At 65.4% G+C, this 99,119-nt stretch carries 96 protein-coding genes, 2 tRNA genes, 3 pseudogenes and 1 riboswitch; of the genes and pseudogenes, 67 read left to right on the top strand and 34 right to left on the bottom strand.

All coding sequences use genetic code 11. From position 1 onward, the window contains the following. The first annotated feature begins 271 nt into the window (after positions 1 to 271). The gene (gene rpsJ, locus ASC93_RS25240; RefSeq protein WP_005663509.1) at positions 272 to 589 is read left to right on the top strand and encodes a 30S ribosomal protein S10; all 318 of its coding nucleotides are present in this window, start codon (positions 272 to 274) and stop codon (positions 587 to 589) included. Positions 590 to 859: 270 nt separating this feature from the next. Here the strand turns inward: rpsJ and ASC93_RS25235 are convergent, their stop codons facing one another. After that, entirely contained in the window at positions 860 to 2,221 is a 1,362-nt protein-coding gene (locus tag ASC93_RS25235; RefSeq protein WP_056449199.1) for an 8-oxoguanine deaminase, read from the bottom strand. A 156-nt stretch (positions 2,222 to 2,377) separates the two neighbouring features. Further along, positions 2,378 to 3,727 carry a nucleobase:cation symporter-2 family protein gene (locus tag ASC93_RS25230; protein WP_056449196.1) on the bottom strand — a complete coding sequence of 450 codons (1,350 nt, stop codon included), beginning with the start codon at positions 3,725 to 3,727 and terminating at the stop codon, positions 2,378 to 2,380. 516 nt (positions 3,728 to 4,243) lie between these two features. Between ASC93_RS25230 and ASC93_RS25225 the strand changes: the two genes are divergently transcribed. Then, the gene (locus tag ASC93_RS25225) at positions 4,244 to 5,245 is read left to right on the top strand and encodes a LacI family DNA-binding transcriptional regulator (RefSeq protein WP_056449194.1); all 1,002 of its coding nucleotides are present in this window, start codon (positions 4,244 to 4,246) and stop codon (positions 5,243 to 5,245) included. A gap of 141 nt (positions 5,246 to 5,386) precedes the next feature. Here the strand turns inward: ASC93_RS25225 and ASC93_RS25220 are convergent, their stop codons facing one another. Beyond that, complete coding sequence (locus ASC93_RS25220) at positions 5,387 to 6,454, bottom strand: mechanosensitive ion channel family protein (RefSeq protein ID WP_056449191.1); 1,068 nt, start codon at positions 6,452 to 6,454, stop codon at positions 5,387 to 5,389. Positions 6,455 to 6,571: 117 nt separating this feature from the next. Here ASC93_RS25220 and ASC93_RS25215 point away from each other — a divergent pair. The 30 genes from ASC93_RS25215 to dsbD all read left to right on the top strand — a co-directional run bounded on the left by ASC93_RS25215 (position 6,572) and on the right by dsbD (position 23,179). After that, positions 6,572 to 6,648: transfer RNA gene (locus ASC93_RS25215), tRNA-Val, on the top strand. Positions 6,649 to 6,933: 285 nt separating this feature from the next. After that, positions 6,934 to 7,590: a 50S ribosomal protein L3 gene (rplC, locus tag ASC93_RS25210; RefSeq protein WP_056449188.1), complete on the top strand. Its 657-nt coding sequence runs from the start codon at positions 6,934 to 6,936 to the stop codon at positions 7,588 to 7,590. A gap of 3 nt (positions 7,591 to 7,593) precedes the next feature. Further along, complete coding sequence (rplD, locus tag ASC93_RS25205) at positions 7,594 to 8,214, top strand: 50S ribosomal protein L4 (protein ID WP_056126492.1); 621 nt, start codon at positions 7,594 to 7,596, stop codon at positions 8,212 to 8,214. Next, entirely contained in the window at positions 8,211 to 8,528 is a 318-nt protein-coding gene (gene rplW / locus ASC93_RS25200; RefSeq protein WP_036240333.1) for a 50S ribosomal protein L23, read from the top strand. Before rplD ends, rplW begins: the two co-directional genes overlap by 4 nt. Next, a complete protein-coding gene (gene rplB, locus ASC93_RS25195) occupies positions 8,528 to 9,355 on the top strand; it encodes a 50S ribosomal protein L2 (protein WP_056449186.1) in 828 nt (275 codons plus the stop codon). The genes rplW and rplB overlap by 1 nt, the downstream gene beginning before the upstream one ends. Positions 9,356 to 9,364: 9 nt before the next feature. After that, entirely contained in the window at positions 9,365 to 9,640 is a 276-nt protein-coding gene (gene rpsS, locus ASC93_RS25190) for a 30S ribosomal protein S19 (protein ID WP_056449183.1), read from the top strand. Then, positions 9,637 to 9,969: a 50S ribosomal protein L22 gene (rplV, locus tag ASC93_RS25185; protein WP_179966292.1), complete on the top strand. Its 333-nt coding sequence runs from the start codon at positions 9,637 to 9,639 to the stop codon at positions 9,967 to 9,969. The genes rpsS and rplV overlap by 4 nt, the downstream gene beginning before the upstream one ends. Positions 9,970 to 9,980: 11 nt before the next feature. Next, positions 9,981 to 10,775, top strand: a complete 795-nt coding sequence (rpsC, locus tag ASC93_RS25180) for a 30S ribosomal protein S3 (RefSeq protein WP_056449179.1) — start codon at positions 9,981 to 9,983, stop codon at positions 10,773 to 10,775. A 2-nt stretch (positions 10,776 to 10,777) separates the two neighbouring features. Next, the gene (gene rplP, locus ASC93_RS25175) at positions 10,778 to 11,197 is read left to right on the top strand and encodes a 50S ribosomal protein L16 (RefSeq protein ID WP_005663456.1); all 420 of its coding nucleotides are present in this window, start codon (positions 10,778 to 10,780) and stop codon (positions 11,195 to 11,197) included. 12 nt (positions 11,198 to 11,209) lie between these two features. After that, positions 11,210 to 11,401, top strand: a complete 192-nt coding sequence (gene rpmC / locus ASC93_RS25170; protein ID WP_056449176.1) for a 50S ribosomal protein L29 — start codon at positions 11,210 to 11,212, stop codon at positions 11,399 to 11,401. After that, the gene (gene rpsQ, locus ASC93_RS25165; protein WP_056449173.1) at positions 11,398 to 11,670 is read left to right on the top strand and encodes a 30S ribosomal protein S17; all 273 of its coding nucleotides are present in this window, start codon (positions 11,398 to 11,400) and stop codon (positions 11,668 to 11,670) included. Before rpmC ends, rpsQ begins: the two co-directional genes overlap by 4 nt. Before the next feature lie 254 nt (positions 11,671 to 11,924). After that, positions 11,925 to 12,293, top strand: a complete 369-nt coding sequence (gene rplN, locus ASC93_RS25160) for a 50S ribosomal protein L14 (protein WP_056126494.1) — start codon at positions 11,925 to 11,927, stop codon at positions 12,291 to 12,293. Positions 12,294 to 12,303: 10 nt separating this feature from the next. Next, the gene (gene rplX, locus ASC93_RS25155) at positions 12,304 to 12,618 is read left to right on the top strand and encodes a 50S ribosomal protein L24 (RefSeq protein WP_056449170.1); all 315 of its coding nucleotides are present in this window, start codon (positions 12,304 to 12,306) and stop codon (positions 12,616 to 12,618) included. A gap of 6 nt (positions 12,619 to 12,624) precedes the next feature. Further along, positions 12,625 to 13,164, top strand: coding sequence for a 50S ribosomal protein L5 (gene rplE / locus ASC93_RS25150; protein ID WP_036240349.1), 540 nt, complete (start codon positions 12,625 to 12,627; stop codon positions 13,162 to 13,164). Between the two features lie 4 nt (positions 13,165 to 13,168). After that, positions 13,169 to 13,474 (top strand): 30S ribosomal protein S14, encoded by a 306-nt coding sequence (gene rpsN, locus ASC93_RS25145; protein ID WP_056449167.1) that lies wholly within the window; start codon positions 13,169 to 13,171, stop codon positions 13,472 to 13,474. A 14-nt stretch (positions 13,475 to 13,488) separates the two neighbouring features. Then, positions 13,489 to 13,884, top strand: a complete 396-nt coding sequence (gene rpsH, locus ASC93_RS25140) for a 30S ribosomal protein S8 (protein WP_036240352.1) — start codon at positions 13,489 to 13,491, stop codon at positions 13,882 to 13,884. Positions 13,885 to 13,894: 10 nt separating this feature from the next. After that, positions 13,895 to 14,428 carry a 50S ribosomal protein L6 gene (gene rplF, locus ASC93_RS25135; RefSeq protein WP_056449164.1) on the top strand — a complete coding sequence of 178 codons (534 nt, stop codon included), beginning with the start codon at positions 13,895 to 13,897 and terminating at the stop codon, positions 14,426 to 14,428. A 12-nt stretch (positions 14,429 to 14,440) separates the two neighbouring features. Then, positions 14,441 to 14,803, top strand: a complete 363-nt coding sequence (gene rplR, locus ASC93_RS25130; protein ID WP_036240357.1) for a 50S ribosomal protein L18 — start codon at positions 14,441 to 14,443, stop codon at positions 14,801 to 14,803. 12 nt (positions 14,804 to 14,815) lie between these two features. Continuing rightward, positions 14,816 to 15,334 carry a 30S ribosomal protein S5 gene (rpsE, locus tag ASC93_RS25125; RefSeq protein WP_036240359.1) on the top strand — a complete coding sequence of 173 codons (519 nt, stop codon included), beginning with the start codon at positions 14,816 to 14,818 and terminating at the stop codon, positions 15,332 to 15,334. Positions 15,335 to 15,345: 11 nt separating this feature from the next. Beyond that, complete coding sequence (rpmD, locus tag ASC93_RS25120; RefSeq protein ID WP_036240361.1) at positions 15,346 to 15,525, top strand: 50S ribosomal protein L30; 180 nt, start codon at positions 15,346 to 15,348, stop codon at positions 15,523 to 15,525. Between the two features lie 27 nt (positions 15,526 to 15,552). Continuing rightward, positions 15,553 to 15,984: a 50S ribosomal protein L15 gene (rplO, locus tag ASC93_RS25115; RefSeq protein ID WP_056449161.1), complete on the top strand. Its 432-nt coding sequence runs from the start codon at positions 15,553 to 15,555 to the stop codon at positions 15,982 to 15,984. Between the two features lie 29 nt (positions 15,985 to 16,013). Further along, positions 16,014 to 17,348 carry a preprotein translocase subunit SecY gene (secY, locus tag ASC93_RS25110; protein WP_056449158.1) on the top strand — a complete coding sequence of 445 codons (1,335 nt, stop codon included), beginning with the start codon at positions 16,014 to 16,016 and terminating at the stop codon, positions 17,346 to 17,348. A gap of 33 nt (positions 17,349 to 17,381) precedes the next feature. Next, positions 17,382 to 17,600 (top strand): translation initiation factor IF-1, encoded by a 219-nt coding sequence (gene infA / locus ASC93_RS25105; protein ID WP_005663428.1) that lies wholly within the window; start codon positions 17,382 to 17,384, stop codon positions 17,598 to 17,600. Positions 17,601 to 17,637: 37 nt separating this feature from the next. Beyond that, on the top strand, positions 17,638 to 17,751 hold the full coding sequence (gene rpmJ / locus ASC93_RS30215; RefSeq protein ID WP_005663407.1) for a 50S ribosomal protein L36: 114 nt from the start codon (positions 17,638 to 17,640) through the stop codon (positions 17,749 to 17,751). Between the two features lie 16 nt (positions 17,752 to 17,767). After that, positions 17,768 to 18,133, top strand: coding sequence for a 30S ribosomal protein S13 (rpsM, locus tag ASC93_RS25100; RefSeq protein WP_036240369.1), 366 nt, complete (start codon positions 17,768 to 17,770; stop codon positions 18,131 to 18,133). Between the two features lie 14 nt (positions 18,134 to 18,147). Beyond that, a complete protein-coding gene (gene rpsK / locus ASC93_RS25095; RefSeq protein ID WP_036172227.1) occupies positions 18,148 to 18,552 on the top strand; it encodes a 30S ribosomal protein S11 in 405 nt (134 codons plus the stop codon). A 246-nt stretch (positions 18,553 to 18,798) separates the two neighbouring features. After that, entirely contained in the window at positions 18,799 to 19,422 is a 624-nt protein-coding gene (gene rpsD, locus ASC93_RS25090) for a 30S ribosomal protein S4 (RefSeq protein WP_056449155.1), read from the top strand. A gap of 235 nt (positions 19,423 to 19,657) precedes the next feature. Then, a complete protein-coding gene (gene rpoA, locus ASC93_RS25085; protein WP_056449152.1) occupies positions 19,658 to 20,635 on the top strand; it encodes a DNA-directed RNA polymerase subunit alpha in 978 nt (325 codons plus the stop codon). A 118-nt stretch (positions 20,636 to 20,753) separates the two neighbouring features. Further along, the gene (rplQ, locus tag ASC93_RS25080; protein WP_056449149.1) at positions 20,754 to 21,149 is read left to right on the top strand and encodes a 50S ribosomal protein L17; all 396 of its coding nucleotides are present in this window, start codon (positions 20,754 to 20,756) and stop codon (positions 21,147 to 21,149) included. Between the two features lie 122 nt (positions 21,150 to 21,271). Further along, the gene (gene dsbD / locus ASC93_RS25075; protein WP_056449146.1) at positions 21,272 to 23,179 is read left to right on the top strand and encodes a protein-disulfide reductase DsbD; all 1,908 of its coding nucleotides are present in this window, start codon (positions 21,272 to 21,274) and stop codon (positions 23,177 to 23,179) included. A gap of 122 nt (positions 23,180 to 23,301) precedes the next feature. On the opposite strand, the gene ASC93_RS25070 is transcribed toward dsbD, so the two are convergent. Beyond that, positions 23,302 to 23,784 (bottom strand): Spy/CpxP family protein refolding chaperone, encoded by a 483-nt coding sequence (locus ASC93_RS25070; protein WP_056449143.1) that lies wholly within the window; start codon positions 23,782 to 23,784, stop codon positions 23,302 to 23,304. Positions 23,785 to 24,012: 228 nt separating this feature from the next. Between ASC93_RS25070 and ASC93_RS25065 the strand changes: the two genes are divergently transcribed. The 5 genes from ASC93_RS25065 (at position 24,013) to ASC93_RS25045 (ending at position 31,725) form a co-directional block, all read left to right on the top strand. Then, on the top strand, positions 24,013 to 24,741 hold the full coding sequence (locus ASC93_RS25065) for a response regulator (protein ID WP_056449140.1): 729 nt from the start codon (positions 24,013 to 24,015) through the stop codon (positions 24,739 to 24,741). Next, positions 24,738 to 26,105, top strand: coding sequence for an ATP-binding protein (locus ASC93_RS25060; RefSeq protein ID WP_082548327.1), 1,368 nt, complete (start codon positions 24,738 to 24,740; stop codon positions 26,103 to 26,105). The genes ASC93_RS25065 and ASC93_RS25060 overlap by 4 nt, the downstream gene beginning before the upstream one ends. Positions 26,106 to 26,285: 180 nt before the next feature. Then, positions 26,286 to 27,452 carry an efflux RND transporter periplasmic adaptor subunit gene (locus tag ASC93_RS25055; protein ID WP_056449134.1) on the top strand — a complete coding sequence of 389 codons (1,167 nt, stop codon included), beginning with the start codon at positions 26,286 to 26,288 and terminating at the stop codon, positions 27,450 to 27,452. A 3-nt stretch (positions 27,453 to 27,455) separates the two neighbouring features. After that, positions 27,456 to 30,572, top strand: a complete 3,117-nt coding sequence (locus ASC93_RS25050; RefSeq protein WP_056449131.1) for an efflux RND transporter permease subunit — start codon at positions 27,456 to 27,458, stop codon at positions 30,570 to 30,572. Between the two features lie 283 nt (positions 30,573 to 30,855). Continuing rightward, on the top strand, positions 30,856 to 31,725 hold the full coding sequence (locus ASC93_RS25045) for a hypothetical protein (RefSeq protein WP_229412867.1): 870 nt from the start codon (positions 30,856 to 30,858) through the stop codon (positions 31,723 to 31,725). A 276-nt stretch (positions 31,726 to 32,001) separates the two neighbouring features. On the opposite strand, the gene hemB is transcribed toward ASC93_RS25045, so the two are convergent. Together hemB and yihA are read right to left on the bottom strand one after the other, a co-directional pair. After that, positions 32,002 to 33,015 carry a porphobilinogen synthase gene (hemB, locus tag ASC93_RS25040; RefSeq protein ID WP_056449124.1) on the bottom strand — a complete coding sequence of 338 codons (1,014 nt, stop codon included), beginning with the start codon at positions 33,013 to 33,015 and terminating at the stop codon, positions 32,002 to 32,004. Positions 33,016 to 33,039: 24 nt separating this feature from the next. Beyond that, on the bottom strand, positions 33,040 to 33,744 hold the full coding sequence (gene yihA, locus ASC93_RS25035) for a ribosome biogenesis GTP-binding protein YihA/YsxC (protein ID WP_056449121.1): 705 nt from the start codon (positions 33,742 to 33,744) through the stop codon (positions 33,040 to 33,042). 193 nt (positions 33,745 to 33,937) lie between these two features. Here yihA and ASC93_RS25030 point away from each other — a divergent pair, with 193 nt between their 5' ends. The 5 genes from ASC93_RS25030 (at position 33,938) to ASC93_RS25010 (ending at position 39,827) form a co-directional block, all read left to right on the top strand. Further along, a complete protein-coding gene (locus tag ASC93_RS25030) occupies positions 33,938 to 34,621 on the top strand; it encodes a cytochrome c (protein WP_056449117.1) in 684 nt (227 codons plus the stop codon). 147 nt (positions 34,622 to 34,768) lie between these two features. Further along, the gene (locus ASC93_RS25025; RefSeq protein ID WP_056449114.1) at positions 34,769 to 36,862 is read left to right on the top strand and encodes a cytochrome c biogenesis protein ResB; all 2,094 of its coding nucleotides are present in this window, start codon (positions 34,769 to 34,771) and stop codon (positions 36,860 to 36,862) included. Positions 36,863 to 36,894: 32 nt separating this feature from the next. Next, the gene (ccsB, locus tag ASC93_RS25020; protein ID WP_056449111.1) at positions 36,895 to 38,070 is read left to right on the top strand and encodes a c-type cytochrome biogenesis protein CcsB; all 1,176 of its coding nucleotides are present in this window, start codon (positions 36,895 to 36,897) and stop codon (positions 38,068 to 38,070) included. Between the two features lie 120 nt (positions 38,071 to 38,190). Then, positions 38,191 to 39,168: a protein-methionine-sulfoxide reductase catalytic subunit MsrP gene (gene msrP / locus ASC93_RS25015; protein WP_056449108.1), complete on the top strand. Its 978-nt coding sequence runs from the start codon at positions 38,191 to 38,193 to the stop codon at positions 39,166 to 39,168. A gap of 11 nt (positions 39,169 to 39,179) precedes the next feature. Then, positions 39,180 to 39,827 (top strand): sulfite oxidase heme-binding subunit YedZ, encoded by a 648-nt coding sequence (locus ASC93_RS25010; RefSeq protein WP_056449105.1) that lies wholly within the window; start codon positions 39,180 to 39,182, stop codon positions 39,825 to 39,827. Positions 39,828 to 40,098: 271 nt separating this feature from the next. On the opposite strand, the gene lysA is transcribed toward ASC93_RS25010, so the two are convergent. Then, on the bottom strand, positions 40,099 to 41,373 hold the full coding sequence (lysA, locus tag ASC93_RS25000) for a diaminopimelate decarboxylase (RefSeq protein ID WP_056449099.1): 1,275 nt from the start codon (positions 41,371 to 41,373) through the stop codon (positions 40,099 to 40,101). A gap of 11 nt (positions 41,374 to 41,384) precedes the next feature. After that, entirely contained in the window at positions 41,385 to 41,660 is a 276-nt protein-coding gene (locus tag ASC93_RS24995; protein WP_157202115.1) for a lipoprotein, read from the bottom strand. A gap of 41 nt (positions 41,661 to 41,701) precedes the next feature. Between ASC93_RS24995 and cyaY the strand changes: the two genes are divergently transcribed. Continuing rightward, positions 41,702 to 42,031, top strand: a complete 330-nt coding sequence (gene cyaY / locus ASC93_RS24990; RefSeq protein ID WP_056449094.1) for an iron donor protein CyaY — start codon at positions 41,702 to 41,704, stop codon at positions 42,029 to 42,031. A gap of 114 nt (positions 42,032 to 42,145) precedes the next feature. On the opposite strand, the gene ASC93_RS24985 is transcribed toward cyaY, so the two are convergent. Further along, on the bottom strand, positions 42,146 to 44,497 hold the full coding sequence (locus tag ASC93_RS24985; protein WP_056449091.1) for a penicillin-binding protein 1A: 2,352 nt from the start codon (positions 44,495 to 44,497) through the stop codon (positions 42,146 to 42,148). 324 nt (positions 44,498 to 44,821) lie between these two features. On the opposite strand from ASC93_RS24985, the gene ASC93_RS24980 reads away from it, so the two are divergent. The 8 genes from ASC93_RS24980 (at position 44,822) to ASC93_RS24945 (ending at position 54,740) form a co-directional block, all read left to right on the top strand. Continuing rightward, positions 44,822 to 45,895: a pilus assembly protein PilM gene (locus tag ASC93_RS24980; RefSeq protein ID WP_056449088.1), complete on the top strand. Its 1,074-nt coding sequence runs from the start codon at positions 44,822 to 44,824 to the stop codon at positions 45,893 to 45,895. Further along, positions 45,895 to 46,530 (top strand): PilN domain-containing protein, encoded by a 636-nt coding sequence (locus ASC93_RS24975; RefSeq protein ID WP_056449086.1) that lies wholly within the window; start codon positions 45,895 to 45,897, stop codon positions 46,528 to 46,530. The genes ASC93_RS24980 and ASC93_RS24975 overlap by 1 nt, the downstream gene beginning before the upstream one ends. Beyond that, positions 46,527 to 47,204 (top strand): type 4a pilus biogenesis protein PilO, encoded by a 678-nt coding sequence (locus tag ASC93_RS24970; protein ID WP_056449083.1) that lies wholly within the window; start codon positions 46,527 to 46,529, stop codon positions 47,202 to 47,204. Before ASC93_RS24975 ends, ASC93_RS24970 begins: the two co-directional genes overlap by 4 nt. Beyond that, the gene (locus ASC93_RS24965; protein ID WP_056449080.1) at positions 47,201 to 47,740 is read left to right on the top strand and encodes a pilus assembly protein PilP; all 540 of its coding nucleotides are present in this window, start codon (positions 47,201 to 47,203) and stop codon (positions 47,738 to 47,740) included. Before ASC93_RS24970 ends, ASC93_RS24965 begins: the two co-directional genes overlap by 4 nt. Further along, positions 47,737 to 49,890 carry a type IV pilus secretin PilQ gene (gene pilQ, locus ASC93_RS24960; RefSeq protein WP_056449077.1) on the top strand — a complete coding sequence of 718 codons (2,154 nt, stop codon included), beginning with the start codon at positions 47,737 to 47,739 and terminating at the stop codon, positions 49,888 to 49,890. Before ASC93_RS24965 ends, pilQ begins: the two co-directional genes overlap by 4 nt. A 25-nt stretch (positions 49,891 to 49,915) precedes the next feature. Next, positions 49,916 to 51,874, top strand: a complete 1,959-nt coding sequence (locus tag ASC93_RS24955) for an Ig-like domain-containing protein (RefSeq protein ID WP_056449074.1) — start codon at positions 49,916 to 49,918, stop codon at positions 51,872 to 51,874. A 74-nt stretch (positions 51,875 to 51,948) separates the two neighbouring features. Beyond that, positions 51,949 to 53,604, top strand: coding sequence for a bifunctional shikimate kinase/3-dehydroquinate synthase AroKB (gene aroKB / locus ASC93_RS24950; RefSeq protein ID WP_157202114.1), 1,656 nt, complete (start codon positions 51,949 to 51,951; stop codon positions 53,602 to 53,604). Next, a complete protein-coding gene (locus tag ASC93_RS24945; protein WP_056449072.1) occupies positions 53,601 to 54,740 on the top strand; it encodes a deoxyguanosinetriphosphate triphosphohydrolase in 1,140 nt (379 codons plus the stop codon). The genes aroKB and ASC93_RS24945 overlap by 4 nt, the downstream gene beginning before the upstream one ends. Positions 54,741 to 54,915: 175 nt before the next feature. On the opposite strand, the gene ASC93_RS24940 is transcribed toward ASC93_RS24945, so the two are convergent. The 4 genes from ASC93_RS24940 to mutM all read right to left on the bottom strand — a co-directional run bounded on the left by ASC93_RS24940 (position 54,916) and on the right by mutM (position 59,515). Next, on the bottom strand, positions 54,916 to 55,284 hold the full coding sequence (locus tag ASC93_RS24940; protein ID WP_056449069.1) for a VOC family protein: 369 nt from the start codon (positions 55,282 to 55,284) through the stop codon (positions 54,916 to 54,918). A 315-nt stretch (positions 55,285 to 55,599) separates the two neighbouring features. Beyond that, positions 55,600 to 56,709 (bottom strand): A/G-specific adenine glycosylase, encoded by a 1,110-nt coding sequence (mutY, locus tag ASC93_RS24935; protein ID WP_056449065.1) that lies wholly within the window; start codon positions 56,707 to 56,709, stop codon positions 55,600 to 55,602. 18 nt (positions 56,710 to 56,727) lie between these two features. Next, positions 56,728 to 58,650 carry a dynamin family protein gene (locus ASC93_RS24930; protein WP_056449062.1) on the bottom strand — a complete coding sequence of 641 codons (1,923 nt, stop codon included), beginning with the start codon at positions 58,648 to 58,650 and terminating at the stop codon, positions 56,728 to 56,730. A gap of 31 nt (positions 58,651 to 58,681) precedes the next feature. Beyond that, positions 58,682 to 59,515: a bifunctional DNA-formamidopyrimidine glycosylase/DNA-(apurinic or apyrimidinic site) lyase gene (mutM, locus tag ASC93_RS24925; RefSeq protein ID WP_056449059.1), complete on the bottom strand. Its 834-nt coding sequence runs from the start codon at positions 59,513 to 59,515 to the stop codon at positions 58,682 to 58,684. Between the two features lie 104 nt (positions 59,516 to 59,619). Here mutM and ASC93_RS32560 point away from each other — a divergent pair, with 104 nt between their 5' ends. The 6 genes from ASC93_RS32560 (at position 59,620) to ASC93_RS24895 (ending at position 65,079) form a co-directional block, all read left to right on the top strand. Then, positions 59,620 to 61,413, top strand: a complete 1,794-nt coding sequence (locus ASC93_RS32560) for a tetratricopeptide repeat protein (protein ID WP_056449055.1) — start codon at positions 59,620 to 59,622, stop codon at positions 61,411 to 61,413. Between the two features lie 62 nt (positions 61,414 to 61,475). Beyond that, complete coding sequence (locus ASC93_RS24915) at positions 61,476 to 62,090, top strand: outer membrane lipoprotein LolB (protein ID WP_056449052.1); 615 nt, start codon at positions 61,476 to 61,478, stop codon at positions 62,088 to 62,090. A 1-nt stretch (position 62,091) separates the two neighbouring features. After that, the gene (gene ispE, locus ASC93_RS24910) at positions 62,092 to 62,991 is read left to right on the top strand and encodes a 4-(cytidine 5'-diphospho)-2-C-methyl-D-erythritol kinase (protein WP_056449049.1); all 900 of its coding nucleotides are present in this window, start codon (positions 62,092 to 62,094) and stop codon (positions 62,989 to 62,991) included. Positions 62,992 to 63,064: 73 nt separating this feature from the next. Further along, positions 63,065 to 63,141, top strand: a tRNA-Gln gene (locus tag ASC93_RS24905). A gap of 161 nt (positions 63,142 to 63,302) precedes the next feature. Continuing rightward, the gene (locus tag ASC93_RS24900) at positions 63,303 to 64,253 is read left to right on the top strand and encodes a ribose-phosphate pyrophosphokinase (protein ID WP_056126570.1); all 951 of its coding nucleotides are present in this window, start codon (positions 63,303 to 63,305) and stop codon (positions 64,251 to 64,253) included. Positions 64,254 to 64,491: 238 nt separating this feature from the next. Then, positions 64,492 to 65,079 (top strand): 50S ribosomal protein L25/general stress protein Ctc, encoded by a 588-nt coding sequence (locus ASC93_RS24895; protein WP_056449046.1) that lies wholly within the window; start codon positions 64,492 to 64,494, stop codon positions 65,077 to 65,079. An 86-nt stretch (positions 65,080 to 65,165) separates the two neighbouring features. Here the strand turns inward: ASC93_RS24895 and ASC93_RS24890 are convergent, their stop codons facing one another. Then, positions 65,166 to 66,590: an HD domain-containing phosphohydrolase gene (locus tag ASC93_RS24890; RefSeq protein ID WP_056449044.1), complete on the bottom strand. Its 1,425-nt coding sequence runs from the start codon at positions 66,588 to 66,590 to the stop codon at positions 65,166 to 65,168. Between the two features lie 150 nt (positions 66,591 to 66,740). On the opposite strand from ASC93_RS24890, the gene ASC93_RS24885 reads away from it, so the two are divergent. Both ASC93_RS24885 and pth read left to right on the top strand, forming a co-directional pair. Next, positions 66,741 to 67,520: an alpha/beta fold hydrolase gene (locus ASC93_RS24885; RefSeq protein ID WP_056449042.1), complete on the top strand. Its 780-nt coding sequence runs from the start codon at positions 66,741 to 66,743 to the stop codon at positions 67,518 to 67,520. 110 nt (positions 67,521 to 67,630) lie between these two features. Continuing rightward, entirely contained in the window at positions 67,631 to 68,215 is a 585-nt protein-coding gene (gene pth / locus ASC93_RS24880; RefSeq protein WP_056449038.1) for an aminoacyl-tRNA hydrolase, read from the top strand. Between the two features lie 21 nt (positions 68,216 to 68,236). Here pth and ASC93_RS24875 read toward each other — a convergent pair whose 3' ends face one another. Both ASC93_RS24875 and ASC93_RS24870 read right to left on the bottom strand, forming a co-directional pair. Next, positions 68,237 to 69,667: an HD domain-containing phosphohydrolase gene (locus ASC93_RS24875; RefSeq protein ID WP_056449035.1), complete on the bottom strand. Its 1,431-nt coding sequence runs from the start codon at positions 69,665 to 69,667 to the stop codon at positions 68,237 to 68,239. Between the two features lie 122 nt (positions 69,668 to 69,789). Continuing rightward, positions 69,790 to 69,999: a cold-shock protein gene (locus ASC93_RS24870; RefSeq protein WP_056449032.1), complete on the bottom strand. Its 210-nt coding sequence runs from the start codon at positions 69,997 to 69,999 to the stop codon at positions 69,790 to 69,792. A 259-nt stretch (positions 70,000 to 70,258) separates the two neighbouring features. Here ASC93_RS24870 and ASC93_RS32870 point away from each other — a divergent pair, with 259 nt between their 5' ends. Next, positions 70,259 to 70,819: a GNAT family N-acetyltransferase gene (locus ASC93_RS32870; RefSeq protein WP_082548326.1), complete on the top strand. Its 561-nt coding sequence runs from the start codon at positions 70,259 to 70,261 to the stop codon at positions 70,817 to 70,819. Between the two features lie 1,128 nt (positions 70,820 to 71,947). On the opposite strand, the pseudogene ASC93_RS32865 reads toward ASC93_RS32870, so the two are convergent. After that, positions 71,948 to 72,508 (bottom strand): annotated as a pseudogene (locus ASC93_RS32865) (DUF3857 domain-containing protein); the annotation flags it as partial. Between the two features lie 143 nt (positions 72,509 to 72,651). On the opposite strand from ASC93_RS32865, the gene ASC93_RS24860 reads away from it, so the two are divergent. Then, on the top strand, positions 72,652 to 73,749 hold the full coding sequence (locus tag ASC93_RS24860; RefSeq protein WP_056449027.1) for a patatin-like phospholipase family protein: 1,098 nt from the start codon (positions 72,652 to 72,654) through the stop codon (positions 73,747 to 73,749). A gap of 117 nt (positions 73,750 to 73,866) precedes the next feature. Next, positions 73,867 to 74,958: a redox-regulated ATPase YchF gene (ychF, locus tag ASC93_RS24855; RefSeq protein WP_056449024.1), complete on the top strand. Its 1,092-nt coding sequence runs from the start codon at positions 73,867 to 73,869 to the stop codon at positions 74,956 to 74,958. Positions 74,959 to 75,777: 819 nt separating this feature from the next. Here the strand turns inward: ychF and ASC93_RS31155 are convergent. Next, positions 75,778 to 76,248 carry a hypothetical protein gene (locus ASC93_RS31155; RefSeq protein ID WP_157202112.1) on the bottom strand — a complete coding sequence of 157 codons (471 nt, stop codon included), beginning with the start codon at positions 76,246 to 76,248 and terminating at the stop codon, positions 75,778 to 75,780. A 39-nt stretch (positions 76,249 to 76,287) separates the two neighbouring features. Continuing rightward, the gene (locus tag ASC93_RS31150) at positions 76,288 to 76,515 is read right to left on the bottom strand and encodes a hypothetical protein (protein WP_157202111.1); all 228 of its coding nucleotides are present in this window, start codon (positions 76,513 to 76,515) and stop codon (positions 76,288 to 76,290) included. Positions 76,516 to 76,905: 390 nt separating this feature from the next. Here ASC93_RS31150 and ASC93_RS24850 point away from each other — a divergent pair. Together ASC93_RS24850 and ASC93_RS24845 are read left to right on the top strand one after the other, a co-directional pair. Then, positions 76,906 to 77,370, top strand: a pseudogene (locus ASC93_RS24850) (integrase core domain-containing protein); the annotation flags it as partial. Between the two features lie 180 nt (positions 77,371 to 77,550). Further along, a complete protein-coding gene (locus ASC93_RS24845; RefSeq protein WP_056449021.1) occupies positions 77,551 to 81,051 on the top strand; it encodes a DEAD/DEAH box helicase in 3,501 nt (1,166 codons plus the stop codon). Between the two features lie 21 nt (positions 81,052 to 81,072). On the opposite strand, the gene ASC93_RS24840 is transcribed toward ASC93_RS24845, so the two are convergent. Both ASC93_RS24840 and ASC93_RS24835 read right to left on the bottom strand, forming a co-directional pair. After that, the gene (locus ASC93_RS24840; RefSeq protein ID WP_056449019.1) at positions 81,073 to 82,779 is read right to left on the bottom strand and encodes a GMC oxidoreductase; all 1,707 of its coding nucleotides are present in this window, start codon (positions 82,777 to 82,779) and stop codon (positions 81,073 to 81,075) included. Between the two features lie 68 nt (positions 82,780 to 82,847). After that, positions 82,848 to 84,233: a hypothetical protein gene (locus ASC93_RS24835; RefSeq protein WP_056449016.1), complete on the bottom strand. Its 1,386-nt coding sequence runs from the start codon at positions 84,231 to 84,233 to the stop codon at positions 82,848 to 82,850. A 281-nt stretch (positions 84,234 to 84,514) separates the two neighbouring features. Here ASC93_RS24835 and ASC93_RS24830 point away from each other — a divergent pair, with 281 nt between their 5' ends. Then, positions 84,515 to 86,491, top strand: coding sequence for a PhoX family phosphatase (locus tag ASC93_RS24830; RefSeq protein WP_056449012.1), 1,977 nt, complete (start codon positions 84,515 to 84,517; stop codon positions 86,489 to 86,491). Between the two features lie 41 nt (positions 86,492 to 86,532). On the opposite strand, the gene thiE is transcribed toward ASC93_RS24830, so the two are convergent. The 6 genes from thiE to ASC93_RS24800 all read right to left on the bottom strand — a co-directional run bounded on the left by thiE (position 86,533) and on the right by ASC93_RS24800 (position 92,021). Further along, the gene (gene thiE, locus ASC93_RS24825; protein WP_056449009.1) at positions 86,533 to 87,138 is read right to left on the bottom strand and encodes a thiamine phosphate synthase; all 606 of its coding nucleotides are present in this window, start codon (positions 87,136 to 87,138) and stop codon (positions 86,533 to 86,535) included. Positions 87,139 to 87,152: 14 nt separating this feature from the next. Then, on the bottom strand, positions 87,153 to 87,920 hold the full coding sequence (locus ASC93_RS24820) for a hydroxymethylpyrimidine/phosphomethylpyrimidine kinase (protein WP_056449007.1): 768 nt from the start codon (positions 87,918 to 87,920) through the stop codon (positions 87,153 to 87,155). Next, a complete protein-coding gene (locus tag ASC93_RS24815; protein WP_056449004.1) occupies positions 87,920 to 88,714 on the bottom strand; it encodes a thiazole synthase in 795 nt (264 codons plus the stop codon). The genes ASC93_RS24820 and ASC93_RS24815 overlap by 1 nt, the downstream gene beginning before the upstream one ends. Before the next feature lie 33 nt (positions 88,715 to 88,747). Further along, a complete protein-coding gene (thiS, locus tag ASC93_RS24810; protein ID WP_056449000.1) occupies positions 88,748 to 88,951 on the bottom strand; it encodes a sulfur carrier protein ThiS in 204 nt (67 codons plus the stop codon). 4 nt (positions 88,952 to 88,955) lie between these two features. Next, positions 88,956 to 90,869, bottom strand: coding sequence for a phosphomethylpyrimidine synthase ThiC (gene thiC, locus ASC93_RS24805; RefSeq protein WP_056448997.1), 1,914 nt, complete (start codon positions 90,867 to 90,869; stop codon positions 88,956 to 88,958). 197 nt (positions 90,870 to 91,066) lie between these two features. Beyond that, positions 91,067 to 91,168: riboswitch (TPP riboswitch) on the bottom strand. Between the two features lie 67 nt (positions 91,169 to 91,235). After that, on the bottom strand, positions 91,236 to 92,021 hold the full coding sequence (locus tag ASC93_RS24800) for an alpha/beta fold hydrolase (RefSeq protein ID WP_056448994.1): 786 nt from the start codon (positions 92,019 to 92,021) through the stop codon (positions 91,236 to 91,238). Between the two features lie 105 nt (positions 92,022 to 92,126). Here ASC93_RS24800 and ASC93_RS24795 point away from each other — a divergent pair, with 105 nt between their 5' ends. Continuing rightward, positions 92,127 to 93,032, top strand: coding sequence for a LysR family transcriptional regulator (locus ASC93_RS24795; RefSeq protein WP_056448991.1), 906 nt, complete (start codon positions 92,127 to 92,129; stop codon positions 93,030 to 93,032). Between the two features lie 46 nt (positions 93,033 to 93,078). Then, positions 93,079 to 93,924 carry an MOSC domain-containing protein gene (locus ASC93_RS24790; protein WP_056448988.1) on the top strand — a complete coding sequence of 282 codons (846 nt, stop codon included), beginning with the start codon at positions 93,079 to 93,081 and terminating at the stop codon, positions 93,922 to 93,924. Here the strand turns inward: ASC93_RS24790 and ASC93_RS24785 are convergent. From ASC93_RS24785 to ASC93_RS32395, 7 genes and pseudogenes are all read right to left on the bottom strand, one after another. After that, positions 93,921 to 94,202, bottom strand: a complete 282-nt coding sequence (locus tag ASC93_RS24785) for a gamma-butyrobetaine hydroxylase-like domain-containing protein (protein WP_056448985.1) — start codon at positions 94,200 to 94,202, stop codon at positions 93,921 to 93,923. The two genes, ASC93_RS24790 and ASC93_RS24785, sit on opposite strands and share 4 nt — an antisense overlap. After that, positions 94,199 to 95,179 (bottom strand): HEAT repeat domain-containing protein, encoded by a 981-nt coding sequence (locus tag ASC93_RS24780; protein WP_056448982.1) that lies wholly within the window; start codon positions 95,177 to 95,179, stop codon positions 94,199 to 94,201. Before ASC93_RS24780 ends, ASC93_RS24785 begins: the two co-directional genes overlap by 4 nt. Positions 95,180 to 95,187: 8 nt before the next feature. Further along, positions 95,188 to 96,030, bottom strand: a complete 843-nt coding sequence (locus tag ASC93_RS24775) for an ABC transporter ATP-binding protein (protein WP_056448979.1) — start codon at positions 96,028 to 96,030, stop codon at positions 95,188 to 95,190. Next, entirely contained in the window at positions 96,027 to 96,848 is an 822-nt protein-coding gene (locus tag ASC93_RS24770; RefSeq protein ID WP_229412866.1) for an ABC transporter permease, read from the bottom strand. Before ASC93_RS24770 ends, ASC93_RS24775 begins: the two co-directional genes overlap by 4 nt. Before the next feature lie 160 nt (positions 96,849 to 97,008). Further along, a complete protein-coding gene (locus ASC93_RS24765) occupies positions 97,009 to 98,415 on the bottom strand; it encodes an ABC transporter substrate-binding protein (protein WP_056448976.1) in 1,407 nt (468 codons plus the stop codon). A gap of 25 nt (positions 98,416 to 98,440) precedes the next feature. Beyond that, positions 98,441 to 98,674: a ferredoxin family protein gene (locus ASC93_RS24760; protein ID WP_056448973.1), complete on the bottom strand. Its 234-nt coding sequence runs from the start codon at positions 98,672 to 98,674 to the stop codon at positions 98,441 to 98,443. A gap of 12 nt (positions 98,675 to 98,686) precedes the next feature. After that, a pseudogene (locus tag ASC93_RS32395) lies at positions 98,687 to 99,119 on the bottom strand (fumarate reductase/succinate dehydrogenase flavoprotein subunit); the annotation flags it as partial.

The raw sequence follows: 99,119 nt of genomic DNA, 5'->3' as shown, positions 1-99,119 counted from the left end.
CAATCCGCGAAGGCGGCCGTACCGTCGGCGCCGGCGTGGTTGCCAAGATCCTGGCCTGATCGCCGGATCGGTAGGGTGGGCACGCCGTGCCCACGCGTAACGCCGACATTGTCGCAAACGTTCGCGTGGGCTCAGGGAGCCCACCCTACCGAGTAGTCTGTGCAGTTTAGGGTGAAACGGTGTTATACTGCCGTCCCCTCCGCAGTACACGCAGTACCTGACACATTGATTGCCGGCCGCGTGCCGGTTCGTTCTTTTTTAAGGAAATAGCATGTCCGCTCCGAATCAGAAAATCCGTATCCGCCTGAAAGCGTTCGACTACAAGCTGATCGACCAGTCCGCCCTGGAAATCGTCGACACCGCCAAGCGCACCGGCGCAGTCGTCAAGGGCCCGGTTCCGCTGCCGACCCGCATCCAGCGTTTCGACGTGCTGCGTTCCCCGCACGTCAACAAGACCTCGCGCGACCAGTTCGAAATCCGTACGCACCAGCGTCTGATGGACATCGTGGACCCGACCGACAAGACCGTCGACGCGCTGATGAAGCTGGACCTGCCGGCTGGCGTCGACGTCGAAATCAAGCTGCAGTAATCAGTTTCGGCGCCTCGGCGGCCTTGCCGCCGGCGCATGCAAAACGGCCCATCTACTTTGCGGTAGATGGGCCGTTTGCTTTACTACGTCTTTAATACGTCGTCCCCGCGCAGGCCTTCAGCCGTCGCCCGCGAAGGCCTTCACCCGTCGTCCCCGCGAAGACCTTCAGGCGTCGTCCCCGCGAAGGCGGGGATCCAAGTCCGTTGCGCAGCCGGCAAACTCGCCTGCGCGGGAACGACGGTTCAAACGTTCCGGGTGTTTAAGCGCGCCTTACCTCGCCGCCAGCGCCAGCTCCTCCGCCAGCCGGTTGTGCCGTTCCAGCACGACGGGCAAATCGACCGTCCGCAACACGCCATCCTTCACGACGACCTTACCGTTGATGACGCTGTGATTCACGTTGGCCGGCGTGCAGAACACGAGCGCCGCGACCGGGTCGTGCAGCGCGCCCGCGAAACCCACGCCATCCAGCTTGAACATGACGATGTCGGCCGACATGCCCGGCGCGATGCTGCCGATGTCGTCGCGGCCCAGGACCTTCGCGCCACCGCGCGTGGCCAGTTCCAGCGCCTGGCGCGCCGTCATCGCGTCCGGGCCGAAGCCCACGCGCTGCAGCAGCATCGCCTGGCGCACTTCGCCCAGCATGTGCGCGCCGTCGTTCGACGCGCTGCCGTCCACGCCCAGGCCCACCGGCACGCCCGCGTCGACCATCTTGCGCACGGGCGCGATGCCGGACGCGAGACGCATGTTCGAGCACGGGCAGTGCGCGACGCCGGTGCCGGTCCGCGCGAACAGCCCGATGCCCGCATCGTCCAGCTGCACGCAGTGCGCGTGCCACACGTCGTGGCCGACCCAGCCGCAGTCTTCCGCATACTCGGCCGGCGTCATATTGAATTTCTCGCGGCTGTAGGCGATGTCGTTGACGTTTTCCGCGAGGTGCGTGTGCAGCGACACGCCGTGGCTGCGCGCCAGCAGGGCCGCCTCCTTCATCAGGTCGCGCGACACCGAGAACGGCGAGCAGGGCGCCACCACGATGCGCTGCATCGCGTGGCGCGCCGCGTCGTGATAGGTCTCGATCAGGCGCTGCGTGTCCTTCAGGATCGCCGCCTCGTCTTCCACCACGCTGTCCGGCGGCAGGCCGCCTTGCGAGCGGCCCACGCTCATCGCACCGCGCGCCGCGTGGAAGCGCATGCCGATCGTGTGCGCGGCCTCGATGCTGTCGTCCAGGCGGCAGTCGTTCGGATAGATGTACAGGTGGTCGCTGCTGGTCGTGCAGCCCGACAGGATCAGTTCCGCCATCGCCGTGAGGGTCGACACGTGGACCATCTCGCCCGTCAGGTTCGCCCAGACGGGATACAGGTTCGTCAGCCAGTTGAACAGCTCGCCGTCCTGTGCGGCCGGGATCGCGCGCGTGAGGCTCTGGTACATGTGGTGATGCGTGTTGACGAGGCCGGGGATGACGACGTGGCCGCGCGCGTCGATCACCTCGTCGGCGTCCTGCGGGAGTTCGTCCGTCGGGCCCACGCGTTCGACCACGTTGTCGCGCACGAAGACGGCGCCATCGGCGATTTCGCGCCGTGCATCGTCCATCGTCACGAGGACGCGCGCGTTCTTGATCAGGAGAGTCTTGCTCATGAATTTTCCACTTTTAATGTTCAACACTGCGGAAACAATGCACGGGCACTGCGGAAACAATGTCGGGATAAAAACACCGCGCCGGCGCATGTCTTGCGACATGGCCGGCGCGGCACCGACTGCCGGTCAGGGATACCAAACGCGGGCAGTATTCCGTTACGCCACCTCCAGGTCTTTCACCAGCAGGGGCTGGGGTACGTCCTCGTCGTCGTCATGGACTTCGACGGGACGGTTCGGCAACACGAGGTTCAGCAGCACGGCCATGATGGCGCCCGTGCTGATGCCCGAGCCGAAGATTTCGTTGACGAAGGCCGGCAGCTTGGCCAGCAGTTCCGGACGCACGCTGACGGCCAGGCCGCAGCCGATCGACACGGCGATGATGAGGCCGGTGCGCTTGTCGTGCTCGACCTTGCCCAGCATCTGCACGCCGGCCGTGAGGATCATCGCGAACATCATGAGGCCGGCGCCGCCCAGCACCGGCTGCGGGATCGTGACGACGACGGCGCCCAGCACCGGGAACAGGCCGGCCAGGGCCAGCATCACGCCGGTCAGCGCGACGACGTGGCGGCTGGCGACGCCGGTCAGCGAGATGACGCCCACGTTCTGCGCAAAGGTCGACATCGGCGGCGCGCCCAGGGTGGAGGCAAAAGCGGAGCCGACGCCGTCGCACAGCACGCCGCGCTTGAGCAGGGTGCCGCGCATCTTTGTCTCCGTGGCCGCGCCCAGCGCCATGAAGGTGCCCGTCGTTTCGACCATCGTGACGATGTAGGCGAGACCCATGGCGAGGATGCCGCTGAGCGGGAAGGTCATGCCGAAGTGCAGCGGCTGCGGCAGGGCGAACACGGTGGCCCGGTGCACGCTCGAGAAGTCGACGAGCCCCAGGCCCAGGCAGATGGCGTAGCCGATCGCGATGCCGATCACGATGGCGGACGCCGAGATGATGCCTTTGCCGAACTGGACCAGCGCGACGACGACGGCCAGCACGAACAGGGCGATGCCCAGGTTCGTGGGCGCGCCGTAGTCGCCGGCGCCCTTGCCGCCGGCCGCCCAGTCGACGGCGACGGGGACGAGCGACAGGCCGATCATCGTGACGACGACGGCCGTCACCTGGTGCGGGAACAGCTTGCGGATCTGCGGCATGAAGAAACTGCCGACGATCATGACGACGGACCCGGCGAGCGAGGACCCGAGGATGCCCGCCACGCCGTGTTCGAAGCCGATGCTGATGGCCGCGCCGACGAAGGCGAAGCTGGTGCCCATCACGCAAGGCAGGCGGATGCCGATCGGGCCGACGCCCTTGCACTGGATGATCGTGACGATGCCCGAGCCCAGCAGCGCCGCGTTGACGAGGGCGACGATCTGGTCCGCGGGCAGCTTGAGGATGGCGCCGACCACGAGCGGCACGGCGATGATGCCCCCGAGCGCGGCGAGCATGTGCTGGGCCGCCAGCAGGGTCGTGGTGATGAGGGGTGGCCGGTCGTCGACCTGGTACAGCAGATTGTTCATGTGTGTGTCTCCGTCGAATGGTGTCCTGAACGGCGCGTACCGCAAGCGCGTCGGGTACTTCGAAGTGATGCAGGGCAGTGGAGAACAGTCAACCACGGCAGGCAATCCGTGATCCGGATGCAACCGAAGGGCGCCTGGGGGCCGGGATGTGGCCGGGAACGCGATGACGTCTCCACAAAGCTTGGTGCCACTCTGCGGCGGCATTTCATGAATTCATGATGCCCATGCAAGACAGCACTGTCAACGAATTTGTATACAGTTTCCGTGCCTCTAGAACGCCTGGATTTCACCGCGTCACAGAGCGAGAGCGGGGTATTTATCCGCCCGCTGTATACAATTTTTCACGACGCTTTTGCGTGGAAATATCAGATGGCCGCGCTGCGCCGGCACCTCTTGATAAGCCGGATACCGTCCTGATCTTGAAAGACAGCGGCCCCGACGCGCTCGCCGGGTCGCAAGCGGTTGTTGTAATTACTGAAACACATCGGTGATAATCGCGCCTCAGGAGGGAACGCGATGGCGACCATGAAGCAGGTAGCGGAGCGCGCCGGGGTGTCGATCTCCACGGTGTCGCACGTGATCAACAACACGCGCGTCGTCAGCGACGACGTGCGCCGGCGCGTGCTGGGCATCATCGACGAGATGCGCTACATTCCGAGTGCCGTCGCCCGCAGCCTCAAGAACGACAAGACGAATACCATCGGCGTGCTCGTGCCGAACTCGTCGAATCCCTATTTCGCCGAACTGATCCGCTGGATCGAGGACGCGGCGTTCCAGCTCGGCTACAACATCATCCTGTGCAACGCGCATGGCGGCGCGCAGAAGCAGACGGCCAATCTGCGCCTGCTGATGGAAAAGCGCATCGACGGGCTGGTGCTCGTCGCCAGCGGCGCCGACGACGAACAGGACTTGCTGCTGCGCCGCGAGACCGTGCCCGTCGTCCAGCTGGAGCGCGCGCTGCCCGGCCTCCACGCCGACCTGGTCCAGGCCGGCCAGGAAGAGGGCGGGTATGCGGCCACGCGCCATCTGATCGAATTGGGCCACCGCGACATTGCCTGCGTGTCCGGCCCGGCCGACCTGCCGCGCACGCGCGAACGCGTCGGCGGTTTCATGCGCGCGATGGCGGAGGCTGGCCTGACTCTGGCGCCGGACCGTATCGTGCACGACGAATTCACGAGCGCCGGCGGCCACGCGGCATTTACGCGCCTGCTGGCCCGGTCGCGGCGGCCGACGGCCGTGTTCGTCACGAGCGATCTGATGGCGCTGGGCGGCCTGTGCGCGGCCGGCGCGGCCGCTGTGCGTGTGCCGGCGCAATTGTCTGTCGTGGGCTACGACGACATCGCCGCCGCCCGCTACGCGCTCCCGCCGCTGACGACGGTGGCGCCGCCCAAGCACGACATGGCGTGGCTCGCCATCGAGCTGCTGGCCGATCGCATCCGCGGCGGCCACGCGCCGCTGCGCCACGCGGCGCTGGCCAGCGCGCTGGTCGTGCGGGCGTCGACCGCGCCGCCGCAATAAGGCCCCGTCGCGCGTGGGCGGAGGCCGCCCACGCTACGGCGCCGCGGCACTGAGCCGGATCAGCCGTAGGGTGGGCACACCGTGCCCACGCGTAACGTGTGCGGTTTGCCGGCGTCACGCGTGGGCGGAGGGCCGCCCACCCTACGGCGCTGGAGCGGAGGGCTCCGTCTCGCGCGCGTCGCGCACGAGCAGCGTCTGCGTCGGGAACGCGAACTCGATGCCCAGCGCGGCGAACCGGTCCATGATCTGCAGGTAGATCTCCTGCTGGATATCCGCGTAGCGGACGAAATCCGCCGTCTCCACCCAGTACACGACGTCGAAATTCAGCGAGGACGCGGCCATGCCGCTGAAGTGGGCGCGGTCGAACGTCACGGGTTCCTGCGACTTGACGATCTCGGTCAGCATGGCCGGGATCAGGCGCAGCTTCGCCGTCGGCGTGTCGTAGGTGACGCCCACCGTGAACGCGGCGCGGCGCCGGGTCATGCGCGTCATGTTCTGCAGCCGGCTCTTGAGCAGGTCGGCGTTGGAGAACACCAGCTGCTCGCCGCCCAGGCTGCGCAGCCGGGTCGTCTTGAGGCCGACGTATTCCACGGTGCCCAGGAATTTGTCGACGATGATGAAGTCGCCGATCACGAACGGCTTGTCGAGCACGATCGACAGCGACGCGAACAGGTCGCCGAGGATGTTCTGGACGGCCAGTGCCACTGCGATACCGCCGATACCGAGCGAGGCGACGAGGGTCGTGATGTTGACGCCGAGATTGTCCAGCACCATCAGCAGCAGCACGGCCCACAGCACCGTCCGCGCGATGAAGCCGACCGCCGCCGCCGACGTGGCGCGGGCCGGATCGCCGGCGCGGTTCTGGTAGTAATCCGTCAGCCAGGCGCGCAGCGCGCGGTTGCCCCACAGCGCGGCCTGGATCAGGCCCGTGACGATGGCGGCGCGCGTCGCGAACAGGTGCACCGCCGGCGGCAGCGTCAGCGCCTTGCTGCCGGCAAACAGGCCCATGATGACGATGGCCAGCGGCCGGGTGCCGTCGAGCGCCTCGACGGCGATGTCGTCGAGCCGGGTCTCGGTGCGCGCGGCCAGCGTCCGCATATGGTGTACGCCCACCTTCTTGGCGATGTACAGGGCCAGCGCCACCCCGGCGGCGATACCGAAGGCCGTCAGCCAGGCCAGTGTCGTGTTGTTGAAGAACACCAGGTTCATCCGATCATCCTTTCCTTGTCCTTGACGGGCGCTATTGTAAAGGTGCGGTGCGGTGCACAAGTTTTTTCGGATGGGTATTGCGCTTTGCTAAAACATGCTCGTATAATGCGGCTCCCCGGGCGGTTAGTTCAGCTGGTTAGAATACTTGGTCGACATCCAAGGGGTCGCAGGTTCGAATCCTGCACCGCCCACCAGAATTCCTCCATATCGCAGGCCTCGAGCCTGTAGAGAAAAGATGCAGCGGTATCTTTTCTGTGCCGTTCAGCCTGAACGGATTCTCTGATCTCCAAGACACTAGCGTAAAACGCAACAGGCCGCGTCAGCTTCGCATTATCCTGTTGCGTCTATCCGTGGCGCGCGCTATACTAGCCGGCTTCGGTATGGGTCTATCTTTTTTTGGCCCATGCGTTTAAGAGGAAGTTTCACAACTTCCGAAAGTCAACTACCCCCGCCCAATCGCAGGTGGGAATGGAGAAAAAATGAGCCTGGGCCTTCTCGGTCGCAAGGTTGGCATGATGCGCATCTTCACGGACGACGGCGATTCGATTCCCGTTACCGTGCTGGACGTGTCGAACAACCGTGTTGCGCAAATCAAAAACCCTGAAACTGATGGCTATGCCGCAGTTCAGGTCGTCTTCGGTCAACGTCGCGCTTCCCGCGTGAACAAGGCCGCTGCCGGTCACTACGCCAAAGCTGGCGTCGAAGCTGGCACGATGCTGAAGGAATTCCGCGTCGAAGCCGCTCAAGCCGCTGGTTTCAAGGCTGGCGACGCAGTCAATGTCTCGATGTTCGAAGTGGGCCAGAAAATCGACGTGCAAGGCACCTCGATCGGTAAGGGCTACGCCGGTACCATCAAGCGCCACAACTTCGCGTCGGGTCGTCAGACCCACGGTAACTCGCGTTCGCACAACGTGCCGGGCTCGATCGGTATGGCGCAGGATCCGGGCCGCGTGTTCCCGGGCAAGCGCATGACCGGTCACATGGGTGATGTCACTGTCACCACCCAGAACCTGGAAATCGCCCGTATCGACGCCGAGCGTCAACTGCTGCTGGTTAAGGGTGCCGTTCCTGGCGCCAAGAACGGTCAAGTGATCGTCAAGCCGGCAGTCAAGGTCAAAGCCAAGAAAGGAGCATAAGCGATGGAACTCAAGCTCCTGAATGAGCAAGGTCAAGCTGGCGCCGCAGTCAACGCCGCCGACACCGTGTTCGGCCGTGATTACAACGAAGCCCTGATCCACCAGATCGTGGTCGCCTACGCCGCCAACGCGCGCAGCGGCAACCGCAAGCAGAAGGATCGTGAAGAAGTCTCCCACACGACCAAGAAGCCCTGGCGTCAAAAAGGTACGGGCCGCGCCCGTGCCGGTATGTCGTCGTCGCCGCTGTGGCGTGGCGGTGGTCGCATCTTCCCGAACTCGCCGGACGAGAACTTCTCGCACAAGGTCAACAAGAAGATGCACCGCGCAGGTATCTGCTCGATCTTCTCGCAACTGGCCCGCGAAGACCGCCTGAGCGTCATCGAGAACCTGACCGTCGAAGCACCGAAGACCAAGCTGCTGTCGCAAAAGCTGCAGGGCATGGGTCTGGACTCGGTCCTGGTGATCACCGACACCATCGATGAAAACCTGCTGCTGGCATCGCGCAACCTGCCGAACGTGCTGGTTGTCGAGCCGAAGCATGCCGACCCGATGTCGCTGGTGTTCTACAAGAAAGTCCTGGTCACCAAAGCTGCTCTGGCCAAGATCGAGGAGATGTACGCATGAGCGCCGCAATCAAATTCAGCGAAGAGCGCCTGATGAAGGTGCTGCTGGCTCCGGTCATTTCCGAAAAGGCGACCTTCGTCGCGGAAAAGAACGAACAGATCGTGTTCAAGGTCCTGCCGGACGCGACCAAGCCGGAAATCAAAGCCGCCGTCGAACTGCTGTTCAAGGTCGAAGTGGAATCGGTCCAGACCGTGAACCGCGAAGGCAAGCAGAAGCGTTCGGGCCGTTTCACCGGTCGTCGCAACCACACCAAGCGCGCTTTCGTGGCCCTGAAGCCGGGCCAGGAAATCAATTTTGTCGAGGAGGCTAAATAATGGCACTCGTTAAGATGAAGCCAACCTCCCCAGGCCGCCGCGGCATGGTGAAGGTTGTGAATGCCGACCTGTACAAGGGTCGTCCGTTCGCAGCCCTGGTTGAGAAGAAATCGAAGACCGCTGGCCGTAACAACAACGGCCACATCACGACCCGCCACATCGGCGGTGGTCACAAGCACCACTACCGCGTGGTCGACTTCAAGCGCAACAAGGACGGTATTCCGGCCAAGGTCGAGCGCATTGAATACGACCCGAACCGTAGCGCGCACATCGCTCTGGTGTGCTACGCCGACGGTCACCGCGCGTACATCATCGCCACCAAGGGCATGGCCGTGGGCGATGCCGTCATGAACGGCTCGGAAGCGCCGATCAAGTCGGGTAACTGCCTGCCGATCCGTAATATTCCGGTCGGTACCACCATGCACTGCGTCGAAATGCTGCCGGGTAAGGGTGCTCAGATGGCCCGTACCGCAGGCGCCGGCGTGGTCCTGATGGCCCGTGAAGGCACCTACGCTCAGGTTCGCCTGCGCTCGGGTGAAGTGCGCCGCGTGCACATCGAGTGCCGCGCGACGGTTGGCGAAGTCGGCAACGGCGAGCACAACCTGCGCAAGATCGGTAAAGCCGGTGCAATGCGCTGGCGTGGCGTCCGCCCGACCGTTCGCGGTGTGGTGATGAACCCGATCGACCACCCGCACGGTGGTGGTGAAGGTCGTACGGCTGCCGGTCGTCATCCGGTGTCGCCATGGGGCCAGCAGACGAAGGGCAAGAAGACGCGTTCGAACAAGCGCACGTCGTCGATGATCGTCTCGCGCCGCGGCAAGAAATAAGGATAAGACATGACTCGTTCATTGAAAAAAGGGCCGTTCATTGACGCCCACCTGGTGAAAAAAGTCGAGACCGCGCAAGCGAACAAAGACAAAAAGCCGGTCAAAACCTGGTCGCGCCGCTCGACGATCACCCCGGACTTCATCGGTCTGACGATCGCCGTCCACAACGGTAAAGTGCACGTGCCGGTGTACGTGTCCGAGAACATGGTGGGTCACAAGCTGGGCGAATTCGCCCTGACCCGCACGTTCAAGGGCCACGCCGCTGACAAGAAGGCGAAGAAATAATGGAAACTAAAGCTATCCTCAAAGGCGTCCGCCTGTCGGAACAGAAAGGCCGCCTCGTCGCCGATCTGATCCGCGGCAAGAAAGTCGACGCCGCGCTGAACATCCTGCAGTTCAGCCCGAAGAAAGGCGCGACCATCATCAAGAAAGTGCTGGAGTCCGCAATCGCGAACGCCGAGCACAACGATGGTGCCGACATCGACGAACTGAAGGTCGTTCAGATCTATGTCGAAAAGGGCCCGATCTTGAAGCGCTTTACGGCACGTGCCAAAGGCCGCGGTGATCGCATTTCGAAACAATCCTGTCACATCTTCGTGACTGTCGGTAACTAAGGAGTCACACGATGGGTCAGAAAATCCACCCAACCGGCTTCCGCCTGGCGGTCACCCGTAACTGGGCATCGCGCTGGTACGCTGGCAACGGCAATTTTGCCGACATGCTGAAGGAAGACCTGGAAGCCCGCGCTTTCCTGAAGAAGAAACTGAAGAACGCCTCCGTCGGCCGCATCGTCATCGAGCGTCCGGCCAAGAACGCGCGCTTCACGATCTACTCGTCGCGTCCGGGCGTGGTCATCGGCAAGAAAGGCGAAGACATCGAAGTCCTGAAGACTTCGCTGGCGAAGATCATGGGCGTGCCGGTGCACGTCAATATCGAAGAGATCCGCAAGCCGGAAATCGACTCGCAGCTGATCGCCGATTCGATCGCCCAGCAGCTCGAAAAGCGTATCATGTTCCGCCGCGCCATGAAGCGCGCGATGCAGAACGCGATGCGTCTGGGCGCCGTCGGCATCAAGATCATGTCGTCGGGCCGTCTGAACGGCATCGAGATCGCACGTACCGAATGGTACCGCGAAGGCCGTGTGCCCCTGCACACCCTGCGCGCCGACATCGACTACGGCACCAGCGAAGCCTCGACCACGTACGGCATCATCGGCGTGAAAGTCTGGGTTTACAAGGGCGACCGTTCGCCGACCGGCGAAGCACCGGTGATCGACGTTCCGGCCGACGAGAAAAAGCCGCGCGGTCCGCGTCGTGACGACGGCAAACCGGCCGGCCGTGGCCGTCCGGGCGCCAAGCCAGGTACCGCACCAGCAGGCCGCCGCGCTGCCAAGCCGGCTGCTGAGAAAGCAGGAGAATAAGCATGCTGCAGCCATCCCGCAGAAAGTATCGTAAAGAGCAGAAAGGCCGCAACACCGGCATTTCGCACACCCGCGGCACCGCGGTCTCGTTCGGCGAGTTCGGCCTGAAGGCAGTTGCCCGCGGCCGTATCACCGCACGCCAGATCGAAGCTGCACGTCGTGCCATGACCCGTCACATCAAGCGTGGCGGCCGTATCTGGATCCGTATCTTCCCGGACAAGCCGATTTCGAACAAGCCGGCTGAAGTCCGTATGGGTAACGGTAAGGGTAACCCGGAGTACTACGTGGCCGAGATCCAGCCGGGCAAGGTCCTGTACGAAATGGACGGTGTCGCCGAAGAACTGGCGCGCGAAGCATTCCGCCTGGCTGCCGCCAAACTGCCGCTGGCGACGACGTTTGTCGTGCGTCAAGTCGGCCAATAACAGGAGTTAAGAATGAAAGCAACGGAACTCCGCGGCAAGGACCAGGCAGCTCTGCAACAAGAGCTGAATGAGCTGCTGAAGGCACAGTTCGGCCTGCGCATGCAAATCGCTACGCAGCAACTGACGAATACCGCCCAGCTCAAGAAGGTGCGCCGCGATATCGCGCGTGTCAAAACCGTGATGACCCAGAAGGAAGCCAAATGAACGACACCACTAAAACGGCGCTGAAGCGTACGCTGGTCGGCAAAGTCGTGTCCGACAAGATGGACAAGACGGTGACCGTGCTGGTTGAGCGTCACGTCAAGCACCCGCTGTACGGCAAGATCATCGTGCGCTCGAACAAGTATCACGCGCACGACGAGACCAACCAGGCCAAGACCGGCGACACGGTCGAGATCACGGAAGGTCGTCCGATCTCGAAGACGAAGGCTTGGACCCTGACCAAGGTTGTGCAGGTCGCACAGGTTCTGTAAAGCCTGTAGGAGGTTTAACAACACCTCCCAAAAATTTGTCTTGCGTGGCCCGCTGGTATGTGGAATACTAGCGGGCTTCGTTCATGTGTTGCCGCAGTTTGTCCTTCGGTAACTGCGGCCTGCAACGAACATTGGAAAGTCCAATCACCCAAACGTACGCGCTTGCAATGAGTGCGGCCGGCGGGACCAAGACTGACCGCAGGCCTACGGTTTTCCGTGGGGTTTCTTCGGCTTAAGTTGGGAAAGAAAATATCATGATTCAAACTGAAAGCCGGCTCGAAGTGGCCGACAATACCGGTGCGAAAGAAGTACTGTGCATCAAGGTATTGGGCGGCTCCAAGCGCCGTTACGCCAGCATTGGCGACGTGATCAAAGTCACCGTGAAGCAGGCTGCTCCGCGCGGCCGCGTCAAGAAAGGTGAAATCTACAACGCCGTGGTCGTGCGTACCGCTAAAGGTGTGCGCCGCCAGGACGGCTCCCTGGTGAAGTTCGACGGCAACGCCGCTGTCCTGCTGAACAGCAAGCTGGAGCCGATCGGTACCCGTATCTTCGGACCGGTGACGCGCGAACTGCGTACCGAAAAGTTCATGAAGATCGTGTCCCTGGCACCTGAAGTTCTGTAAGGGAGTCGCAATGGATAAGATTCGTAAAAACGACGAAGTCATCGTTCTGGCCGGTAAAGACAAGGGCAAGCGCGGTGTCGTTCAGCAACGCGTAGATGCTGAGCACGTCATCGTCGAAGGCGTGAACCTGGCCAAGAAGGCCGTCAAGCCGAACCCGATGACCGGCGTAACTGGTGGTATCGTCGACAAGACCATGCCGATTCACGTGTCGAACGTCGCGCTGTTCAACGCAGCGACCGGCAAGGCTGATCGCGTTGGCTTCAAAGAAGTGGATGGCAAAAAAGTCCGCGTCTTCAAGTCGAACGGCGAAGTAGTGAAAGGGTAATGAGAAATGGCCCGTCTCCAACAAGTTTATAAAGACAAAGTCGTTGCCGAACTGACCGAAAAATTCGGTTACAAGTCGGTGATGGAAGTGCCGCGCCTGACCAAGATCACCCTGAACATGGGTCTGTCGGAAGCTGTCGCCGACAAGAAGATCATTGAGCACGCAACCGGCGACCTGACCAAGATCGCCGGCCAGAAGCCGGTCGTGACCAAGGCTCGCAAGGCAATCGCAGGTTTCAAGATCCGCGAAGGCTACCCGATCGGCACGATGGTGACCCTGCGTGGCGCCCGCATGTACGAATTCCTGGATCGTTTCATCACCGTGGCCCTGCCGCGCGTGCGTGACTTCCGTGGCGTCAGCGGCAAATCGTTCGATGGTCGCGGCAACTACAACATCGGCGTCAAAGAGCAGATCATCTTCCCGGAAATCGATTACGACAAGATCGATGCGCTGCGTGGCATGAACATCTCGATCACCACGACTGCTAAGACCGACGAAGAAGCCAAAGCGCTGCTCGCCGCATTCAAATTCCCGTTCCGGAACTAAGAACATGGCAAAACTTGCACTGATTAACCGCGAACAGAAGCGTGCAGACCTGGTGGAGAAATTCGCCGCAAAGCGTGCCGCTCTGAAAGCAATCATCGACGACCAGTCGAAGACCGAAGAAGAGCGTTACGAAGCACGCCTGAAGCTGCAGGCCCTGCCGCGTAACTCGGCGCCGACCCGCCAGCGTAACCGCTGCGCCATCACCGGCCGTCCCCGTGGCACTTTCCGTAAATTCGGTCTGGCCCGTACCAAACTCCGCGAATTCGCCATGAAAGGCGAAATCCCGGGTATGACCAAAGCTAGCTGGTAATAGGAGAATAAGCAATGAGTATGAGCGATCCTATCGCCGATATGCTGACCCGTATTCGCAACGCGCAAGGCGTGCAGAAGACCACCGTCGAAATGCCGTCGTCGAAGCTGAAAGTTGCGATTGCCAACGTCCTGAAGGACGAGGGTTACATCGAAGATTACGCCGTGTCCACCGAAGGTGGCAAGGCTGAACTGAAAATCGGTTTGAAGTACTACGTCGGCCGTCCGGTTATCGAGCGCATCGAGCGCGTCTCCCGTCCTGGCCTGCGCATCTACAAGGGCAAAGATGAGATCCCCCAGGTCATGAACGGCCTCGGTGTGGCAATCGTCTCGACCCCGAAGGGTGTGATGACCGACCGCAAAGCACGTGCTACCGGTGTCGGTGGCGAAGTGATTTGCTACGTGGCTTAAGGAGTAGACGATGTCTCGAGTAGCTAAGATGCCAATCGCCGTCCCGGCCGGTACCGATGTCGCGATCAACGCGTCGTCGATCACCGTCAAGGGCCCGCTGGGCACCCTGACCCAGGCGCTGAACGGCCTGGTCAAAGTGGAAAACAACAACGGCACGCTGTCGTTCGACGTGATCGACGATTCCCGCGAATCGAACGCCATGTCGGGCACCCTGCGTGCTCTGGTGAACAACATGGTGACCGGTGTCACCAAAGGTTTCGAAAAGCGCCTGACCCTGGTCGGCGTGGGTTACAAGGCCGCCGTCCAAGGCAACGCCCTGAACCTGTCGCTGGGCTTCTCGCACCCGGTGCTGCACGCGATGCCGGAAGGCGTCACCGCTGCAACCCCGACCCCGACCGAGATCCTGATCAAGGGTATCGACCGTCAAAAGGTCGGCCAGGTTGCCGCAGAAGTGCGCGCTTACCGCTCGCCTGAGCCGTACAAAGGCAAGGGTGTCCGTTATGCGGACGAAGTGGTGAAGCTTAAAGAAACCAAGAAGAAATAATCGGAGCTGACGATGGACAAGAAAGAATCGCGTCTGCGTCGCGGACGCCAAACCCGCATCAAGATCGCGCAGTTGGGCGTGAACCGCCTGTCGGTGCACCGCACCAACCTGCACATCTATGCGAACCTGATCAGCCCGGATGCGAAGGTCCTGGTTTCGGCTTCGACGCTGGAAGCAGAAGTGCGCGCCGAGCTGGGCGGCAAGTCGGGTGCGGGCGGCAACGCCGCTGCAGCCGCACTGGTTGGCAAGCGCGTCGCAGAAAAAGCACTGAAAGCAGGGATCACCGAAGTCGCATTCGACCGTTCGGGTTTCCGTTACCACGGCCGTGTGAAGGCGCTGGCGGAAGCCGCGCGCGAAGCTGGTCTGAAGTTCTAAGGAAGAATCGTCATGGCAAAAATGCAAGCGAAAATGGCAAGCGACAAGCCGGATGATGGCATGCGCGAGAAAATGATCGCGATCAACCGCGTGACCAAAGTGGTCAAGGGTGGTCGTATCATGGGTTTTGCAGCGCTGACCGTTGTCGGTGACGGCGATGGCCGCATCGGCATGGGTAAAGGCAAGTCGAAGGAAGTTCCGGTCGGCGTGCAGAAAGCGATGGAAGAAGCCCGCCGCAACCTGATCAAGGTGCCCCTCAAGAACGGCACGCTGCAGCACAGCGTCACCGGCCGCCACGGCGCGTCGTACGTGATGATGTCGCCGGCCAAGCCGGGTACCGGCGTGATCGCAGGCGGCGCAATGCGCGCAATCTTCGAAGTGATGGGCGTGACCGACGTCGTCGCCAAGTCGACCGGTTCGTCGAACCCGTACAACCTGGTTCGCGCGACCCTCGACGGTCTGGCAAAAATGAGCACTCCGGCCGACATCGCTGCCAAGCGCGGCAAGTCGGTGGAAGAGATCCTGGGTTAAGGGGAATAACTATGGCAAACACCATCAAAGTCAAGCTGGTCAAAGGCCTGATCGGTACCCGCCAGGATCACCGCGCCACCGTGCGCGGTCTGGGTCTGCGTCGTGTCAACTCGGTCTCCGAGCTGCAGGACACCCCGGCGATCCGCGGCATGATCAACAAGGTCAACTACCTCGTGAAAATTGTCGACTAAGCCTCGGCTTGGTCAACGGAGAAAATAATGGAACTCAATACCATCCAACCCGCTGAAGGCGCGAAACACGCCAAGCGCCGCGTCGGTCGCGGTATCGGCTCGGGCCTGGGCAAGACCGCCGGCCGCGGTCACAAGGGTCAGAAGTCGCGTTCGGGCGGCTTCCACAAGGTCGGTTTCGAAGGCGGCCAGATGCCGCTGCAGCGCCGCCTGCCGAAGCGTGGCTTCAAGTCGCTGAACGCTACGTTCAAGGCTGAAGTGCGTCTGTCGGACCTGAACAACCTGGCCGTCGGCGACGTCGACGTCCTGGTGCTCAAGCAAGCCGGCGTGCTGCCGGTCGTCGCTCGCGATGTGCGCGTGATCCTGTCGGGCGAAATCACCAAAGCGGTGAACCTGAAGGGCATCAAGGCGACCGCTGGCGCGAAAGCAGCGATCGAAGCAGCTGGCGGTTCGGTCGCCTAAACGCGGCCGCTGCCTGATCGGAGCAAAAATTGGCGACTAATTCACAACTTGGTAAAAGTGCTGCGTCCGGCTTCCCCTGGAGTCGGTTGTGGTTCTTGCTTGGCGCGTTGGTCGTGTATCGTATCGGAGCTCACATCCCGGTCCCCGGGATTGACCCGATCGCCATGGCCCAGCTGTTCAAGCAGAACGAGGGCGGCATCCTGGGCATGTTCAACATGTTCTCGGGCGGGGCCCTGTCCCGCTTTGCCGTGTTCGCTCTTGGCATCACGCCTTACATTTCGGCTTCGATCATCATGCAGCTGGTGTCGATCGTCTCGCCGCAGATGGAGGCACTGAAGAAAGAGGGCGAGTCCGGCCGCCGCAAGATCACCCAGTACACCCGTTACTTCACGGTCGTGCTGGCGTTGTTCCAGGCGTTCGGCATCGCGGTCGCGCTCGAGGCGCAGCAAGGCCTCGTGATCGATCCGGGCGTGGCTTTCCGCTTCGTGACCGTCGTGACCCTGCTGACCGGCACCATGTTCCTCATGTGGCTGGGCGAGCAGATCACCGAACGTGGCCTTGGCAACGGTATCTCGATCATCATTTTTGCCGGTATCGCAGCGGGTCTGCCGAACGCACTGGGTAGCTTGTTCACCCTGGTGTCGAACGGTTCGATCGGCAGCTTCTCCGCAATCATCATCGTGATTCTGGTAGCTCTGGTGACTTACGCGGTCGTGTTCGTCGAACGCGGCCAGCGCAAGATCCTGGTGAATTACGCGAAACGCCAGGTCGGCAACAAGATCTATGGTGGCCAAACCAGCCACCTGCCGCTGAAGCTGAACATGTCGGGCGTGATCCCGCCGATCTTCGCTTCGTCGATCATCCTGTTCCCGGCCACGATCGTCGACTGGTTCACGAAAGGCAAGGACGTCACGAATCCGTTCATCGGGTTCCTGAAAGACCTCGCTGCCTCGTTGAGCCCGGGCGAACCGATCCACGCGTTGCTGTATGCGGTGGCAATCGTGTTCTTCTGCTTCTTCTATACGGCGCTGGTATTCAACAGCAAGGAAACGGCGGACAACTTGAAGAAGAGCGGCGCGTTTGTACCGGGCATCCGTCCGGGCGAGCAGACCGCGCGCTACATCGACAAGATCCTGATGCGCCTGACCCTGGCCGGTGCGGTCTATATCACGCTGGTTTGCCTGTTGCCGGAGTTCCTGCAAAGCCAGTGGAAAGTACCTTTCTATTTTGGCGGAACCTCGCTCCTGATCATCGTGGTCGTCACGATGGATTTCATGGCGCAGGTGCAGAACTACGTCATGTCGCAGCAATATGAGTCGCTGCTGCGCAAGGCTAATTTCAAAGGCGGTATCCCGTCGCGTTGAGCGGCTGGCGCCCCCCAGGAGTGAATAGACCGAATGGCAAAAGACGACGTCATCCAAATGCAGGGGGAGATTCTGGAGAATCTCCCGAACGCGACCTTTCGCGTAAAGCTGGAAAACGGGCACGTGGTGCTTGGACATATCTCGGGTAAAATGCGGATGAATTACATCCGCATTCTTCCGGGTGACAAGGTAACGGTGGAGCTGACCCCTTACGACTTGTCCCGGGCCCGCATCGTGTTCCGCACCAAGTAAAACTAATCAAGTTATCGAATCTGGAAGAGAGTGCAAAATGAAAGTTAACGCTTCAGTCAAGCGGATCTGCCGCAACTGCAAGATCATCAAGCGCAAGGGCGTGGTCCGTGTGATCTGCGTCGAGCCGCGTCACAAGCAGCGTCAAGGTTAATTTCGAGGAATAACGAATGGCACGTATTGCAGGGGTCAACGTCCCCAATCATCAGCACACCGTCATCGGCCTGACGGCAATCTATGGCATCGGCCGTACCCGCTCGAAGCAGATCTGCGAATCGACCGGCGTTGCGACCAACAAGAAGGTCAAGGACCTGGACGACAACGAACTGGAAAAGCTGCGTGATGCAGTCGGCAAGTTCGTCGTCGAGGGCGACCTGCGCCGTGAGCTGTCCATGAGCATCAAGCGCTTGATGGATCTGGGTTGCTACCGCGGTATGCGTCACCGCAAGGGCCTGCCGGTCCGCGGCCAGCGCACCCGTACGAATGCTCGTACCCGCAAGGGCCCGCGCAAAGCAGCTCAATCGCTCAAGAAATAATCTAGGAACTGACCATGGCTAAGCAACAAAGCTCGGCGGCTGCAGCTCGCATCCGCAAGAAAGTCAAAAAGAACGTCGCCGAAGGCATCGCACACGTCCACGCATCGTTCAACAACACCATCATCACGATCACCGATCGTCAGGGCAATGCCCTGTCGTGGGCGACGTCCGGCGGCGCAGGCTTCAAGGGTTCGCGTAAATCGACCCCGTTCGCGGCGCAGGTCGCAGCTGAAGCGGCTGGCAAGGTTGCTCAGGAATACGGCGTGAAGAACCTGGAAGTGCGTATCAAGGGCCCGGGCCCGGGCCGTGAGTCGGCTGTGCGCGCGCTGAACAACCTGGGTATCAAGATCACCGAAATCCAGGACGTGACGCCGGTTCCGCACAACGGCTGCCGTCCGCCGAAGCGTCGTCGTATCTAATTGCTGCCCGGGCGGCTCGTCCGCCTGTCGCAGTATCGATACGCCACACGCCGTGGTGTCAAAGATCGCCGGTGCAGTTGACCCCGAAATGGGTTATACTGCCCGGCTATTGTCGCCTTGGGCCGTCCCGGTCCGGGGTATTTTGTAAGCCACGTCCGGTCTCATCGAAGAACCGGACTAGCGCCTGTTGCGAACGTCGATCGATTCGCATCCGGGGCGTGATCATCAAAATAAAGGAAGTTTAACGTGGCACGTTATATCGGACCTAAAGCAAAACTGTCGCGCCGTGAAGGCACCGACCTGTTCCTGAAGAGCGCACGCCGCTCGCTCGATTCGAAGTGCAAACTGGACGTCAAGCCAGGCCAGCACGGCGTCAAGTCGGGCCAGCGTACGTCGGACTACGGCAACCAGCTGCGTGAAAAGCAGAAGGTCAAGCGTATCTACGGCGTGCTGGAGCGTCAGTTCCGCCGCTACTTCGCCGAAGCGTCGCGCCGCAAGGGCAACACCGGCGAGACCCTGCTGAAGCTGCTGGAATCGCGTCTGGACAACGTCGTCTACCGCATGGGCTTCGGCTCGACCCGTTCCGAAGCGCGCCAGCTGGTCAGCCACAAGGCCCTGACCGTGAACGGCAACGTCGTGAACATCGCTTCGTACCAGGTCAAGACCGGCGACGTCATCGCTGTCCGCGAAAAGGCCAAGAAGCAGACCCGTATCCTCGAAGCCCTGTCGCTGGCCGAGCAGGTTGGTTTCCCGAGCTGGGTGTCGGTCGATGCCAAGAAGATGGAAGCAACCTTCCGTTCGTACCCGGAGCGTAACGAGATCGCTGCCGACGTCAACGAAGCGCTGATCGTCGAACTGTACTCGCGTTAATTGACAAAGCGGGCGGCGCGCCGCCCGATTTGTCACCCCCGCGCAGGCGGGGGCCCAATTTCGAGCAGCCGACTGCGCTTGCAGAAATTGGGTTCCCGCCTCCGCCGGAACGACGGTTTTTCTGCCGTCGCGCCTCACCAGATTCGCCGTACCGCCTGCTCGAAGAAGCAGGCGTTTCTACTGATGCCATCAGCCTTATCGGTGTAACGAGCCGAGGGTATTGAAGAGGACACTCATGCAAAATAGTTTGTTGAAGCCACGTATTATCGATGTCGAAACGCTCGGCGCCGGCCACGCGAAAGTCGTGATGGAACCGTTCGAACGTGGTTATGGCCACACGCTGGGCAACGCGCTGCGCCGCGTCCTGCTGTCGTCGATGATCGGCTACGCGCCGACCGAAGTGACGATCGCCGGCGTCGTGCACGAGTACTCGTCGCTGGACGGTGTGCAGGAAGACGTCGTCGACCTGCTGCTGAACCTGAAGGGCGTCGTGTTCAAGGTGCACAACCGTGACTCCGTGACGCTGACCCTCAAGAAGGAAGGCGAAGGCCCGGTCCTGGCATCCGACATCGATCTGCCGCATGACGTGGAACTGATCAACCCGGATCACGTGATCGCCCACCTGACCGCTGGCGGCAAGCTGGACATGCAGATCAAGGTCGAAAAAGGCCGCGGCTATGTGCCGGGTAACGTGCGCCGCCTGTCGGAAGACACGAACAAGACCATCGGCCGCATCATCCTGGACGCATCGTTCTCGCCGGTCCGCCGCGTGTCGTACGCCGTGGAATCGGCCCGTGTCGAACAGCGTACCGACCTCGACAAGCTGATCATCAACATCGAGACCAACGGCGTCATCACGCCGGAAGAAGCGATCCGCCAGTCGGCCCGCGTCCTCGTCGACCAGCTGAACGTGTTCGCCGCCCTGGAAGGCACCGAAGCCGCCGCGGAAGCGCCGTCGCGTGCGCCGCTGGTCGATCCGATCCTGCTGCGTCCGGTGGACGACCTGGAGCTGACCGTCCGTTCGGCAAACTGCTTGAAGGCCGAGAACATCTATTACATCGGCGACCTGATCCAGCGTTCGGAAAACGAACTGCTGAAGACGCCGAACCTGGGCCGCAAGTCGCTGAACGAGATCAAGGAAGTCCTGGCTTCCCGTGGTCTGACCCTGGGCATGAAGCTGGAGAACTGGCCGCCCGCAGGTCTGGAAAAGTAATTGCATCACCTGCCTGGGCAATGTTGCCCGGGCAGTTTTTAACCTAGAACCGGTCCGCGGTCACGCGTGTGCGTGAACGATCGAAGAACTGGATTTAAAACACTCGAAAGGAAATACCATGCGTCACCGTCACGGCCTTCGCAAGCTGAACCGCACCTCGTCCCACCGTCTCGCCATGCTGCGCAACATGACCGTTTCGCTGCTGCGTCACGAAGCGATCAAGACCACCGTTCCGAAAGCCAAGGAACTGCGCAAAGTCGTCGAGCCGATCATCACCCTGGGCAAGAGCGACACCCTGGCCAACAAGCGCCTGGCATTCGCCCGCCTGCGTGACCGCGAAATCGTGCAGAAGCTGTTCGCCGAAATCGGCCCGCGCTACAACGCGCGTCCGGGCGGCTACATCCGCATCCTGAAGATGGGCTTCCGCGTTGGCGACAACGCACCGATGGCGTTCGTCGAGCTGGTCGACCGTCCGGAAGTCACTTCGGCTGACGAAGCACCGACCGCAGAGTAATCGCTACTCGGCGTTCATGAAAAACCAGGCCGTTGCGCCTGGTTTTTTTTCGCCTGTCGAAGGCCTGCAGCGGATGCACACCCGGTGTACCATGCTGATGCGTTGAACCAATCTTCCGACCCATGTCCCGATTCTCCTCCTCGCCCGCCGCACGCCTGCTGGCCGCGCTGTGCACGCTGCTGCTGGCCTGCCTCGCCTTCGTCCCCGTCGCCCACGCGGACGACGATTTCCTGCCGCCCGAACAGGCGTTCAAGTTTTCCGCGCACATGGCGGATGCGCACACGATCGTCGTGAATTATGCGATCGCCGACGGCTACTACATGTACCGCGAGCGCTTCCACTTCAGCGCGAACGGCGCCAGGCTGGGCGAGCCCGCCATCCCGCCGGGCAAGGTCAAGTTCGACGACACGTTCCAGAAGAACGTCGAGACCTATCACCACGGCGTCGAGATCCGCATCCCCGTCGAGGCCACGGGGCCGTTCACGCTGAACGCCAGCGGCCAGGGCTGCGCGGACAAGGGCCTGTGCTATCCGCCGCAGGACACGTCGGTCCAGCTCGCGCCGGGCGGCGGCGAGCCGCAGATGAGCGTCGCGCCGGGGCAGTCGCTGCCGCCCGGCCAGGGCGCCTTCGCATTCCCGGGCAAAGCCGCCCAGCCGGCGCCGCAAGTCGATACGCCCGCCGCGATGGCACCGGCAGCGGCACCGGCCGCGCAGTCCGCCGCGCCCGCGGCGCCTGCGCCTGCGCCCGCGCGCGGCGCGCCATCCGAACTGTCCGGCATCGCGTCGCTGCTGCAGGGCGGCCGCCTGCTCGCCATCATCCCCGCCTTCATCCTCCTGGGCCTGGGCCTCGCGTTCACGCCGTGCGTGCTGCCGATGGTGCCGATCCTGTCGTCGATCATCGTGGGGGAGGGCGGGCAGGTGCACCGCTCGCGTGGCCTCGTGCTGTCGCTCGCGTATTCGCTCGGGATGGCGATCGTCTACACGGCGCTCGGCGTCGCCGCCGGCCTCGTCGGCGAGGGGCTCGCGGCCGCGCTGCAGAATCCGTGGGTGCTGTCGAGCTTCGCCTTGTTGATCGCGGCGATGTCGCTGTCGATGTTCGGCGTGTTCCAGCTACAGGTGCCGGCCGCGCTGCAGACCCGCCTGGCCAGCGCCTCCGGGCGCCAGGCGTCCGGCAAGCTGGCCGGCGTGTTCGTGATGGGCGCCATCTCCGCGCTGATCGTCGGCCCGTGCGTGGCCGCGCCGCTCGCGGGCGCGCTCGTGTACATCAGCCAGACGCGCGACGTCGTCATCGGCGGCGCCGCCCTGTTCGCGATGGCGATCGGGATGAGCATTCCGCTGCTGCTCGTCGGCGTGTCGGCCGGCTCGCTGCTGCCGCGCGCCGGCATGTGGATGGAGGCCGTGAAGCGTTTCTTCGGCGTGCTGATGCTGGCGATGGCCTTGTGGATGGCCGCGCCCGTGCTGCCGGGCCTCGCGCAGATGCTGCTGTGGGCCGCGCTGCTGCTGGGCTATGGCTTTTATCTGCTGCGCGGTCTTGGTAAAAACGGGCATTGGGCCGGCTCGGCCCTCGGCGCGGCGTGTGTCGTGCTCGGCGCGGTCCAGCTCGTGGGCGCGGCCAGCGGCGCGCGCGATCCGATTGCGCCGCTGGCCCGCTTCACGGGCGGCGCGCCGGCGCAGCCACTCGCATTCACGCGTATCAAGACCGTGACCCAGCTCGACGCCGCCCTGGCCGCGACGGGCGGCCGCACGGCGCTGCTGGATTTTTATGCGGACTGGTGCGTGTCGTGCAAGGAGATGGAAAAGCTGACCTTCGTCGATCCGGCCGTCAAGGCGCGGCTGGCGAATACGGTGCTGCTGCAGGTCGATGTGACGGCGAACGACGCGGATGACCGGGCAATGCTCAAGCGCTTCGGCCTGTTCGGGCCGCCGGGGATCATCATGTTCGACAAGCGGGGTGCGGAGATTCCCGATAGCCGGGTGATCGGCTATCAGGACACGAACAAATTCCTCGGCTCGCTGGCCAAGTTGCTGTAGGGTGGGCGGCCCCCGCCCACGCGCTCGACGTTCGCCGGCACGGGCGGCATCTCGAACGTCGCGTATCGCCGCGTGGGCACGTTTCATTTGAGGCCCCCGGCCTCAAATGCCCACCCTACCGATCAGCCGTGGCGCATGCCGTGGCCGTGGCCGTGCCCGTGGCCGAAGCGCGCGGCCTTTTCGTCGAACGTCTTCTTCTGGTCCGCGCTCAGGACCGAATAAAACGTGTTCAGGGACGCCTGGCGCTGCTCCAGGGCGGCCGTGCGCTGCTTCTGCATGTCGATCATCTTGGCCATGCGTTCCGGCGCCGTCAGATTGGCCCAGGCGGCGCGATCGTGCTGCCGGCGTGCTTGCGGCTGCATCGAGGCGACGAAGGCGTTCCAGGCGTTTTCCTGGGCCGGCGTGATCTTGAGCTCGTCGTGCAGCCTGGCGATACGCTTCGCACGGAACGCGGCGCGCTGTTCCGGCGTCGGTTTCTGGTGCTGCATGCCGTGGCGGGCCGGCGGGGCGGCCTGGTCCGTCGTTTGTGCGTGAGCGCCCAGCGCGGCGGTACCGAGGGTCAGCGCGGACAGGGCGGTAATCAGGTGTTTGCGATAGGTTTTCATCTCGTATCCTAGTCAGGGGGGTAAATTGACAAACAGCCAAACGTTGTCATCGTGCTCCGATCGGCGTCTATCGCGTCGTCTTCGCATGGTGTTCATCATGGCCTCGAGTTGTAAGCGCAGCGTTTCCGCTCTCTCGTTCTTTGTATCAATTTGTTTCCCTATCAGATCCATATACAAGCCGATACAAAGTGGCTGTTCAGCGCCGCCCCAAGTCGCGATAATGACGCCATGGACAATCCATCTACCATCCTGATCGTCGACGACGACCGCGATATCCGCTCGCTGCTGGCCGATTACCTGGAGGCGAACGGCTACCGCGCGCTTGCCGCGGCCGACGGCACCGCCATGTGGAAACTCCTGGACGAGTCGCGTCCCGACCTGATCGTGCTCGACCTGAACCTGCCCGGCGACGACGGCCTCACGCTGTGCCGCAAGCTGCGCGCGCATTCGACCATGCCCGTCATCATGCTGACCGCCCGCAGCGAGCCGCTGGACCGCATTCTCGGCCTGGAAATGGGGGCCGACGACTACCTGCCCAAGCCGTTCGAGCCGCGCGAGCTGCTGGCGCGCATCCGCAGCGTCCTGCGCCGCAGCCACGCGATGCCGCCGACCTCGCAAGCCGAGAACGTGCAGCAGATGAAATTCTCGGGCTGGACGCTCGACCTCACCGCGCGCCACCTCGTCAATCCGCAGGGCGTGATCATCATGCTGTCGGGTGCCGAATTCCGCCTGCTGCGCGTGTTCCTGGAGCACCCGAACCGCGTGCTCAACCGCGACCAGCTGCTGAACCTCACGCAGGGCCGCGACGCCGACCCGTTCGACCGTTCGATCGACATCCAGATCAGCCGCCTGCGCCAGAAGCTCGGCGAGGATGCGCGCATGCCCCAGATCATCAAGACCGTCCGCAACGGCGGCTATGTGCTGGCCGGCCAGGTCACGGTGGAGCCGAGCACGTGAGAGCTTTCCTCGGCTCGATGACGGGCCGCGTGTTTGCCACCCTGCTGCTGGGCATCCTGCTCACGGCCGCGCTGACCCAGCTGCTGGCCGACGCCGAGCGCCAGCGCGTCATCGACGAGTTCCGCGACCTGCACATGCTCGACCGCGCCGAGCAGCTGATCATGGCCACCGAGATCGTCCCCGAGTCCGCGCGCAAAGCCTATCTGGACGTGGCCAACCGTCCCGGCATGCAGCTCGTCGACGTCGACATCCACCCGGCCGCGCTGGCCCAGGTCAATTCCGAATTCACGCAAGCCCTGGCCGCCCGCATGGGGAAAGGTTATGTGATGCGCTCGCTGGCCGCGCGCCCGGCCGCGTGCGCGACGGCGCGCGACCAGCCCGTCGTGTTCGGCCTGATGCGCATGAAGTGGCGCGGCACGTGCGAGAGCATCAGCGTGCGCCTGCGCGACGGCGACGAGCTCGTGCTGTCCGTGCTGCCCCCGCGCTCGGCCACGTCGCCCCAGCGCACGGACTACACGTGGACCATTTCGATCTTCCTCGTCAGCGTCGCCTTCCTCGCCTACCTCGTGGCACGGATGACGACGCGGCCGCTGAAGCAGCTGGCGCAGGCGGCGAAAGACCTCGGCAACGACATCAACCACCCGCCGCTCGACCTCACGGGCGCCGACGAGATCCGCCAGGCCAGCGCCGCCTTCAACGCGATGCAGGCGCGCATCCGCCAGTACATCTTCCAGCGCACGCAGATGCTGGCCGCGATCACGCACGACCTGCAGACGCCGCTCACGCGCATGCGCCTGCGCCTGGAAAAGGTCAGCGAACCGGAACTGCAGGAGCGCCTGATCGGCGACCTGTCCGCGATGCAGGCGATGGTGCGCGAAGGGCTCGACCTGGCGCGCAGCATGGACACGAACGAAGCCATGCAGATGCTGGATCTCGACTCGCTGCTGGATTCCGTGTGCGCCGACGCGGCCGAGAGCTGCCAGCGCGTGACCTTGTCCGGCCATGCCGGCATGGCGTTGCTGGGCCGGCCGATGGACTTGCGCCGCTGCCTCGTCAACCTGATCGACAACGCCGTCAAGTACGGCCACGCGGCCAGGGTCAGCGTCGACCGCATCAACGGCGCCGCGCGCATCCGCATCCGCGACGCCGGCCCCGGCATCCCCGGCGTCGAGCTGGCACGCGTGTTCGATCCGTTCTACCGGGTGGAAACGTCGCGCTCGCGCGAGTCGGGCGGGACGGGCCTGGGTCTGACCATCGCCCGCAACATCGCCGAGCAGCACGGCGGCAGCATCAGCCTGGCCAATCACCCGGAAGGCGGGCTGGAGGCGACCCTGATGTTGCCGGAATATTACCCGGGCAAGTAAGCCAAAAAATCGCACGGGCAGAAACAATGCTGTTACACCCGTGTGGGACAATCCTTGCCGGAGACTGGGCCTGTCCGGCCGACGTCATCCTCATCGCATAAATACAAAAGAGATCCGGCCGCCCGTCGGCGGCGCAGGGTTAAAAGAGATCGGCCGCCCAACCGCGGCACAGGGAATGGAATGAAAAGTAAAAACATCGCGATCATCGTCGGCATCGTCGCCGCCGCCGGCGCCGCTGCGTGGACCATGAACCATGGATCGGATTCGCATGCCGACGGGGCCGCCGCGGGCGGCAAGGGCAAGGGCGCGCAGCCGCCGGCCATCGTCAACGTGGTGGCGCCGCAGCGCCAGGACGTGGCCGTCGTGCAGCAGGCCAACGGGACCGTCACGCCGATCCGCACCGTCGACCTGCACCCGCAGACGACGGCCACGATCCGCCAGGTCCACATCAAGGAAGGGCAGTTCGTCAAACAGGGCGAGCTGATGTTCTCGCTCGACGACCGCGAAGACCGCGCGAACCTCGACAAGGCGCAGGCCCAGGTCGCGCGCGACCGCGCGTCGCTGGCCGACCTCGAACGCCAGTTCAAGCGCAGCCAGGATTTGTTCGCCCAGCATTTCATCGCCCAGAGCGCCGTCGACACCTTGCGCGCCCAGGTCGACCAGGCCCGCGCCACCTTGCAGGCCGACGCCGCGGCCGCGCGCGCGAGCAGCGTCACGACCAGCTACACGGCGATCCGTGCGCCGATGGCGGGCCGCGTGGGCGGCATCAACGTCTATCCGGGCAGCCTCGTGCAGCCGGCGACGTCGCTCACGACGATCACCCAGCTGGACCCGATCACCGTCGCGTTCACCTTGCCGGAAGCGAGCCTGCCGGCGCTGCTGGCGGCCCAGAAGCGCGGCAAGGTCGACGTGGAGGCCCTGCCGGGCGCGGGACTGGCGCCGGTCAAGGGCCAGCTGAGCTTCGTCGACAACACGGTCGACCCGACGGCCGGCACGATCAAGGTGAAGGCCGAGTTCGACAATCGCGACACGACCCTGTGGCCCGGCCAGTACGTGAACACGAAGGTCGTCGTGCAGACGCTGAAGGATGCCGTCGTGATCCCGGAGAACGCCATCATCACCAATGCCCAGGGCACGTTCGTGTACGCGCTCGAGAAAGACCATTCCGCGCGCCTCGTGCCCGTGCAGCGCGTGTACGGCGCCGGCCTCATTGCTGCCGTCAGCGGTCTCGCCGGCAGCGAGCAGATCATCACCGAGGGCAAGCAGAACGTGCGTCCCGGCGCCAAGGTGCGCCTGGCGTCCGAGCTCGGCAAGGCCAAGAGCGTCCACGTCGCCGACAAGGGCTGATCCATGAATCTGTCCGAACTGTGCATCCGCCGGCCCGTCATGGTCGTGCTGCTGTCGATCAGCCTGATCCTGGTCGGCATCCTGGCGTATTCCCATATCCCGGTGGCGGCGCTGCCCAGCTATAACACGCCCGTCATCAACGTCAACGCCAACCTGGACGGCGCCAGCCCCGAGACGATGGCGTCGTCGGTCGCGCTGCCGCTCGAAAAGCAGTTCTCGACCATCGCCGGCATCAACCTGATCACGTCGACGAGCACGCAGGGCAACACGTCGCTCACGCTGGAATTCGATCCGTCGATCGACGTCAACGCCGCCGCCGTCGACGTCCAGGCCGCGCTGCTCGCGGCCCAGCGCCAGCTGCCGCAGGAAATGACGACGATGCCGTCGTACCGCAAGGTCAATCCGGCCGACGCGCCCGTGCTGTTCATGACGATGACGTCGCCGTCGATGAACCTGTCCGACCTGAACGACTACGCCGAGAACCTCGTCTCGCCCGCGATTTCCACGTTGCCGGGCGTGGCCCAGGTGCTGGTCCATGGCGGCAAGCGCTTCGCCGTGCGCGTGCGCGCGAAGACCGACCTCATGAATGCGCGCAACATCACGATGGACGAACTGGCGACCGCGCTGCGCTCGGCGAACTCGAATTCCGCGCTGGGCATCCTCGACGGTCCGCAGCAGACCCTGACCATCCAGGGCCCGCCACAGATGATGAAGGCGGCCGATTTCGAGAACCTGATCGTCGCCACGCGCGACAACCTGCCGGTGCGCCTGAAGGACGTCGCCACCGTCGAGGACAGCTACCAGTCGACCCGGGCCTTCGGCGCCTACAACGGCGAGCGTGCCATCGTGCTGCTCGTGCAGCGCCAGCCGGACGCCAACACGGTCGCTGTGGTCGACGGCGTGCGCCGCCTGCTGCCGCGCTTCCAGTCGCAGCTGCCGAGCTCCATCAAGATCAACCTCGTCAACGACCGCTCGCGGTCGATCCGCGAGGCGATCCACGACGTCAACTTCACGCTGGCGCTGACCGTGGGTCTCGTCGTGCTCGTGATCTTCCTGTTCCTGCACCGCGCGTCGGCCACGTTCATCCCGGCCGTCACGATGCCGATTTCGCTGCTGGGTGCCCTCAGCCTGTTGTTCTGGCTCGGCTACAGCATCGACAACATTTCCCTGCTGGGCATCACGCTCGCCGTGGGCCTCGTCGTCGACGATGCCATCGTGGTGCTGGAAAACATCGTGCGCCACATCGAGATGGGCAAGAAGCCGATGCGCGCCGCGCTCGACGGCTCGCGCGAGATGGGTTTCACGATCGTGTCGATTTCGGTATCGCTCGTCGCCGTGTTCATCCCGATCTTCTTCATGCCGGGCGTGATCGGTTTGCTGTTCCACGAATTCGCCGTGATCGTCGGCCTCGCGATCCTCGTGTCGGCCGCCGTGTCGCTGACGCTCGTGCCGATGCTGGCGTCGCGCCTGCTCCCGGCGCACGGCCATGACCACACGGAAGAAAAAAGCTTCATCGGCCGCCACTTCGAGGCCGCGTTCACGTCCGTGCGCAACGCCTACGAAAAGACGCTCGACGTCGCGCTGAGGCACCGGTTCGTCGTGCTGATGATTGCGTTCGGCACGTTCGCGCTGACCGTCGTGCTGTACACGACCATCCCGAAAGGTTTCTTCCCCGAGGAAGACATCGGCCAACTGCGCGTCACGACGGAAGCGGCCGAGGACATCTCGTCGTCCGCGATGGTCGTGCTGCAGACGAAGGTGGCGCAGGTGATCCAGGACGATCCGGCCGTGCAGGACGTCACGTCGTTCTCGAGCGGCGGCAACAACGGCCGCATGTTCATCGTGCTCAAGCCGCGCGCCGAGCGCGACAAGATGCCGCAGGTGGTCGACCGCCTGCGCAAGTCGCTGCGGAATGTCGCCGGCGTGAACGTCTACATGGCACCGGTGCAGAACCTGCAGCTGGGCGGCCGCCAGAGCAAGAGCCGTTACCAGTACACCTTGCAGAGCGTGTCCGGCGCCGACATCAGCCAGTGGGCCAACGAGTACATGGAGCGCATGCGCAACAACCCGATGTTCCGCGACGTCACCAGCGATACGCAGGACAAGGGCCTGCAGGCGAAGCTCGACATCGACCGCGACAAGGCCAACCTGCTGGGCGTGCAGCTGGGCGACATCCGCACGGCGCTGTACGCGGCGTTCGGCGAGCGCCAGGTGTCGACGATCTACTCGAGCGCGGCCAGCTATTACGTGATCCTGGAAACGGCGAACGAGGACCGCCAGTTCGAGGACGCGCTGTCGCGCCTGTCCGTGCGCAGCAAGACGGGCCAGCTCGTGCAGCTGTCCAGCGTGGCCACCGTCAAGCGCACCGTCGGCCCCATCGCCGTCAACCACCAGGGCCAGCTGCAGGCGATCACGCTGTCGTTCAACCTGGCGCCGGACGCGCCGCTCGGCGCCGCCACCGCCGCCATCGAGCAGATGGGCCGCGACATGAAACTGCCCGCGTCCATCATCACGAAATATGGCGGCGACGCGGCCGTGTTCCAGAGTTCGCAGTCGAGTCAGCTGATCCTGATCGTGGCGGCCGTCGGCGTGATCTACGTGCTGCTGGGCGTGCTGTACGAAAGTTTTATCCACCCGATCACGATCCTGGCCGGCCTGCCGTCCGCCGCGGTGGGGGCGCTGCTGACCTTGCGCCTGTTTAATCTCGACCTGACGATGATCGCCATCATCGGCATCCTGATGCTGATCGGCATCGTCAAGAAGAACGCGATCATGATGATCGACTTCGCCCTGGACGCCCAGCGCAACCAGGGATTGAAGCCGGAACAGGCGATCCGCGAAGCCTGTATCCTGCGCTTCCGCCCGATCGTGATGACGACGCTGGCCGCACTGATGGGCGCGCTGCCGATCGCCCTGGGCCTGGGCGCCGGCGCCGAGCTGCGCCAGCCGCTGGGCCTGGCCGTGTGCGGCGGCCTGATCTTCTCCCAGGTGATCACGCTGTACATCACGCCGGTGATCTACCTGTACCTCGACAAGTACAGCGGCAGCGGTCCGATGACCGATACGCAGCTCGTCGAGATGGAGCACGGGCGCAAGGCCGTCCTCAGCAAGGTGGCCTGATCACGACGGCGCTTGAAACCCGGGTTCCCGCCAGCGCGGGAACGGCGGTCGAACGTATGGTGTGAAATGAGGTCGAAATCCATTTCACATCGACCGATTCCTTAGTGCAAGGTTGATACACACTGTAACAACCATTAAGCCAGGCAGCTTGTAAGCTCATTACAGATGCTTAACAGCGCGTGCGCAGGGAAACCAAACAAGTTAGACTGCGCCTCGTCAATATCTTTTTACTGGCTCCTGTCCAGGGGCGTTCATTATCTTGCGTGACCATTCCCACATTCCGATGGAAGACAGCGATGTCTGCGTGCATTGCGGCCAGCCGCTGCCTGGACGGAAAGTGGTCATCTACGGCCAGAAGGGGCCGAACCGCACCGGTATTGCGGTCACGATCGCGCTGCACCTGCTGCTCGTGGCCGTCTGGCTGTTCCAGCCCAAGCCCGAACACCATGCGCCCCCCAAGGCCGGCGAAGCCATCGTCTGGCTGCCGCCGCTAAAACCGAACAAGCCGGCCGCCAAGCCGGCCGAGCAGGCGCCCAGGAAGACCGCCAAGGCGGCCGCATCCAAACCGACCCCGCCGCGCGTGACGCACGTGCAACGCCTGCCGAACACGATCACCTTGCCGCACGAAAAACCGGTCGAGGAAAAGCCGCAACCGACCAAGGAAGACAAGGCGCCGCCGCAGGAAGTCGACATGCAGGCCTATATCGACGCCCAGCGCAAGCGCCGCGGCGCGCCGGCCCAGACCGACCAGGCCGAGGAAAGCGAAGCGGCGCGCGGCAACCGCAACGCGCTCGCCAACATCGCCGCCATCAACGGCCGCGGCGGCCAGGACCCGAACGAGACGGGCGGCGTGTTCAGCGTCACGAACAAGACGTTCAGCACCGCCGACCTGAAATTCCGCGGCTGGAACCCGAACTTCAAGCGCCGCTGGCTGACGGCCGTGACGGTCGAGCGCGGCAGCGAGCCGGACATCGAGACGGCGATCGTCAAGAAGATGATCGAGCTGATCCGCAAGGAAAAGAGCGGCGACTTCGAGTGGGAATCGCATCGCCTGAACCGCGTCGTCACGCTGTCGGCGCGGCCGCAGGATACGCAGGAGCTGACGAACTTCCTGTTCAAGGAGATGTTCCCGGAATACAAACCGCCGCGGTGAGCGGACACCGGGCCCGCCATACGGTAACCGGTGAATCGTAGGGTGGGCACCCCGTGCCCACGCGTAAAGCCGGCAAGCCGCAAAGGTCGCGCGCGGGCTCGGGGAGCCCGCCCTACGGCAGCCGGTGAATCGTCGGGGGAGGGGGCACCCTGTGCCCACGCGTAAAGCCGATAAACCGCGAACGTCACGCGCGGGCTCGGGGAGCCCGCCCTACGAAATACCGCGAATTCAACACGGATAACCAACAAAAAACCGCGCCTCGGCGCGGTTTTTCTTTTACGCCGCGGCCTTCAACCGCCGCGCCACGTCCATCGCGAAATAGGTGAGCACCCCATCCGCGCCGGCCCGCTTGAACGACATCATGGTCTCCATGATGACCTTGTCCGGATCGAGCCAGCCGTTCTGGAACGCGGCCTGCAGCATCGCGTACTCGCCGCTGACCTGGTAGGCAAAGGTCGGCACCTTGAACTCGTCCTTCACGCGGCGCACCACGTCCAGGTAGGGCATGCCCGGCTTGACCATCACCATGTCCGCGCCTTCGGCGATGTCCAGCGCCACTTCGCGCAGGGCCTCGTCGCTGTTGGCCGGGTCCATCTGGTACGTGTTCTTGTCGGCCTTGCCCAGGTTGGCGGCCGAGCCGACGGCCTCGCGGAACGGACCGTAGTAGCCCGACGCGTACTTGGCCGAGTAGGCCATGATGCGCGTGTGGATGAATTCCTTCTCTTCCAGCGCCACGCGGATCGCGCCGATGCGGCCGTCCATCATGTCCGACGGCGCCACGATGTCCACGCCGGCCTCGGCCTGGGCCAGCGCCTGGCGCGTCAGCATGGCGATCGTCTTTTCGTTGACGATGTAGCCGTTCTCGTCCGGCAGGCCGTCCTGGCCGTGGGTCGTGTACGGGTCGAGGGCGACGTCCGTCATGAGGCCCAGCTGCGGGAAGTGGCGCTTCAGTTCGCGCACGGCGCGCGGCACGAGGCCGTCCGGGTTCGTCGCTTCGACGCCGTCATAGGTCTTGAGCGCCGCGTCGACGACGGGGAACAGCGCGAGCACCGGAATGCCCAGCGCGACGGCTTCCTCGGCCACCTTCAGCAGCAGGTCGACGGACACGCGTTCCACGCCCGGCATCGACGCCACCTGCTGGCGCTGGTTCTGGCCGTCGAGGATGAACACGGGGTAGATCAGGTCGGACGGCGTGACGACGTTTTCGCGCATCAGGGCGCGCGAGAACGGGTCGCGGCGCATGCGGCGCATGCGCACGGCGGGGTATTGCGAAGGCGTGATGATCGGCATGTCTAATCCTGCGGTCGTAGCAAATTATTCGTCGGCGTCGGCCTGGCCGGCATCCGCATCCGGGTCCGCGTCCAGGCCGAGCAGTTCGATGATCTTGTCGTTGGCTTCGTCGATGCCGACGCGCTTGAGCGCCGAGAACAGCTGGACGGTGAACGGAAAGCCGTTGCCATCCTCGTCGACATAGCTGTCCAGCACCTGCCGCGCCTGGCGCAGGACGTTGACGGATTCGTTGCGGTTGAGCTTGTCGACCTTCGTGAGGATGCAATGGATCGGCTTGCCCGTCGGGGCGAACCATTCCAGCATCTGGATGTCGAGCTCGGTGAACGGGCGGCGCGAGTCCATGATCAGGACGAGCGCGGCCAGCTGTTCGCGGCGCTGCACGTAGTCGCCCAGCAGCCTTTGCCAATGCAGCTTGGCGTCGCCCGACACTTCCGCGTAGCCATAGCCGGGCAAGTCGACGAGCAGGCCCTGGATCTCCTCGACGTTGGTCGGGTCCTTGCGGTGCATGGCGACGTGGGCGCCGCCGATCGAAAAGAAATTGATGTGCTGCGTGCGGCCCGGCGTCTTGGACGCGAATGCGAGGCCCTTCTGATTCGTCAGGATATTAATCGCCGTCGATTTGCCCGCATTGGACCGGCCGGCGAAGGCGATTTCCGGCACCTGCGTCTTGGGAAGATCCCGCAACTGGTTGACGGTCGTGAAGAAACGGGCTTGCCAGAGTTTGGACATGAGGGAAGTGAAGCGAAAAAGACAACGAAGGTGAGGGCAGGAAACAAAGGCTATTGTACAATAGGGAGTTACCTGTCGTCGGCGAGCCTGAAGGATGGACCATCGGCGCGGGAGCACGAGCATGACCGCTGCACTGCAACTGCAAGAAGGATCTCCGGATCCTGATTATCTTCGACTTTTTCAGGGTGCTTGAATGAATCGTGTGTTCCAACCGGCCGCATGCGCGGCGATCGTGAAGTCCTTGCTGGCCAGTTTCGTCCTCGTGGGCAGCGCTCTTGCAGCGGACGCGGCCCATGCGCCCCCGGCCGCCGCCAAGGCCGATCCGGCCAAGGGCGGTTCCCTCTACGACACCGGCGACAACGCCCGCGGCCTGCCGGCCTGCGCGTCCTGCCACGGCGCCGGCGGCAATTCGACCATCAACACCAATCCCAGGCTGGCCGGCCAGATCGATACGTACCTCCACAAGCAGCTCGTCGACTTCACGACACCGGCCCGCAACCAGCCCGTGATGACGACGTATGCCAAGATGCTGAGCGACGACGAAAAGAAAAACATCGCCGCCTGGCTCGCCACGCAGCAGCCCAAGCAGGGCGCCGCGCGCAACAAGGACACGCTCGAACTGGGCCGCAAGATCTATCGCGGCGGCATCGCGGACCGCGGCGTGGCCGCCTGCGCCAGCTGCCACGGCGCCACCGGTGCGGGCCTGCCGGTCCAGTATCCGCGCCTGGCGGGCCAGCACCAGGATTACACGGTCACCCAGCTGCAGGCGTTCAAGAGCGGCGCGCGCAGCAACAGCCCGCAGATGGCCACGCTGGCCAAGCGCCTGTCGGACGATGAAATGAAAGCCGTCGCGGATTACATTGCCGGCCTGAAGTAATGACTGGTATTGCTGGCCCCGGATAATCGAGCCGACTAATCGGCCTAAACTAAAACAACCGGCGGAAACAACAGGGAAGGGCGACCGTGCAAGCGGGGCGCCCTTTTGTTGTATCCTCGTTGAATGTTGTATCTAGAGTGAAAGTCGATGAGCACCACCGGAATTGAACTGAAAACGCGCCGGCGCGGCCTGGCCGAAGCGGTCGAATTGATGTCCTCGATGCGTTTCGCGATCACCTTGCTGGTGATGATCGCGATCGCCGCCATCATCGGCACCATCATGCAGCAGGACCGGGCGATGCCCGATTACGTGAACCAGTTCGGCCCGTTCTGGTTCGAGGTGTTCCGCAAGATCGGCCTGTACACGGTCTATTCGGCCTGGTGGTTCCTGCTGATCCTCGGTTTCCTGATCGTCTCGACGAGCCTGTGCATCGCGCGCAATGCGCCGAAATTCCTGCGCGACATGCGCAGCTGGCGCGATGCCGTGCGCGAGGAATCGCTGCGCAACTTCCACCATCGGACCGAATGGACGGCGCCGCTGGCCATGGTCCCGCTGGCCCAGCAGACGGCGTCCCGCCTCGTCGACGCCGGCTACCGGACGAAGATGGTCGACAAGCCGGGCGGCGTGCTCGTCGCCGCAAAAAAAGGGGCCGCCAACAAGTTCGGCTATATCTTCGCGCACACGGCCATCATCGTGATCCTGCTGGGCGGCCTGCTCGATTCGAACCTGCCCATCCGTTTCCAGGAATGGTTCATGGGGAAGACGCCATATGCCGGCACGGGCCTGATCTCGGCCATCGCGCCGCAGCACCGCCTCGGCCTCGGCAACCCCACGTTCCGCGGCAACACCATGATTCCGGAAGGCCAGGCCAGCGACACGGCACTCCTGCAGCAGGCCGACGGCGTGCTCGTGCAAGACCTGCCGTTCACGATCGAACTGAAAAAATTCATCATCGACTTCTACACGACGGGCATGCCCAAGCTGTTCGCCAGCGAAGTCGTGATCCGCGACCACGAGACGGGCAAGACGTTCCCCGCCACCATCAAGGTCAACCAGCCGCTGATCTACCGCGGCGTCGCCGTCTACCAGTCCAGCTTCGACGATGGCGGCAGCAAGCTCAAGTTGACGGGCTGGCCGATGACGGGCACGGGCGACAAATCGTTCGCCATCGACGGCGAAGTCGGCACCTCGACCGAACTGAAGCAGGGCGCCGACACGTACGCCGTCGAGTGGTCGGGCTTCCGGCCGTTCAACGTCGAGAACACGAGCCAGAACAACGATGCCCGCGCCGTCGCGAAAGGTAAGAGTTTCGAGGAACAGTTTGCCCAGACCTTGTCCCAGCACACGGGCTCGGCCGCCAAGAACGCCGGCAACAAGGAATTAAAAAATGTCGGGCCCAGCGTCCAATACAAATTGCGCGACAAGACCGGACAGGCGCGCGAATTCCTGAACTACATGCAGCCCGTGACGCTGGAAGGCCATGAGGTGTTCCTGGCCGGCGTGCGGGCCAATCCGTCCGACCCGTTCAGCTTCATGCGCATCCCGGCCGACGACGAGCACGGCGTGCGCGAATGGATGCGCCTGCGGGCCGCGCTGGCCGATCCGGCGCTGCGCGCGGAAGCCGCGCGCCGCTACGCCGCGCGCGCGCTGCCGCCGGGCGATGCGAGCGGGACCCTCGCCACGCAGTTGCAGGAATCGGCCGCCAAGACGCTGGCGATCTTTGCCGGCGACGGCAACCAGGGCGGCTATCTCGCCGTGTCGAAATTCCTCGAACGCATCCCCGCCGCCGAGCAGGAAAAGGCCGCGACCGTATTCATGAAGATGCTCAACGGCGCAATGTGGGAGCTGTGGCAGGCTGCGCGTGCGCGCGACGGCGCGGCGCCCGTGACGCCGACCGAGACCCATGGCCGCTTCCTGCAACAGGCGACGAATGCGCTGTCCGACAGCTTTTTCTATGGCGCGCCCGTGTTCCTGGCGCTGGACGATTTCAAGGAGATCAAGGCCTCCGTGCTGCAGGTGACGCGTTCGCCGGGCAAGAAAGTGGTGTATGTCGGCTGCCTGCTGCTGGTGCTGGGCATTTTCTCGATGTTTTATATCCGCGAGCGCCGCGTCTGGGTGTGGGTGAAGCCGGCGCCGGACGGCGGCACGCACGCGCTGATGGCGATGAGCACGCAACGCAAGACCCTCGATTTCGAGCGCGAATTCGACGACCTGAAGAACAAATTGCCGCAATCGGCGTAAGCTTCGAAAAGCAAGCAACAAAGGAGACATCCATGGACATTCCATCGCAATCGCATGCCGGCGTGCCGGACCGCGGCGCGTACACCCGGCCCCCCGGCTTCTTCAAGCGCCTGACGGCCGTCGACTGGCTGTTCGGCGCCGCCCTGCTGGCCGCCGCGCTGTTCGCGCTGCAGCGCTTCGGCGCCTACATGGACGTCTACGAGCGGGCGATCCTCGTGCTGGCAGCGCCCGTGTTCGCCTTCGTCGGCTGGACCTTCAAGCCGGTGCGCTGGCTGATGCCCCTCGTGGCCCTGCTGGCGCTGTGGGCCGTGCAGCTGTACGGCGGCTCGCTCGACGCCGCCAACCAGAAATTCTTCCTCAAGTACATGCTCTCGAGCCAGTCCGCGATCCTGTGGATGAGCGCGATGTTCGTGTTCTCGACCGCGTTTTACTGGCTCGGCCTGCTCACGCGTTCGCCGTTCGGCGGCAGCGTCGGCTCCAAGCTGTGCTGGGCCGCCGTCGTGCTCGGGTTCACGGGCATGATGGTGCGCTGGTACGAGTCCTACCTGATCGGCGCGGACGTCGGGCACATCCCCGTGTCGAACCTGTACGAAGTGTTCATCCTGTTCTCGATGATCACGGCGCTGTTCTACCTGTACTACGAACAGCGCTATAAAACGCGCCAGCTGGGGCCGTTCGTGCTGCTCGTGATCTCGGCCGCCGTCGGCTTCCTGCTGTGGTACACGGTGGCGCGCGACGCCGCCGAGATCCAGCCGCTCGTGCCCGCGCTGCAAAGCTGGTGGATGAAGATCCACGTGCCCGCCAACTTCATCGGCTACGGCACGTTCTCGCTCGCGGCGATGGTCGGCGCGGCCTACCTGCTGAAGTCGCACGGCATCTTCGCCGACCGCCTGCCGGCGCTGGAAGTGCTGGACGACGTGATGTACAAGGCCATCTCCGTCGGCTTCGCGTTCTTCACCGTCGCCACCATCCTGGGCGCGCTGTGGGCGGCCGAGGCGTGGGGCGGCTACTGGTCGTGGGACCCGAAAGAGACGTGGGCGCTGATCGTCTGGCTGAACTACGCGGCCTGGCTGCACATGCGCCTGATGTCCGGCCTGCGCGGCCGCGCGGCGGCGTGGTGGGCCCTCATCGGCCTGGTCGTGACGACGTTCGCCTTCCTGGGCGTGAACATGTTCCTGTCCGGGTTGCACTCGTACGGCAAGCTGTAATATGTCCGTTTATGTCGGTAGGCGGCATTTGGTAACAAATGCCCGCCTGGACGACCCGGGGGCGGCAGATGGTGTAACGTTGATATGTCGCGCGAAACACTATTTACTGCCGGAGCCGCCATGTTGATCAGAAAAAATCCGAACGGCATCGATTTGCCGTTCCCGTCCGAAATCACGCCGCGCGAGGTCTACGAAGGCCGGCGCGCCTTCCTCGCCAGGGTCGCGGCGACGGCCGTGGCCGGCTCCTCGCTGTGGGAAATGGCCAATCGCGAAGCCTTCGCGCAAGGCACCGTGCAAAAGCTGCCGGCCACGCGCAATCCCGCGTTTTCGACGAACGAGAAGCAGACGCCGTTCGAGGACGCCACCCACTACAATAATTTCTACGAGTTCGGTACCGACAAGGCCGACCCGGCCGCCAATGCGCACACCTTGCGCACCCGGCCGTGGACCGTGCAGATCGAAGGCGAGGTGAAAAAGCCGATGACGCTCGACCTCGACCGCCTGGTCAAGCTGGCCCCGCTGGAAGAGCGCATCTACCGCTTGCGCTGCGTCGAGGGCTGGTCGATGGTGATCCCGTGGGTCGGCTATTCGCTGGCCAGCCTCATCCGGCAGGTCGAGCCGACCGGCAACGCCAAGTACATCGAATTCACGAGCCTGGCCGACCGCAGCCAGATGCCGGGCGTGAAGAGCCGCGTGCTCGAGTGGCCGTACATCGAAGGCCTGCGCATGGACGAAGCCATGCATCCGCTCGCGCTGCTCACGGTCGGCATGTACGGGCAGGTGCTGCCGAACCAGAACGGCGCGCCGGTGCGCATCGTCGTGCCATGGAAATACGGCTTCAAGTCAGCCAAATCCATCGTCAAGATCCGTTTTACGCGCGACCAGCCGCGCACGGCGTGGAACGGCATCGCGCCCGAGGAATACGGGTTTTATTCGAACGTGAATCCGAACGTCGACCATCCGCGCTGGTCGCAGGCGTCGGAGCGGCGCATCGGCGAAGGCGGGTTGTTCACGCCCAAGCGCAAGACGCTGATGTTCAACGGCTATAACGAGGTCGCCTCGCTGTACACGGGCATGGACCTCAAGAAGTATTTCTGAGCGGGCCGGCCATGGCGTTCAATCCGACCCCCAGGCAGTTCAAGGCCCTGAAGGCTGTCCTGTTCTTGCTGGCGCTGCTGCCGTTCCTGCGCATGGCGTGGCTGACCGCGACCGGCGTGCCCGTCGATCCCGTCGAGTTCCTCACGCACGGCAGCGGCGACTGGGCCCTGTACCTGCTGTGCGCCACGCTCGCCGTCACGCCGCTGCGGCGCCTGACGGGCTGGAACTGGCTCGTCCGCCTGCGGCGCATGGTCGGCCTCTACACGTTCTTCTACGCGTTCATGCATTTCACCACCTTCCTGTGGTTCGACCATTTCTTCGACGTGGCCGCCATGTGGAAGGACGTGCTCAAGCGGCCGTTCATCACGGTGGGCTTCGCCGCCTTCGTGCTGCTCATCCCGCTGGCCGCGACGAGCACGAACGCCATGATCAAACGCCTGGGCCGCAACTGGGCCCGGCTGCACAAGCTGATCTACCTGATCGCGCCGCTGGCGATCCTGCACTACTGGTGGATGAAGGCGGGCAAGCACAACTTCGAGCAGCCCATCGTCTGGGGCAGCGTCGTCGCCGTGCTCCTGCTGCTGCGCGTGTGGTGGAGCGTGGGCCGCACCTCCGCCCGCGCCGAAAAACGTCCTGCGCCTGCATCCGTGCGATCGTGACCGGAGACCCTGATGCATACTGCCTGACATGAAGTGGCCCCTTGCGCTGGTAATCGTCGTGGTCCTGGCCCTCGTGCTCGTTTTCGGCATGGGGCGGCCGCGCTATGGGGTGCTCGAACGGTGTCTCGACCTCGGCGGCCGGTGGAATGACCAGGCGGCCGCGTGTGCGGCGCAGATGTGGCCGGATGACCGGTCGAGGGGGAGGGAATGAACCTGGAAACTTGGGTCCCCGCCTTCGCGGGGACGACGTTTTCACGCAGCGGAGAAGCGGTTATTTGACGATGGTTTCGAGCGCGAACAGGTCCGCCGGATTTTCGCGGCGACGGATGACATGCACCTGGTCGCCATCGACGAGCACCTCGGCCGCACGCCCGCGCGTGTTGTAGTTCGAGGCCATCGTGAACCCGTACGCGCCGGCCGCCATCATGGCCAGCACATCGCCCGGCTCGACGGCCAGGTCGCGGTCGCGGGCCAGCCAGTCGCCCGACTCGCACACGGGGCCGACGAGGTCGTACGTGACGGCCGCGCCGTCACGCTGCACGACCGGCTTGACGTCCATCCAGGCCTGGTACAGGGTCGGGCGCGCCATGTCGTTCATGGCGGCGTCGACGACGCAGAAATTCTTTTCCTCGCCCGGCTTGAGGAACTCGACGGCCATCAGCAGCACGCCCGTATTGCCCACGATGGAACGGCCCGGCTCGAAGATCACCTTGAGCGGACGGCCGCCGTGCTTCTCGGCGCGCCAGGCGTCCACGCGCGCGAACACGCGCTCGACGTAGTGGGCGATCGGCACCGGCGACGACTCGCCCGTGCCGTAGTCGATGCCGAGACCGCCGCCCACGTCCAGGTGGTGGATGTGGATGCCTTCGCTCGCCAGCGTGTCGATCAGTTCGATCAGCTTGTCCAGCGCTTCCAGCAGCGGGGCGTCGTCCAGCAGTTGCGAGCCGATGTGGCAGTCGATGCCGACGACGTCCAGGTGCGGCAGCTGCGCGGCCGTGCGGTAGGTTGCCAGCGCGTCCGAGAACGCGACGCCGAACTTGCTGGCCTTGAGGCCGGTCGCGATGTACGGGTGGGTCTTGGCGTCGACGTTCGGGTTCACGCGCAGCGAGACGGGCGCGCGCTTGCCCATGCGGCCGGCGACTTCGTTGATGCGGTGCAGTTCCGGAATCGACTCGACGTTGAAGCACAGGATGCCCTTCTCGAGCGCCAGCGCGATCTCGGCCGCGGTCTTGCCGACGCCCGAAAAGATCACCTTGCCCGGGTCGCCGCCGGCGGCGATCACGCGCAGCAGTTCGCCGCCCGACACGATGTCGAAGCCGGCGCCTTGCCGCGCCAGCAGGTCGAGGATGGCCAGGTTGGAGTTGGCCTTCATCGCATAGCAGACCAGCGCATCGCGGCCCGCGCACGGGCGCGCGTAGCCGGCGAAGTTTTCCAGCAGCTGGGCTTTCGAATAGACGTAGGTCGGGGTGCCGTGTTCGGTGGCGATGGCGGACAGGGGAACGCGTTCGGCGTACAGGACGCCGTCTTGATAAGTGAAGTGAGACATGGAATCGGTGCTTACTGTTGGGTGGCCGGCGGGGGCTGGTTGGGCGCCTCGGTATTGTTCGCGTTCGAGCCGGCGGCGGGGACCGTCACGCCGGCGGCGGGGGCCGGGGGCGAGATCTGGATGGCCGGCGTGGCCGTGTTCTTGGTGGTGCCGGTCGCGGCCGCGTTGGTGTTCGCGGCGGGGATCCGGGCGGGCGGTTTCGGCATGGTGAGCGGGCCGGTCTGGCCGCAGGCCGACAGCGCCATCAGGGTCGCCAGGCTTGTCAGGAGCGCAAATGGGGACTTCACGTTTAGAATCACGGTTTGATTAGCAGACCTTGGAGTGTAGCATGACCGAATCCGAATTTTTGGCCCTGGCCGAGTCCACCCTGAACGAGATCGAACAGGCGTTCGACCGCCTGTTCGAGCAGGACGTGGTCGACGTCGAGTGCAAGCGCAGCGGCAACGTCCTCGAGATCGAGTTCGTCGACAACGGCTCGAAGATCATCGTCAACAGCCAGGCGCCGCTGCAGGAAATGTGGATCGCGGCGCGGGCCGGCGGTTTCCATTACAAGCGCGTGGGCGACGAGTGGCGCAATACGCGCAACGACACGGAGTTCTTCACGTCGTTGTCCGATTTCGCCACGGAGCAGGGCGGGGCGCCCGTCAAATTGCGTTGAATTCCTCGGCGTGCGCATGGTGGGCACGGGGTGCCCACCCTACGGCCGGTGGGCGGCCCCGCCCACGCGTAACGCCGGCACGACCGTAACGCCGGCACGACGCGGCGTCGGAAATTAAAACAACTCGTTGCGCACCGCGTCGCGCGATTTCTGCTCGGACGCCGGCTGCGCCGGCCCGACGTCGACCGACTGCACCCCCGTGCCCGGCGGGTTCTCGGCGTAATAGTACTCCTCGCCGTACTGCACGAGGCCCGGCGGCACCGGGCGCTCGACCACCGGCTCGTTCTTGAGCGCCTTCTGCATGAAGCCGATCCAGATCGGCAGCGCCAGGCCGCCGCCGGTCTCGCGGTTGCCCAGGTTGCGCGGCTGGTCGTAGCCGATCCACGCGATGCCCACCAGGTGCGGCTGGTAGCCGGCGAACCAGGCGTCGATCGAATCGTTCGTCGTACCCGTCTTGCCCGCGATGTCCGGGCGCTTCAGGATCTGCTGCGCCTTGGCCGCCGTGCCGTAGCGGGCCACGTCCTTGAGCATGCTGTCCATCAGCCACGCGTTGCGCTCGTCGATGACGCGGTTGGCGTCGACGCCGGCGCGGTCCGGACGCGCTTCCGACAGCACCTTGCCGTCCGCATCCGTCACCTTGGAGATGATGTAGGGGCTGATGCGGTAGCCGCCGTTGGCGAACACGGAATAGGCGCCGGCCATCTGCAGCGGCGTCGTCGCGCCCGCGCCCAGCGCCAGGGTCAAATAAGGCGGGTTCTTGTCCGGGTCGAAGCCGAAGCGGGTCGCGTATTCCTGGCCGTAGCGGGCGCCGATCTTGTTCAGGATCCGGATCGAGATCATGTTCTTCGACTTGGTCAGGCCGCGCCGCATCGTCATCGGGCCTTCGTACTTGTTGTCGTAGTTCTTCGGTTCCCACGCCTGGCCGCCCGTCGATCCGGCGTCGAACGAGATCGGCGCGTCGTTGATGACGGTCGCGGGCGAGAAGCCGCGTTCCAGCGATGCCGAATAGATGAACGGCTTGAACGAGGACCCCGGCTGGCGCCAGGCCTGCGTGACGTGGTTGAACTTGCTGCGGTTGAAGTCGAAGCCGCCGACCAGCGCGCGGATCGCGCCGTCGTCCGGATTGACCGCGATGAAGGCGGACTCCACTTCCGGCAGCTGCGTGATGTTCCACGCCGAGCCGCCGTCCTGCGTCACGCGGATGACGGCGCCGCGGCGCACGCGCCGGGTCTCGGCCGCCTTGGGCGACAGCCAGTCCTTGGCGAACGCCAGGCCCGGACCCGCGATCGTGATGTCCTCGCCCGACGCCAGCACGGCCTTCACCTGCGTGGGCGAGGCCGACAGCACGACGGCGGCGACGATGTCGTCCGAATCCGGATGCTCGGCCAGTTCCGCCTCGATGGCTTCGTCGGCTTCTCCCTTGGCGGACGGGATCTCGATGTATTTTTCCGGGCCGCGGTACGGGTGGCGGCGCTCGTAGTCCATCACGCCGCGGCGCAGCGCCAGGTAGGCGGCGTCCTGGTCGGCCTTGGTGATCGTCGTGAACACGTTCAGGCCGCGCGTATAGGTGTCTTCCTTGAACTGTTCGTAGACCAGCTGGCGCGCCATCTCGGCCACGTATTCGGCGTGCACGCCGAATGCCGTGCTGTCCGTCTTGATCTTGAGTTCCTCGTTCTTCGCCTGTTCGAACTGGGCGTCCGTGATGTAGTGCAGGTCGTGCATGCGCACCAGGATGTACTGCTGGCGCACGCGCGCGCGCTTGGGATTGACGACCGGGTTGTAGGCCGACGGCGCCTTCGGCAGGCCGGCCAGCATCGCCGCCTCCGCGATCGAGATGTCTTTCAGGTCCTTGCCGAAGTAGATCTGCGCGGCCGACGAGAAACCGAACGCGCGCTGGCCCAGGTAGATCTGGTTCATGTACACCTCGAGGATCTGGTCCTTGGTGAGGTTCTTTTCGATCTTGTAGGCCAGCAGGGCCTCGTAGGCCTTGCGCTTGAGGGTCTGTTCGGAGGACAGGAAGAAGTTGCGCGCCACCTGCTGGGTGATGGTCGAGGCGCCCTGGCGCGCGCCGCCGGTGGCGTTGTGGATGGCCGCGCGCAGGATGCCCCAGTAGTCCACGCCGCCGTGTTCGTAGAAGCGGTCGTCCTCGATCGCGAGCACGGCCTTCTTCATCACGTCTGGAATCTCCTTGAAGTGGACGAGGGTGCGGCGCTCCTCGCCGAATTCGCCGATCAGCACGTTGTCGGCCGTGAAGATCCGCAGCGGCATCTTGGGCCGGTAGTCGGTGAGCGTGTCGAGCGCGGGGAGGTTCGGATAGGCCATCGCCAGCGCGAACACGACCACCAGCACGCCGCAGACGGCCAGGCCCGCAAGGGTGGCGAGGATGGTCAGGAGGATGCGCTTGGGAGTGTGCTTGGGCGAAGAAGACTGCGGCGCGGGGCTGCCCCCGTTTTGGGATGCTTTCATGCGGGATGTGGGGTCGCTTTATTGATCCAGTTCATTATAAGGCAGGGGCGTTTTTGAGGCACTGATAGACAAGCGAACAACAGGTGTGGAAGCGGTGACAATATTGATCGATATCAGGGAGTAACGAAGTGTCGCTTTCCTGCTTCGCCTGGATATGTTCCCGTGTAGAAATTTCTTGTCCTTGCACATCAGTATTGCTACGATTCAATGCAGTGCCTGATATATCCGCACTATATCCATGATTTTTCAATAGTTCCCCACGCGGGCGTTCAAAGCCGTTCCGACATTTCAGGAACGCAGAAGTAGCAGAGAGGGAGTGCGCTCGTGATCAGTCTAGGTTCCTTGTTCGGACAGAAGAGCCCGCCATTGGTCGGACTCGACATCAGTACGTCCGGCGTGCGCCTGGTCGAGTTGTCCGATGGCGGCAAGGGCGAATTGCGGCTCGAACGCCATGCGGCCGAACCGCTGCCGCGCGGCGCCGTCGTCGACGGCAACATCGAGAATATCGAAGCGGTGTCGGACGCGGTGCGCCGCGTCGTGCAGAAGAGCGGCACGCGCATCAAGCACGTGGCGCTCGGCATGCCGCCAGCCGCCGTCATCACCAAGAAAATCATCCTGCCGGCCGGCCTGCCGGAAGACCAGCTCGAAGTGCAGGTCGAGTCCGAGGCCAGCCAGTATATCCCGTTCGCGCTGGACGAGGTCAGCCTCGACTTCGACGTGATCGGGCCGGCCGGCAACTCGCCCGAGGACATGGAAGTGATGCTGGCCGCCGCGCGCCGCGAAAAGGTCGAGGACCGCGTCGCCATCGCCGAAGCGGCGGGGCTGACGGCCACCGTGATGGACATCGAATCGTATGCAGCGCGCGCCGCGCTGCAGCGCCTGCTCGACGGCGACAACGGCCCGAAGGACCGCATCGTCGCGCTGTTCCAGATCGGCGCCCAGGCCACCCACGTCTCGGTGCTGCAGAACGGCGAGACCGTCTACGAACGCGAGCAGCCGTTCGGCGGCGTGCAGCTGACCCAGGACATCGTGCGCGCCTACGGCCTCTCGTTCGAGGAAGCGGAAACGCGCAAGAAGGCCGGCGACCTGCCGGACAATTATCGCGCCGACCTGCTGGCGCCCTGGCTGGAGAACGCCGCGCTGGAAGTCACGCGCGCGATCCAGTTCTTCTACACGTCGACGCCGTACACGCGCATCGACCAGATCTGCCTCGCGGGCGGCAGCGCCCAGCTGGCCGGCCTGCCCGACATCATCGCCGGCCGTACGCGCATCGCGACTTCCGTCGTGGCGCCGTTCCACGGCATGCAGCTTGGCGCCAGCGTGCGCGAGCAGCAGCTGCGCAACGACGCACCCGGCTATCTCGTCGCCTGCGGCCTGGCGTTGCGGAGGTTCGGCTGATGATCCGCATTAACCTGCTCCCGCACCGGGAAGCGAAGCGCAAGCAGAAGCAGGCCGCGTTCGCCGCGCTGCTGGCCCTGGGCGGCGTCGCCGGCGCCGCGCTCGTGCTGCTCGTGGGCGGCTACAACGCGAGCCGCATCGCGGTCCACAACGAACGCAATCTGGTGCTCAAGAACGCCAACGCGGACCTGGACAAGAAGATCAGCAAGATCGCCAGCCTGAAGTCCGAGATCGAGGGCCTGAAGGCGCGCCAGCAGGCCGTCGAGGACCTGCAGGGCGACCGCAACCAGCCCGTCTACCTGCTCGACGAACTGGTGCGCCAGACGCCGGACGGCGTGTACCTCAAGGGCTTCAAGCAGGACGGCCAGCGCGTGATGCTGAACGGTTATGCGCAGTCGCAGGAGCGCGTGGCGGAATTGCTGCGCAACCTGTCCGGCAACTCGCCGTGGCTCGAGCGCCCGGACCTGACCGAGGTGCGCGCCGCCACGCTCGCGCAGAGCAAGACCGGACGCAAGGTCGTCGAATTCACGTTGAACGTCGCGATCAAGCGCGCCCGCCAGAACGACGACGACGGCAAGCCGGCCGCCGCGAAAAAGGGCGCGAACGCCGCAACCACGGCAGGCACCAAGTCATGAACATCGATCTGAAACAGTCTTTCGCCGACCTGGCGGCCCAGTTCGAGGGCCTGCAGGGACGCCATCCGGGCCTGTGGCCGCTGGCGCCGCGCCTGTTGTGCGCGGCCGGCGTGATGGCGGCCGTCATGGGCCTCGGCTACTTCTTTTACTGGAGCGGCCAGTTCGAGGAACAGGATGCACTCGCCGCGCAGGAACTCAAGCTGCGTGACGACTACAAGATCAAGATGGCGCAGGCCATCAACCTGGACGCGCTGGAGGCCCAGCAGCAGCAGGTGAACCTCTACGTCGAGCGCCTGGAAAAGCAGTTGCCGAGCAAGGCCGAGATGGCGGCGCTGCTGTCCGACATCAACCAGGCCGGCATCGGGCGCGGCCTGCAGTTCGAGCTGTTCAAGCCGGGCCAGGTCGTCGTCAAGGATTACTATGCCGAGCTGCCGATCGACATCAAGGTCACGGGCCACTACCACGACATCGGCGAGTTCGCGGCCGACATGGCCAAGATGCCGCGCATCGTCACCCTGAACAACCTGGCCCTCACGGCCGGCAAGGACGGCACGCTGTCGCTGGACGCCATCGCCAAGACCTTCCGCTACCTCGACCAGGATGAACTGGACGCGCAGGCGAAGGCGCGCAAGAGCAAGAAGAACGGCAAGGACGGCAAGGGGAGCAAGGCATGAGCGCGCGCATCGTGATGGGGATGGCGCTGGCGTCCGCGCTGCTGGCCGGCTGCGGCGATTCCGACGTGCGCGAGGTGCGCGACTGGATGGAACAGGTGAAGCACGACACCCATCCGACCGTGAAGCCGCTGGCCGCCCCCAAGGATTTCCTGCCCTACGCCTATGGCGCGAAGGACGCCGTCGACCCGTTCGATCCGAACAAGCTGCTGGGCGAACTGGCCCGCACCGCGGCGACCTCGAACAACCCGAACCAGCCGGACCTGCAGCGGCCGCGCGAGCTGCTGGAGACCTTCCCGCTCGACACCATGCAGATGGTCGGCACGATGGAAAAGGGCGGCACCCGCTACGCACTGCTGCAGGTGGACCGCTCGCTGTATCAGGTGAAGACGGGCCAGCGCATCGGCCAGAATTTCGGCGTCGTCACGCACGTGGGCGAGGACGCCATCGACATCCGTGAAGTGGTGCAGGACGCCGCCGGAGAATGGTCCGGCCGCGTGACGAAGCTGGAGCTGCAAACCAAGGAGAACCATAAATGACCCGATTCCTTTCCGTCGCCGGCGGACTGCTGCTGGCGCTGGCCGCGGCGGGCGCCTGGGCCCAGGACAACGCGATCGAGTCGATCAGCGCCAATCAGCAGGGCGGCAACGTCGTCATCAAAGTGGCCATGAAGGAGGCGCCGAAGCAGCCGCCGATCGGCTTCTCGATCACCAATCCGGCCCGCATCGCCCTCGATTTCGGCGCCACCGCCAACGCCACCGGCAAGAACGCCCAGGACATCAACCTCGGCGACGTGCGCAGCGTGAACGTCGTGCAGGCGGGCGCGCGCACGCGCCTCGTGCTGAACCTCAAGCGCGTGCTGAACTATGCCGCCGCCGTCGACGGCAAGGACGTCATCGTCACCGTCGAAGGCTCGGGCGCGCCCGCGCGTGCCGTCGATGCGTCCGGCCAGCCGGCCGTCGCACCGGCCGCCGCGCCGGTGGCATCCCAGCTGTTGCGCGACCTCGATTTCCGCCGCGGCAGTAACGGCGAAGGCCGCATCGTCGTCGACCTGCCGAACGGCCAGGTCGCCGTCGACGTGCGCCAGGTTGGCGCGCAGATCCTGGTCGACTTCCTCAAGACCGGCGTGCCGCCCTCGCTGCGCCGCCGCCTGGACGTGACGGACTTCGGCACGCCCGTGTCGCGCATCACGACCACGCCGCAGGGAGAGAACACGCACATGGTCGTGGACACCCAGGGCAACTGGGAGCAGAGCGTCTACCAGAGCGACACCCAGCTCGTCATCGACGTCAAGCCCGTGAAGGAAGACCCGAACCGACCGGCCGGCGGCGCCGGCGGCACCGGCTACCGGGGCGAGAAGCTGTCGTTCAACTTCCAGAACGTCGAGGTGCGCCAGGCGTTGCAGGCGATCGCCGACATCTCGGGCCTGAACATCATCACGAGCGACTCCGTCACCGGCAACCTCACGCTGCGCCTGAAGGACGTGCCGTGGGACCAGGCGCTCGACGTCGTCCTGCAGGCCAAGGGCCTGGACATGCGCAAGAACGGCAACGTGCTGTGGATCGCGCCCAAGGAAGAACTGCTGACCAAGGAAAAGCTGGAGCTCGAACAGCGCGCCCAGATCTCCGAACTGGAGCCGCTGCATTCCGAGATCTTCCAGCTGAACTACCAGAAGGCGGAAGCGTTCCGCACCGTGTTCGGCCTGGACCAGGGCGGCGGCGCGAGCAGCGACGGCGGCGGCAAGAACCGCGTGCTGTCCAAGCGCGGCAGCGCCATCATCGATCCGCGCACGAACCAGCTGTTCGTGACCGACATCGCGTCCAAGATCGAGGACATCCGCAAACTGATCCAGAAGACGGACGTCGCGACCAAGCAGGTGCTCGTCGAAGCGCGCCTCGTGGAAGCCAACGACGGTTTCTCGCGCAACCTCGGCGCCAAGCTCGGTTTCGCCGACCTGCGCAACCTGCGCGGCGGCGATTCGGGCTACCAGGTCAGCGGCAACCAGCGCGTGGCGATCGGCGGCAACCTGACGGGCGTGGGCCAGATCACGGGCCAGACCCCGGACAAGGGCGACGGCTATACCAACAGCACGCTGGTCAATCTGCCGGCGTCCGGCATCAACGGCGTGACGGCGCCGACGATCGCGTTCTCGCTGTTCTCCTCGGCCGCGAACCGCTTCCTCAACCTGGAACTGTCGGCGCTGGAAGCGGACGGCAAGGGCAAGATCATCTCCAGCCCGCGCGTCGTCACCGAAGACAACGTCCCGGCCATCATCGAGCAGGGCGTCGAGCTGCCGTACCAGCAGGCCACCAGCAGCGGCGCCACGTCGGTCACGTTCAAGAAGGCGAACCTCAAGCTGGAAGTCACGCCGCAGATCACGCCGGACGGCAACGTCGTGCTGGACGTGGACGTCGCCAAGGATTCGAAGGGCGAGTCGACCACGGCGGGCTTCGCCATCAACACCCAGCACGTGAAGACGAAGGTGATGGTCGAGAACGGCGGCACGGTGGTGCTGGGCGGTATCTACCAGATGACCGAGACCCACAACGACAGCAAGGTGCCGCTGTTCGGCGACATCCCCGTCGTGGGCAACCTGTTCAAGTCGACGTCGCGCGAGAACACCAAGACCGAGCTGCTCGTCTTCATCACGCCGAAGATCGTGGCCGAGCGCCTGCAGAACGGCCATTGACAGAACCATCCATAACAGCAAACACATGAAGAATTTCACGACTGAATCCGCGGCGCGCCACGGCGTGCGCGCGGCCGGCCTGATGATGGCCATGGTGCTGACCGCGTGCGGCGGCGGCGGCGGCAATCCCGGGACGGTGAGCGGCGGTACGGGCTCCGGCAGCACGGGCACGGGCACCGGCACCGGCACCACCGCGACCGCGGCGCCGACCGTCACGCTGGGCTTCACGAATGCCGCAGGGGCCTCGTCCACCGCGCTCACCGGCGCCACGCCGCTGACCGTCAAGGCCACCGTGCTGGACGCCAGCAAGAAGCCGGTCCCGAACGCGATCGTGACCTTCGCCACCGACAATGCGCTGGCCGTGTTCTCGCCGACCGCCGGCACCGCGCTCACCGACGTCAACGGCGTCGCGAGCATCTCCATGCGCGCCGCCAGCCTGGCCGCCGGCGGCGCGGGCACCGTGACCGCCACGTCGAACGTGGCCGGCACGACTGCGACCGGCACCGCCAACTACTCGGTCGGCGCCACGACGCTGACCTTCGGCACCCTGAGCGCCAGCCCCGCCGCCATCCAGGCCTATGGCTCGACCGTGCTGTCCGTCGACGTGCTGAACGGATCGAGCAAGTACACGGACCAGCAGGTCAACGTCAGCTTCAGCTCCGCCTGCGTCACGGCCGGCAAGGCGACGCTGGCCGCGACCGTGCCGACCAATAACGGCACCGTCCAGACGGTGTATCGCGACAAGGGCTGCGCCAACAACGATACGATCACCGTGTCGGCGGCCGGCGTCGCCAAGTCGGCATCGGCCACGCTGACGATCGCCCCGCCGGCCGCCGCGTCCGTGCAGTTCGTCGGCGCGTCGCCCACGAACCAGTCGATCGTGATCCAGGGCCAGGGCGGCAACGGCCGCACCGAGACGGCCACGCTGACCTTCAAGGTCGTCGACATCTTCGGCAACCCGCTCGCCGGCAAGCTGGTGAACTTCACCACGGCGTCGACGTCCGTCAAGATCAACAAGGCGAGCGATACGACCGACGCCACCGGCCAGGTCGTGACGACCGTGAATTCGGGCAGCGTGCCCACGTCGTTCCGCGTCCAGGCCACGCTTCCGGGCACGGCCACCAACGGCGGCGCCGACATCTCCACCTTGTCCGACTCGATCGTCGTGACGACGGGCCTGCCGGTGCAGCGCGCGTTCTCGCTGAGCTCCGGCTCGTTCAACGTCGAGGGCTGGACCCTGGACAATCCGTCGGCCACGAACGTGCAGGTGATGCTGGCCGACGCCTTCGGCAACCCGGTCCCGGACGGCACGCCGGTCGTGTTCCAGACGAATATGGGCGCCATCGGCTCGTCCGACAAGGGCGGCTGCAATACCGTCAACGGCGTGTGCTCGGTTGCGTTCCGCACGCAGGCGCCGCGGGCGGCGACGCCGGGCCTGCCGGCCACGCCGTGCAATGCCGCGACCCCGGACGCGACCCGCCCCGGCCTGGCCACGATCTGCGCCAGCTCGACGGACGGCACCAACACCGTGTTCGACAGGACGGCCATCTTCTTCAGCGGCAGCAGCGTGAAGTACGTGTACATGGACGGCAGCGCGACGCCGCTGGACCTGACCAAGCCCGTCGACCTCGGCAGCATCAGCGGCAGCGCGACCAAGGTGTTTGCGCTGCAGCTGAACGACCTCAACAACAACCCGATGCCGGCCGGTTCCAAGGTCGAGATCACGAGCATGCTCAACGGCAATGCCGCCCCGGTGATGCCCGGCACCGTGCCGAATATCGCGCCGCATTCGAACGTCAACGTGGACGATCCGACCGGGATGACGGTCGGCGCCGACCCGCAGGGCTCCACGCACGTGTTCAGTATTTCGAGCACGAATCCGACCCAATGCTCGCCGGCCCAGGCCTCGTTCAACGTGTCGGTTACCACGCCTTCTGGCTTGGCGACCATTATTCCGTTTAAACTGTCGTTCACCTGCCCGTAAGTTTTCTTAGGGGATGCCCGATTGCAACAGAACGGCCAGGGCATACCTGGCCGTTTTTATTTGAACTCGTACACGTGTCTGACTGTAAGAACAACAACATCTTCCTCGTCGGCCTGATGGGAGCCGGCAAGACCACCATCGGCCGGCTGCTGGCGCGGCGCCTGGACCTGACCTTCATCGATTCCGACCACGAGATCGAGGCGCGCACCGGCGCCACGATTCCGTGGATCTTCGAGATCGAAGGGGAGGCCAGCTTCCGCCGCCGCGAAGCCGACGTGATCCGCGAGTTGACGTCCCAGAACGGCATCGTGCTGGCCACCGGCGGCGGCGCCGTGCTGAACCCGGCCAGCCGCGCGCTGCTGGCCGAGCGGGGCACCGTGATCTACCTGCGCGCCAGCGTGTCCAGCATCCTGCAGCGCACGGCGCACGACAAGAACCGTCCGCTGCTGCAGACGGCCGACCCGCGCCGCAAGCTGGAAGACCTGACCGAGCAACGCGAGCCGCTGTACCGCGAGATCGCCGACATCGTCATCGATACGGGCCGACCTAACGTACAATCGATGGTTCAGACAATTCTGGACCAGATCGCGGAGACCGCTTCCGCGGACGCACGGTCCAAGGCAAAACCGACAATGAACGAACAGACATGCATTTCCCTTAACGTCGAGCTGGGCGACCGCAGCTATCCGATCGCGATCGGACGCGGCCTGCTGGACGATTCCTCCCTTTTACAGCGCCACATCGGCGGCAGCGGCAAGGTGGCCATCGTCACCAACACGACCGTCGCCCCGCTGTACCTGGAAAAGGTCGCCGCGCCGCTGCGCGCGGCCGGGCGCGAGGTCGTGTCCATCATCCTGCGCGACGGCGAGGAGTACAAGAACTGGGAGAGCCTGAACGAGGTGTTCGACGCGCTGCTCGCGAATAAATGCGACCGCAAGACGACGCTCGTCGCGCTGGGCGGCGGCGTGATCGGCGACATGACCGGCTTCGCCGCCGCCACCTACATGCGCGGCGTGCCGTTCGTGCAGATCCCGACGACGCTGCTCGCGCAGGTCGATTCGTCCGTGGGCGGCAAGACCGGCATCAACCACCCGCTGGGCAAGAACATGATCGGCGCGTTCTACCAGCCGCGCGCCGTCATCGCCGACACCGCGACGCTCGACACGCTGCCCGCGCGCGAACTGTCGGCCGGCCTGGCGGAAGTCATCAAGCACGGCGCCATCCTCGACGCCGGCTTCTTCGACTGGATCGAGGCGAACATCGCCAAGCTGATGGCACGCGATCACGCGGCCCTCGCGCACGCGATCGCGCGCTCGTGCGAGATCAAGTCGGACGTCGTCGCGCGCGACGAGCGCGAAGGCGGCCTGCGCGCGGTGCTGAATTTCGGCCACACCTTCGGCCACGCGATCGAGTCCGGCCTGGGCTATGGCGAATGGCTGCACGGCGAGGCCGTCGGCTGCGGCATGGTGATGGCGGCCGACCTGTCGCGCCGCCTGGGCCTGATCGACGCCGCCGCGCTCGAGCGCGTGCGCGCGCTGGTGCAGGCGGCCGGGCTGCCCGTGGTGGCGCCGGACCTGGGCGTCGAGCGCTGGATCGAGCTGATGGAAGTCGACAAGAAGAACGAGGGCGGCGCCATCAAGTTCATCCTCCTGAAACCGCTGGGCAGCCCGAGCATCACGAACGCGCCGCGCGATCTGCTGGATGCCACCTTGAGGGCGTGCACGTCATGATCGACTTCGACGCCCACCTGGCTCCTTACGCGGCGCAGTCGTCGAAGAGCCGTGGGCGTCGCCACCCGGAAGCCGCGCCGGGCTCGCGCAGCGAGTTCCAGCGCGACCGCGACCGCATCATCCACTCGACCGCGTTCCGCCGGCTCGAATATAAAACCCAGGTCTTCCTCAACCACGAGGGCGACCTGTTCCGCACCCGCCTCACGCACTCGATCGAAGTGGCCCAGATCGCGCGCACGCTGGCGCGCAGCCTGCGCCTGAACGAGGACCTCGTCGAAGCGACGGCCCTCGCGCACGATCTCGGCCACACGCCGTTCGGCCACGTCGGCCAGGACGTGCTGAACGACTGCATGAAGGACTACGGCGGCTTCGAGCACAACCTGCAAAGCCTGCGCGTCGTCGATCACCTGGAAGAGCACTATGGCGCCTTCGACGGCCTGAACCTGACGTTCGAGACGCGCGAAGGCATCCTGAAACACTGCTCGCTGGCGAACGCGCGCCAGCTGGGAGAACTCGGCCAGCGCTTCATCGACAGGACGCAACCGAGCCTGGAAGCGCAGCTGACGAACCTCGCCGACGAAATCGCCTACAACAACCACGACATCGACGACGGCCTGCGTTCCGGCCTGTTGACGATGAAGCAGATGGAAGAGGTGGACCTGTTTGCGCGCCTGCACCGCGAGGTCGTGCGGCAGTACCCGGGCCTGCCGGGCCGGCGCGAGCTGTACGAGACGATCCGCCTGATGATCACGGCGATGACGGCCGACCTGGCCGCGACGTCGGCCGAACTTCTGGCGGACGCCGCGCCGCAGAGCATCGAGGACGTGCGCGCGGGGCCGCCGCTGATCCGTTTTTCGCAGGCGATGCGCGCGGAGACGACGGCCCTGAAACGCTTCCTGCACGCGAACCTGTACCGCCACTACCAGGTGAATCGCATGCGCGTGAAGGCGAGCCGCGTCGTGCACGAGCTGTTCGATGCCTTCATGACCGACCCGGTGCTGCTGCCGCCGGATTACCAGGCGGCCTCAGGCGACACGATCAAGCAGGCACGCAAGATCGCCGATTACATCGCCGGGATGACGGACCGGTATGCGATCAAGGAACACCGGCGCATCTATTCGCTCGATACGTTCTGAACATACGTCACTCGGTAGCTTCTGAACATCCGTCAGTCGATACCTTCAGAGCATACGTCGTTCCCGCGCAGGCGGGAATCCAATTTCGAAGCGGTGCCGCTCCGCAAACTTGGGCCCCCGCCTGCACGGGGGCGACGGTGGGTGGTGCCTTGGGCCCCGCCTGCGCGGGCGACGTTCACTCGCTGCGCGCGAACACGCGCAGGCGGTGCCCATCCGGATCGGCGGCCGTGAACGTATAACCGAAATCCATCCGCGTCGGCGCCTGCAGGATGCGCAGCCCGGTCTCGCGCCATTTATCGTGCAGCGCATCGACCTCGGCATCGTCCCCGACACGGAACGCGAGCTCGCTGCCGCTGCCGTGGAAGTCGGCGGCCGGTTCGGCGGCGGACTTCGCCCACAGGCCCAGGATGCGCCCGTTTTCCAGCATGAACAGCACAAAGGTGGGCGACGCTTCGATGTGCTGGGTGTCCAGCAGCGTGGCGTACAGGCGTGCGCTCGCGTGCGGATCGGCGACGTAGAGGACGGTGTAGGTTGGGGTCAGCATGGTGGTTCTCCTTGGCTGGTTGACAGTGCGGCCAGTGTAGGGAGCTCCCGTGTCAATTCCTGTCAGTAGCCGACAATTCGGGGTCAGAGCCCGGTTTTGGGCAATTTCCAAAAATCGCGACAATTCGGGGTCAGAGCCTAATGCCGTTAAGTTAAGGCCCAAAAGACCGCTCCGACTAACATCTGAGTGGCCTTTTCAAGGGCTTCGCGCGGACCTTACCGGTCCTAAACTGGCTGAAATCACGCTTAACTTAACGGCATTAGGGTCAGAGCCCGGTTTTGGGCAATTTCCAAAAATCGGGCTCTGACCCCGGTGTTAGCTGAACAGCGACGGCGCTGCCAGTTGTCCCAGCAGCTTCTTGATCGGTGCCGGCAGCGGCGCGTCGGCGCTGGTCGCGAGGTCCCACCACACGTGGCCGGCCGGCGTGGCGCCGCGCGCGTTCAGGCCGACGCGGTACGGCTGGATGTGCAGGCGGTAGTGGGTAAAGCCGTGCACCAGCGGCAGCAGCGGTTCCACGTCGGCGACGTTGCCGAATTCGCCGGCGGCGCCGGCGAGCGTCGTCGGTGGCACGTCGTCCGCTTCATCCAGCGCCACGTGGCCGTCGTATTCGGGCAATGACAACAAGCCGCCCCAGATGCCGGAGTCCGGCCGTTGCTGCAGCAGCACCTGGCCGTTGTCGACGATGGCCAGCATCAGCGCGCGCCGTTCCGGCGTCGCCTTTTTCGGCTTCGGCACGGGCAGCACGGACGTGCGGTCGGTCGCAAACGCCACGCAGCGCGCCTGCAGCGGACAGCGGCCGCAATCCGGCTTGCCGCGCGTGCACAGCGTGGCGCCCAGGTCCATCAGGCCCTGCGTATAGGCTTCGATGCCGTCGCCTTCCGGCAGCAGGGCATCGGCGCGGCGCCACAGCGCGTCTTCCACCGGCTTGATGCCGGGGTATTCGTCGATGCCGAACACGCGCGCGAACACGCGCTTCACGTTGCCGTCGAGGATCGCGGCGCGCGCGCCGCTGGAGAATGCGGCGATGGCGGCGGCGGTCGAGCGGCCGATGCCGGGCAGGTCGGCCAGCAGCGCCGGGTCGCTCGGGAACACGCCGCCGTAGTCCGCGACGATGCGCCTGGCGCATGCGTGCAGGTTGCGCGCCCGCGTGTAGTAACCGAGGCCGCTCCAGTGGGCCATCACGTCTTCCGACGGCGCCGCCGCGAGGTCGTGCACGGTCGGGAAGCGCTCCAGGAAGCGCGCGTAATACCCCAGCACCGCCGTCACCTGCGTCTGCTGCAGCATGATTTCGGAGAGCCAGATGCGGTAGGCGTCGCGCGTGTTTTGCCAGGGCAGGGCGTGGCGGCCATGGGCGCGCTGCCAGTCGATGACGGCGCGCGCAAAGCTGGGGTCGGACAGGGTTTCGGTGTCGGTGCTGCGTTTCATGAAGTGGATGATCTGCCGTCAGGCGGCTTGCAGTTCGGGCAGGTCGGCGCGCAGCGCATCGGCAACCCGATCGGACAGACTCGCCAGCCGCGCCTTGACCTGCTCCAGGTCGTGTTGGGCCGCCTCGAAGGCGGCGATTTTCTGTTCCAGGCTTTCGGTGGCGTCCAGGATGCGCTGGATCGATGCCTGGCGGTGGCGCAGCTGGTCGCGGTGCTGGCGGATCTGCGCTTCGACCGGCGCATTGACCACTTTCAGCCATGCCTCCACGTCGCCGTTCGCCTCGCGGAACGCGAATTTTACACGCGACGCGATGGAATCGAAAAAGCGTTCGAGCAGCGTGCCGCGGCTCGTGATGAGCAGGGCCGCGGTGCCGAACTGCTTGAGGTAGATGGCTTCGATCGCGTCGATCTCGCGGCGGTAGCGTTCCAGCGACAGCGTGGCAGGCAGCGCCAGCGCGAGACCGTGCTCGGTCGAGAAGCGGCGCACCATCGACTCCATCATCGCGGCGATCTCGGCGATCTTGCCGGCGGCCGCATCCAGGCTGGCGCGCACCTGCTCGAAGAACACGCGCACCGGCGCGCGCATGCCGGTGGAAAAGCGCGCGGCTTCCATCGCGGCGCGCACGGCGTCGACGTGGTCCTGCACGACGTCCATGCCGATGCTGGAGTACAGCTCCGTCGACAAGGTCGTGAACACGGCGCGCGTGCCCTGCAGCTTGAACAGGCTGGCGTCGAATTCCTTCTTTTCCATCTCGACGCGGCGCATCATGTGGGTGATCACGCCCTGGTTCTTGCCGCGCAGGCCTTGCAGTTCCTGCAGCTGCTCGACGAGGTCGCGCCCGCGCGCGGCGAGCAGCGCGGCCTGGGCGCCCGTCAGGGCCGCGAGGTCGTCCTGCAGCTGGCGGCGCAGGATGTCCTGGCGCGCCGGGATCAGTTCGTGGAACAGCGCCGATTCCAGCGCGCCCACGCGGCTCTTTTCGAACAGCGCGAGGTCGCCCGTGATCTTGCCCACGAGGGCCTTCTGCGCGGAGACCGGGAATACCTGCGCGTCGGCCACGCCCAGCAGGCGCGCCGCGTCGTGCCGCTGGCGCGCGATGGCGGCGTCGTTGTCCTGCGCGCTGCGCAGTTCGTCCCACAGCGCGTCGATCTTGTTCAGCACGACGATGCGGCCCGGACCGGCGTTGATGTGCGTGCGCCAGACGTCGATGTCGCTCTTCGTGACGCCCGTCTCGGCGGCCAGGATGAACAGCACGGCGTGCGCGTTCGGGATCAGGTTCAGGGTCAGCTCGGGTTCCGTGCCGATCGCGTTCAGGCCCGGCGTGTCGAGGATCACGAGGCCTTGCTGCAGCAGCGGATGCGGCACGTTGATCAGCGCGTGGCGCCAGCGCGGGATCTCGACGAGGCCGTCGGCGCCCAGCGTGGCGGCGAGGTCGGGGTCGTCGGGATCGTACAGGCCGTAGCGCTGGGCATCGGCGGGGCTGACGCGGCGCGTCAGGCTCACCTGCAAGAAGCTCTCGTGCATGCGCTCGGGCGCGGACAGGTCCAGCGGCAGCGCGGTCCAGGCGCCCGGCACGTCGCGATAATCGCCCGTCGCCAGGCGCTCGGCGCGGGTCTCGATGGGCAGCAGGCGGATGCAGGGCGCCAGCGCGGGGTCCCAGGCGAATTCGGTCGGACACATCGTCGTGCGGCCGGGACTCGACGGCACGATGCGCTGGCCGTAGTCGGCAAAGAAGATGGCGTTGATCAGCTCGGATTTGCCGCGCGAGAATTCGGCCACGAACGCGACCGACAGCCGGGCGTCGCGCAGCCGCGCGAGTGCGCGCGCGACGCGCTGTTCCGCCGCCCCGTCCAGCAGCTCGGCCGCCCGGGCCCAGCCGCGATATTGTTCCAGCGCCTGGGCGACCTGCGCGCGCCAGTCGGCATACTGTTGTAGATCCTGCATAGTGGTGCGTCCCGTCGCCTCGTCGATGACCTTACCGTTGACAGACCGCGCAATAGAACGTGGACCGCTGGCCCTGCTTGATCTGGCGGACCGGCGTGCCACAGTTGCGGCAAGGCACTCCTGCACGATCATAGACGAAATATGTCTGCTGGAAGTAGCCCGACTGACCATTTACGGCAATAAAGTCACGCAGCGTGCTGCCGCCCTGCACGATGGCGGCCGCGAGGATGTCGCGGATGGCTTCGGCCAGCTTGTCGTAGCGGGCCCGACTGATCTTGCCGGCCGCCGTCTTCGGGTTGATGCCGGCACGGAACAGGCTTTCGCAGGCGTAGATATTGCCGACGCCCACGACGATGTCGCCGGCCAGCAGTACCTGCTTGACCGGTGCGCTGCGCTTGCGCGTGGCCCGGTGCAGCAGGGCGCCGGAAAACTTGTCTTCGAGCGGTTCGACGCCCAGGCCGCGCAACAGCACGTGCTGTTCCAGCTCGCCGTCGTCGTGACCATGCCAGAGCACGGCGCCGAAGCGGCGCGGATCGTGCAGGCGCAGCACGCGACGGCCGCCCAAGCCGCGCACGACGAGGTCGAAGTGGTCGTGCTTTTTCAGTTCGACGCCTTCCGGCAGCACGCGCAGGTGGCCGGACATGCCCAGGTGGACGATCAGCGTGCCATGCTCGAAATTCAACAGCAAATACTTGCCGCGCCGGCCCGTGCCGAGGATGCGGCGGCCCACGAGCAACTCGCGCAGATTCGGGGGAAACGGCCAGCGCAGGCCTTCGCGGCGCAGCACGACGTCTTCGACGACGCGGTCGTCCAGGTGAGGTGCAACCCCGCGTCGTGTGACTTCGACTTCTGGTAATTCAGGCATGAATGATTAACAACGTGAGAGGAATGTAAATTCGTGTTGCAGCGGCGCACGCGCTTCGGGTGCATGGCGTAGAATCGGACAATCTCGACGACGTGGGACTTGCCTTGAAAAACGCTTTCGCCATTGTAACCCTCTCCGCACTGCTGTCGGCCTGCGCTGTGGCGCCCAGGCAGCAGCCGGCACAGGACCTGTCCGACCAGCCGCTCGCCGCCGCCGAGGCGCGGGACCATTCCGACGCCGGCAAGACGAAAGAGGGCGAGCAAGCCGATGAGAAGCTCCCCAACGTCAACATGACCCCGGCCATGATGGCCCAGCTGATGCAGGCCGAGATGGCATTCAAGAACGGGGACTGGCAAGGCCCGTACCTGACGATGATGAGCCTGGCCCAGCAGACGAAGGACCCGCGCCTGGCCAAGCGCGCCGCCGAGATGGCGCTGTCCGCCAAGCAGGCCGACGATGCCCTCGCCGCCGTCAAACTGTGGCGCCAGTACGCGCCGGACTCCGAGGAGGCCAGCCAGTACTATCTGGGGCTGATCGTCCTGTCCGACAACCTCGGCGAGGCCGAAAGTATTTTGAAGCAGCGGCTGGCGGAGGCGACGCCGGCCGCGCGCGGCCTCGTGATGTTCCAGATGCAGCAACTGCTGTTGCGCGCCAAGGACAAGGATGCTGCCGTCGCCATGCTCGAGCGCCTCGTCGCGCCGTACGGCAACCTGATGGAAACGCACGTCGTGCTGGCCCAGGCCGCGCTGGCGAAAAACGACAAGGCCGCGGCCCGCCGCGAAGCCCAGGCCGCCCTGCAGATCAAGCCCGATTCCGAGATCGCCGCGCTGACGGTGGCCCAGGTCAGCGAGGACGAGGGCGGCGCCATCAAGGTGCTGAAGGATTTCCTCGCCGCCCATCCAGAGGCGCGCGAAGTTCGCTCGGCGTATGCGCGCCTGCTCGTCAACGAAAAGCAGTACGAGGCCGCGCGCCAGGAATTCCTCACGCTCGACAAGGCCCAGCCCGACAACCCCGGCACCTTGTACGCGCTGGGCATCCTGTCGATGCAGATGAACGACCGTCCGGCCGCGGAAAAATATTTCAGCCGCTTCGTCGACCTGATGGACAAGGCGCCGGAGGACGAGCGCGACCCGTCCAAGGCCGTGATGATCCTGTCCCAGCTGGCGGAGGAACGGGGCGATTACAAGGCCGCGGCGGACTGGCTCGACCGGCTCGACAGCGAGGACCCCAAGGTCCAGTTCGGCGCCCAGCTGCGCCGTGCCCAGCTGACGGCCAAGCAGGGCGACGTCGCCGGCGCGCGCAAGCTGCTCTCCACCCTGAAGACGGACGACAAGACGGAGCAGGCGCAGGTCGTGCTCGTCGACGCCCAGATCCTGCGCGACGCGGGCAAGGGCCGCGAAGCGTTCAAGCTGATGGAGCAGGGCGTCAAGCGCTTCCCGGACAATATGGATTTCCTGTACGACTATGCCCTGATGGCCGAAAAGATGGGCAAGACGGCCGTCATGGAAAAATCGCTGCGTAAAGTGATCGCCAAGTCGCCGGACAATATGCAGGCCTACAATGCGCTCGGCTATTCGCTGGCCGACCGCAACGTGCGTCTCAAGGAAGCCCACCGGCTCATCGACAAGGCCCTGAAAATGGCCCCGAACGACCCGTTCATCCTGGACAGCATGGGCTGGGTGCAATATCGGATGGGTAAGCTGGACGACGCCGAAGCCCATCTGCGCAAGGCTTATACGCTGCGCAACGATCCGGAAATCGCCGTCCACCTGGGCGAGGTGCTGTGGAAGAAGGGGCAGAAGGATGATGCCCGCAAGCTGTGGCGCGAAGCCCAGGCCAAGGACCCCAAGAACGATGCGCTGAAGAGCACGCTCGCGCGCCTGCACCAGACTCTGTGAAATAATGACAATGGACGGACGCTGCGGCGTCCGTCAGTCCATCCTGTTCACTGATTGATTCCATGCCGATGCACCGTCTTTCCCGTTTCGCTTGCGCTTTCGCCTTCTCCGCCGCCCTGGCCGGATGCGCCACCACCAGCAACGTCCCGCTCGCCAACCCGGCCGCCCAGGTGGGCGCCTACCGCGACACGATCGACCTGAACGGCCGGCTGGCCGCGAATTACTCGAAAGACGGTCAGCCGCAATCGATCAACGGCAATTTCACGTGGGTACAGCGTCCGGGCCGCATCGACGTCGCGCTGTTCTCGCCGCTGGGCCAGACCGTGGCCGAGATCACGGTCACGCCCGAGACCGCGACGCTGACCCAGTCCGGCCGCCAGCCCCGCGTGGAAAAGGACATCGATACGCTGACCGCGAAAGCGCTCGGCTGGACCTTGCCCGTGAGCGGCCTGCGCGACTGGCTGCAGGGCTATGCCGTCGATGCGGGCGGCAAGCGGTTTGCCGCGTCGCCCGCGCACGACAGCGTCGTCACGAACGATGGCTGGCGCCTGCGTTTCGTGGAATGGCAGAACGGGCCGCAGGGCGCCCCGACGCCGCGCCGCATCGATGCCGAGCGCAGCACGACGGCCGTCGGCGATGCGCTGACGATCCGCATCGTCATCGATCCGGTGGCGTGACATGCGTGCGACGTCTCTGCACGACTGCCCGGCGCCGGCCAAGCTGAACCTGTTCCTGCACGTCGTCGGCCGCCGGCCGGACGGCTACCACCTGCTGCAATCCGTGTTCCAGCTCATCGACCGCGGCGACACCTTGCACTTCGACCTGCGCGCCGACGAGCGCGTCAATCGCACGACGGACGTGCCCGGCGTGCCCGAGGAGCAGGACCTGATCGTGCGTGCCCTGCGCGCGTTGCAGGCGGAATACGCACGCCGCCACGGCCGCCTGCCGCCGGGCATCGACGTCGCGGTCGAGAAGCGGCTGCCGATGGGTGGCGGGCTGGGCGGCGGCTCGTCCGATGCGGCCACGGCGTTGATGGCGGCCAATCACCTGTGGCAGGCCGGCCTGACGGATGCGGAATTGATCGCGCTGGGGCTGCCGCTGGGCGCCGACATCCCGTTCTTCCTGTTCGGCGAGACGGCATTCGCGGAGGGCGTGGGCGAGGCCTTGCAGGCCGTGCCGGGGCCGGATTGCTGGTACGTCGTCATCGAGCCCGGCGTCGCCGTGCCTACTGTCGGGATTTTTACTGCCCCGGATTTGACAAGAGACACGAAAGCCATCACAATATCGGACTTTTCCAGACGACATGTCGAATCGAAGGATTTGATTGGCTTCGGAAAGAATGATTTGCAGGACGTGGCAGCCCGCCTGTTCCCGCCGGTAGCCGAGGCGATCGAATGGTTGGGTGGTTACGGGGCGGCCAGGATGACTGGTTCCGGATCGTGCGTGTTTTGCGCATTTTCCACAGAGCAGGAAGCTGAACGGGTACTGAGGCAGGTGCCGGGGCGGTGGAGAGCGTGGAAAGCAATGGCGCTGCGGCGACATCCGATGAAATCGCTCTTGCAAATCAATGAGTTGTAGAATAAAATTTTGCCTGTCGACGCATTTGACGATATAATAATCAAGTGCAGCGACGAGCTGTAAGTTTCAGTGTAGGGGAATCGCCAAGCTGGTTAAGGCACCGGATTTTGATTCCGGCATACCAAGGTTCGAATCCTTGTTCCCCTGCCAAAGTTTCTTTGCCTGAGCTGACGATGACGAGTGCTCCAGCAGGCAGATAAAAATGGAGCCGCCAATGAGCGGCTCATTTTTTTTTGTGGTTCAGCGTTAATCATCCGACGATTAGCTGCTTTTCAAGTTCTTCTTTCAACGCTTACATCTCTGGGACTCCCATGGCTTACGAAAACCTGATGGTTTTTACCGGCAATGCCAATCCGGCGCTAGCAGAAGGGGTCGCAAAAAACCTCGGCATTCCTCTCGGCAAGGCAGTCGTTTCGAAGTTCTCCGACGGCGAAGTAATGGTCGAAATCAACGAGAACGTTCGTGGCAAGGACGTGTTCGTTCTGCAATCGACCTGCGCTCCCACCAATGACAGCCTGATGGAAATCATGCTGATGGTCGACGCGCTCAAGCGCGCATCGGCAGGCCGCATCACCGCGGCGATTCCCTACTTCGGCTATGCCCGCCAGGATCGCCGTCCGCGTTCCGCGCGCGTCGCGATCTCGGCCAAGGTCGTCGCCAACATGCTCCAGGAAGCGGGCGTCGAGCGCGTCCTGATCATGGACCTGCACGCGGACCAGATCCAGGGATTCTTCGATATTCCGGTCGATAACATCTACGCATCGCCGCTGCTGCTGGGCGACCTGCAGAAGCGCAACTACGACGACCTGCTCGTCGTGTCGCCGGACGTCGGCGGCGTGGTGCGCGCCCGTGCGCTGGCCAAGCGCCTCGGCTGCGACCTGGCGATCATCGACAAGCGCCGTCCGAAGGCGAACGTGTCGGAAGTCATGAACATCATCGGTGAAGTCGAAGGCCGCAACTGCGTGATCATGGACGACATGGTCGACACTGCCGGCACGCTGACCAAGGCCGCCGAAGTGCTGAAAGAGCGTGGCGCGAAGAAAGTCGTCGCGTATTGCACGCACCCGGTGCTGTCCGGCCCGGCGATCGAGCGAATCGCGAACTCGCCGCTGGACGAACTGGTCGTGACCGACACGATCCCGCTGAGCCCGGCTGCCCAGGCGTGCGGCAAAATCCGCCAGCTGACCTGCGCACCGCTGCTGGCCGAGACGTTCAAGCGTATCGTCAAGGGCGATTCGGTCATTTCGCTGTTCGTCGATTAATTTCGCGGTATGCATGGTGGGCTCGGGGGAGCCCACCCTGCGTGTCGAACGCAAACGGTCCGTACAACACGGCGCGCAGGGCAAAAAGCCGGCGCGCCGTTGACGCATCAAGCTGTACAGAATTTCTTGAGCGTGCGCGAGCGCGCTCTTTATCGATGTCCCTGGTCGCGGGGACATCACAACCCGGGCAACCGGGCCGGCATGTGCCGGCATTCGGGCCCACACTTGGAGTAACACCATGAAAGTAGTCGCATTTGCACGCACTCAGCAGGGGACCGGAGCGAGCCGCCGCCTGCGCAACGCCGGCCAGACCCCGGGCATCATCTACGGTGGCGCAGCTGCCCCGGAACTGATCGCCCTGGATGGCAACGCGTTGTATCACGCGCTCAAGAAAGAAGCTTTCCACGGTTCCGTCCTGGATCTGGAACTGGACGGCAAGGCGCAGAAAGTCCTGCTGCGCGACTTCCAGATGCACGCATACAAGCAACTGGTCCTGCACGCTGACTTCCAGCGCGTCGACGCTTCGCAGTCGATCCACACCAAGGTCGCCCTGCACTTCGTCAACGCCGAGATCTCGCCGGCAGTCAAGCTGAGCGGCGCCATCGTGTCGCACGTGCTGAACGAACTGGAAATCTCCTGCCTGCCGAGCCAGCTGCCGGAATTCATCACCGTCGACCTGTCGACGCTGGAAGCCGGCCAGTCGATCCACGTGTCGCAGCTGAACCTGCCGGAAGGCGTGACCGTCGTCGCCCACGGCCAGGACCAGACCGTCGCCACCTCGTCGATCCCGCGCGGCGCCGCAACGGCCGAAGCCGCTGCAGAGTAATTCCTGCGCTGGCCGCCGGCTCGTCCGGCGGTGCACATCAAACCCGTCGCGACGCGAGTCCGGCGGGTTTTTTGTTGCCCGGTGTTTTAGATGAGGCCCAGGGTCAGCGCCTTGAGCGTGGCCGCGGCGCGCGTCGAACACGCGAGCTTGCGGAAGATGCTTTCCACGTGCGTGCGCACGGTCGACGGACTGATCCGCATGACCCTGGCCGCTTCCTTGTTGCTCTCTCCCAGGCTGATCCGGCGCAGGACTTCGATCTCGCGCTCCGACAGCACGTTCTTGCGCGGCGTGCTCGCCGGCGCCGCACCGCCGGCCGCCGCGATCACGCAGCGCACGGCGGCCGCATCGAACGCGCCGGCCTGCTCCGCCAGCACACGTGCGGCCTCATGCGGGGCATATGCGGGACGCCACGGGCGCGGCATGCACAGCGCCACGTAGGCGCACGCGGCCGCGAGCAGGCGGTGCGGCAGGCCGAGCGCATCGGCGTCCAGGTTGCGGAAATAGCCGCTGCCGTCCAGCCGCTCGTACGCGTGCGACGCCAGCGCGGCTTCGAGACGCAGCGACGGGATCTGGACGCCGGCACGCGCGGTCCAGTACGGCACGAGGCGGATCTTTTCCCAGTCGGCGGCGCTGAGCCGGCCGTCCCGTTCCCACACCGTGTTCGGCACGGCCGCACGGCCGATGCCGTGGATGAGCGCGGCGCGGCCCAGGCATTGCCGTTGGGCCGGAGACAAGTCGGCGTGCACGGCGGCCGCTTCGGCCAGCCCGGCCACCTTGCGCGAATAGCCCGCCAGCCAGGGCAGCTTCAGCTCGATCATGTCCGCGACGATGCTCAAGGGCACCTGCCGCGTCAGCAGCGGGGCGTCCGCGGCGGGCGCCGGCATGTCCAGCTCGTCCAGCCAACCCTGGGCGTGACCGGTGAGCGTACGCACGAGCGCCGCCGGGTACTTGCGGTCGGCCATGTTGCCGATCATCCGCAGCGCATCCTCCAGGCCGTGCGTGCGCGCGAGGATTTCGAGATCGCCGGCCAGGCTCGTGTAATAGACGGCGGTCGGGATGGCCGCTCCGCTCAGCCGTTCCGGCAAGCCATTGCCGTCGTAATGTTCCCAGACGTGGCGCAGGCCGGCCTCGACTTCCGCCGGCAGACCCAGCAGGCCGGCGATGTCGCCCGACACCTCGCAATGGATGCGCGCCAGCGGCGTCACGCTCGTGACGGTCAGCGGGTGGTTCGGCGGCAGCGTGTGGGTGAGCATGGCGTCGCGTCCGCCGACGTCGTCGCCGAGCAAGGTGGAGAAGCCGGACGCATTGGCCGTGCAGCCGGACCAGCGCAGCAGCGCCACGAGCCGGGCGTGGGCACAGGCATCGGGCGCGGCGCCGTCGGCCTGCGCGAGGCGCGCGGCCAGGCGCGCGGCGCGGATCGAGCCGTCGGTCGGCTGGCCCATGGAGAGGTCGCCGACGAGGGCCAGGGCCTGGACGGCATCTTCGACGGAGACGGTGTTGTCGATTTGCATGCCGGTACTGTAGTGACAATGACGCGTGCCCGCAAGCCGCCCGGTCTTTCGGCAGGCGCCGGGGTCGGTCGATCGACCGATACTCCTGCCGGAGCCGATTCTCTACACTGGCTTCCATCGACACCCCGACAACGAACCCAAGGAGCCATCATGAAAGCATCGATTTCCACCACCCTGCGCAACCTGGCCGCCGCGGCCGCCATCGCCGCCGCCGGCACCGGTGCCGCGCACGCCGCCACCGCCGCCGCGCAACCGTCCGTCGTCATCGTCCACGGCGCGTTCGCCGACGGCTCCGACTGGGCCAAGGTGATCCCGCTGCTGCAGGCCAAGGGCATCAAAGTCACGGCCGTGCAGAACAGCCTGACGTCGCTGGCCGACGACGTGGCCGCGACGAAACGCGCGATCGACAACCAGCCCGGCAAGGTCGTGCTGGTCGGCCACTCCTGGGGCGGCACCGTGATCACGGAAGCGGGCGCCGGCGACAAGGTCGCGAGCCTCGTCTACGTGGCCGCCTTCGCGCCGAACGCCGGCCAGGCGACCAGCGACCTCGGCAAGGACCTGCCGCCCGCGCCGGGCATCACCAAACTGACGGTCGACAAGTTCGGCTTCGCCAGCCTGTCGCCGGCCGCGTTGCACGAGAATTTCGCCCAGGACGTGCCGGCCGAGCACGCCGCCGTGATGGCCGCCACGCAAGGCCCGATCGCCGTGAAGGCCTTCGGCGAAAAGACGACGGTCGCCGCGTGGAAGAACCACCCGAGCTGGTACATCGTCAGCAAGAACGACCGCATGATCCAGCCCGACCTGGAGCGCGCGTTCGCCAAAACCATCGGCGCGAAGACGACGGAGCTGCCGACCAGCCACGTGCCGCAGCAGTCGCGTCCGGCGGACGTCGCCCGCGTCATCCTGGAGGCGGTGGCGGCCAGTAAATAAGTGATGATGACGCGGCGGCTGCACGGCCGCCGCGTTTGCCGTCATCTAACAGATCAGCGCATGCGAATTTCCGCGATAATCGGAGTTTTACACGCACTGATTGATGTTTTATGCACATCCGCCTGATCGTCGGCCTCGGCAACCCCGGCCCGGAATATGAACAAACCCGTCACAACGCCGGCTTCTGGCTGGTCGACAACCTCGCCAACTCCTTGCCCGGCTGCCATCTGCAGCGCGAGTCGCGCTTCAACGCCATGGTCGCCAAGACATCGATCTCGGGCAAGGACGTCTGGCTGCTCGAACCGCTGACGTTCATGAACCGCTCCGGCCAGTCGGTGGGCGGGCTGGCGCGCTTCTTCAAGGTCGGTCCGGAAGAGATCCTCGTCGTACACGACGAGCTCGACCTGCCACCCGGCGCCGCCAAGCTCAAGCGCGGCGGTTCCTCCGGTGGACACAATGGCCTCAAGGACATCACGGCCGCGCTCGGCACGCAGGACTACTGGCGCCTGCGCCTGGGCATCGGCCATCCGCGCACGCTGAACCTGCAGCAGGCCGTGGCCGACTTCGTGCTGCATCGTCCGCGCCGCGAAGAGCAGACGCTCATCGAAGAAGCGATCGACAAGAGCTTGCGCATCATTCCGATGGTGTGCGAAGGCAAGATGAACGCCGCGACGATGCAGCTGCACACGGACTGACGCGCACGCGCACCCGGTCGCTCAGATGAGCCCGCGCGCCAGCGCCTTCAGCGTGGCGGCGGGACGCGACCCCGCTTCCAGCTTCTGGAAGATATTGTCGACGTGCATGCGCACGCTCGCCGGACTGATCCGCATGGCGCGGGCGGCTTCGCGGCTCGTCTCGCCGTGGGTGATGTGGCGCAGCACTTCCAGCTCGCGTTCGGACAGCAGGCGGTCGCGCACCGGCGCGGACGGCACCGCGCCGTGCGCCGCGGCAAGGACGGCCTCGACGGCATGCCGGTCGAAGCGTCCGGCCGCCGCCTGCGCCGTCATCAGGGTCGACGCGGCGGCGGCGCCGTGCGCGGGCCGCCACGGGCGTGCCGAACACAGCGATATAAACGCGGCGGCCGCGCCGAGCAGGCGTTCCTGCATGCCCATGGATTCCGCGCGCGCCTTGCGGAAATAACCGCTGCCGTCGAGGCGTTCGTAGATGAACGAGGCGAGCGTCGCTTCGCCCTGGATCGCGGGGATCTGCGAGCCCGCGCGTGCCGTCCAGAACGGCACCTTGCGCACCTGGTCCCAGTCGGCCGGATCGAGCTTGGCCGGCCGTTCCCACACGACGTTCGGCACCGCCGCCTTGCCGATGCCGTGCAGCAGCGCGGCCCGCACCAGCGGACTTTCTTCCAGCGCCAGCATGCCGGCCAGTGACGCGCTGCGCCGCGCCAATGCCGCGACGCGACGCGAATAGCCCGTGAGCCACGGCAGTTTCAGTTCGATGACGTCGGCCACGACCGACAGCGGCACGCGCCGGTCGTGGCCGGGGTAGTCTGCCGCGCACGACGGCTCCTCGAGCATGTCGAGCCAGTCCTGCGCGTGCGGCGACAGGCGCTGTACCAGCGTCACCGGATATTTGACGCCGGCGCGCTCGCCGATCAGGCGCAGGGCCCCGGCCGTGCCGTGCGCGGGCGCCAGCACTTCGAGGTCGCCGGCCAGGCGCACGTGGAACACGGCGCGCGGGATGTTCGGGGCGAACAGCAGATCCTGCATGTCGCCGCGGTGATGGCTGCCGAACAGGTGGCGCAGGCTGTTCTCGACGTCGCCCGGCAACCCGAGCAGCACGGCGATGTCGCCCGCCACCTCGCACTGCATCTGCGCCAGCGCCAGCACGTTGGCGAACGTGAGGCCGCTGTGGCCGGACAGCGTGCGCGTGACCATCGCATGGCGGCCGCGCACGTCGTCGCCCAGCAGGTGCGCGAACCCGGCCGCCGTCGCCGTGCTGCCCGACCAGCGCAGCAGCGCGACGAGGCGCGTGCTCGTGCACGCATCCGCACCGTCCCCGTTTTCCTCCGAGATCCGCGCGGCGAGGCGGGCCGTGCGGATCGAGTGGTCCGGCGGCAAGCCCATGGACAGGTCGCCGACCATCGCCAGCACCTGCACGGCGTCCTCGACGGTAATGGTTTCATCGGGTTGCATGGCACTAATGTAACGGCCATTGCCATGGCGTACAAGGCGCGCGAACTGTCGCGTGCGCGACGTGATGAGCAGACGTAAAAAAGCCCGCTCGAAGCGGGCCCTGGATGCGGCAGGCGCGAACGTCAGATCGCGCGGATATTGCTTGCCTTGTCGCCCTTCGGGCTGGGCGCGCGCTCGAACGAGACGCGCTGGTTTTCGGTCAGGCTCTTGAAGCCTTCCGACTGGATGTCCTTGAAGTGCGCGAACAGATCGTCGCCGCCTGCGTCAGGCGCGATGAAGCCGAAGCCTTTGGAATCGTTGAACCATTTCACGGTGCCGGTTTGAGTCGTCATGTAGATACCTTCATTCAATAGATGTTGAGAGCGGAATGCCCGATGTGCATCGCAACCAAGAGATGTAACCGAGGGGTATCAGACGGGAATGCCCGGACGGGCGAGACGGGAAAGAAACCAACAATAACGACGACTTGATGAGGTGCAGGGTGAAATATACAGGCGTTGCGCCGGATCGCCTAAGCATTTCGGATTGAATGTCGGATTTATTTTGCCCGGCTGCGGATCGCACCGGTGCGCACCGGCGGCATGAGGGCAGATGGGGGAAGATAGCGGTGCCGATCAACCATTCACATCCGACATGCAATTGCAGATCAGACGTTATCGCCCGGACGACCGGAAGGCCGTGCTCGCGGCCTTCCGCTCCAACGTGCCGGCGCACTTTCCCGCGTCGGAAGCATCATGGCTGCGTTCCGCGCTGGACGATCCGGACGGCCCGCTGTTCGTCGCCGTCGACGCCGGTGACATCGTCGGCTTCGGCGGCTACGAATTGTCCGAGTTTTACGACCTCGGCACCCTCGTGTTCGGCCTGGTGCGGGCCGATCGCCACGGCACCGGCATCGGCCGCGCGCTGCTGGCCTACCGCCTGTTGCACATGGCCGGCCGCAAGCTGCGGCCGCGCTACGTGACGGTCGACACGCATCCGCACACGGCCGGCTTCTTCCGCCGTTGCGGCTTCGTCGAGATCGCCCGCTGGCCCGGCGGCTACCGCTCCGGGCGCGATCGCGTGGACCTGCGCTTCGACCTCACGGACGAGGCCGTGGCCGCCCTGCGCGCGCGCGGGTGGCGCGACGCCTTTGTCCGCGACGCGCGCCCTTGAAGCCGGCGCAGAGGGAATTCCTGCGACGACGATCCGGCTGCGCAGGTCGCGCCGGATGCGCGCCAGTGCCGGCCGCATGGCGCGGTCGTCCGCCGGCGTGCAGGTCGCGCGGCCGTGGCGGACCGTCAGGCGGCGCCTGACCAGGACGGCACCGTTCTCGCGGGTGTAGGTCGATCGATAAAAGATGCCGCCGGTGATCACGCTGGCGGGTCCGGGCAGCGCCGCGACGCGCAGGCCCTGCGGCAGGCGCAGGCGGGTCTCGTCCTCGACGTCGACGGCCGCACAGACGAAGTCCAGGTGGCGTGCGCGTTCCCGCATCAGGCTGGCCACGGCGGCGTCCACGGCGCTCCCGGTGTGATCGGTGGTCGCCAGCGATCCGTTCGTCCACGGGCCGCCGCCGTCGGCGCGGACTACCGTGCGCACGGGTTCGGCCAGCGCGCCTGTCACGGTCCGTTCCGCCGTGGAGGTGCCGTGTTCGATGTCGACGGCCGCCACCGTGCGGACCGATTGCGGCTGCAGCACGGGCGTCATCGCGAAGGTGCCGCTGTTCAGCAACAGCACGGGCTTGCCCAGCAGGGCAGGCGGCAGGTCGCCGGCCTTGACGGACGCCGCCGGGTCGACGAACAGGGCGATATCCGGCACGTACACGATCAGGTGGTCGAGCACGCCCAGCGCCGGCGCGTCCGGCAAGGTGTAGACGTTGCCGCCGTTGACGAGCGCCGGCGTGCTGGCGATGCCGGCGGCGGCCAGCAGCGCTTCCAGCAGCGCGGCGCGGTCGCGGTCGTCGCCGCGGCGCGTGTCGAGCACCGTGGCGGCGGCATGCGGCACCACACTGAGGGCGCCAGCGCCAGCGCCAGCGTCGGCACCGGCGTCCATTGGGCGGATATTTTGTTGAACCCATGCGGACAGCGCCAGCACGCGGGCGCGCGTATCGGGCAGTCCGGCCGTCAACCGGTGTGCCAGCGTCGAGATGGCCGGGGAGGGCAGGGCCTTGCCGGCCGTCGCCGCGCGGAAGGCGGCGGCAAAGGCTGGGTAATCGGGAACGGTCGAGACGACCAGGCGCCGACCGTAGTCGAGGACGCTGACCGCGTCCGCCTCGATGCGTTCGTTGGGCCCGTTCACGTAGCGCCACTGGTAGCGCCGCCGGCCCGGCGGACTGTCGCCCGGCATCGGCACGAAGCCGACGGCATCCGCATGCAGCGGCATCGACGGCGGCATGTCGTAGACCAGCACGGTGTTGCGGTGGACGAGGAATGGCATCACCGCCACGTCGTCGAACTGGCCGGGAAACGGCGGCGTGTGGCGCCGCACGACGTAGTGCACGACCTGCCGGTCGCCCGTCGCCGCAGCGGGAAACACGATTGTCGTCGCACGCGTTGGTCCATCGTCCTGGCTCAGGATGGCGCCGGGCGGCACCGGGATGCGCCGTCCGTCGGGCTTCTGCGTGCAGGCCTCCACGGACACGATCTCGTCCAGCGTCGTGCTGGAGCGGATGGTGAACCGGCCGTGATCCGGCACCGCGCGCGCTGCGGCGAGGGTGCGCGCGTCGTCCACCGCGAGCCGGTACGTGCCGTCCGGCTCGACGACGTAATGCCGGACATGGCGCTCGACGATGACGGAGGGATCGGTGCCGGTATCGATGCCGGCGCCGGCGCGCGCGAGGCCGCCGGTCGTCAACAGCGCAACCATCATCCAGATTAGCAGGGCACAATATCTACTGATCATGCGGGCTCCAGACACACAGGCCGGAAGGGCGACCGGACCATGTTACGGAGGGCCGCCGGATGACCCTTGAGGCTACGCAACCGTGCCCTTCCTGCGATAATTTCGGGATGAGCGCACTTACCTTCCACGCGGGGCCGGCGGCCCTGGCCCAGATCCGCGCGCACGGCTTGCGCGCGCGCGACATCGGCGTCGTGCCCGCCGCGGCCGGCGGGCCCAAGGGACTCGTGTTCTGCGCCCTCGACCAGTGGGTGTTCGGCGACTGGTTCGCGCGCGCGCCGCGCGAGCGCATCCTGATCGGATCGTCGATCGGCGCCTGGCGCATGGCGGCGGCCTGCCAGCGCGATCCCGTGACGGCTTTCGCGCGCCTGGGCGAGCTCTACAGCGGCCAGCGCTACGCGTCGACCAGGCCCTCGCAGGACCAGATCGACACCGTCGTGCAGGGTCTCCTGAACGAATTCGTGCGCGGCCACGAAGACGACATCGTCAACCACCCGCACTACCGTCTGCACGTGCTGACGGTGCGCGGCAAGCGCGCCCTGGCCGCGCCCGGCCACCGCCGCGCCGAGATGCGCGGATTCGCCGCGGCGGCCCTGCACAATCTGTTTTCGCGCGACAAGCTGGCGCATTTGCTGGACCGCGTCGTGCTCGCCGACCGCCGCGCCCACGCGCCCTGGCTGCGCGACCGCTTCGACAACTTCGCCACGCATTTCTCCGCGCTGACGCCGGCCAACCTGGCGGCCGGCCTGCTGGCCTCCGGCACCCTGCCGATGCTGATGAAACCGGTACGCGACATCCCCGGCGCGCCGCCCGGCCATTACTGGGACGGCGGCATCGTCGACTACAACCTGGCGCTGCCGTATGCGCGGATGGCGGCGCAGGCGCCCGGCGACATCGTGCTGTATCCCCATTTTTCTGAACACATCGTGCCGGGCTGGCTGGACAAGGGACTGCCGTGGCGCCGCGCCGCGCGCGGGCCGAACCGCGGCTGGCTCGACAACGTGCTGATCGTGGCGCCGAGCCATGCATTCCTCGCCAAAATGCCGCGCGGAAAACTCATCGACCGCAGCGATTTCAAGTTTTATGGCCTCGACCACGATGCCCGCATCCGCGCCTGGCGCCAGGCGATGGATGAGGGGGAACGGCTGCGCGACGAATTCGCGGCCTTCGTCGAGCGGCCGGACGTCGGGCGGATTCGTCCGCTTTAAGCGACGCGAATTGCGCCGATGCGCAAGAAAAGGCCGGAATAAAGGGCTGTTTGCGGCCTTTGCAGGCAAGCGGAGGTACAATACGGGGTTTCGTAAATTCGACCCAGAAAGCTTCCCATGAGTCTCAAATGCGGCATCGTCGGCCTGCCCAACGTCGGCAAGTCCACCCTGTTCAATGCCCTGACCAAGGCCGGCATCCCGGCTGAAAACTATCCGTTCTGCACCATCGAGCCGAACGTCGGCGTCGTCGAGGTGCCGGATCCGCGCATCGACCAGCTGGCCACCATCGTCAAGCCGGAACGCGTCGTCAAGGCGATCGTCGAGTTCGTCGACATCGCGGGCCTCGTGGCCGGCGCGTCGAAGGGCGAGGGCCTGGGCAACCAGTTCCTGTCGCACATCCGCGAGACGGACGCCATCGTCAACGTCGTGCGCTGCTTCGAAGACCCGAACGTGATCCACGTGGCCGGCAAGGTCAGCCCGATCGACGACATCGAAGTCATCCAGACCGAACTGGCGCTGGCCGACATGGGCACCGCCGAGAAAGCCCTGCACCGCGAGCAGAAGAAGGCGCGCGCCGGCGACAAGGACGCCATCAAGCTGGTGGCGATCCTGGAAAAGCTGCTGCCGCACCTGAACGAAGGCCAGCCCGCGCGCACGCTGGGCCTGGACGCCGACCAGCTGGAACTGATCAAGCCGCTGTGCCTGATCACGGCCAAGCCGGCCATGTTCGTGGCCAACGTGTCCGAAAGCGGCTTCAAGGACAATCCGCTGCTGGACCTGCTGACGGAATTCGCCAACAAGCAGAACGCGCCGATCGTCGCGATCTCCGCCGCCATCGAATCGGAAATCGCCAACCTGGACGACGCCGACAAGCTCGAATTCCTGGCCGACCTGGGCATGGAAGAGCCGGGCCTGGACCGCCTGATCCGCGCCGCGTTCAAGCTGCTGGGCCTGCAGACCTACTTCACGGCCGGCGTGAAGGAAGTGCGCGCCTGGACCGTCCCGATCGGCGCCACCGCCCCGCAGGCGGCCGGCGTGATCCACACGGACTTCGAACGCGGCTTCATCCGCGCCCAGACCATTTCCTTCGATGACTACATCGCCTACAAGGGCGAAGGCGGCGCCAAGGAAGCGGGCAAGATGCGCGCGGAAGGCAAGGAATACATCGTCAAGGATGGGGATGTGTTGAACTTCCTGTTCAACGTGTGAGTCGAGCAAGCCATTTCAGGGGGTTTCAGGAGTTTGCAGAACCTGCCTGAAAATTCTGAAGAAAGCCCCGTAGATCGGGGCTTTCTTGTTTCGTGTTGTCGCACGCAACAACTTGCGCATGTGCTGCGCAAGTGCATACGGCGGTGTATATGATGAGCGCGTTGCCACAACGACCTCACTTACATGCTCACCGATGCTCAGTGCCGCGCTGCAAAGCCCAAAGAAGGTACCTATCGTCTCAATGACTACAAGGGGCTGTAGCGTGACTCTCGGCGAGGCACGCGAGAAATGTGACGTTGCGCGCAAGCTGGTGAGGGAGGCATCAGTCCGGTCCAGCATCGCAATGAAGGACTGGGAAGAGGTCACAAAGAGACGCCGGCTGGACATGCCTGGAGCGCGTCGTATTGCCCTCCATCGGCAAGCTTCCTGTTCGCCAGATCACTTCGGCTCATGTGCTCGACATTCTTACCAGGACGGTAAAGCGCGGCGCGCCAGATATCGGGACAATTTGACCTTCGACAGTGCTGCGCTTGGTATATGTTCCAAATATAAAAAAATAATCAGTAGCGCTGCGACGATCACTCGACTAACAGTCATTATAAAAAAAGAAATTGGGCGAATTAAAGTAATTCGCCCAAAGAAGAGTTCCGACTAGAAGATAAGGCGCCTGCCCTGAGGAGTCGATGGCTGGACATAATTAATAAAATCATTAAAAATAACAATAATGTTCTATTGTTTTAATGGTAAATCCAAAATGCCTTCATTATTGCGTGACACGATTAGATCATGCTGATACAGGCCGGGCCGCATTCCGCGGCTTTATCGGATCAAACGATCCCGCAACCATTTTACGCTACCTCTTGGGCCGCGAATAATAATTGATTTTCCAGAGCTAAGTATAAAAAAACTATTTTCTTTCCAAGACAAAACAGCAGGCAATTTAGAGATGTATAAAGCAGTTGTCATGCCCAGGTCGTCCTTTTTTTTATACCCTCGAAATCTGAGTAGCTCATCAATCTTTTTCAGCGTTGACGCTGCAGCGAACTCAGAGTTGAACTCAGCAATAAACTCTTGAGGCAGGGCAATAAACAATGCTGGGAAAGCGCCAAGTGTGACGCCGGTACAGACAGTTCCGAAAACTTCAGGTTCGGTGCTGTTCCTCGTAATTAGGTATACGATGCCAATTAGCAGTGCATAAAATGCAATAAATGAAAGCAACTGCGAAATCGATTGAATTGGCACAATCTGCTGCCAAACCGGACTCACATCGCGAACTTCAGAAATTTTCATATAAATAGGAGGCGAAAACGCCCCCTCTTTTCGGCAATTTTAACGGAGAGAGTGGGCGAATATGTATTGGGCCGCACCACCAGCCGCACCACCTAAAAGGATACCAATTGGACCTGCGGTCGCACCCATTTCCATGCCTTCCATAACGCCAGTCACGAAGCCACCAACAGCATAGCCAGTACCGTTGCCAACAACCCAACTAGCCATCGAGCTAACGATGCCTGCACCAGATACCATGTCGATTTCTTCGAATGCCAAAGTTTGCATATAATTTTTCTCAAAAAATAACGAAGTCAATTTCGGCCCAATAACCATATTTTGCTTTGGATCACTGCATAAACAAAACAAATTATAAAGGCCGCATAAGTATCAAAAGATATCACCGGAAAATCGAAGCTTGGTAAATTCTCTTGAAGGCTTTAATATAGTTAATTTATTTCTTGAGATGCTCACAAATTATAACAAAATAGGAAAAATTACATTACAAAAATTTAACTTGAATTTTAGTAATGGTTAATGTTGTTAGGGTAGATGCTTTGTGCTATTGATAAAATACATTGTCAATAGTAAGGTTGAGCTTCCTCACCTGATACCCGAAGACGCAAGTATGTACACCTTATTGGAGCATCGGCCTATCTGGGCAGGCTGCCATAGAGCTGGTCGATGGACTTCATGCATGACCACCTTGGCGACGGGCGCAGCATCCGCCTGTTCAATGTCCTCGATGATTTCAATCGGGAAGGACTGGGAATCGACGTCGATTTCTCGCCGCCCTCCGACCGCGTCATCAGATCACTGGACCGGATTATCGAATGGCGCGGCAAACCAAACGCGATCCGCTGCGACAACGGCCCAGAGTACATTCGTGCAGTGACATTGGCTTGGGTCGCCAGACGCGGCATCCGCATCGATTTCATTCTGCCAGGCCAGCCTCAGCAAAACGCTTGCGTCGAGCGTTACAACAGGACCGTGCGCTACGATTGGCTGGCCCACCACCTCTTTGAAACGCTCGACGAAATCCAGGAATTTGCCACTCGATGGCTGTGGACCTACAATCACGACCGGCCCAACATGGCACTCGGCGGCATCACACCAAAACAAAGACTTGCCCTTGCCGCCTGACCTCGACTTTTAGCGAGCGCTAAAAATGGGGGGATTACCCCTCCGGTGCCGGCGACGGCGCCACTTTGTGTCTAGGAATTTGCTACTTGTCTATGTTCCACGCCATTGTGCAGGCTCGCACAACGTTACATACTCGGGCGATGAATTAACATAAGCGTTATGAGCCCCGAAACAAGCGATATGAACGATCCCAAGCAGCAACATCCCGCCGGCCGCATCCTGCGCTTCTGGCACCAGGTCGAGTTTTTCATCCCGTTCGACCTCGAACAGCAGGTCATGGAGGCGCCGGACGCGGAATGGGCCGTCCGGGCCTGGTCCGTGGCCGCCTTGCGCCGTGCCGAACGCCCGCTATGGACGCCGTGCCTGCCGCCGGGGCGTGAACTCAGCGGCTTCGACGTGTATTTCGGCGTGTTCGACAAGTCGATCCTCGCCGAGGTGACGCGCCAGGTGCTGCAGGCGTCGCTGACGGCCGACGAAACCGTCGAGCAGGACGAGCGCGCTGCGTTGGAGGGCTTGACGTGCATGGCGAAACTCAGGATCGGGCCGGCCGGCGAACCCGGTCTGGACGATGTTTCCGTGTCCACCGCGCCGTGGGCGCTCGGACGCATACAGCGCGCCGGTCGACTGGATGCGCTGGATTTCGATGCCTTCCAAAACGGGATCGAAGATCTCAAGGAGTCGCTGCTGGAATTTCGCCGCGCGCGGCCGCCCGCCTGGGCGCAGGTGGAGGGCACGGGCGAGCCTGTCCAGCTGCCCGTTCCCCTTTCCGCGCAAGAGTTGTTGGCGTTGCAGGCGATCTTCGAGGACTGGACGGGATTCGCGCCCGGCGCCGGACGCGACGGCGTCGCGGCGATCGTCGTCCGGGCCCGCAGTGTCGAAGAGAACCCGAAGAAGCGGCAGGCGAATGCCAAGGCCGCCGCGGAGCGCAACGGCGGATCGCGCGTCGCAACGGACGACGATGACGATGACGACGCCGCCGGCGGCGCGGACGAGATCGAAGTCGAGATCCTCAACAGTTTTTTTGCCAAGGACATCGAGCGCGCCATCGCCTCGCTGGAACGCGGCACGCATAGCCCGGCACTGCGCGCTTATCTCGCGCCGCTGCCTCAGGAGCAGCGCCTCGACCTGTACACGGCGCCCGGCAGGGAGGCGATTCTTGCGGCACTCGCGCCGGCGCGGCTGCCGTCCGCCCACTGGCCGGGCGAACCCGCGCACGCGATGAGCTTGATGCAGCAGTTCGCCATCAACAGCCTGTTCGAGCGGCTCGAATCCGGCGGCGTTTTTTCCGTGAACGGGCCGCCCGGCACCGGCAAGACGACGCTGCTGCGCGACGTGTTCGCCGAACTGATCACGCGGCGCGCCCGCGTGCTGGCCGGTTTCGCGCGCGCGGGCGACGCATTTGCCGACGTCGTGCAGGTCGATTTCGAGAACGAGGGGCGGTGCGCCGTCGCGCGCTTGCGTCCGGAGCTCGCCGGCTTCGAAATGGTGGTCGCGTCGTCCAACAACGCGGCCGTCGAGAACCTCTCGCGCGACTTGCCCAAATCGAAGGCGCTGGGGAAAACCGGCAAGACCCCGTGGCGCGACGCACAGGGCGGCGCGAAGGCGGGCTACCTGCGGACGGTGGCGCACAACATCGCCGCACGCACCGCCAAGGGCGATTATGCGAAGCTCGATGCGGACGACGCGCCCTGGGGACTGGTCGCCTGTGCGCTCGGCCGCAAGCGCAATCGCACCGACTTCGCGTTCCGCCTCGCGGCCGATGCGAAACGGGCGGAATGGCCCGTCAAGGGATTCGATCCCGACGTCCATCAATCGATCTGGACGTGGCGCGAAAAATATGCGGGGCCGGGTTTTGCCGAGGCGCGCGCGGCGTTCGCGGCGGCCGACGCGGCGGTTGCGCAACGCATTGCGCTGGTCGATCGCTATGCCGCTGTCTGCATGCGGCTGCGCGGCCGGACCTGTGCCGTGTTTTGCGCCGAGGCCGACGAACGGCGGGCGCGGGCGGCGCAGGCCCGCGCGGACGCGCAGGCGGCGCTCGCGCAGCTCGACGACGAGCAGGCCTTGTGCGGCCGCCAGCTGGATTCGCTGCGTGAAGAGCTGCGCCTGGTCGAACGGACGCGCCCCGCATGGTGGTTGCGCTGGTTGCGGCGTGAACGCGAGCAGGCGTTCCAGGCCGAGCAGGCCGACAACCTGCGCCTGCAGCGCGAGTGGCTGGCGCGCCGGCGCGCCGTCGAGGCGGCGATCGCCGACGGTCGCCGCAGTGTGCAGGACGCCGTCGCCGGCGATGCCCGGGCGCAGCGTGCGCTGGCCGAGCGGGCGCAGGAATGGGAGACGCTCCAGTGCGAACGCGACGCGCTGGCCGGGCAGTTCCCGCAGATGAATGGGCCCGACGGCGCGGCCGCGCTGGAGGACCCCGGCTGGCAGATCCAGGGGCTCTGGCATGACGAGACGGTCAACGCGCTGCGCTCGGCGCTGTTCGTCGCGGCGCTGGCGCTGCACGAGGCCTGGCTCGCGGAAGTCCTGCAAAGCGGGGGCCGATTCGGCAGCAACCTGGTGGCCGTCACCCGCCTGCTGGGCGGCAAGAAGCTGCTGCAGCGCGACCATGCGCAGGCCATCTGGCAAAGCCTGTTCATGGTCGTGCCGGTGGTGTCCAGTACGTTCGCCTCGATCGCGACACAGTTCCGCGACCTGGGCCCGGACAGCCTCGGCTGGCTGTTCATCGACGAGGCGGGCCAGGCGGTGCCGCAGGCGGCGGTCGGCGCGCTGTGGCGCGCCAGGCGCGCCGTCGTGGTGGGAGATCCATTGCAGATCGAGCCCGTGTTCACCGTGCCCATCAAGCTGATCGAGGCGCTGGCCCGGACCGCGCAGCTGCCCGCCGGACAACCGGTCGAGCCGCACCTGGCGTCGGTGCAGAACCTGGCCGACGAGGCGAATGCGCTGGGCGCGCGGATCGAGGTCGACGGCACGGACCAGTGGATCGGCAGCCCGTTGCGGGTGCACCGGCGCTGCGTCGATCCGATGTTCACGATCGCGAACCAGATCGCCTATCGCGGCAAGATGATCTATTTCGACCAGCACGACCCGGCGTTGCGCCTGCCGCCGTCCGGCAGCATCGACGTCGGCCCCAGCGCGTGGGTCGACGTCGGCGGCGCGGCGCAGGACAAACAGGCGGTGCCGGAGCAGATCGAGCTCGTATGCAGGGCCATCGTGCAGCTCACCCTGCGCACGGGCGAGCTGCCGGCCCTGTACGTGATTTCGCCCTTCCGGCGCATCAAGGAGGCACTGGCCCGCAGGCTGGTGAACGGCGCCGCCTGGCCGGCCGGCAGCCAGCCGTCGCCGCGCGTGCTGCGGGAGTGGTGCCGGACCCGCATCGGCACGGTCCACACCTTCCAGGGCAAGGAAGAAAGCATGGTCTGGATGGTGCTGGGATGCGACGCCGCGACGCGTGGCGCGGCCGTGTGGGCGGCCGGCAAGCCGAACCTGTTCAACGTGGCCCTCACGCGGGCGCAGCACCGCTTTTTCCTCATCGGCGATGCGCGGCTGTGGGGCGGCTTGCCCCACTTTGCCGACGCATCCCCGGCGCTGCTGCCGAGGATCCGTCCCGACGTCTTCCTCCGGCGCGTCGGGACGGGAACCGTGGGTGCGATGGATGCGTCGGCCGGGACGTGCGTCAACGGCTAGCCGCCGCGGGGTTACGACAACTCAGTTCAGCCTCTCCGCCAGATCCTGCGCCAGCCCGCACATGGTCAACGTCGGATTCCACGACCCCGACGTCGGAAACAACCCGCCGCCGGTGACGTAGACATTCCTGACCCCATGCGGCCGGTAATCCAGCCCGACGACGGACGTGGCCGGATCCTCGCCGATCCACAGCGCCGACGCCTCGTGCACGATGATCGGCAGGCGGATCTGCTGCTTGCCCGGCCGGCGCGCCTGCCAGAAGCCCGCGTCGGGCGCGCCTTCGATCCAGTATTCGATCGAAGGCGTCGTGCCCGCGCCCCGGCTGGCCAGGGCGGCGATCGTCTGGTAGGTCGCTTCGTCGAGCACGTCCCACAGGTGCTGTTCGCGCGGGCCGGCCTGCAGCTGCACCGTGATGTTCGTCGTCGGATCGAGGCTGCCGTTCGCGCGGATCCAGTTGTCGGGATTGTCTTCGCCGACCTCGCCCAGCGTGGCGCACACGAACACCACGTAGTCTTCCGAACCCACCAGCTGCGCCATCGACGCGACGGCCGCGGCGTCGGGCGCTTCGTAGGCGATGGTGGTGGCGTCGCGCGCCGGGTCGCCCGACGCGAAGGCGCTCACCTGCACGTGGTATTGCAGGCCCTGTTCGTCCTTGCCGTGCAGGTACTGGGCGCCGAGTTCCAGCGCGGCCAGGTCCTTGAATGCCGACCGTTTGACGCGCGCGGTAACGTGCGACATGAAGTGGCCCGTGTAGCGCTTGCCGATGTTCGGCAGCCGGTCGCCGAAGGAATTCATCAGCAGGGTCGCGGGCGGGATCGTGCCCATCGCCAGCACGATGCGCGCGTTGCCGACGCTTAAAGGGCCGCGGCTCGTTTCGAGCGCCGTGACGGTGCCGTCGCCGTCGTGCAGCAGGCGCTGGACGATGCACTGGTCGACGAGCGCCAGCGCCTGGCCATGGCCCTGGTCCGCAAGCGCCTGCTGGCGCTGCTGCAGGCCGAGCAGCGTGCCGACCGTCGAGTACTTGTAGAACTTCACGCCCTGCCATTCGCTGTGGCCGACGGCCATCGGCGCCGGGAACGCGCCCTCGGCCGACGGCACGAAGCGTTTGAAGTTTTCGCGCAGGTTGGTGTCCAGCTGGCGCTGCAGGCTGCCGTAGACGCTGTCGTCGATGCGGTCGGCCGTCGTCACGTGCAGGAAGGCGCGGGCGCCCTCCCAGAAGCCGGGCTGCTGCGTGACGGCAACGAGCGCGGGCGGCCAGTCGCGCATCAATGTCGGTTCCGGCGTCGGGCACCACGCGCTCCAGTAGGTCGAGCGGCCGCCCAGCACGGGGATGTAGCCGGCCTGGAAGAATTTGGAGCCCGTCGTGGCCATTGCCGCGCTGCGTGTCCACGGATACGTCGTGCACGGCCCACTGGTCGCCTGGAAGGCCATCGGCAGCATCTGGTAATGCACGGGTAGCCAGTAGCCGCCGCGGTCCAGCACGAGGATGCGCGCCTGCGGATTGCGCGCCAGCGCGCGGTCGACGAAGGCGACGGCGGTCGGACCCGTGCCGATGACGATGAAGTCGTAGCTGGTCGCCTGCGCCTGCTCCCAGTCGGTCGTGAAGAAGGCGCTGGCCGCGATGCGGTCGGCGTCCGCCGTCTGCGGACCCGGCACCGGATAGCCTTCGGAGATCCCGGCCGGCATGTTGCCGGCCTTCGTGTAGAAACGTTTGTAGTTGGATGACATCGTGTCTCCTGCTGGATGAGGATGGCGTGTCGCGGGCGCCCGCGCCCGCGTACGAGGCTGGACGCGGCTTATTTGCCGGCGCGCGGCGGCATCCGCTTGCCGCGCAGGTCGAAGCCGGTCAGGGCATGCGTCTTGCCGGTCGTGGCGGTGTACCACAGCGGCAGCGATTTAAAGGCCAGCACCATGTCGAAGTCGGCGGCGATGCTGCCCGCGTCCATCGGCACGTTGCCCTTGCGGTTCTGGAACCAGCGCAGCCAGTCCGGCGAGCCGGGCGGCGGCGACACGATGTACTGCTTCGATGCGATCTGCGGCGGGTTCGACGTGGCCGGCAGCAGGAACGACGGCATGGTGTTCGTCTTCGGATTCCATTGCGCCGTGCTGTGGCAGCTCATGCACGACGAGTCCTGGGCATTCTTGACCAGCTGCTGCTTGACGCCGTCCTTGTAGGCGATGTCGTTCATGGCGCCGTCGTTCGGGCCGGACAGGCGGTTGCCCCAGCCGAACGTGGCGCCGCCATAGGCCGGCGCGGCCGGATTGTTCCAGTTCTGCAGCAGGGGCGCGGCCGGGTTGACCGTGCTGTTGGCCTGCGGGTCGTTACCCCACTGCGCGCCCAGCACGACCATCTGGTCCCAGATGCCGTTCGGGCCGGGCTTGACGTTCTGGTCGTAGACGAGCGTCATGAAGACCCAGCCGGTGTCCGGTGCGGACTGGCTGTCCTTGACGATGATGTCGAACTGCATCAGGTAGGTGTTCGTCACCTTGGGCAGCGTGCTGCCGCCGGTCGTGGCGTTGGTCGTGATGTACAGCGGCCAGACCTGGGTGCCGGCCATCACCGGCCACACGTCCGGGCCGGCCGTCACGAACGCGGCCTTGACGATCAGCGAGCCCTCCGCGAACTGCGTGCTGGTGGACGTCACGCTCGGCTTCATGCCGGCGCTCGCCGACCACACGTGGTTCAGGGTCTGGGCCGCGACCTTGTCGTAGTAGGTCAGCACGTAGGTCGAGATCGGCTTCGTCAGGCCGCTGGCGGCGAACAGCGACGCATCCAGTTCGTCGGTGCCGACGTACATGCCGTGGATGGCTTCGCGGCCGCCGTACTTGCCGTTGGCGCTGCCCAGCCAGGGTTCGTTGTACCAGCCGCGCGCGGCGGCGTCCCAGTGCGCGTAGTCGAACAGCAGGGTCGGCATGTCCTTGCCGACCGCCGCCTTCAGCGCCTCGGCGTACGCGCTCGCGTTCTGGACCGTGATCCGGCCGTGCTGGATGGCGTCGCGCCAGGGCATGGCCGGTGCCGCGACCTTGGCCGGATACGCGTGGCTGAGCTTGAACAGCGGTCCTGTGTACTGGCTGGACGGCGGCAGCGCGCCGTTGTTGTTCGCGTATGGTGTCGCAACCGGTGCGGCCGCCGCGGCCAGCGGGATCAGGCACAGGCCAATGCCGAAGAATCCGAGTTTCATGCGATGCGTCCCCTTTCGTCGATGTCGATACCGGACCGGGCTGGCCCGATGTTTTGATTGCTCTCGGAAACTAACTCGCCGGAAATGTCACATTCTTGAAGAAGCGCAAGGATTCCCGATTTTGCCCCCAGCGGGTGGCCGGCCCGGGGCCGGACCGTCTGGTATCGCGGCGGTGCGCCGGCTTCCCTCCAAGCCTCGAAACATTAAAGTTTTGTAATGAAGGTGACATACTCGTCAACTAACCTCCGGGCATTCCTACTGACCTTCCGGAGAGTTGACGCATGAACCCGAACCCCGACCTGTCCCGCCGCCGCCTGCTTCGCCTGATGGGCGCCACCCCGATGCTGCCGCTGGGCGCCGGTGGCGTGGCCGCCTTGATGGCCGGCTGCGGCGGTGGTGACAACGACACCCCGACGACCACCGCCCCGACGCCGGCCGTGACCCTCGCGAGCGTGTCGTTCGGGTCGATGGCGGCGCCCGCGCTGACCGATGCCGCGGCCATGGCGAAGACGTCGGTCGCATCGACGATGACGGTCAACTTCAGCGACAGCAGCAAGCTCGATTTCAAGCTGTCGTACCAGCCGTTCTTCATCACGGGCGACATGGTCCCGAACGGGAGCGGCGGCACCATCCTGGCCGGCGGCTATTACGACATCAACAACAAGGCGATCGTCGACACGACGGTCGCGGGTAAAGAGCGCCAGTTCTTCTCGGATTCGCCGGACGGCACGTCGCTGTTGACCGTGCCGAATGCGAACGTGGCGGGCGTGAAGGGCAACGCGGTGTTCGCGGTCGTGCAGTTCGAATACACGAGCTGGGCCCAGGACGGCAAGACCGACATGTACGGCAAGCTGCCGTCGCCGATCGCCGTGCTGACCCTCGACCAGGACAAGACCACCGGCAAGCTGACGCTGGTGAAGTACCACAACGTCGACACGTCCGGCGTGAACGGCCTGTGGATCACGTGCGGCGCCAGCCTGTCGCCGTGGGGCACGCACCTGTCGAGCGAAGAGTACGAGCCGAACGCCTTCACCGCCGCCGGCGAGGACCAGTTCAAGGCCTTCAGCAAGAACCTGTACGGCGACGAGACGAAGGCGAACCCGTACGACTACGGCCACCTGCCGGAAGTGACCGTCAACACCGACGGCACGGCGTCCATCAAGAAGCACTACTGCATGGGCCGTATCTCGCACGAACTGGTGCAGGTGCTGGGCGACAACCGCACCGTGATCATGGGCGACGACGCCACCAACAGCGGCTACTTCGTGTTCGTGGCCGACAAGGAGAAGGACCTGTCGGCGGGCACGCTGTACGTGGCCAAGGTCGGCGCGGGCTTCTCGCTCGACCCGGCGGGCAGCCCGGCGCCGCTCACCTGGATCAGGCTCGGCGCGGCCACCAGCAACGAGATCCGCGCGTTGGCCGCGTCGCTCAAGGCGACCGACATCATGGACCGCGCCAGCGCCGACCCGCAGGATGCGACCTATACCAAGGTCATGGTCGGCGGCAAGGCCGAGTGGATCAAGCTGAAACCGGGCATGGAAAAGGCCGCGGCCTTCCTCGAAACCCACCGCTATGCCGCGCTGCTGGGCGCCTCGCTGGGCTTTACCAAGATGGAAGGCACGACCGTCAACCTCAAGGACAAGGTCGCGTATTCGGCGCTGTCGTACTGCCAGAGCTCGATGGTGGCCGGGAATGCGGCCAACGTGGCGGGGAACGGCATCTCGATCCCGAAGGCGTTGAACGCGGGCGCCGTGATGGCGCTGAGCCTCAAGGGCGGCCAGAAGGACACGGCCGGCAATGCCATCAACAGCGAGTGGATGCCGGCCGACGTCAAGGCCTTGCTGGTCGGCGAGGACATCGGCGCCGACGCCCTCGGCAACACGGCGAATCCGGACAAGATCGCCAACCCGGACAACCTCAAGTTCTCGGAAAAGATGCGCACGCTGTTCATCGGCGAGGACAGCAACCTGCACGTCAATAACTTCCTGTGGGCGTACAACATCGACACGAAGCAGTTGTCGCGCGTCCTGTCGGTACCGTCCGGCGCCGAGTCGACCGGCCTGCACGCGGTGGACGACGTCAACGGCTGGACCTACGTCATGAGCAACTTCCAGCATCCGGGCGACTGGATCGGCATCCACGCCAACGTCAAGGGCACGCTGGATCCGCTCGTCAAGGCCAACTACAAGGACAAGTTCGGCGCGGCGGTGGGGTATCTCACCGGCGAGCTGGCACAGTTCAAATTGGCGAAAGCGTAACGCGAACGCATGGCGGGCACCCCGTGCCCGCCAGACCGCCATCAAAACAATCCGACGAACTCCCGCGCCGCCGAAAACGGATCCGGCGCCTGCACCACGCTGCTGATGGCGGCCACCATGTCCGCACCGCGCGACACGAGCGGCCGTGCATTCGCCGCCGTCATCCCGCCGATCACCACCACCGGCACGCACAGGCTGGCCTTGGCCTGCAGGACGATGTCCGGCGCCGTCGTCACCGCATACTTCTTGACCAGCGACGGATAGAAGCCGCCGAACGCGACATAGCTCGCGCCCGCGCCCTGCGCCTTCTGCGCCAGTTCGAGGTCGCCGTAGCACGACGCGCCGACGATCTTGTCCGGGCCCACGGCGCCGCGCACGGCGGCCACCGGCGCATCGAGACCGCCCACGTGGATGCCGTCCGCATCGAGCTCGGTGCACAGCAGCACATGGTCATTGATGATCAGCGGCCGGCCGTGGCGCCGGCACAGGGCCAGCAGGGCGGCGGCCTGTTCGCGGCGCAGGGCCGGGCCCGCGTCCTTGTGGCGGTACTGGATCAGCGCGGCGCCGGCGCAGAGCGCCTGTTCCGTCACGTCCAGCAGCCGGTCGGTGTCGTCCCAGTTCGGGGTCACCAGGTACAAGCCTCGCATGTCGTTGTCTCTCCTCATGGATGGATGCGGCGCGGGATGCGCTGGCCCGGCGCGATCGCGTACGCATGCGCGAGCGTGCGGTCGCACCAGCGCTGGCCGAGTTCCAGCGCCTGCGCCATCGTGTCGCCCAGCGCCAGCCGGGCCGCGATGCCGGACGCCAGCGTGCAGCCGCTGCCGTGGAATTCGCCGCGCAGGCGCGGCCAGCGCCATTCCCGCGATCCCGCGGCGCAGAGCCAGCGGTTGACGATGTCGGCGCCGTCGCCATGGCCGCCCGTGACCAGCACGTGGGCGCAGGGCAGGGGCATGCTGCCGTTGGGGGCGATGCCCAGCGCCGCCGCTTCCGGCAGGTTCGGCACGACCAGCGTGGCCACGGCCAGCAGCGGCGCCAGCGCGGCCAGCGCGTCGCCGCGCGACAGGTTGTCGCCGCGGCCGCTGGCCAGTATCGGGTCGAGCACCACGGGCAGGTCCGGCCGCTGCACGCGCAGCATGCGCACGATGGCGGCGATGGCTTCCGCGTTCTCCCGGTTGCCGGGGATGCCGATTTTCACCGCGCGGATCGGCATCGTCTCGGCCAGCAGCGCGGCCTGGCGCAGCAACAGGCCGGCGTCCACCGGCACGACCTCGCGCACGGTGTTGTTGTCCTGGACCGTCAGCGCCGTCACCAGCGGCAGCGCGTGCGCGCCCTGGGCGGCGACGGCTTCGATGTCGGCCTGGATGCCGGCGCCGCCCGACGGATCGAGCCCGGCGCACACGAGCACGCAGGGCCGCAGCAGCGCGTCCATCAGATCCGGCCCGCCATCGGCGACGACGGCGAGGCCGCGAACCGGCGCGGCATGCGGCCCGCGAGGTACGCTTCGCGGCCCGCTTCGACGGCGAGGCGCATCGCGCCGGCCATCCGCACCGGGTCTTGCGCACCCGCGATGGCGCTGTTCATCAGCACGCCGTCGCAGCCCAGCTCCATCGCGATGGCCGCATCGGACGCCGTGCCGACGCCGGCGTCCACGATCACCGGCACCTTGGCCTGCTCGATGATCAGCGACAGGTTCCACGGATTCAGGATGCCCATGCCGGAACCGATCAGCGACGCGAGCGGCATGATCGCCGCGCAGCCGATGTCTTCCAGCATGCGCGCCTGGATCGGATCGTCGCTGCAATAGACCATCACGTCGAAGCCATCGCGCACCAGTTCGCGCGCGGCGACGAGCGTCTCCGGCATGTTCGGGAACAGCGTCTTCTCGTCGCCCAGCACTTCCAGCTTGACGAGCTTGTGGCCGTTCAGCAGCTCGCGCGCCAGCTGCAGCGTGTACACGGCGTCCTTCGCGTTGTAGCAGCCGGCCGTGTTGGGCAGGATCGTCCAGCGCGACGGCGGCACCGCGTCGAGCAGGTTCGCCTCGTTCGCGTGCTGGCCGATGTTCACGCGCCGGATCGCCACCGTGATGATGTCGGCGCCCGACGCTTCCGTCGCGGCGCGGGTCTGTTCCAGGTCGCGGTATTTGCCGCTGCCCACCAGCAGGCGCGAGTTGTATGCCTTGCCGGCGATGGTCAACGGCCGGTCCGCGGGGTTTGCATTCGTCATGTCATTGCTTCCGAAGTTGGATGAGGTCAGGGATCAGCCGCCGCCGATGGCGCGCACCACGTCCACGCGGTCGCGCGCGTGCAGGGGCGTGTCGCGCCAGCGCTCGCGCGGCACGACTTGCCGGTTCACGGCCAGCGCGAGCTTCTGGCCCGCGAGGCCCAGCGACTCGACGAGGTCGTGCAGGCTCGCGTGCGCGGGCAGCGCGTGCGCCGCGCCGTTCAGTTCGATTTCCAGCACGGTGTCACTCCTTGTGATACAGCTCGGCGCCGCGCTTCATGAACTCGACGGCCTTCACCTGCATCCCTTGTTCCAGCGCGGCGTTCGCGGCGATGCCCTGGCCGGCCGCGTAGTCGCGCACTTCCTGCGTGATCTTCATCGAGCAGAAATGCGGGCCGCACATGGAGCAGAAGTGCGCCACCTTGGCGGAATCCTTGGGCAGCGTCTCGTCGTGGAAGGAACGCGCCTTGTCCGGATCGAGGCCCAGGTTGAACTGGTCGTCCCAGCGGAATTCGAAGCGCGCCTTCGACAGCGCGTTGTCGCGGATCTGCGCGCCCGGATGACCCTTGGCCAGGTCGGCCGCGTGCGCCGCGATCTTGTACGTGATGATGCCGTCCTTGACGTCGTCCTTGTCGGGCAGGCCCAGGTGCTCCTTCGGCGTCACGTAGCACAGCATCGCCGTGCCGTACCAGCCGATGTTGGCGGCGCCGATGCCGGACGTGATGTGGTCGTAGCCCGGCGCGATGTCGGTGGTCAGGGGCCCCAGCGTGTAGAACGGCGCCTCGTGGCACTGCTCCAGCTGCAGGTCCATGTTCTCCTTGATCAGCTGCAGCGGCACGTGACCCGGGCCTTCGATCATCACCTGCACGTCGTGCTTCCACGCGACCTGCGTCAGTTCGCCGAGGGTCTTCAGTTCGGATAGCTGGGCGTCGTCGTTGGCGTCGTAGATCGAGCCGGGACGCAGGCCGTCGCCCAGGCTGAACGCGACGTCGTAGGCCTTCATGATCTCGCAGATCTCTTCGAAACGCGTGTACAGGAACGATTCCTTGTGGTGGGCGAGGCACCACTTGGCCATGATCGAGCCGCCGCGCGAGACGATGCCGGTGAGCCTGTTCGCGGTCATCGGCACATACGCGAGGCGCACGCCGGCGTGGATGGTGAAGTAGTCGACGCCTTGCTCCGCCTGCTCGATCAGCGTGTCGCGGTAGATCTCCCAGGTCAGGTCCTCGGCCTTGCCGTGCACCTTTTCCAGCGCCTGGTACAGCGGCACCGTGCCGATGGGGACGGGGCTGTTGCGGACGATCCACTCGCGCGTCTCGTGGATATGCTTGCCGGTCGACAGGTCCATCACGGTATCGCCGCCCCAGCGCGTGGCCCAGGTCATCTTCTCGACTTCCTCGCCGATCGACGACGTGACGGCCGAGTTGCCGATGTTGGCGTTGATCTTCACGAGGAAGTTGCGGCCGATGATCATCGGTTCCGATTCCGGGTGGTTGATGTTGTTCGGCAGGATGGCGCGGCCGCGCGCGATCTCGTCGCGCACGAATTCGGCCGTGATCTCGCGCGGGACCGATGCGCCGAACGACTGGCCCGGATGCTGGCGGCCCAGCACCTGCGCCATGCGCTTGCCCGTGGGGCCCGCGTCTTCCAGCGCGGCGAGGTATTCCTGGCGTCGCAGGTTTTCGCGGATGGCGACGTATTCCATCTCGGGCGTGATGATCCCCTGGCGCGCGTAATGCATCTGCGTGACGTTGCGTCCCGCGACGGCGCGGCGCGGCTTGCGCTGCAGGTGGAAGCGCAGCTCGGCCAGTTTCGGATCGTTCAGGCGTTCGATGCCGTAGTGCGACGTCGGACCGGCCAGTTCTTCGGTGTCGCCGCGCTCGCGGATCCAGCCGGCGCGCAGCGGCGCCAGGCCGGAGCGGATGTCGATGACGGCCTCGGGATCGGTGTACGGCCCTGACGTGTCGTAGACCCACACCGGCGGATTCGGCTCATGGCCGAACGACGCGGGCGTGTCGGACTGGCGGATCTCGCGCATCGGCACGCGGATGTCCGGGCGGCTGCCTGCCACGTAGACCTTGCGGGAATTGGGCAGCGGCGCGACGGCGGCGGCGTCGACGGTGGCGCTGGCGGAGAGGAATTTCGGATCGGCGTTCAAGTGCACTCCTTGTTGGTCACTAAGGGGCACTTCGAAACCGTCGCGAGCGGCAGCAGTTTTGTCCGAGACGCGCAGCTGTACGCTAGTACAGCGAGCATCGCAGGGCAAAAATGCAACGCGCAGCAGGTTTAGAAGTGCCCCGGGAGATCGGCGATCCAGCTGGAGGAGGTGCGGAGATGCGGGCAGACGAACGTGCACGCGGAGCTCTGTAGCTTCCCTTCGCTGGCATTATCCAGATCAGGTTCGGAGGGTATTTCTCACCCACGCCGCGTGACGGCGCAGGACCCCTAGCATTGGTGTCGCCCCGGATGGCCGGAGCGACGGGACGGAGTGTACGCGTGTTTTTTCGGAATGGCAAACGCCGTCTCAGCCCGGTGACACGTCGGCCGCGCAACGCCGGATCGCATGCGCGACCGCGTCCGGCGCCTCCAGCGGCAGCAGGTGGCCGCGTGCCGGCACTGTCTCCAGCACGGCGTGCGGGATGAACGGGAGCAGGTGCGTGAGCAGCGCCGCCGGCGGGTCGACGCGATCCAGTTCGCCGGAGACGACCGTCACCGGCACGGCGATCCTGCGCGCCCGTTCCGTGATGTCGTGCGCCATCGCGCCATGCGGCCAGGCCCGTTTCGCGGCGTGCGCGCCGCGCAGGCTGTCCTCGACGACCTGGTTGCGCAGCGCGGGCGGCAGCGGGCCTGCGCTCAGCACGTGGTCGAGCGTGGCGCCGACGGCGGCCGCGTCGTCGTAGGCGTGGGCGATGGCGTCGCGCTGCCGCGCGTCGAGCGGCAGCGGCAGCGGCGGCGACGGCGCCACGAGGACGAGGCCGCGCAACCCGGCCGGGCGGTCCGCCGCGAGATATTGCGCGAGCTTGCCGCCCATCGAGTGGCCGACGAGGACGTGGCGGTCGAGCGCCAGCGCCTCGGCGACGCCGCGCACGTCGGCCGCCATGTCGGCCAGCGCGTAGCCCGCGTCGGGCCGGCTCGAGCCGCCCCAGCCGCGCAGGTCGACGGCCACGTGCCGGTAACCGTCGGGCAGGGCGCGGATCACGGGTTGCCACGTGCGCGCCGCGCCGCCCCAGTAGTGCAGGTAGAGGAGCGTGACCGCGCCGCTGCCGGAGATCGTTACGTCGAGTTCGATGCCATTGGTCTTGATCTTCATTGCCGTTCCTGGGTGATGGGGTACGGCGACGACTGTAACTTCCATCCGTTCGTTCGATAATCCCGTATTTCGTGGCATCATTTACGACTTTAGGTAGGAGATCGCATGGACCGGGTGACGAGCATGGCGGTGTTCGTGAAGAGCGTCGAGGGCGGCAGCCTGGCGGCCGCGGCGCGCCACTTCGGGCTGTCGCACGCGATGGTGAGCAAGCACCTGCGCGGCCTGGAGCAGAGCCTGGGCGTGCGCCTGCTGACCCTCACCACGCGCCGCCTGACGCTGACGGAGGCCGGCGACAATTACTTCCGGCGCTGCGTGCAGATCCTCGCCGACATCGAGGAAGCCAACCGCGAGGCGATGCAGTTGCAGGCCGTGCCGCGCGGCCTGCTGCGCCTGACGGCGCCCGTGACGTTCGGCGAGCAGCACCTGGCGCCCGCGCTCGCGGCCTTCCTCGCGCGCTATCCCGACATCGTGCTGGACGTCGAGCTGACGGACCGCTTCTCGGACCTCATCGACGAAGGCTTCGACCTGGCGCTGCGCATCGGCCGCCTGCCGGATTCCGCGCTCGTCGCGCGCCGGCTCGGCACCAGCCGCATGATCACGTGCGCGGCGCCGGCCTACCTCGCGCGCCACGGCACGCCCGCGCATCCGTCCGAACTGGCGGGCCACCGTTGCCTGTACCTGAGCGGCGTGACGACGCCGGGCGAGTGGTGGTACGAGGCCGGCGACGGCCGGATGACGGTCAAGGTCGACGGCCCGCTGCGGACGAATTCGATGGCGCTGGCATGCCAGGCGGCGCGCGCGGGCGCGGGCATCGTGTTCGGTCCGGCGTTCGCGCTCGCACCGTCGGTCGCGGCCGGCGACCTCGTGCCCGTGCTGGAGGACTTCGCCGGCGCCGCGCTGGACATCCACGCCCTCTACCTCAGCAAGCGCCACATGTCGAAGAAGCTGCGCCTGCTGATCGATTTCCTGGCTGCCCGCTTTGCCCCGACGGTGGGCACGGACGGCGTTTGATGCGATACTGTCGGCGTCATTCCAACCCGTTCCGCCCACGCGATCCATGGCCATCCTGACCCACCTGCTGCTGTACCCGATCAAATCCTGCGCCGGCATCGCCGTCCGGTCGGCCGTCGTGAACGAATCCGGCCTGTCCGCGCTGGACGTGCACGACCGCGAATGGATGCTGGTGACGGCCGACGGACAGTTCCTCACGCAGCGCGAGCATCCGCGCATGGCGCTGATCCGGCCGCTGCCCGACGGCGCCACGCTGCGCGTCCATGCGCCCGGCATGGATGAACTGGCGCTGCCGCTCGCATGGGACGAGGCAGCCGCCACGCGCACCGTGCAGATCTGGGACGACAAGGTCGACGCGGCCGATTGCGGCGACGCGGCGGCCGCCTGGTTTTCGGCCGCGCTGGCCACGCCGTGCCGCCTCGTGCGCTTCCACCGCGACGTCGTGCGGCCGACGAGCACCAAGTGGACGGACGGTGTGCAAGCGCGGACGCGCTTTGCGGACGGCTACCCGCTGCTGCTGATCGGCCAGGCGTCGCTCGACGACCTCAACGCGCGCCTCGTCGCGGCCGGCCGCCATGCGCTGCCGATGGACCGCTTCCGCCCGAACCTCGTCGTCGACGGCCTGGACGCCTGCGAAGAGGATTTCCTGGCGACGCTGACGGTGGGCGGCGTCGAGATCCGTCCCGTGAAGCCGTGCGCGCGCTGCCCGATCCCGTCCATCGACCAGGCGACGGGCGTCCCGGGCCCGGACCCGCTCGACATCCTGCAGACCTACCGCGCCAATCCGCGCATGGAAGGCGCCATCTGCCTGGGCATGAACTGCATCGTGACGGCGGGTGCCGGCAGCGAGCTGCATCTCGGCCAGGAGATGGAAACGGAAATCGCGTTCTAGTCCAGCGTCGCCAGCATCTCGTACGGATAGATGCCGCGCCGGTGGCCGTCGCTGAACGCCAGGTTCAGTGCATATGTACCCACCAGTTCGATCGCGGCCAGCCGTACGGCATCGCCGCCTTCGACGCCGGCGCCGGCCCGGCGCAGCGCGCGGCATGCCGAGCACGGGCAGGCCGCGCGCAGGCGCGCATGCGTGACGCGCACCGTGCGCCCGTCCGGCCAGCGCAGCGCCAGCACGCCTTGCGCGGCGTGGTTCTCGACGGCTTCCGGCACCGTCATGCTTGCGCCCCGATTTGCTGGAGCGCGAGGCGCACGGACTTGCGCACTTCCGGGTCGGAATCGCTTTCCGCCTCGCACAGCGCGGGCAGTGCCGCGGGCGAACCGATCTCGCCCAGCGCCAGCGCCGCTTCTTTTCTCAGGTTGCCGATCCTGTGATCGAGCGCAGCGATCAGGGCCGGCAGCGCGTCCGGGTTGCGCAGGCGTCCCAGGCTGCGGGCGGCGCGCAGGCGCACCTGCCACCAGTCGTCGCCCAGCGCGGCGATCAAAGCCGGCGCCGCGTCGCGCAGGCGCAGCTTGCCGAGCGTCGTCGCGGCTTCCTCGCGCACTTGCCATGCCTGGTCGGACAGGGCCGCCAGCAGGGCGGGCAATATGGCCTGCGGCGCGGCGGCAAAGCCCAGCGCACCCGCGGCGGCGCGGCGTACTTCCGGCTCCGGGTCCTGGATCGCCAGCCGCGCCAGCGCGTCGACCGCATCGGGATGTTTCAGGTAACCCAGCACGGTCACCGCCTCGCGCCGCACGAGCGGATCGGCATCGCCGAGCGCCGCCAGCGCGGGCGTAAAACTGTCCGGCACCCGCAGTTCGCGCACGCCGCGCAGTACGGCCGCGCGCACGAAGGCGTCATCGACGCCGATGAACGGCAACAGTTCCCGCGCCGACTCGGGCAGTTTCAGCTCCGCGAGGCTTTCTGCGGCGGCCGCGCGCACGCCGGCGTCGCCGTCGGACAGCAGGCGCGCGAGGCCGCGCACGGTGGCCGGCGATTCGAAGGCTTCCAGCGCGCGGGCCGCGGCCGTGCGCACGGCCGCGGCGTCGTCGTCGAGCGCGGCCAGCAGCAGCGGCACGTGGGCGTCGCCGTCCAGGTCGGCCAGGTCGAGCAGCGCGATGCGGCGGACCGTGTGGTCGTCGTCCTGCAGGCGCAGCGCGAGGGCTGCGAGTTCGGGGGCGTCGTGGTAATCGGTTGTCACGGTGTGTCCTTGCATGGCAGGGTTCAGAGAGGGCCCAGTGGGCTCAGGCGCGCCAGCGGCGTGATGCTGGCTTGCGGGTGAAGCAGGTCCAGGCAGTGGCGTTTCAGGCGCGTGAAGTGGCTCGAGGTCGTGAGGTCCGGATGGCGCGGGCGTTCGAAGTCGAGGCGGATCTCGTCGATGATGCGGCCCGGGCGGGGGCTCATCACGAGGATGCGGTCGGCGAGGAACAACGCCTCGTCGATGTCGTGCGTGATGAAGACGATCGTCGTGTTCACGCGTGCCCACACCTCCAGCAGCAGCTCCTGCATTTTCAAGCGCGTCTGCGCGTCCAGTGCGCCGAACGGTTCGTCCATCAGCATCACGCGCGGATGGTTGATGAGGACGCGCGCGATTTCCACGCGCTGCTGCATGCCGCCCGACAGCTGGACCGGATAGCGGTCCTCGAAGGCGGCCAGGCCCACGAGGCCCAGCAGCTCGCGCGCCCGCTCGCGCCGTTCGCCCCGTCCGACACCCTTCATCTTGAGGCCGAAGGCGACGTTGTCGAGCACCTTCTGCCACGGGAACAGCGTGTGCTGCTGGAACACGAGGCCGCGGTCCGGATGCGGCCCCGCGACGGGCGCGCCATCGACGTGGATGCTGCCGCGGCTGGGCGTCCAATGGCCGGCCAGGGCGCCGAGCAGCGTCGACTTGCCGCAGCCGGACGGCCCGAGCACGCAGACGAATTCGCCCGGCGCGATGGACAGCGAGACGTCGTGCACCGCGTCGAACGCCTGCGCTCCGGCGCCGAGGCGGATGCCGAGCTGGTCGATCTCGATGGCGCCGCCCTGCGCCAGCCGTGCGCGTTCGATGCTGGTCGTCTGGTTCATGGCTTCGTCCTTTGCATGTGGTACCAGGGCATGGCGAGATCGCCCAGCTTTTTCACGAGCGCGCTGCTGCCCATGCCGATGACGCCGATGAACAGCATGCCGACGACGATGTCCGGATAGTTTTGGATCGTGTACGCGGCCCACGTGTAATAGCCGATGCCGAACTGGCCGGCGATCATCTCCGCCGTCACGAGGCAGAACCACGCCGTGCCCATGCCGATCGACAGCCCCGTGACGATGTTGGGTGCGGCCGCCGGCAGGATGACTTCCGTGAAGATGGTCCAGCGGCCGGCGCCGAGGCTGCGCGACGATGCGACGAGGCGCGGATCGACGCCCTCCGCGCCGTGGATCGTGCCCAGCAAGATGGGAAACAGCGCGCCGATGAACGTGATGAACACCATCGACAACTCGGATGACGGGAACATCAGGATCGCCAGCGGGATCCAGGCGACGGCCGGGATCGGGCGCAGCATTTCGAGCGGCGGCAGCAGCACGTCTTCCAGCAGCCGCGAACGGCCGATGACGAGGCCCAGCACGAGGCCGGCGACGCCCGCCGCCGCAAAGCCGGCGAACACGCGCCCCACGCTGGCCTTCAAATGCAGGACCAGCCTGGGCGATTCCAGCAGCGCGGCGGCCGCATCGAACACGTCCTTGGGCGACGGCACATTCCGGAACGTGACGAGGCCGAGGTCGAGGTGGTGCGCGACGGCCCACTGCCAGGCCGCCACGCAGGCGACGAGCGAGAGCACGCGCAGCGCCAGGCGGCGCGCGTGGCGCAGCAGGGCGGGGTCGAGTGTGCGAGGGGCGGTGGTGTCCATGAAGCTCCTGGGTGACTGGATGAGGATCGATGCATTTTTTAGGGAACGCTGCATTTGCACGTCGTTCCGGCGCAGGCGGGAACCCAAGGGTTTCGACTACGGACGCAAAGGCTGGACCCCCGCCTGCGCGGGGATGACGCTAACGGTGGCTTTCAAGCCATTACATCGCCTTTCCGCTCTTGAGCGTATCGAAATCGACCACCTTGCCCTTGACCTTGGCCGCCTGGGCCTGCGCATCGGCTTTCAGCAGGAACGCGCTGACGTCCTTGCCGTCGGCGGCGACGACGAACCACGCGTCGCCCGCCAGCAGCTTGAGGCCCGAGCCCTGATCGTGGGCGTACACGGTGCGCACCTTCCTGCCCGCCTGTTCCAGCTGGCGCAGCGCGGCGATCGCGGTCGTCGCGCTCGCGTAGTGGCGCACGAGCGGCTCGCCCCGCACCCAGATCTGCGTGAGGTGACGGAAGTCCGTGATCGGTTTGCCGGTCACCGCGTCCCGCGCCTTCAACGGCAGCTTGTCGTAGTTCTTCAATTGCCTGTCGTAGTCCAGGCCGGCCTGCCTGAAGGCCGTGCGAATGAACGTATCGTCGATGAAGGTGTTGACGTCGAGGTCCGAGTCCGTGCGCTTCAGCAGGCGCAGCGTGTCGATCGAGGTTTTCACGGCCTGGCGGTATTCCGGCTTCCACGTGAAGTCGCGCGTCTGCAGGCCTACCGGGCCGTGGAACAGGTAGTCGACTTCGGCGTCGATGCCGGTCACCTTCGCGATCAGCTCACTGTATTTTTCCGGTTCGGCCGCGATCAGGCGGTCCGCTTCGATGGCGGCGCGCAGGTAGGCCACGACGATCTCCGGATATTTTTTCGCGTAGTCGGCTTCGACGAGGCTGCCGTGCATCGTCGGGGAACGGGCCTGCGAACCGTCGTAGATCTTGCGGGCGAAGCCGCGGTGCGGGAACAGGTCGGCGAACGGGACGAAGTCGGCGTGGGCGTCGACCTTGTTGCCCTGCAGGGCGGAGCCGGCGACTTCCGGCGCCTGCGTCGTGATGTTCACGTCCTTGTCCGGGTCCCAGCCCTGCGCCCTCACGGCGCGCAGCAGCATGCCGTGGGCGGTGGACGCGAACGGCACCGAGATCGTCCTGCCCTTCAGCTCCGCCAGCGACTGCACCGGCGAACCCTTCGGCACGACGATGCCGTTGCCGGAACCGAGCGTGCTGCCCGACAGGACGGTGACGAAGATGCTCTTCCTGCCCGCCTTGGCGTGCGCGGCGCCGTTGAAGGCGCCGGGGAAGTCGGCCATCGATCCGATGTCCAGCTTGCCCGCGACCATCTCGTTCGTCAGCGGCGCGCCGGACGTGAAATTCTTCCATTCGATGTCGTACTTGACGTCCTTGTACTTGCCGTCGTGCGGCAGGTATTTTTCCAGCAGGTGCAGCTCGCGGATCAGAAGGCCGCCGGTGGCGCAGTTGATGGTCGTGTCCTGGGTGCCGATGGCAACGCGGATGGTGTCAAGCGCGTGGGCGCTGCCGAAGGCGAGCAGCAGGGACAGGCCGATCAGTTCATGGTGCAGCTTCATCGGGTCATTCTCCGGGTGGTGTCGTTCAGCGCAGCAGATAGGGGATGTCGACGCGGACGGCGCCGGTCGGGCAGTCCTGCTCGCACGGCATGCAGTACCAGCATTCGTCGAACTGCATGTAGGCCTTGCCCTGGACCATGTCGATGGCCAGCACGTCGAGGGGGCACACGTCCACGCACACGGTGCAGCCCTTGTGTGCGATGCATTTGTCGCCGTCGACGGTGACGGGAACGCTGGTGATGTTGATGGTGGTCGGCATGGGTTCTCCTGGTCAGGCCGCGAGGGGCTCGGTCTTCACGCGCAGGCGCTGGTAGGCCTCCTTCTCGCTGTCGTCGAGCGGCACGATGTATGGCGCGACGGGACGCTTGAAGCACGTCATCCCGCCGTCCTGCTTCTTGAGCTGCACGTGCACGAACCAGTCGGCATCGTTGCGCTGCGGGTAGTCGACGCGGTTGTGATACAGGCCCCAGCGGCTCTCCGTGCGGTACAGCGAAGCGCGCGCGGCCATCTCGGCGCAATCGCGGATCGCGTGGATTTCCATCGCGCGCATGAGCTCATGCGGGTTCCGCGCCTGCAGCCGGTCGAGGTCGGCGCGGATCATCTCGAAACGCTGCAGGCCGATCTCCATCTTGCGCGTGACCTTGGGCGGCTGCAGGTAGTCGTTGACCATCCGGCGCAGCTTGTACTCGACCTGGTTCGGCGGC

It is taken from the genome of Massilia sp. Root335 (assembly GCF_001425685.1).
GTDB classification, from domain to species: domain Bacteria; phylum Pseudomonadota; class Gammaproteobacteria; order Burkholderiales; family Burkholderiaceae_D; genus Telluria; species Telluria luteola.
The sequence above is the reverse complement of the archived record's forward strand: the minus strand, read 5'-3'. Positions and strand labels throughout refer to the sequence as shown.

Bases quoted from the DNA above. Each gene is read 5' to 3' on its own strand.
- rpsJ (WP_005663509.1), top strand. From the start codon at position 272: ATGTCCGCTCCGAATCAGAAAATCCGTATCCGCCTGAAAGCGTTCGAC.
- ASC93_RS25235 (WP_056449199.1), bottom strand. From the start codon at position 2,221: ATGAGCAAGACTCTCCTGATCAAGAACGCGCGCGTCCTCGTGACGATG.
- ASC93_RS25230 (WP_056449196.1), bottom strand. From the start codon at position 3,727: ATGAACAATCTGCTGTACCAGGTCGACGACCGGCCACCCCTCATCACC.
- ASC93_RS25225 (WP_056449194.1), top strand. From the start codon at position 4,244: ATGGCGACCATGAAGCAGGTAGCGGAGCGCGCCGGGGTGTCGATCTCC.
- ASC93_RS25220 (WP_056449191.1), bottom strand. From the start codon at position 6,454: ATGAACCTGGTGTTCTTCAACAACACGACACTGGCCTGGCTGACGGCC.
- rplC (WP_056449188.1), top strand. From the start codon at position 6,934: ATGAGCCTGGGCCTTCTCGGTCGCAAGGTTGGCATGATGCGCATCTTC.
- rplD (WP_056126492.1), top strand. From the start codon at position 7,594: ATGGAACTCAAGCTCCTGAATGAGCAAGGTCAAGCTGGCGCCGCAGTC.
- rplW (WP_036240333.1), top strand. From the start codon at position 8,211: ATGAGCGCCGCAATCAAATTCAGCGAAGAGCGCCTGATGAAGGTGCTG.
- rplB (WP_056449186.1), top strand. From the start codon at position 8,528: ATGGCACTCGTTAAGATGAAGCCAACCTCCCCAGGCCGCCGCGGCATG.
- rpsS (WP_056449183.1), top strand. From the start codon at position 9,365: ATGACTCGTTCATTGAAAAAAGGGCCGTTCATTGACGCCCACCTGGTG.
- rpsC (WP_056449179.1), top strand. From the start codon at position 9,981: ATGGGTCAGAAAATCCACCCAACCGGCTTCCGCCTGGCGGTCACCCGT.
- rplP (WP_005663456.1), top strand. From the start codon at position 10,778: ATGCTGCAGCCATCCCGCAGAAAGTATCGTAAAGAGCAGAAAGGCCGC.
- rpmC (WP_056449176.1), top strand. From the start codon at position 11,210: ATGAAAGCAACGGAACTCCGCGGCAAGGACCAGGCAGCTCTGCAACAA.
- rpsQ (WP_056449173.1), top strand. From the start codon at position 11,398: ATGAACGACACCACTAAAACGGCGCTGAAGCGTACGCTGGTCGGCAAA.
- rplN (WP_056126494.1), top strand. From the start codon at position 11,925: ATGATTCAAACTGAAAGCCGGCTCGAAGTGGCCGACAATACCGGTGCG.
- rplX (WP_056449170.1), top strand. From the start codon at position 12,304: ATGGATAAGATTCGTAAAAACGACGAAGTCATCGTTCTGGCCGGTAAA.
- rplE (WP_036240349.1), top strand. From the start codon at position 12,625: ATGGCCCGTCTCCAACAAGTTTATAAAGACAAAGTCGTTGCCGAACTG.
- rpsN (WP_056449167.1), top strand. From the start codon at position 13,169: ATGGCAAAACTTGCACTGATTAACCGCGAACAGAAGCGTGCAGACCTG.
- rpsH (WP_036240352.1), top strand. From the start codon at position 13,489: ATGAGTATGAGCGATCCTATCGCCGATATGCTGACCCGTATTCGCAAC.
- rplF (WP_056449164.1), top strand. From the start codon at position 13,895: ATGTCTCGAGTAGCTAAGATGCCAATCGCCGTCCCGGCCGGTACCGAT.
- rplR (WP_036240357.1), top strand. From the start codon at position 14,441: ATGGACAAGAAAGAATCGCGTCTGCGTCGCGGACGCCAAACCCGCATC.
- rpsE (WP_036240359.1), top strand. From the start codon at position 14,816: ATGGCAAAAATGCAAGCGAAAATGGCAAGCGACAAGCCGGATGATGGC.
- rpmD (WP_036240361.1), top strand. From the start codon at position 15,346: ATGGCAAACACCATCAAAGTCAAGCTGGTCAAAGGCCTGATCGGTACC.
- rplO (WP_056449161.1), top strand. From the start codon at position 15,553: ATGGAACTCAATACCATCCAACCCGCTGAAGGCGCGAAACACGCCAAG.
- infA (WP_005663428.1), top strand. From the start codon at position 17,382: ATGGCAAAAGACGACGTCATCCAAATGCAGGGGGAGATTCTGGAGAAT.
- rpmJ (WP_005663407.1), top strand. From the start codon at position 17,638: ATGAAAGTTAACGCTTCAGTCAAGCGGATCTGCCGCAACTGCAAGATC.
- rpsM (WP_036240369.1), top strand. From the start codon at position 17,768: ATGGCACGTATTGCAGGGGTCAACGTCCCCAATCATCAGCACACCGTC.
- rpsK (WP_036172227.1), top strand. From the start codon at position 18,148: ATGGCTAAGCAACAAAGCTCGGCGGCTGCAGCTCGCATCCGCAAGAAA.
- rpoA (WP_056449152.1), top strand. From the start codon at position 19,658: ATGCAAAATAGTTTGTTGAAGCCACGTATTATCGATGTCGAAACGCTC.
- rplQ (WP_056449149.1), top strand. From the start codon at position 20,754: ATGCGTCACCGTCACGGCCTTCGCAAGCTGAACCGCACCTCGTCCCAC.
- dsbD (WP_056449146.1), top strand. From the start codon at position 21,272: ATGTCCCGATTCTCCTCCTCGCCCGCCGCACGCCTGCTGGCCGCGCTG.
- ASC93_RS25070 (WP_056449143.1), bottom strand. From the start codon at position 23,784: ATGAAAACCTATCGCAAACACCTGATTACCGCCCTGTCCGCGCTGACC.
- ASC93_RS25065 (WP_056449140.1), top strand. From the start codon at position 24,013: ATGGACAATCCATCTACCATCCTGATCGTCGACGACGACCGCGATATC.
- ASC93_RS25055 (WP_056449134.1), top strand. From the start codon at position 26,286: ATGAAAAGTAAAAACATCGCGATCATCGTCGGCATCGTCGCCGCCGCC.
- ASC93_RS25050 (WP_056449131.1), top strand. From the start codon at position 27,456: ATGAATCTGTCCGAACTGTGCATCCGCCGGCCCGTCATGGTCGTGCTG.
- ASC93_RS25045 (WP_229412867.1), top strand. From the start codon at position 30,856: ATGGAAGACAGCGATGTCTGCGTGCATTGCGGCCAGCCGCTGCCTGGA.
- hemB (WP_056449124.1), bottom strand. From the start codon at position 33,015: ATGCCGATCATCACGCCTTCGCAATACCCCGCCGTGCGCATGCGCCGC.
- yihA (WP_056449121.1), bottom strand. From the start codon at position 33,744: ATGTCCAAACTCTGGCAAGCCCGTTTCTTCACGACCGTCAACCAGTTG.
- ASC93_RS25030 (WP_056449117.1), top strand. From the start codon at position 33,938: ATGAATCGTGTGTTCCAACCGGCCGCATGCGCGGCGATCGTGAAGTCC.
- ASC93_RS25025 (WP_056449114.1), top strand. From the start codon at position 34,769: ATGAGCACCACCGGAATTGAACTGAAAACGCGCCGGCGCGGCCTGGCC.
- ccsB (WP_056449111.1), top strand. From the start codon at position 36,895: ATGGACATTCCATCGCAATCGCATGCCGGCGTGCCGGACCGCGGCGCG.
- msrP (WP_056449108.1), top strand. From the start codon at position 38,191: ATGTTGATCAGAAAAAATCCGAACGGCATCGATTTGCCGTTCCCGTCC.
- ASC93_RS25010 (WP_056449105.1), top strand. From the start codon at position 39,180: ATGGCGTTCAATCCGACCCCCAGGCAGTTCAAGGCCCTGAAGGCTGTC.
- lysA (WP_056449099.1), bottom strand. From the start codon at position 41,373: ATGTCTCACTTCACTTATCAAGACGGCGTCCTGTACGCCGAACGCGTT.
- cyaY (WP_056449094.1), top strand. From the start codon at position 41,702: ATGACCGAATCCGAATTTTTGGCCCTGGCCGAGTCCACCCTGAACGAG.
- ASC93_RS24985 (WP_056449091.1), bottom strand. From the start codon at position 44,497: ATGAAAGCATCCCAAAACGGGGGCAGCCCCGCGCCGCAGTCTTCTTCG.
- ASC93_RS24975 (WP_056449086.1), top strand. From the start codon at position 45,895: ATGATCCGCATTAACCTGCTCCCGCACCGGGAAGCGAAGCGCAAGCAG.
- ASC93_RS24970 (WP_056449083.1), top strand. From the start codon at position 46,527: ATGAACATCGATCTGAAACAGTCTTTCGCCGACCTGGCGGCCCAGTTC.
- ASC93_RS24965 (WP_056449080.1), top strand. From the start codon at position 47,201: ATGAGCGCGCGCATCGTGATGGGGATGGCGCTGGCGTCCGCGCTGCTG.
- pilQ (WP_056449077.1), top strand. From the start codon at position 47,737: ATGACCCGATTCCTTTCCGTCGCCGGCGGACTGCTGCTGGCGCTGGCC.
- ASC93_RS24955 (WP_056449074.1), top strand. From the start codon at position 49,916: ATGAAGAATTTCACGACTGAATCCGCGGCGCGCCACGGCGTGCGCGCG.
- ASC93_RS24945 (WP_056449072.1), top strand. From the start codon at position 53,601: ATGATCGACTTCGACGCCCACCTGGCTCCTTACGCGGCGCAGTCGTCG.
- ASC93_RS24940 (WP_056449069.1), bottom strand. From the start codon at position 55,284: ATGCTGACCCCAACCTACACCGTCCTCTACGTCGCCGATCCGCACGCG.
- mutY (WP_056449065.1), bottom strand. From the start codon at position 56,709: ATGAAACGCAGCACCGACACCGAAACCCTGTCCGACCCCAGCTTTGCG.
- ASC93_RS24930 (WP_056449062.1), bottom strand. From the start codon at position 58,650: ATGCAGGATCTACAACAGTATGCCGACTGGCGCGCGCAGGTCGCCCAG.
- mutM (WP_056449059.1), bottom strand. From the start codon at position 59,515: ATGCCTGAATTACCAGAAGTCGAAGTCACACGACGCGGGGTTGCACCT.
- ASC93_RS24915 (WP_056449052.1), top strand. From the start codon at position 61,476: ATGCCGATGCACCGTCTTTCCCGTTTCGCTTGCGCTTTCGCCTTCTCC.
- ispE (WP_056449049.1), top strand. From the start codon at position 62,092: ATGCGTGCGACGTCTCTGCACGACTGCCCGGCGCCGGCCAAGCTGAAC.
- ASC93_RS24900 (WP_056126570.1), top strand. From the start codon at position 63,303: ATGGCTTACGAAAACCTGATGGTTTTTACCGGCAATGCCAATCCGGCG.
- ASC93_RS24895 (WP_056449046.1), top strand. From the start codon at position 64,492: ATGAAAGTAGTCGCATTTGCACGCACTCAGCAGGGGACCGGAGCGAGC.
- ASC93_RS24890 (WP_056449044.1), bottom strand. From the start codon at position 66,590: ATGCAAATCGACAACACCGTCTCCGTCGAAGATGCCGTCCAGGCCCTG.
- ASC93_RS24885 (WP_056449042.1), top strand. From the start codon at position 66,741: ATGAAAGCATCGATTTCCACCACCCTGCGCAACCTGGCCGCCGCGGCC.
- pth (WP_056449038.1), top strand. From the start codon at position 67,631: ATGCACATCCGCCTGATCGTCGGCCTCGGCAACCCCGGCCCGGAATAT.
- ASC93_RS24875 (WP_056449035.1), bottom strand. From the start codon at position 69,667: ATGCAACCCGATGAAACCATTACCGTCGAGGACGCCGTGCAGGTGCTG.
- ASC93_RS24870 (WP_056449032.1), bottom strand. From the start codon at position 69,999: ATGACGACTCAAACCGGCACCGTGAAATGGTTCAACGATTCCAAAGGC.
- ASC93_RS32870 (WP_082548326.1), top strand. From the start codon at position 70,259: ATGGGGGAAGATAGCGGTGCCGATCAACCATTCACATCCGACATGCAA.
- ASC93_RS24860 (WP_056449027.1), top strand. From the start codon at position 72,652: ATGAGCGCACTTACCTTCCACGCGGGGCCGGCGGCCCTGGCCCAGATC.
- ychF (WP_056449024.1), top strand. From the start codon at position 73,867: ATGAGTCTCAAATGCGGCATCGTCGGCCTGCCCAACGTCGGCAAGTCC.
- ASC93_RS31155 (WP_157202112.1), bottom strand. From the start codon at position 76,248: ATGAAAATTTCTGAAGTTCGCGATGTGAGTCCGGTTTGGCAGCAGATT.
- ASC93_RS31150 (WP_157202111.1), bottom strand. From the start codon at position 76,515: ATGCAAACTTTGGCATTCGAAGAAATCGACATGGTATCTGGTGCAGGC.
- ASC93_RS24845 (WP_056449021.1), top strand. From the start codon at position 77,551: ATGAACGATCCCAAGCAGCAACATCCCGCCGGCCGCATCCTGCGCTTC.
- ASC93_RS24840 (WP_056449019.1), bottom strand. From the start codon at position 82,779: ATGTCATCCAACTACAAACGTTTCTACACGAAGGCCGGCAACATGCCG.
- ASC93_RS24835 (WP_056449016.1), bottom strand. From the start codon at position 84,233: ATGAAACTCGGATTCTTCGGCATTGGCCTGTGCCTGATCCCGCTGGCC.
- ASC93_RS24830 (WP_056449012.1), top strand. From the start codon at position 84,515: ATGAACCCGAACCCCGACCTGTCCCGCCGCCGCCTGCTTCGCCTGATG.
- thiE (WP_056449009.1), bottom strand. From the start codon at position 87,138: ATGCGAGGCTTGTACCTGGTGACCCCGAACTGGGACGACACCGACCGG.
- ASC93_RS24820 (WP_056449007.1), bottom strand. From the start codon at position 87,920: ATGGACGCGCTGCTGCGGCCCTGCGTGCTCGTGTGCGCCGGGCTCGAT.
- ASC93_RS24815 (WP_056449004.1), bottom strand. From the start codon at position 88,714: ATGACGAATGCAAACCCCGCGGACCGGCCGTTGACCATCGCCGGCAAG.
- ASC93_RS24800 (WP_056448994.1), bottom strand. From the start codon at position 92,021: ATGAAGATCAAGACCAATGGCATCGAACTCGACGTAACGATCTCCGGC.
- ASC93_RS24795 (WP_056448991.1), top strand. From the start codon at position 92,127: ATGGACCGGGTGACGAGCATGGCGGTGTTCGTGAAGAGCGTCGAGGGC.
- ASC93_RS24790 (WP_056448988.1), top strand. From the start codon at position 93,079: ATGGCCATCCTGACCCACCTGCTGCTGTACCCGATCAAATCCTGCGCC.
- ASC93_RS24785 (WP_056448985.1), bottom strand. From the start codon at position 94,202: ATGACGGTGCCGGAAGCCGTCGAGAACCACGCCGCGCAAGGCGTGCTG.
- ASC93_RS24780 (WP_056448982.1), bottom strand. From the start codon at position 95,179: ATGCAAGGACACACCGTGACAACCGATTACCACGACGCCCCCGAACTC.
- ASC93_RS24775 (WP_056448979.1), bottom strand. From the start codon at position 96,030: ATGAACCAGACGACCAGCATCGAACGCGCACGGCTGGCGCAGGGCGGC.
- ASC93_RS24770 (WP_229412866.1), bottom strand. From the start codon at position 96,848: ATGGACACCACCGCCCCTCGCACACTCGACCCCGCCCTGCTGCGCCAC.
- ASC93_RS24765 (WP_056448976.1), bottom strand. From the start codon at position 98,415: ATGAAGCTGCACCATGAACTGATCGGCCTGTCCCTGCTGCTCGCCTTC.
- ASC93_RS24760 (WP_056448973.1), bottom strand. From the start codon at position 98,674: ATGCCGACCACCATCAACATCACCAGCGTTCCCGTCACCGTCGACGGC.